The sequence below is a fragment of the Butyricimonas sp. DFI.6.44 genome (assembly GCF_022132345.1).
Classification (GTDB): Bacteria; Bacteroidota; Bacteroidia; order Bacteroidales; family Marinifilaceae; genus Butyricimonas; species Butyricimonas muris.
On sequence record NZ_JAKNJD010000013.1, the window covers coordinates 57,672 to 173,014 of the forward strand.

77 protein-coding genes and 1 tRNA gene (2 of these 78 cut by a window edge) are annotated in these 115,343 nt (G+C 43.3%); 64 read left to right on the top strand and 14 right to left on the bottom strand.

Annotation, left to right across the window (positions count from 1 at the left end; translation table 11 throughout):
• The 4 genes in view from L0M98_RS17520 to L0M98_RS17535 are tightly spaced (at most 33 nt apart) and all read left to right on the top strand, a layout consistent with a single transcriptional unit that may run on beyond the window.
• Nucleotides 1-437: the final stretch of a hypothetical protein gene (locus L0M98_RS17520; RefSeq protein ID WP_227217127.1), read on the top strand. The gene continues 1,015 nt to the left of window position 1, outside the view; 437 of the gene's 1,452 nt are visible here — the last part of the coding sequence; its start codon lies beyond the left edge, outside the window; its stop codon occupies nt 435-437.
• Between the two features lie 33 nt (nt 438-470).
• Complete coding sequence (locus L0M98_RS17525) at nt 471-4,160, top strand: SusC/RagA family TonB-linked outer membrane protein (RefSeq protein ID WP_227217126.1); 3,690 nt, start codon at nt 471-473, stop codon at nt 4,158-4,160.
• A gap of 12 nt (nt 4,161-4,172) precedes the next feature.
• The gene (locus tag L0M98_RS17530; protein ID WP_227217125.1) at nt 4,173-5,720 is read left to right on the top strand and encodes a RagB/SusD family nutrient uptake outer membrane protein; all 1,548 of its coding nucleotides are present in this window, start codon (nt 4,173-4,175) and stop codon (nt 5,718-5,720) included.
• A gap of 1 nt (nt 5,721) precedes the next feature.
• Nucleotides 5,722-6,741 (top strand): hypothetical protein, encoded by a 1,020-nt coding sequence (locus L0M98_RS17535; RefSeq protein WP_227217124.1) that lies wholly within the window; start codon nt 5,722-5,724, stop codon nt 6,739-6,741.
• 69 nt (nt 6,742-6,810) lie between these two features.
• On the opposite strand, the gene L0M98_RS17540 is transcribed toward L0M98_RS17535, so the two are convergent.
• Both L0M98_RS17540 and rnhA read right to left on the bottom strand, forming a co-directional pair.
• Nucleotides 6,811-7,779 (bottom strand): NAD-dependent epimerase/dehydratase family protein, encoded by a 969-nt coding sequence (locus L0M98_RS17540; RefSeq protein ID WP_227217123.1) that lies wholly within the window; start codon nt 7,777-7,779, stop codon nt 6,811-6,813.
• Between the two features lie 109 nt (nt 7,780-7,888).
• A complete protein-coding gene (gene rnhA / locus L0M98_RS17545) occupies nt 7,889-8,374 on the bottom strand; it encodes a ribonuclease HI (RefSeq protein ID WP_186975924.1) in 486 nt (161 codons plus the stop codon).
• Nucleotides 8,375-8,464: 90 nt separating this feature from the next.
• On the opposite strand from rnhA, the gene L0M98_RS17550 reads away from it, so the two are divergent.
• On the top strand, nt 8,465-9,307 hold the full coding sequence (locus tag L0M98_RS17550) for a helix-turn-helix domain-containing protein (protein WP_227217122.1): 843 nt from the start codon (nt 8,465-8,467) through the stop codon (nt 9,305-9,307).
• A gap of 67 nt (nt 9,308-9,374) precedes the next feature.
• A complete protein-coding gene (locus tag L0M98_RS17555) occupies nt 9,375-9,833 on the top strand; it encodes a DUF4405 domain-containing protein (RefSeq protein WP_227217121.1) in 459 nt (152 codons plus the stop codon).
• Between the two features lie 11 nt (nt 9,834-9,844).
• On the opposite strand, the gene L0M98_RS17560 is transcribed toward L0M98_RS17555, so the two are convergent.
• Entirely contained in the window at nt 9,845-10,285 is a 441-nt protein-coding gene (locus tag L0M98_RS17560) for an N-acetyltransferase (protein ID WP_227217120.1), read from the bottom strand.
• A 445-nt stretch (nt 10,286-10,730) separates the two neighbouring features.
• On the opposite strand from L0M98_RS17560, the gene L0M98_RS17565 reads away from it, so the two are divergent.
• Nucleotides 10,731-13,478: an AlbA family DNA-binding domain-containing protein gene (locus L0M98_RS17565; RefSeq protein WP_227217119.1), complete on the top strand. Its 2,748-nt coding sequence runs from the start codon at nt 10,731-10,733 to the stop codon at nt 13,476-13,478.
• A gap of 66 nt (nt 13,479-13,544) precedes the next feature.
• Here the strand turns inward: L0M98_RS17565 and L0M98_RS17570 are convergent, their stop codons facing one another.
• The 4 genes from L0M98_RS17570 to L0M98_RS17585 form a co-directional block, all read right to left on the bottom strand.
• A complete protein-coding gene (locus L0M98_RS17570; protein WP_186975919.1) occupies nt 13,545-13,862 on the bottom strand; it encodes a carboxypeptidase regulatory-like domain-containing protein in 318 nt (105 codons plus the stop codon).
• 11 nt (nt 13,863-13,873) lie between these two features.
• Entirely contained in the window at nt 13,874-14,281 is a 408-nt protein-coding gene (locus L0M98_RS17575; protein ID WP_186975918.1) for a carboxypeptidase-like regulatory domain-containing protein, read from the bottom strand.
• A 50-nt stretch (nt 14,282-14,331) separates the two neighbouring features.
• Nucleotides 14,332-17,646, bottom strand: a complete 3,315-nt coding sequence (locus L0M98_RS17580) for a golvesin C-terminal-like domain-containing protein (RefSeq protein ID WP_227217118.1) — start codon at nt 17,644-17,646, stop codon at nt 14,332-14,334.
• Between the two features lie 67 nt (nt 17,647-17,713).
• Nucleotides 17,714-18,223 carry an RNA polymerase sigma factor gene (locus L0M98_RS17585; RefSeq protein ID WP_186975916.1) on the bottom strand — a complete coding sequence of 170 codons (510 nt, stop codon included), beginning with the start codon at nt 18,221-18,223 and terminating at the stop codon, nt 17,714-17,716.
• A 244-nt stretch (nt 18,224-18,467) separates the two neighbouring features.
• Here L0M98_RS17585 and L0M98_RS17590 point away from each other — a divergent pair, with 244 nt between their 5' ends.
• From L0M98_RS17590 to L0M98_RS17625, 8 genes are all read left to right on the top strand, one after another.
• Entirely contained in the window at nt 18,468-19,694 is a 1,227-nt protein-coding gene (locus tag L0M98_RS17590; RefSeq protein WP_227217117.1) for a FecR family protein, read from the top strand.
• A gap of 86 nt (nt 19,695-19,780) precedes the next feature.
• Nucleotides 19,781-23,134, top strand: a complete 3,354-nt coding sequence (locus L0M98_RS17595; protein WP_227217116.1) for a SusC/RagA family TonB-linked outer membrane protein — start codon at nt 19,781-19,783, stop codon at nt 23,132-23,134.
• Between the two features lie 11 nt (nt 23,135-23,145).
• Nucleotides 23,146-24,636, top strand: a complete 1,491-nt coding sequence (locus tag L0M98_RS17600) for a RagB/SusD family nutrient uptake outer membrane protein (protein WP_227217115.1) — start codon at nt 23,146-23,148, stop codon at nt 24,634-24,636.
• Between the two features lie 16 nt (nt 24,637-24,652).
• Entirely contained in the window at nt 24,653-25,474 is an 822-nt protein-coding gene (locus L0M98_RS17605) for a DUF4843 domain-containing protein (RefSeq protein WP_186975913.1), read from the top strand.
• 18 nt (nt 25,475-25,492) lie between these two features.
• A complete protein-coding gene (locus L0M98_RS17610) occupies nt 25,493-27,067 on the top strand; it encodes a PKD-like family lipoprotein (protein WP_227217114.1) in 1,575 nt (524 codons plus the stop codon).
• A 69-nt stretch (nt 27,068-27,136) separates the two neighbouring features.
• Entirely contained in the window at nt 27,137-28,072 is a 936-nt protein-coding gene (locus L0M98_RS17615; RefSeq protein WP_186975911.1) for an ABC transporter ATP-binding protein, read from the top strand.
• Nucleotides 28,073-28,078: 6 nt separating this feature from the next.
• Entirely contained in the window at nt 28,079-30,379 is a 2,301-nt protein-coding gene (locus L0M98_RS17620; RefSeq protein WP_186975910.1) for a Gldg family protein, read from the top strand.
• Between the two features lie 18 nt (nt 30,380-30,397).
• Nucleotides 30,398-32,698 carry a Gldg family protein gene (locus L0M98_RS17625; RefSeq protein WP_227217113.1) on the top strand — a complete coding sequence of 767 codons (2,301 nt, stop codon included), beginning with the start codon at nt 30,398-30,400 and terminating at the stop codon, nt 32,696-32,698.
• Between the two features lie 81 nt (nt 32,699-32,779).
• Here L0M98_RS17625 and L0M98_RS17630 read toward each other — a convergent pair whose 3' ends face one another.
• Nucleotides 32,780-35,890 (bottom strand): response regulator, encoded by a 3,111-nt coding sequence (locus tag L0M98_RS17630; RefSeq protein ID WP_227217112.1) that lies wholly within the window; start codon nt 35,888-35,890, stop codon nt 32,780-32,782.
• A gap of 534 nt (nt 35,891-36,424) precedes the next feature.
• On the opposite strand from L0M98_RS17630, the gene L0M98_RS17635 reads away from it, so the two are divergent.
• The 21 genes from L0M98_RS17635 to L0M98_RS17735 all read left to right on the top strand — a co-directional run bounded on the left by L0M98_RS17635 (nt 36,425) and on the right by L0M98_RS17735 (nt 69,072).
• Nucleotides 36,425-37,009: a DUF3575 domain-containing protein gene (locus L0M98_RS17635; protein WP_227217111.1), complete on the top strand. Its 585-nt coding sequence runs from the start codon at nt 36,425-36,427 to the stop codon at nt 37,007-37,009.
• A gap of 11 nt (nt 37,010-37,020) precedes the next feature.
• Nucleotides 37,021-38,433, top strand: coding sequence for a DUF3868 domain-containing protein (locus tag L0M98_RS17640; RefSeq protein ID WP_227217110.1), 1,413 nt, complete (start codon nt 37,021-37,023; stop codon nt 38,431-38,433).
• A gap of 9 nt (nt 38,434-38,442) precedes the next feature.
• Nucleotides 38,443-40,428: an Mfa1 family fimbria major subunit gene (locus L0M98_RS17645; RefSeq protein WP_227217109.1), complete on the top strand. Its 1,986-nt coding sequence runs from the start codon at nt 38,443-38,445 to the stop codon at nt 40,426-40,428.
• Between the two features lie 8 nt (nt 40,429-40,436).
• Nucleotides 40,437-41,444: a FimB/Mfa2 family fimbrial subunit gene (locus L0M98_RS17650; RefSeq protein ID WP_227217108.1), complete on the top strand. Its 1,008-nt coding sequence runs from the start codon at nt 40,437-40,439 to the stop codon at nt 41,442-41,444.
• Nucleotides 41,441-42,511, top strand: coding sequence for a hypothetical protein (locus tag L0M98_RS17655; protein ID WP_186975904.1), 1,071 nt, complete (start codon nt 41,441-41,443; stop codon nt 42,509-42,511). Before L0M98_RS17650 ends, L0M98_RS17655 begins: the two co-directional genes overlap by 4 nt.
• A gap of 14 nt (nt 42,512-42,525) precedes the next feature.
• Complete coding sequence (locus tag L0M98_RS17660) at nt 42,526-45,633, top strand: hypothetical protein (protein ID WP_227217107.1); 3,108 nt, start codon at nt 42,526-42,528, stop codon at nt 45,631-45,633.
• A gap of 329 nt (nt 45,634-45,962) precedes the next feature.
• Nucleotides 45,963-47,069 carry an OmpA family protein gene (locus L0M98_RS17665; protein WP_186975902.1) on the top strand — a complete coding sequence of 369 codons (1,107 nt, stop codon included), beginning with the start codon at nt 45,963-45,965 and terminating at the stop codon, nt 47,067-47,069.
• Nucleotides 47,070-47,306: 237 nt separating this feature from the next.
• The gene (locus L0M98_RS17670) at nt 47,307-47,867 is read left to right on the top strand and encodes an RNA polymerase sigma factor (protein ID WP_099291727.1); all 561 of its coding nucleotides are present in this window, start codon (nt 47,307-47,309) and stop codon (nt 47,865-47,867) included.
• Between the two features lie 63 nt (nt 47,868-47,930).
• Nucleotides 47,931-49,118 carry a FecR family protein gene (locus L0M98_RS17675; protein WP_186975901.1) on the top strand — a complete coding sequence of 396 codons (1,188 nt, stop codon included), beginning with the start codon at nt 47,931-47,933 and terminating at the stop codon, nt 49,116-49,118.
• Between the two features lie 141 nt (nt 49,119-49,259).
• Nucleotides 49,260-52,880, top strand: coding sequence for a SusC/RagA family TonB-linked outer membrane protein (locus tag L0M98_RS17680; RefSeq protein ID WP_227217106.1), 3,621 nt, complete (start codon nt 49,260-49,262; stop codon nt 52,878-52,880).
• A gap of 17 nt (nt 52,881-52,897) precedes the next feature.
• Nucleotides 52,898-54,319, top strand: a complete 1,422-nt coding sequence (locus tag L0M98_RS17685; RefSeq protein WP_227217105.1) for a RagB/SusD family nutrient uptake outer membrane protein — start codon at nt 52,898-52,900, stop codon at nt 54,317-54,319.
• A 29-nt stretch (nt 54,320-54,348) separates the two neighbouring features.
• Nucleotides 54,349-55,440, top strand: coding sequence for a hypothetical protein (locus tag L0M98_RS17690; protein WP_227217104.1), 1,092 nt, complete (start codon nt 54,349-54,351; stop codon nt 55,438-55,440).
• Nucleotides 55,441-55,452: 12 nt separating this feature from the next.
• A complete protein-coding gene (locus L0M98_RS17695; protein WP_227217103.1) occupies nt 55,453-56,862 on the top strand; it encodes a hypothetical protein in 1,410 nt (469 codons plus the stop codon).
• A gap of 19 nt (nt 56,863-56,881) precedes the next feature.
• A complete protein-coding gene (locus L0M98_RS17700; RefSeq protein ID WP_227217102.1) occupies nt 56,882-59,995 on the top strand; it encodes a M6 family metalloprotease domain-containing protein in 3,114 nt (1,037 codons plus the stop codon).
• Entirely contained in the window at nt 59,985-60,407 is a 423-nt protein-coding gene (locus L0M98_RS17705; RefSeq protein ID WP_227217101.1) for a hypothetical protein, read from the top strand. The genes L0M98_RS17700 and L0M98_RS17705 overlap by 11 nt, the downstream gene beginning before the upstream one ends.
• A gap of 24 nt (nt 60,408-60,431) precedes the next feature.
• Nucleotides 60,432-61,880, top strand: coding sequence for a BACON domain-containing protein (locus tag L0M98_RS17710; RefSeq protein WP_227217100.1), 1,449 nt, complete (start codon nt 60,432-60,434; stop codon nt 61,878-61,880).
• 93 nt (nt 61,881-61,973) lie between these two features.
• On the top strand, nt 61,974-65,288 hold the full coding sequence (locus L0M98_RS17715) for a SusC/RagA family TonB-linked outer membrane protein (RefSeq protein WP_227217099.1): 3,315 nt from the start codon (nt 61,974-61,976) through the stop codon (nt 65,286-65,288).
• A gap of 5 nt (nt 65,289-65,293) precedes the next feature.
• A complete protein-coding gene (locus tag L0M98_RS17720; protein ID WP_186975892.1) occupies nt 65,294-66,835 on the top strand; it encodes a RagB/SusD family nutrient uptake outer membrane protein in 1,542 nt (513 codons plus the stop codon).
• Between the two features lie 14 nt (nt 66,836-66,849).
• Nucleotides 66,850-67,506: a hypothetical protein gene (locus tag L0M98_RS17725; protein WP_186975891.1), complete on the top strand. Its 657-nt coding sequence runs from the start codon at nt 66,850-66,852 to the stop codon at nt 67,504-67,506.
• Nucleotides 67,507-67,540: 34 nt separating this feature from the next.
• Complete coding sequence (locus L0M98_RS17730; RefSeq protein WP_099291739.1) at nt 67,541-67,966, top strand: hypothetical protein; 426 nt, start codon at nt 67,541-67,543, stop codon at nt 67,964-67,966.
• A complete protein-coding gene (locus L0M98_RS17735) occupies nt 67,963-69,072 on the top strand; it encodes a TlpA disulfide reductase family protein (RefSeq protein ID WP_186975890.1) in 1,110 nt (369 codons plus the stop codon). The genes L0M98_RS17730 and L0M98_RS17735 overlap by 4 nt, the downstream gene beginning before the upstream one ends.
• Before the next feature lie 54 nt (nt 69,073-69,126).
• Here the strand turns inward: L0M98_RS17735 and L0M98_RS17740 are convergent, their stop codons facing one another.
• The 5 genes from L0M98_RS17740 to L0M98_RS17760 all read right to left on the bottom strand — a co-directional run bounded on the left by L0M98_RS17740 (nt 69,127) and on the right by L0M98_RS17760 (nt 73,652).
• Entirely contained in the window at nt 69,127-71,463 is a 2,337-nt protein-coding gene (locus tag L0M98_RS17740) for a TonB-dependent receptor (protein ID WP_227217098.1), read from the bottom strand.
• An 87-nt stretch (nt 71,464-71,550) separates the two neighbouring features.
• Entirely contained in the window at nt 71,551-72,291 is a 741-nt protein-coding gene (locus L0M98_RS17745) for a response regulator transcription factor (RefSeq protein ID WP_227217097.1), read from the bottom strand.
• A gap of 125 nt (nt 72,292-72,416) precedes the next feature.
• The gene (locus tag L0M98_RS17750; protein WP_227217096.1) at nt 72,417-72,839 is read right to left on the bottom strand and encodes a GNAT family N-acetyltransferase; all 423 of its coding nucleotides are present in this window, start codon (nt 72,837-72,839) and stop codon (nt 72,417-72,419) included.
• Nucleotides 72,840-72,903: 64 nt separating this feature from the next.
• Nucleotides 72,904-73,482 (bottom strand): Crp/Fnr family transcriptional regulator, encoded by a 579-nt coding sequence (locus tag L0M98_RS17755; protein ID WP_227217095.1) that lies wholly within the window; start codon nt 73,480-73,482, stop codon nt 72,904-72,906.
• Nucleotides 73,483-73,577: 95 nt separating this feature from the next.
• Nucleotides 73,578-73,652 (bottom strand) — tRNA-Val (locus L0M98_RS17760).
• 303 nt (nt 73,653-73,955) lie between these two features.
• On the opposite strand from L0M98_RS17760, the gene L0M98_RS17765 reads away from it, so the two are divergent.
• Together L0M98_RS17765 and L0M98_RS17770 are read left to right on the top strand one after the other, a co-directional pair.
• Nucleotides 73,956-74,432 (top strand): Dps family protein, encoded by a 477-nt coding sequence (locus L0M98_RS17765; protein WP_099291745.1) that lies wholly within the window; start codon nt 73,956-73,958, stop codon nt 74,430-74,432.
• Nucleotides 74,433-74,588: 156 nt separating this feature from the next.
• Nucleotides 74,589-76,520, top strand: a complete 1,932-nt coding sequence (locus L0M98_RS17770) for an ATP-binding protein (RefSeq protein ID WP_227217094.1) — start codon at nt 74,589-74,591, stop codon at nt 76,518-76,520.
• A gap of 268 nt (nt 76,521-76,788) precedes the next feature.
• Here the strand turns inward: L0M98_RS17770 and L0M98_RS17775 are convergent, their stop codons facing one another.
• Complete coding sequence (locus tag L0M98_RS17775; protein WP_227217093.1) at nt 76,789-77,706, bottom strand: DMT family transporter; 918 nt, start codon at nt 77,704-77,706, stop codon at nt 76,789-76,791.
• 131 nt (nt 77,707-77,837) lie between these two features.
• On the opposite strand from L0M98_RS17775, the gene L0M98_RS17780 reads away from it, so the two are divergent.
• The 26 genes from L0M98_RS17780 to L0M98_RS17905 form a co-directional block, all read left to right on the top strand.
• The gene (locus tag L0M98_RS17780; RefSeq protein ID WP_227217092.1) at nt 77,838-78,416 is read left to right on the top strand and encodes an RNA polymerase sigma-70 factor; all 579 of its coding nucleotides are present in this window, start codon (nt 77,838-77,840) and stop codon (nt 78,414-78,416) included.
• Between the two features lie 90 nt (nt 78,417-78,506).
• A complete protein-coding gene (locus tag L0M98_RS17785) occupies nt 78,507-79,673 on the top strand; it encodes a FecR family protein (protein WP_227217091.1) in 1,167 nt (388 codons plus the stop codon).
• Between the two features lie 108 nt (nt 79,674-79,781).
• The gene (locus L0M98_RS17790) at nt 79,782-83,120 is read left to right on the top strand and encodes a SusC/RagA family TonB-linked outer membrane protein (RefSeq protein WP_227217090.1); all 3,339 of its coding nucleotides are present in this window, start codon (nt 79,782-79,784) and stop codon (nt 83,118-83,120) included.
• A gap of 16 nt (nt 83,121-83,136) precedes the next feature.
• The gene (locus L0M98_RS17795; RefSeq protein ID WP_227217089.1) at nt 83,137-84,528 is read left to right on the top strand and encodes a RagB/SusD family nutrient uptake outer membrane protein; all 1,392 of its coding nucleotides are present in this window, start codon (nt 83,137-83,139) and stop codon (nt 84,526-84,528) included.
• Between the two features lie 11 nt (nt 84,529-84,539).
• The gene (locus tag L0M98_RS17800; RefSeq protein ID WP_227217088.1) at nt 84,540-85,367 is read left to right on the top strand and encodes a DUF4843 domain-containing protein; all 828 of its coding nucleotides are present in this window, start codon (nt 84,540-84,542) and stop codon (nt 85,365-85,367) included.
• Between the two features lie 20 nt (nt 85,368-85,387).
• The gene (locus L0M98_RS17805) at nt 85,388-86,965 is read left to right on the top strand and encodes a PKD-like family lipoprotein (RefSeq protein WP_227217087.1); all 1,578 of its coding nucleotides are present in this window, start codon (nt 85,388-85,390) and stop codon (nt 86,963-86,965) included.
• Nucleotides 86,966-87,042: 77 nt separating this feature from the next.
• A complete protein-coding gene (locus L0M98_RS17810) occupies nt 87,043-88,131 on the top strand; it encodes a thioredoxin family protein (protein WP_227217086.1) in 1,089 nt (362 codons plus the stop codon).
• Nucleotides 88,132-88,155: 24 nt separating this feature from the next.
• A complete protein-coding gene (locus L0M98_RS17815; RefSeq protein ID WP_237961808.1) occupies nt 88,156-89,493 on the top strand; it encodes a TlpA family protein disulfide reductase in 1,338 nt (445 codons plus the stop codon).
• Nucleotides 89,494-89,567: 74 nt separating this feature from the next.
• Nucleotides 89,568-90,923 (top strand): TlpA family protein disulfide reductase, encoded by a 1,356-nt coding sequence (locus L0M98_RS17820; protein ID WP_227217084.1) that lies wholly within the window; start codon nt 89,568-89,570, stop codon nt 90,921-90,923.
• A gap of 131 nt (nt 90,924-91,054) precedes the next feature.
• Nucleotides 91,055-91,684, top strand: coding sequence for a class II aldolase/adducin family protein (locus L0M98_RS17825; protein WP_227217083.1), 630 nt, complete (start codon nt 91,055-91,057; stop codon nt 91,682-91,684).
• A gap of 25 nt (nt 91,685-91,709) precedes the next feature.
• Nucleotides 91,710-92,330 (top strand): RNA polymerase sigma factor, encoded by a 621-nt coding sequence (locus L0M98_RS17830; protein ID WP_237961810.1) that lies wholly within the window; start codon nt 91,710-91,712, stop codon nt 92,328-92,330.
• Between the two features lie 86 nt (nt 92,331-92,416).
• Nucleotides 92,417-93,508 carry a FecR family protein gene (locus tag L0M98_RS17835; RefSeq protein WP_237961833.1) on the top strand — a complete coding sequence of 364 codons (1,092 nt, stop codon included), beginning with the start codon at nt 92,417-92,419 and terminating at the stop codon, nt 93,506-93,508.
• 147 nt (nt 93,509-93,655) lie between these two features.
• On the top strand, nt 93,656-97,177 hold the full coding sequence (locus tag L0M98_RS17840) for a SusC/RagA family TonB-linked outer membrane protein (protein WP_227217081.1): 3,522 nt from the start codon (nt 93,656-93,658) through the stop codon (nt 97,175-97,177).
• Between the two features lie 27 nt (nt 97,178-97,204).
• Nucleotides 97,205-98,632, top strand: a complete 1,428-nt coding sequence (locus tag L0M98_RS17845) for a RagB/SusD family nutrient uptake outer membrane protein (protein WP_227217080.1) — start codon at nt 97,205-97,207, stop codon at nt 98,630-98,632.
• A gap of 28 nt (nt 98,633-98,660) precedes the next feature.
• Nucleotides 98,661-99,542, top strand: coding sequence for a hypothetical protein (locus L0M98_RS17850; RefSeq protein ID WP_227217079.1), 882 nt, complete (start codon nt 98,661-98,663; stop codon nt 99,540-99,542).
• Nucleotides 99,543-99,688: 146 nt separating this feature from the next.
• A complete protein-coding gene (locus L0M98_RS17855; RefSeq protein WP_227217078.1) occupies nt 99,689-100,624 on the top strand; it encodes an ABC transporter ATP-binding protein in 936 nt (311 codons plus the stop codon).
• Nucleotides 100,625-100,651: 27 nt separating this feature from the next.
• Nucleotides 100,652-102,958 carry a Gldg family protein gene (locus L0M98_RS17860; RefSeq protein ID WP_227217077.1) on the top strand — a complete coding sequence of 769 codons (2,307 nt, stop codon included), beginning with the start codon at nt 100,652-100,654 and terminating at the stop codon, nt 102,956-102,958.
• An 18-nt stretch (nt 102,959-102,976) separates the two neighbouring features.
• Nucleotides 102,977-104,305 (top strand): MutS-related protein, encoded by a 1,329-nt coding sequence (locus tag L0M98_RS17865; RefSeq protein ID WP_227217076.1) that lies wholly within the window; start codon nt 102,977-102,979, stop codon nt 104,303-104,305.
• Nucleotides 104,302-105,630 carry a MutS-related protein gene (locus L0M98_RS17870; protein ID WP_227217075.1) on the top strand — a complete coding sequence of 443 codons (1,329 nt, stop codon included), beginning with the start codon at nt 104,302-104,304 and terminating at the stop codon, nt 105,628-105,630. The genes L0M98_RS17865 and L0M98_RS17870 overlap by 4 nt, the downstream gene beginning before the upstream one ends.
• A gap of 135 nt (nt 105,631-105,765) precedes the next feature.
• A complete protein-coding gene (locus L0M98_RS17875) occupies nt 105,766-106,329 on the top strand; it encodes an RNA polymerase sigma-70 factor (protein WP_227217074.1) in 564 nt (187 codons plus the stop codon).
• Between the two features lie 96 nt (nt 106,330-106,425).
• The gene (locus tag L0M98_RS17880; protein WP_227217073.1) at nt 106,426-107,577 is read left to right on the top strand and encodes a FecR family protein; all 1,152 of its coding nucleotides are present in this window, start codon (nt 106,426-106,428) and stop codon (nt 107,575-107,577) included.
• An 88-nt stretch (nt 107,578-107,665) separates the two neighbouring features.
• Nucleotides 107,666-111,313: a SusC/RagA family TonB-linked outer membrane protein gene (locus L0M98_RS17885; RefSeq protein WP_227217072.1), complete on the top strand. Its 3,648-nt coding sequence runs from the start codon at nt 107,666-107,668 to the stop codon at nt 111,311-111,313.
• Nucleotides 111,314-111,323: 10 nt separating this feature from the next.
• The gene (locus tag L0M98_RS17890) at nt 111,324-112,916 is read left to right on the top strand and encodes a RagB/SusD family nutrient uptake outer membrane protein (RefSeq protein ID WP_227217071.1); all 1,593 of its coding nucleotides are present in this window, start codon (nt 111,324-111,326) and stop codon (nt 112,914-112,916) included.
• A gap of 2 nt (nt 112,917-112,918) precedes the next feature.
• Nucleotides 112,919-113,815 (top strand): hypothetical protein, encoded by an 897-nt coding sequence (locus L0M98_RS17895; protein WP_227217070.1) that lies wholly within the window; start codon nt 112,919-112,921, stop codon nt 113,813-113,815.
• 119 nt (nt 113,816-113,934) lie between these two features.
• The gene (locus L0M98_RS17900; RefSeq protein WP_227217069.1) at nt 113,935-115,041 is read left to right on the top strand and encodes a thioredoxin family protein; all 1,107 of its coding nucleotides are present in this window, start codon (nt 113,935-113,937) and stop codon (nt 115,039-115,041) included.
• An 18-nt stretch (nt 115,042-115,059) separates the two neighbouring features.
• Nucleotides 115,060-115,343, top strand: partial view of a thioredoxin family protein gene (locus L0M98_RS17905; RefSeq protein ID WP_227217068.1) — the 5' end (the start) only. Its footprint extends 1,801 nt past the window's final position; the window shows 284 of its 2,085 coding nt (coding positions 1-284); the start codon lies at nt 115,060-115,062; the stop codon falls past the right edge of the window.

Consider the following 115,343-nt stretch of genomic DNA (forward strand, 5'->3'; position numbering starts at 1 on the left):
GGTGCTCTTTTGATGTTACTGTTCCATACTCTCCGATAAATGCAGCAACTTATGCTCTGTGTCGCGAAGCGGGAATAGCTTTGGATCGTAATGAAAATTGGGATGGAGGTAACGACGCTTATGGGGTTTATAAAAGTACGTTGCTTGCGGAAGATTTAGGGAATAATACTTATCGTGTCAATTTTAATATAGCGATGGGTGATTTACTTTTAAAGTGGAAGCCGTTTTACACGGGATTCGCTCCCAAGTGGTATTGGTCGGAATTCCGGTTTAAATTTATCGGGAAAGATGGATCCCGCTGTCCCTCGTATCCTTCTGTGAAAGGACCTTTGACCAGTGAAACGGAGGGGGATTACAGACGTTTGTATCAATTGGAAGGGATTGGAGAAACTGCGAAACACGATATTGCAAAGCGTTATGGTGTCAAGGGGAAATAGATATAATTGATTTTTAATTATCAAATACAAATTATGAAAGAATTGAGTTTTCGTTTCAGGTTTCGAGGGAGTCCGAAACCGATAGAATGGATACGAATTATGAAACTATTCGTTTTGTTTGTTATGTTGTCATCGGGTTCTCTTTTTGCTACCGCGAAGGCACAGCAAGTGAAATTGAATTTAGAAATAGAGAATAAATCGTTGATCGAGGTAATGGATTTGTTGAAAGAGAAGGCCGGGGTACAATTCGTGTATTCTGGTGCGGATGTGAAAAACGTGAATAATATCTCGGTATCCGTAAAAGATAAAAATGTGATTGAAATATTGGATATGGTGTTGAAAGGGACCAAACTCACGTATGTGCAAGAAGGGAATTTAATTATTTTGCGTCACGCTACTCCTATGCGGGCGAAAGACGAAAAGCCAAGAGTCGTGACGGGTACCGTGACAGGTGTGATGAAGACTGATACCCTTGCGGGTGTGACCGTGCAAATCAAGGGTACTACAATGGGAACGGCTACCGACATCAAAGGACGTTATAGATTGACTCTTCCTGCCGGTAGCGACGTGGAATTGATATTCTCCTTTATCGGGAAAAAAACCAAAACGGTAAAATACACGGGGCAGACCGAATTGAACGTGATTCTGGAAGACGATGCCGAAACGTTGGATGAAGTGGTCGCCTTGGGATACTTGAACACGGACAAAAAGAAATTGACAAGTGCGGTAACCACCTTGAAAGCGGAGGACATTATGATGCCGGGAGTATCTTCTCTCGATAAGATGTTGGAAGGGCGCGTACCGGGATTAATCTTTATGCAAAATTCCGGGCAAGTTGGAGCTACGCCTCGTTTACGTATCCGGGGAACTTCCACGGTCTTGGGGAGCCAGGAGCCTTTGTGGGTACTGGATGGTGTTGTATTGAGTGACCCGGTGAATGTTGATCCGGATGACATTAATAATTTGGATTTCGTGAACTTGTTGGGAAATGCCATTTCCGGCTTGAACCCCTATGATATCGAGGATATCAACATATTGAAAGATGCCTCTGCCACCGCTTTGTACGGGACAAAAGCTGCCAATGGGGTAATTGTTATAACCACGAAAAAAGGGAAAGTAGGGCCTTTGCGCATGAATTACCACGTAGACGGGAGTTTTGCCCGCCGTCCGCATTATTCGGATCGGGCGATTTACTTGATGAACTCTCGCGAGCGTGTCGATTACTCTCGCGAGGCGATCGAGAAAGGGATGAGATACAATAATACCGTGGATGGATGGACCGGCTATGAGGCTTTGGTAGAGCAATACAATAAAGGTTTGATCAGTTTCGATGAGTTTCAAGAAGGGACTACTCGCTTCGAAACCATGAATACTGATTGGTTGGGAGAGATCACTCGTAATTCTTTTTCACACAATCATACCCTCTCGTTCTCCGGAGGTTCAGAGAATATGAGATATCATGCTTCCGTGGGTTACGGTCGGGAGAATGGTGTATTAGTCAAGGAATCGGCTGACCGTTATAATTCGGTATTGAACTTGAATTTCACGCAAAATAAATTTAGCGCTCAATTCAAATTGTCTGCTAATGTACGTGAGCAAAAGCATACTCCTGCGGATGTAGGTTTGTTGGATTACGCTTACGGAACTAGTCGTGCGGTGCCTTTATACGATACGGATGGGACATTACATTATCATAAGATTTCAAAAAATGGTCAGTCTGTTTATTTTAATGTGTTGAATGAACGGGATAATTCGTATAACACGGTAAAAGGTCATTCGGTGAGTTTTATGACCAATTTGTCTTACGAGATAATTCCCCGTTTGAAAGCACAGGCCACTTTCTCTTATATGTTATCCGACACGGATAACGAAACCTATCATGCTGAAAATACGGCGTACGCATACAGTTATTCTTACTTCTATAAGGACCCGCGGTACAATGATTTCGTTTCCAATAGACTATCCTACTTGCCTTTGGGAGGAGAATTACAAAAGGATAACACGAAAAACAATAGCTATACCCTGCGCGGACAAGTTAATTACCACCATTATTTGGATGAATACGAGCAGCACATGATGTCTGTAGACGTGGGGGGGGAGTTGAATTCTTCTAAATATACGGGATTTGCTAAAACTATCCGTTGTTATTTACCGGATCGCGGTTTGACGGTCAATAAAGTGGATGAAAAAGTGTATATAAAGTATGCCGAATGGTTGGCTTCAAATCCCAATGCTTTAGGGAAATTGAAAGATAAAACTTCCAACAAAGTCGGTTTGTACGGGTCGTTGACCTATAGTTTCCGCAATACTTACATTTTCAATATGAATGCTCGTTTGGATTTTTCCAATGAATTTGGAAATTTAACAAATGACAAGATTCTTCCGATTTGGTCTTTTTCAGGACGTTGGAACTTGAAAGAGAATGTGCTTGCTGGTGTGAATTGGGTGAACGACGTGGCGTTACGTGCCTCTTTCGGTTATCAGGGAAACATCACCAACGAAGCTACCCCGGAATTGATTATCCAGAAAGGGGAGGTAAATCAGATATTCAATGAGTATCAATCCACGATTAAAACATTTCCGAACCCGGATTTAGGTTGGGAGAAGACAGCTTCATTCAATACGAGTCTTGATTTCTCCTTGTTCAATAATTCGATCAAAGGTATGGTTTCCTATTTCTACAAGAAGACTAAGAATGCCTATCTGACCAAAAAGGTGGCTCGCGTAAACGGAGTTTCCTCCTACAAGGTAAACGAGGGTACAGTAGAGAACTCGGGTTTTGAATTCAGTTTCAATATCGTGCCCATGAATCGCATGCTTTCCAGTATCAGCGCCGATGGCGAGCGTAAGGGATTCCGTTGGAGTATCGACCCGCAATTAGGTCAAGTGGTAAATAAATTGATCAACAAATTAGGTCGGGGGGATGATTTCGATCCCTTGCACGATGATTTTACCTACCAGGATTATTTGAATGGAAAGGCTTACGTGAGCGGACGTCCGTTGAATTCCTTTTTCTCTTATGAATTCACGGGATTAGACCCGTCAGATGGGCGACCCACCTTTGCCCGTGTGGAAGAGGACCTTTGGGACCAATACATTGATATGCCGAAGAGTAAGGTGTTTACCACCGTAATGCAATACTCCGGTTGTCGGGTTCCTTATTTGCAAGGTGGTGTTTCCAATACTTTCGAGTATAACAACTTTATCTTGAGTTTTAATCTTGCTTATAGTATCGGTTCCAAGGTGCGTTTGTTGAAATTGTATGATGGTGCTTCCGGGGAATCGCTTGTTCCACAACCGATAAAAAATATGCGTAAGGAATTCGTGCGTCGTTGGCGACGTCCCGGGGATGAAGAAATTACCAATATTCCGGGAATGTTGGAAGCAGGGGCTTTTAAAGCTTCGTTGACACCTTGGTGGAACAATGAGCCGTTTAAGTTTGCCGATAATATTTGGCAGATGTATGACTTCTCTAATATCCGGGTGGTAAGCGGTAACTATCTGAAATTGCAATCTTTGAGTTTGCGTTACGTGATGCCGCAAAAGATTTGTAAGCACTTGCACGTGAAGAACATGTACGTGTCTCTCTCGGGAACGAATCTGTTTACATGGAGTGCCAAGGAGTTGCGCGGGCAGGACCCGACCTCTCAGTCCGGATCGGCCGACCGTATTAACTTGTCCGTGCGTCCCACTTATTCCTTTAGTATAGATGTATCATTCTAAAAATATAAACCTATGAAAAAGAGATATACATTCCTGATTTGCTTGTTTGGTTGCCTATGGGGAGCTTGTGGCGATTTCCTAACGGAAGAGTCCCACGAGTTGATGTATGCCCGTGATTGTAAGGATATGGAAGAGTTGCTGATCGGTAACGGGTACATGAAGGCGTCCTTGGCGGCCAACGTTGCCACCTATGACGTGTCGGCTGTTAACTCCTATTACTCTTGGTTGTTTGCGATGGACGATGATGTACAGGCAGCCATTGCCGGGCTGGAGATAACCAAAGGTGTGTTTACTAATGAATTGCGGGCTTTTTACAAGTGGGAAGCCGCCCCGTTTAATATCAAGGGAGATGCTTTCGAGGATAAGAATTGGGCAACACTGTACGAGCATATTGCGGTGCTGAACGTGATTTTGGATAAGGTCGAGGAGTTCACGCACGACACGGAGGAGGACCGTAACAGCGTGAGGGGGCAATGCCATTTTCTGCGTGCGGCATATTATTACTTGTTGGTGAATATTTACGCTAAACCTTACGATAAAGTGACGGCATACAGTGATTTGGGAGTACCCTTGAAATTATCCCCCGTGGTGGAGGACAAGAATTTCACCCGTACTCCAGTGGATTCCGTTTACAATCAAATCGTGCATGATTTGCAAATGGCGGTCGATTACTTGGAAGGAATCGAGATGCCTTCCGTCAACCGGGCGAACCAAGATGCGGCACGCCTTTTGTTGAGTCGCGTGTATTGTTATATGGGTAAATGGGATTTGGTTCCGGAGCTTTGCCGGGAAATTTTGAAAGGGAAGTATTCCTTGATGAACATGAAAAGTTCGGGGCAGGCAACATGGTTGTATAACGGTTGTCCCGAGATTATTTTTACCCAGGGACAAAGTTTAGGAGCGGGGGTGTTCTATCAGGAAAATAATGCTGATATGGTGGACGCTTTAGCGATTTCTCCCGGGCTGTTAGAGGTATTCTCGGAAGAGGAAGGTGATGTACGTAAAGATTTGGTGTGTAGAGAGCATAAGTATGGTGGTTTTTTGTTACCGGCAAAATTAACAGGAAAAGATACGCTAACCTTGAACTCTATGAAAACCTACGTTTCAGATTGTTTCTTGTTGCGTTTGTCTGAAGTGTATTTGAATTTAGCGGAGGCATTGGCAATGACCGAGCGGGACCCCGAGGCAAGAGAAGTACTTGCAGATTTGATGGAAACCCGTATCCACGATTTGCGAACCTTGACGGAATCCGGTGAGGCTTTGGTAAAATTGATTCGCAAGGAGAGAAGAAGGGAGTTATGCTTCGAGTGCCAGCGTTGGTTCGACTTACGTCGTTATGCGGTCAGTCCCAAGTATCCGGAAGCGATTTCTGTCCACCATGTCATGTTTGAACACAATGCGGGAAATGCAAGTACGAAAGGGGACTATATCGGGTATTACGAGTTGCCTGCTTATCCGGATGGCAGTTGGGTGATGCCGATTCCTACCTACGAGATCGAGCAAACCGAAGGAGCTATTATACAAAATGAACGTGTGGATTGTTTTTTAAAAGATGAATAAGATGATGAAAAATATATTGTTAAGCCTTGTGATAGCCTGTGGCCTATTTATGGCTTGTTCCGATGATGAAACACCAAATCCCTCCTATGCGGAGCGGGATTGGTGGTCACTCGCCTACGATCCGGATGCAGATGAACTGGAGCAGTTAATCTATGAGATATACGAAGAAAGTGGTTTGCGTTTTTTCTATAACGATACCTTAGGATCGGAAATTCGGTATAATAATGGAGTGCCTTATACTCATTATCAAACCTACAAGATGGGATATAATTTTACAACTTCAGGGGTAACAACTTCTGCTAACTATCGTTTGTCATACGATCGGGAGGTAATCAAAGATTTTGTCGATTACTATTTTTTAATTGTGGATCCAGTATTGAACACTTCGTCTTTTTCCTATAAACGTTTTTTTGTAGTGGATACGGTATTCAAGGGCAAAACAAATGCTGAAGTCTTGTCTTATTGGAATGACATAGCTAATAACACTGTTGTGGTTAGTATGACAGATGTGACTAAGAAGCATTTCAACACGTTGTCGGCTGAAGAAAGAAGGGGATTGATGATTAATGTTTTGTTGAATCAAGTGTACGATATGTTTGGAGGAGGAGCCTCAAATACTGAAGAGTTGCAAGATTTCTTTGATATAACGAAAAACTCGGCTACTTGGCCGACAACGATAAATGCCACTAATGCTCCTTACGCTAAAGGTTTTAGAATAAAAGGAGCCACTTTGGATTTTTTTCCGGATGGAAGCATATTAGACTACGAGAATATAGAGAAATACGGGGCGTTGAGTTTGGGTGCATTGAATGGAAATTATCAATATTTCGTGTCTACAAATGTTGATTTTATGGATTATTTAAGATTGATTTTTACTTGTACGGATGCTGAAATTCGAGCACGATACGGGGAACACGAATTGATAATGCAAAAGTACGAATACTTGAAAACTCTATTGGAAAAATATGGTTTAGAAAAGTTTTTTGCATACCGCAAAAAACTGGATGAAGTAGAAGATTAATCGTGAACAGATAAACAATAAAAAATCCGGGTCTTCAAACCCGGATTTTTTATTTACTTGAACAAGGAATTACTTTATCAATCCCTTGTCGAATTTCTCTTTCACTTTTACCAACATATCATTGGTCATGCTGGTAAGGTCGTATTTCGGAGCCCAGCCCCATTCTTGACGGGCGCAAGTGTCGTCCATGCTGTTTGGCCAACTGTTGGCGATAGCTTGTTTTACCGGGTCGATTTGATAATCCATTTTGAAGTCCGGGATATGTTTGCGGATTTCTGCCGCGATTTGTTCCGGCTCGAAACTCATGGACGCGATGTTGAAGCTGTTCCGGTGTTTCAGTTTGCTGGGGTCGGCTTCCATCAAAGTAACCACGGCGTTCAAGGCGTCCGGCATGTACATCATGTCCATGTAGGTGCCTTCCTGCACGTTGCAAGTGAATGAACCTTTCCGGATGGCGTCATAGTAGATTTCCACGGCGTAGTCCGTGGTTCCCCCGCCGGGAAGAGTCACGTATGAAATCAATCCCGGGAAGCGTACGCTACGCGTGTCTACCCCGAAACGGTGGAAATAATAGTCGCTTAGAAGTTCCCCGGTTACCTTACAAACACCGTAAATCGTGGTGTTTGAACGTTGCAGGGTATCCTGCGGGGTTTTGTCTTTCGGGGTGTCGTTACCGAAAGCACCGATAGAACTCGGCGTGAACACGGCGCAATTGTTGTCCTTCGCGATATACAGGGAGTTTGTCAACGCCCCGATGTTAATATCCCATGCCAGTTTCGGGTTTTTCTCTCCCGTGGCAGACAATAAGGCAACCAGGTTGAAGATGGTATCAATATTGTATTTTTTCACGATGGCACTGAATCCCTCTCCGTCAAGAGCGTTCAATTCCTCGAAAGGACCCGCTTCTGCCAATGCTTTACATTTTTCAGCACTGATATCGGCTGCCACTACATTGTTATCTCCATAGATAGATCTCAAATAAGGAACCAGTTCGGAACCGATTTGTCCCCCTGCACCAACGATTAATATTTTCTTCATCTCGATAGTTTTTTATGACGAACGATGTTATTTTTCTATATTAGATTGTAGCGCGAAAATAATTAATTTAAAACGTTAGAGAGTAACAAACGGGAATTTTTTTTGCCTTTTAACTGAAAATTTGTTCGTTTGAACGCCCTTCTGCTTCATAATATTCATCTATCTGTAAGTTAGGGGCTTTGTAGGCGGCAACGGCGAGTTGGTCGCAGCGTTCGTTTTCAGGTATATTGGCGTGTCCTTTTATCCAGACGAACTTCACGTTGTGTTTGCGATAGAGTACTAAAAATTGTTGCCACAGGTCGGGATTTTTTTTATCCTTGAATCTTTTTTTCTCCCACCCGAACACCCAACCTTTTTCGACGGCGTCGACGACGTATTTCGAATCAGAGTATATCGTGACGTTGCTTCCCGGGAAGCGCAGGGCATTCAGCCCGATGATAACGGCAAGCAATTCCATGCGGTTGTTCGTCGTGAGCCGGAAGCCTTCCGACAATTCTTTCCGGTGCGGTCCCGCCATAAGCACGACCCCGTATCCCCCGGGACCGGGATTCCCGCTGGCTGCACCGTCTGTGTATATCGTGATATCTTGTGGCATATGTAATATTTGAGGACGTAAAAGTAAAAATTTAGTTTGATATTATCCCGACCTTTTCCGGTAATTTGCTAACTTCGCAAAAAACATTGAATGACAGGTATTCCTACACATAAAATGGTTCGGCAATCCGATTTCGGGATATTCGCGAAAGAACTTTCTCCTTTTTCAGCGAAACGACCAATCGATTATACTCATCGGGACGAGTATTACATATTTGGTATGGTAGAGAGCGGGACGTGTCGTGTCGGTATTGATTTCAATGATTGTTGTTTGTCGGCAGGCGATGTGATTTGTATCCAGCCGAACCAAGTCCACCATGTTGTCGATGCAGGTGACGTGAAGGCATTTCTTTTATTCATGGACGGGGTGTTTATAGATATTCCGACGAAACAAGTCCTCGCTGAATATGCGCTATCGCCGCTATCATTCAAAGTGAATGACATGCAGCGTGTCGAGTTGACTCAACTCTTTTCCATGATTTTCCGCCGAATCGATGAGCGGGAGTGTGATGAATCGAAAGCTACTCTGCAAAATTTGTCATGCGCGGTCGTTGGAATAATAACGGATGCCATTCGGAAAATTGTCAAGCAACAATCTAAAAAAAGAAGACGTGTCGAAATCGCGTTGGCTTTTAAAGAATTGCTTTCAAAAGAAAGGGTGATAAACAGGGGTGTATCTCGTTACGCGGAATCGTTGTGCGTATCCCCGGTGTATCTGAATGAAGTGATTAAGGACATTACAGGCGTGAGTGTAAGCAAATATATTCAAAACGAACTCCTGTTGAGGGCTAAACGGATGTTGATATATACATCTATGAATATAAGGGAGATAGCTGTCTGTCTGGGAGTGGATGATTATGCTTATTTTACCAGATTATTTACGAAAGTCGTGGGCGTGAATCCTACTTCCTACCGGAAGAAATACCTCGAATAGTACAATTTTAACCTTGTATATTCTATTTTTCTGTTTGTCAATTCATTGTAGTTTTGGAGCAAAAAAGATGAATAGAAGTAAATTTATTTACTTGACGGATTTGATATTGGTTTTCGTGTTCGTCCTGTCGTTCTATACGGGTGTAAAGTTACATATCGCGGGGCATGGCATCAACCATGCAACGTGGCATAACTGGGCAGTATTTCATACGATTGTCAGCTTGTTGTTTATGGCGTTGGGAATTATTCATATCAGGAGCCATTGGGGGTGGTATGGAGGGTTGAAAAGGAAAGGCTGTAAAGGCAAAGGAAAAGTAGTTTTGTTGTTGTCAATTGTTTTCGTGTTGGTTGTCGTGTCCGGGTTAGTGGTACTGTTTTTCGTGAATGGCGCTAATTCCTCGATAGGATTGTTGCATTACAAAACCGGTATTGTTGTGGGGGTATTGGGAGTTCTTCACGTGTTGGAGCGAAAGCGGATGCTGTATAAAGGTGTTTTGACTTGTGTATTTGGTAAAAAGAAAGAGTGAGAATAGTTATTTTATCGGTCTTGAATTTGGTATACCATGACATATTCCTTCTGCCCGGTGGCCTTGTCTTCCTGTTCTCGTGTAATCTTGAAGCCTTGGTGTTTATAGAACGTGACGGCTCGTGTGTTTTCCCGGTAAACGTTTAGCTCCAGTTCGGGTTTTAGTGTTTTCGCGTAAGTCATCAATGCTTGCCCGATTCCTTTACCTTGTCGGGTGGGAGCCACGAATAGGGCGGCGAGGTAATTTCCCGATAGAGAAATGAAGCCGGTGATCTCTCCGGTTGTATCATCCGAGTGAACGAAAGTTTCGCTTTGGGGTATATATATTTCGCGCATGCTTACCGTGTTGTTTTCCCAGTAGGAATGGGGAATGAAATAGTGGGCGATGGCGGATGCTTCCAGCCATATCCGGATAACGGCATCTTCATCTCGTGGTTGGAATTTTCTAATCATGGACTTTCGTGTGTTATGCGGGAACAAATGTATATAAAATAATTTGTAATCGTTGATTATCCTTTAAACATGGGTTTTACTATGGCATTGCACGGGTTTTGGGTGACTTTTAGGCGGCATCGCCTACTCTTCGCCCGTACTTCGCCTACACTTCGCCCACGTTTTAGCAAAGAATATGCTTTTTTAACACACGCAGGAGGAATGTTGTTGCCGGCATTAGAAACGCGGGAAATAGGCGAGCTTTACGCTTTATCATAGGCCATCCCCTTGAAATGTTTAGTATAACTATTTATCATTTCATGATGTTTTTACGCGCATGAGAGCATATTTTCGAAAAAAAGTCCTTTCTTTGCATAGTGGTTAATCGGGAGGGGGTGATTTCATGTGCCTTATTATCATGAAAAGTTGATGTTCACGGAAGTGCGCTTGTTTAAATGTATTTACGATGATGAATAAGATTGTAAAAGATAAGTCGATTGATATCGTGACTCTTGAGCGTTTGTTTGAAGAGGTATGTTTCACGGGGGAGGAAGCGGAAGTTCTTGAGAAGTACACTTGTGATTATGATTTTACCTCTGTCGAGAAACAGGGGCCGGAGTGGATTTTTTCTTTGTTGAATGTCATTCGGTCGGAACTGGCGGGAGAGGAAATCGTGATAGAGGATTATCGTTACCTGAACGGCGTGTTTATTCGTGTTCTGGAATGGTTGATCGAGGGGTCGACTTATTTAAAATGTTACGAGGGTGTCAAGTTGAATGACCAGCGGATGCTGGTGGAACGTTACTTGGATGAGGCGCTCGCGTCGAGAGAGGCGATCCGGTTGATAGACACGGAGGGCGAGGGGGATTATGTGACGGATAAGTTGCGGAAGTTGACCTTGTCGGGCTATCTGTTTAAAAAGTCGTTGGTGTGGATTACCCTGTCAACAATCGTGCGTTTCAGTCCCCGCTTGCATCTTTTACCGGCAGAAGGTTTTGTGCTTTTGGTGTATCACACGTTGAACAAGAATTTCCCGCGGGTGACAGAATGTATGAACGAGCGGGTGGCATTGATGCGGGAACAAGATGATATTTTAAGTTTCGAGGGTAGGACGGAAGAACAGCTTCAAGATACGGTTTGGATTCTCGGTGCGAAATTGTTGTTGGGAGTTCCCGTGCAGGAAGAATTTGCCTGCCTGCGTTCCATGTTTTTCAGGTACCTGTATATTTTAGGGGAGAAAAAAGAGGAGTTGTTCCGGGAGAACGCTTTCAATTCCCTCTTGTTTAACCAGAAGAATCCGGTTTTCGCTTGGGAGGATTTGTTGAAATTTTCGCTTGCCGACTTGAAAGCCGTGATAGAGGAGAAGTCGGTCGCGGCTTTGAGAAATTGTCAAGGACGGATGTTTGACGGGAAGGGACAGGTACTGGTAGACAACAAGGCAATCACTTTATCTGCACCGACTTCCACGAAATTCGACATGGTGGCGGAGATTAACGGGATGGCGTTGAAAGTCGGGAGTAACAAGAGAAAATTGGTTTTCGACGGGGAACTTGCTGAAGTGACAAAATCATGGAGAGGCGTGTTCGCCGATTTCTCGGATGAACTCAAGAAGAATGTTTTGAAGAAAAGACGTCCGCCCGTGGGCGTGAGCGTGACGATAAAGATAAAATTGATATATAACCAGAACCCGACGTTGGCGTTCGTGTCGGTTGTGGACGACCAGTACGAGGGGAACGGAGTGCTGCACGTGAGCCATATTACACGGGCAAAACTGGATACGATTGAAGATATTTTGCATCCCGGCGATTTGCTGCAGGCGACCGTGGTCGAGTCGAGCGAGGAGAAACTTCAGTTTTCGATTTGGGAGGAGTTGAATCGTTCGGCAGCCGTGCGTCTGGATGCCGGGGACGAGTGCAATGCTTTGTTCCTGTACGAGAAAAACGAATTGTTGATTTGGCTTTCTGAAAACGGGTATATCGTTTACACGAGTGTTCCGGAAGGAGTGGTGATAAAAGAGAATGATTGTTATTTATTGAGAATAACCGAGATACCGACCCGGGGACGGATAAGGGGTGAAATGGTTCAGGCCTCGACCGAGTCTTTTGATCGGCATGATGCCGTGTCGAACCTCGTGTACGAGTACTTGGGTGATTGTAAACGTTTTAGGGAAGGCGACGTGCAGGCGAATTTTAACATGGGCAAGATAGAACGGTCTGTGGATATTTCGCACGGGTACGTGAAGGAATTGATTCGTTTGTTACAGTTCTATTTGACACGGGAGGTTAGTCTGGGTAATCTTAATTTGCTTTATTTTATTCGGTTGCTCTCTCACGTGTTGGGTGATAATCGGCTGAAGACTTATTATGATTGCTTGATAAATTACTTGATCATAAGATACGAGTTCGTGGAAGAAGGGGATGTCAGGAAGATCGATTTGGATTTTTTGGAACGTGATTTTCAACGTTTCCCCGCTTTGGAGCGACAGTGGACAATTATCAAGATTCTCGCGGCATGTAAAGACGGTTCGTGCGCGGATGAGTTGGTGCGTTACTCCCGTTCGGGAGATGAAGATGTCGCGAATGTCGCGAAATATATACTGGAAAAGGAGTTGCCGGGGCATACGGTTGGGACTTCCCGCTTGATACATGATGAACTTCTGGCTTTGCTATCTTTCAAAAAGGAAGAACAGGAAGAATTGGCGTTTGGCGAGCGGAATTTCGTGCGGGAGTTTATGGAGTCAATCGTGTATCCCGCGGGTTCGAGAGGTGCGGACGTGGAAGCGCAAATCGATATAATGATGTGCGCGATATGCGGTTTCTTGAATGAACAGGGCGGGGTGGTCTATATCGGGGTGAATGACGAGGGCGAACCTGTCGGTGTACACGGCGATCTGGAGTATTTGTATTGCGTACCGGACAAGTACGAATTATTCCTGCATAAGAGAATTATTGAGGCATTCGGTGCTAATATAGATAGCTTGACTTTGATTAGATACCGGGAGGTTGATGATTGTCTGGTTTTCGCTGTATCAGTCCCGCCTTATCATCAGGTGGTAAAGTATGATTCTATTGTTTGGGAAAGAAGAGGGGAGGAGCTGTTGGAAATGCAGGGGGAAGACGTGAAAGTTTTGGAAGAGAAGCGGAAAACGGTGGAACCGGGTATCATGGCAAGAGAACCGTTATTCCCGGGGGATAAAGGGTATAATAGTTTGTAGATTCATATTTCCGGCGGAGAAGCTGATAAACATACAGTTTCCCCGCCGGAAAGTTTCTTGATAGGTCTACTTTTTAGCTTTTTGCAGAACAATATCGATTTGTGTTTTCTGACCTACGGAGACCTCTTGTGTTTTCATTTCTTTTTTCGAGAAAACCAGTGTGTCTGCGTTTGTCACGAAAAGAACGTAAGTTCCTTTCGTGTTTGTGCGTGTGCCAACTTCTCTTCCTTTAATCATAATCGTAACATCGCTCAAAGGTTTTCCCGTGGTATCTGTTACTGTACCAGTGACTTTTTTCTGGATGTCAAGTGCATTTGTCGATAAATGATTACCGAGGATAATTCCACCTAAGATAAGGAGAATGAATACAATCTTTGTTCGCATAATAGAGGTTTTTAGATAATGCTTTTAATAATCTGTTCTTTCGTGTAATTTAGAGTAGTATTTGGTATTGTCTGCTGGTTTTGAAGTTGGGGGGATTTTTTTGAAATCTCTCCTTGTAAGATAACATTAATTACAGTTTGATTTTTTACTTGAACTTTTTGAGTTTGCATTCCAATGAATGAAAATTCGAGAACATTTTTTGAGGTGACATAGATAGTGTAATTCCCCTCGGCATCTGTAATAGCACCGGTGTTAGTACCTTTGATTTTAACTGTTGCTCCAGCTATTGGTTCACCTTGGGCGTTAGTGACTTTTCCTGTTACTTTAAATTGTTGATCTACAGCCATTGTAATAAGACTAATTCCTAATAGTAGGGTAAAGAGCATTGTAGCCTTTCTGATAAATGTTTTTGTTTTCATGTTTTAAAATTTTAGATTAGTATTAGAAATGCCGAGTTATTTGCGACTTGTTATTGGCCGATATATTTCCATTTCACGGCATCTGCATAGATGATTTGATCCGGATTAGTGGTTTTATCGCTTAATGTAATGGTGTTTGCTCCGGCAGGGAAATCGAATGTACCAATAGATACCCAACCCTCGTCCGCGGGTTCTATTCTTAAAGTGACCTTTTCCTCTCCGTTTTTTGTTGTTAGCGTGTAATATTGTTCCGAGTGTCCTTCAGCGGGAGCTTGGTTTTCGACGAGGTAAACGAAAACTTCGTATCGCCCTTCTTCGGGCAATTCTCCCGTCCACGCTACCGGGGCATTGCCTTTCCCGGCTTTTTTGAATACCATGCTTTTGATGATGTCGCCGTGGAAACCTTGTGTTCCGGCACAGTATGTCCATTCTGTCGGGGCGGCCTCGTTGATGATAAAAAGCATGTGTTGGAAAATGTATGTTTTCTCTTTCTTCGGGGAAAGTAACGTACCTAGTTTTTTCTTCCGGGAGGTAACGCCTATCCTGAAACCGTTGTCTTCGTTATCGACGATAATTTCATCCGAGGGAGGAAAGAATTGTTGATTATCGATGGCAAATTTGCCGCGTGAGGTGTCTTGGGTGATGCTTGCGTCTTCATGAATTTTATACGAGATGCCGTTGGGTATATTCCATGATAGATTCAGGTTAATTTCAAAGTTCGGGATACGTTCTATTTCCCTTGTTTCTTTAATTTCCCAGCTTGTTCCCGCGGGAATGCGGTAAGCTTGTTTGTTCTTTCCGGTTTCTGTTGTTGTTGATATAATACCTTCTGTTTCACTATTGTTGTATATTTTGAAGGATAGTTGGTACAATTCACTTTCATCCGATTCTATTTTTTGTGCTTTTATATCTTTCACGATATAGCTCGGGATTGACTGCGCATTATACCATAGAGGAATGAAATCGTTAAGATGGATATTGTAATGATCGGCTATTTCCATGCATAAAGAATCGAAGGATAATTCTTGGAAATGATGTTTGTTCCGGTAAACATTTATGAAACGTTGAATTTCTTCCGGTGGTATTTGCAAGTTAATGTGGTTTATGAATTCGAATGTTTTAAGTTGGAGTATACTTTCTAGGGTTGAAAAGTGAAGCGTGTCGTCATTCAGTGCTTCTCTCAGGCTATGTGATGAAAGATAACGGTTTGCCTTGAGTGATTCGTTATTTCCCATGAAGTGGATGAGTTGGCGTTGTTTTTGTGTTTCAAAAACATATAGAATTTTATCCATGACAGGATAATCTTTTGAATAGAAGTAGCTGGAATGATTAAAGAATAGAGATGTTAGGTCGTGATAATTGTTTATCATTTCCGGTGTTTTGCTAGCTCTCCCGAGAGAGGGTACGAAAATATTCCGGGAGTCGCGTATTGTTGATGGTTGGAATAATTTACGAATAATAAAATCGAGGTAGAGTTCTTCTCGTGTTTTATTGTAGGGGAGTCCCATGTTGATTCTATTTTGTATACTTTCTTCAATTTGATTCCGGAAGTGACGAGAGAATGTAGTGTATGACGTGATCCATTTTTCCGGAAACAGTACGATTTCCGGTTGAATGAACTCGCTCCCGTTACTCCATTTCCGGGAGAAGGTGGTGAACGACACGGGTGTTTCGGTCAACGTGAATTTCGTGAACGGGTATTGTTTTCGGATGCGTCCTTCCATGTTTTCTTTATTTTCCCGTAAAGTAGCTTCCAGTTTTTCTCTTGTTAGGTTTTTGAGTAGTTTTTCTAGGTGGTTATGACCTTTGAACGTGTATAGTTCCATGGTCACGGAATCTACTTCAATGCTCTTTTTCTCGTAGTCCCCGATGCATAGCGTGAGTCCGGTCAGGTTATACTTGTTATTGAATAATATGGTGTCCTGTTTATGTTCCGGTATTCCTTGGGATATGACGGTTTTATTTTTTCCAGTGATAACTTTCAGGGAAAAACGGGTGAAGTCTTTTATCACGGCATAGGGAGTGCGTAAATTCACGGGAGGGATAGTCGCGGGATACCATAGACATTCCGGTGTCAGCAGGGTATAATCGTCCCCCACGTATGCGTAGCGTTTGCCGAAGTGTAGGGGGGAGTTCTGGTATTGGTCGTTCCAGTATTCCCGTGTATTTACATCCGGGTAACATACACGTTCATCGATTTTCCCTTGATAATTTATTCGTAGTGATAGCGAATCCCCGGGTAATAGCGGATGGGACAGGGTAATTACTTGATTTTCCCTGCTGAATTTGACTTCTTTCCCATTATCGAGGGATAGCCGCGTGAGTTTCAGCGTTGGATTTAGGTACAGTAAGATTTCGGGGATTGGGTTCTTTGTGGTATTCGTGATTAGCAATTGGCTGTAGTAAAAAAGTTGATCGGCATTTTGACGCATGCTAAGTTCGTGTCGGGTAATGTGTGTCGGGGGATAATCGTTGTATTTTAATGCCGTTTCCCGATATCGATTCCGGGTGACCTCATCCGTTCGGAAATGGTTGTAATAATTTAGACCGGGGAGAATACTCGCGAATAGTATTCCTGTCGCGATGACACGAATATGCGGATTTACACGGGGATTGTTTGGAAGTCGTTTTTCCAGTCCGATAGAATAAATGATGCAAGCTATTCCTAAAAGCAGGAAACATGTTCGTTGCGTCAAATAATTCGATAGGGCGACGTGTCCGGTGATATCCGAGAACACGTTGGGTAAACAGGTTGCTCGAAAATCAAAGAGCCCGTGTTGTAGAGTCGGTATATAATACAAGGACACGAGCATAAATATAAATAAGAACAACATGGATATTCCCCCGTTTCTGACTAGAGCGGTTGTCAATATAGACAGTCCGGTCAAGAATAAGAGGGTGGGGAATGACAACGTGAACCAATAAAAGATGTACGGGAAAAGTTGAAAAGGGGAATCACTGTCGAAAATGTGTATTCCCACGGCAGATACAATAGATATTGCATTCAGTATAAGTAAAGTGGTAATAATTCCCATGCTTTTCCCGATGATATATTCCGTGTTGCTTGCATTTTTAGTTTGTATTGCGACTAGCGTGTCCGCGTGTTTTTCTCGTCTTCTCCATTCACTGACGGCTAAAATGATTAAGACTGATTGGAGTATGGTGAACAGATACGTGTTCACGAAAGGCACGGATGACGGCAGGGCAATCATAAACCAATAACTGGCTTGTTCTTTGCTTTGTAGAGAGTGTTGAAGAAGAAAAATTGTGATTAATCCCAGCAAGGCTATTCCTTGGAATACCGTGTTTCTCCGGATAAATTTTCTCTCATAACGAGTGATAGTTCTAATGTTTTGAAGGTTCATGGCAGTCGTTTTATATAAATAAAGACACCGCTGAAACCTTCGCGGGATGAATGAAGTGGGATATATTTTATTCTATTTCGTATTTTCCTGAATTGAAATATTCCCGGAGTTTACGGATTGCGGAGTATTTCAGGGTTTTTATCGTGTTTATCGAGATACCCATGATTTGTGCGATTTCTCTGTTTTCATAACCGGATAGAACGAGACGCATAATTCGGGCGCTTTGAAGTGGTAACGTGTTGATAGCGTTGATTAAGGCTTGGTTTGTATCTTCCGCGATCAGTAGGTTTAGAACTTTCGGATCTTCAGATTCTTCCATTTCCAATTTATTGTATCTCTCGTTTTCTCGTCGTTGTCCTCGTAGATAGTTTAAAGATTCGTTCTTTACCATCGTATAGAGAAAATTGTCTATTAGGTTGATCTCTTGTAGATTATGCTGGTCTTCCCAAAACTTGATAATCACCTCTTGTGCTATGTCTTGAGCCACATCCGGAGAACCGACAAAACGAACTGCAACAGCGCATAAAGGGGCATAGTGCTCTTTGATAAAAGTTTCTAATTCAAGGTTTTTCTTCATATCAATAATCGTTCGTTTAAAACGATTCGAGAATGCCCGGATACAGCCGATATTTGGCTGTTGTAATAGGTTAATAATGAATGTTGTAAAAATAACCGAAAATAAATCTTGTGATGATTTGGTAATATAAAAAAACGAAGGTTAAATAATATCGAGTGCAAGTATAAAAATAATTTTTGATTTTTTCCTGTTTTCATTCATCCCGTGACTCTTTTTGTGGTGTCTATATAGAAACGAAAGAAAGATGATGACATATAGTAGAGCGGAAATACTGGCACAAATTATTATCCGAGTGAAGTTGGGAACGGCCTCCGCGGAAGAAAGAGAGGTATTGGGAAGTTGGCTGGACGAGAGTGAGGATAATCGCCAATTGTACAAGAATATTATTCGTTGGAAATGTATTCGGGAGAGGTTGAGATTGGAAGATGAAATTAACCAGACGACGGACTTCAAGCGGGTACACCGGGTCGTTTCAAGACGTTTGGTTCATAAGGATTTCGGACAGAAGCAGTGGCGGCGGATCGGTTGGGTTGCCGGGATTGCGGCAGTATGTTTATTCGGGGTGTTCTTGACGTGGAACTCCAAACGGCAGCCCGATACGCTTGTTGGCGTGAATGAACGGCAGGATATCAGGAAAATACCCATGCAGCCCACGAGAGAAAAAGTGATGCTGGTACTTGAAGACGGGCGTCAGTTCGGGTTGGTTAGTCACGCGTCGGATAGTATAAAATTGTCACAAGTGACCCTTATCGGCGAAGGAAATGGTTTATCATATAGATTGCACGCGGATTCCGTTCCCCGGCAGGAATCCCGACATAGAATTTATACCACGGTCGGGGGTGACTATGCATTGGTATTGAGTGATGGAACACGGGTTTGGTTGAACGCGGAAACAGAGTTGGAATATCCCGTGCAGTTTATCGGTAAAGAAAGGGTGGTCAGACTGAAAGGAGAGGCTTATTTTGAGGTGGAACACGATGCAGAGCGGCCATTTATAGTGGAAACGGGAGATATGCGGACGCGGGTACTTGGTACTTCGTTTAATATCAGCGCTTACGCGAACGAGGACGCCGTGTACACTACGCTATTATCGGGAAAAGTGGAAGTAGGTTTGGCGGATAACGCGGAGCATGGGATTGTTCCTGTTTTGTTGAAACCCGGAATGCAATCCCAGTGGGAAAGAGGAACGGACGATTTCGTGGTGCGTGAGGTCGATCCGGCTAATTACGTGGCATGGAGGTACGGGGTATTCGTGTTTAATGAAGACGATCTGGATGTTGTTACCCGTATGCTTTCCCGGTGGTACGAGGTGCGTTTTATCACGGACGGCATACGCGTGGGACATCATACATTTAGCGGAAAAATGAGTAAAGACGAGAAACTTGAATCAATCTTGAAGATGTTGACTATGGCAGGAGGACCTGAGTTTAAAATTGAAGGAAATATTGTACGCGTTATAGAGAAACGATAATAAAACCGGAAATGCGTTGCAGGCATTCCCGGTTAATTAACCTTGTTGACAGCAAGGTACTTGTTTAATTAAAACAGAACAAAACTATGAAAAAAAACTACAAGACAAAAGTGTTTTGTAGACTTTCGGTGATGCGGGTGGCGTTTTGCAGCATTTTACTGCTGTCATTAAACGCTTTTTGGATAAGCTCATCGGTCTACGGGCAACAGAATGTTAAAAGAATTTCTTTAAAACAGGAGCAGGTAAGTGTGCTTGACGCTTTGAGGGAGATCAATCGACTGAGCGACAATATGGTCGTGTTTAAGAAAGAAGAGGTAGAGAAAGAAACGAAACGAGTGACGATTGACTTGAAGGACGTGACTGTCTTGGATGCAGTGAAAGCTTGCGTGGAGAATACTAACCTGACTTGCGTGGAATACGCGGGCAGGGTGGTGGTAACTCCGAAAAAAGAAGCACTCTCGTTGACTATCACGGGAGTTGTGCGTGACGACAAGGGGGAACCTTTACCGGGGGCAACGATTGTTTTGAAAACCGATTCCTTGCAGATTGGTACGAGTGCCGACGTGCAGGGTGCGTATCGTTTGACTGTCCCGACGAGTGCGACAACATTGGTATTCTCTTTCATGGGATACAAAACCAAGGAGGTAGCGATCAAAGGACAAACGACGATTAACGTGGTACTGGACGAAGACGTGATGAATGTCGAGGAGGTTGTCGTGACGGGTATTTTTACCCGGAAAGCCGAGAGTTATTCGGGTTCCGCCGTAACTATCCGGGGTGAGGAATTGAAACGTGTCGGGAACCAGAATCTGTTCCAGAGTTTAAAGAATCTGGATCCCTCGTTATTGATTATGGATAATATCGCTCAAGGGTCGAACCCTAACGCGATGCCGAATATGCAATTGCGCGGCGCATCTACTTTTCCTACTGACGAAACTTCTTTGAAGAGTCGTTTTCAAGATGATCCGAACACCCCTTTGTTTATTTTGGACGGGTTTGAAACTACCACGGAGAAAATATTCGACATGGATATGAACCGGATCGAGAGCGTGACCATTTTGAAAGATGCGGCGGCAAAAGCGATTTATGGTTCAAAAGCGGCGAACGGGGTGGTCGTTATAGAAACGAAAAGGGCGCCTCAAGGACAAACGCTCGTATCCTACGTGGGAAGTCTTGATTTGGAGATGCCGGATCTTACCAGCTATGATTTGACGAATGCTTTGGAAAAGCTGGAAGTCGAGAGAAGAGAAGGGTATTACGAGAGTTTGGGGACGTTCGTGGACGATAAAGTTGATTACATGCAATTGTACAATGAGCGCTTGCGGAGAGCTAAGGAAGGACTGGACACGTATTGGTTATCCAAACCCTTGCGCACGAGTGTGGGGCAGAAACACTCCTTGCAGGTGGAAATCGGTACGGAAATGTTATCCGCTATAGGTTCTTTTTCTTACAACGACGTGAAAGGAGTTATGAAAGGCTCCGACAGAAGGATTATCGGCGGTGATTTGAACTTATCCTATCGTGCGGGTAAAGTCCTGTTCCGGGATATTATGAGTGTGTCGAGTATGAAAAGTAATGATTCTCCTTACGGTGATTTTTCAACTTATGCGGCATTGAATCCTTATGTTTCGCCTTATGACGAGAGTGGGAATTTAGTGCAATATCTGGATGATTTTACTACTGGTAGTTCAAAATTGGGAAATCCCTTGTTCGATGCGAAACTGGGTGTGAAGCAAACGGATACTTATCTGGATTTTACTAATAATTTTTACGTGGAAATACAACCGTACGAGGGGTGGAAACTTATGGCTCGTCTGGGAATGACTTCGAAAAGAACGGATAGTGAGGATTTTTTCCCGTCAGATCATTCGAAGTTTAAGGATTATTACGATGACGAGGAGTCACAATTGAGAAAAGGAAGCTACGAGATGAGCAACGGGAAATCGTGGACGATATCGGGCGATTTCTCCGTGCAATTCAGTAAAGCGATTAAGAAACACGATTTGTTCGCGACAGCACAATGGTCGGTAACGGAAACAAAATATTCGGAAGTTACCCATTACACGGAGGGGTTCCCGAATAAACGAATGAACAGTATCATATTTGCCCGACAATACGCGAAAGAATCAACCCCGACAGGGAGTAATTCGATACAACGGGAGTTAAGATACGTGGTTTTGGGCGGATACAGTTATGACAATCGTTTCCTCGCCGATTTGACCCTACAAGGAAGTGCGGCTTCTGTTTTCGGGACGGATAACAAGTGGGGAACATTTTGGAGTCTTGGTTTGGCATGGAATATTCATAACGAGAAGTTTATGGAGAATAGCAATATCCGGCAATTGAAATTGCGGGGATCTGTCGGAACTACCGGGAATCAGAATTTTGCCAGTAATTTGTCTATGTCCGTTTACAACTATTACACGAATAAATATTATCAAGGTTTCTCTGGAGCTTATTTGGCGAACATGGAGAATCCTGATTTAGGTTGGGAAGAAAAGGTGGATTACACTATCGGTTTGGATGCCAATGTCGGGAATCTACTTTTGAAATTCGATGCTTATATCGCTGATACGAAAAATATGGCGTTTAACCGTAGTTTGGTTACTTCCACCGGATTCTCTGTCGTGCGTGATAATTTGGGGAAGGTGAGAAACAAAGGTATTGAATTATCCGCTACTTATTCGGTGATCCGGAAAAAAGATGCTTTCCTGAATGTCTATTTCAAAATTGCCACGAATGATAATCGGGTTAAGAAAATCTCGGATGCCTTGAGATCTTATAACGAACAGATGAAACAGGCGGCTATTGACGAGAAACAGACTATGCCCGTGGCGATTTATCAGGACGGTAAGCCTCTGAATTCTATCTGGGCAGTGAAGTCCTTAGGAATTGATCCGAATACGGGGCAGGAAGTATTTCTCGATCTCGACGGGAATAAAACCTTCACGTGGAGTGCGGCGAATTTGGTGTACTGTGGTTCTTCCGATCCGAAGTATAACGGTAACTTCGGTTTTAACGGGGAATACAAGGGATTGGGATTGAGTGCCGTATTTACTTATTACGGGGGTGGAAAAATGTATAACAACACGCTCGTGAGTCGGGTGGAGAATTGCTATATCGGAAATAATGTCGATCGTCGGGTTTTCTCCGATCGTTGGTATTATTCGGGACAGAATGCACAGTATGTAAACGGGTACAAGAATGGCGGAACGCAAGCTACTTCTCGTTTCGTGCAGAAAGATAACGTGCTTACGATTTCTTCGTTGAGTTTATATTACGAGATTCCGCAAGATATAGTGAAACGAATGTATTTACAGCGTTTGAAATTGGGTGTGTATATGAATGACGTGGCCACTTTTTCATCCATAAAAGTAGAAAGGGGAACCAGTTATCCGTTCGCCCGGACGCTTTCATTCAGTTTGCAAGGAACATTTTAAATAGGAAAGACATGAAAATAAAAATATGGTATATCGGAATCGTGACGTGCATGATGTTCATGACAACGGCATGTAACGATTGGTTGGAAACAACTTCGGAGACTCAGGTGGAGGCATCGGATTTGTTAAATTCCGAGGATGGGTTTAAAGATGCGATCATCGGTGTTTATATTAACATGGGAAGTGAAGATGCCTACGGTAAAAATTACACGTGGTTTGCCAACGATTTGGCAGGCTCCCCTTATAAAATACAAGGAACTCTGGCAGAGTACGAGGTTTGGCAGAAACACAGGTATTCCACGGTAAGAGGATACGCTACTTTCAAAAAGATGTGGGCGAGGAGTTATAACGTGATTGCCAACGTGAACGAGATATTGACTTATCTGGAAAAAAACGGTAGCAAACTGGATAGTCGGGTGTATAACTTGATGAAAGGTGAGATGTTGGGAATACGGGCTTTTGTTCATTTTGACCTGTTACGGATGTTCGGTTTGCCTGATTGGGTAGCTAATGCCGATAAATATACGGTTCCTTACGTGACTGCATTCACGAAGGAGCAAACTCCGCAACGTACTTACAAAGCGACAGCCGAACTGCTGTTCGAGGACATAAAAAATGCCTTGGCTTGTTTGGAAAAAGACCCGGCGCGTAAAGAGGTAAGCGAGAGTGATTATGAGGATATTAATTTGGACGGATTCTGGGATGACCGGGGAAAGCGCATGAATTATTACGCGGTGGAGGCTTTGGCTGCCCGTGTTTGTATGTGGGAAGGAAGTGACGAGAGGTTGGAAGAAGCTCTTGGGTATGCGCAAGATGTTATTGATCATAGTTTTGCCGAGTGGATTGATCTGGAGGCTTTTTTAGCAACATCTGTGAACGATTATCGTGATTGGACTTTCTCGACGGAACATTTATTCTCGTTGGAAGTCATGGGGTTGACAGATTTGACACAAGGGTATTTGCTAGTGACCAGTACGGATTATCAGGGGATTAAATTGAGCGAGGATGCCGTATTGGAGGTATTGTTCAAACTTTACGAGGGATCTGAAATATTGCCTTCGGCGAACGACGTGCGCTACAATACGTTGTTAGTTCCGGTTGACGGGGGGGCGGCTTACAATTGCCGTAAATTATACCAGTCGGATAATTATAACCGGAATTATCGGAATAGAATCCCGATGATGAAAATCTCGGAGATGTATTATATCGCCGCGGAGTACTATATCAATAAAGGGTTGAATGATAAAGCATTGTCCATGTTGGATATCGTGCGGGAACACCGCGGGGTTATCGAAACGTATGACCCGCTGACAGCGGATGCCCGTGAAGAATTGACCTTGGAATACATACGCGAATTTATGAGTGAGGGACAGACTTTCTATTATTGGAAACGAACGGGTATTGCTTGTCCCGTGACCGAGTTTGAAATATCGCCGGAAGATTTGATTTACCTGTATCCGCAGGAAGAGGTATCCGAGGGTGGAAGACATCAGGATTTATAATTTAAAAAGAATAAAGATGAAAAGTCTGATAAAATATGGATTGGGATTTGTAGTGTGCCTCTTTTTCGCGAGTTGCAGCGACGAGAAGGTGGAGTTCTATAATGCTAAGGATTGTGCGTTGAATTTTTCAACAAAAGAAGTTCAATACTCTTACGCGAAGAATTTGGAGAAAAACGATGTGGTTGTCCAAGTGCCGATCACGGTCGTGGGACCAACGACGGATTTTGACAGGGAAGTTTCTTTTACAGTTTTGCGGGATAGTAGTCGCAACGTGGCGGAAGGGGATTACTCTATCGCCCCTTGTGTGGTGAAAGCCGGGGAATTGTCTTCGCGTCTTGATGTGACGATAAAATATAGCGAGGAACTGGCGGATACTTCTAAGTTGTTATCCTTGCAATTGGTGGAAAATGATTACTTCGGAGCCGGAATGAAAGGCAATGATATGGCTTCTGTCTTGTGGACGGACTTGCTGGTTCGCCCGCACCAAACGACGATATGGAGAACGTGGTGGTTCTGGTTCGGAAGAACGTATAGCCGGAATTTCCACGAGTTGCTGATTACCGTGTTTGGTGACGAGGTGGAGATTACCAGCTATTATGCCGTAACTTCCGTTATCGAGGAGCATCCGGAATTTGTCCGTGTTGCGACATTGCCATACTGGTATGCGGCAAATCGCAAGTTGCGCGATTACGTGGAGGCTTACGATAAGGCACATCCGGATGCGCCGTTGATGCATAGTGATGATGCGCAGTACTATTCTTCTTATGCTTTGGGAGTCGGACAGGGAGTTTCCCGTGCCGGTTATACCATAGCATCGACGTTGGACAGAAGGTATTAATTTAAGAATTTTATGACTATGAATAAAATGATATACGTGTTGCTTGTCATACTGGTAGGAGGGATTGTATCCTGCTATGACGACAAAAGCAAGAAGGCTAACAGGGAAATACCCGAGGTAACCATAACGACGGACAAAGAAATACTGGAGGCTGTCTATGGAAAAGAGTTGATCGTGAAGCCCGTGATAAAGAAAGGCGATCAGGGGAGTGCCAATCTATCGTATCAGTGGCAAGTAAATCTCACTCCCCGGGGACATGAATTGATGGACATCGGTGAAGGGGCTGAATTAATTTACGAGGTGGCGAATGAGCCGAGTGGTAATCCTTATTTGTTGGTATTGAGAGTGACTGATAATGACGAGGGGATTGATTATTACAAGATGTGGGATTTGTACGTCAGTAATTCTTTTGGTGAAGGTTTGCTTGTTGCTCACACGGGAAACAGTGGGGAGACTTCCGATCTGACTTTTGTTAAAGCTCCGCAGGTGACATACGGTTACGAGGAAGAGCCGGAATATACCCGCGATATATATTCTTTTGCCAACGGGGGACTTATTGAAGGACGTGTCAATTCGGTTGTTGCCAATATAGCGACTAATGGGGCTACATACAATTTGTCCCGTTTGGTTATTGGTACGGATAAGGAGATATTTTCTGTGGATCCGGTAACTTTCGGGCGTACGATGTCGAATGAAGATTTGTTTTTTCAAGCACCAACCTTGTTTAAAGTGGAAACAATAAGTACGGCTGTGGGTAATTGCTTGCTTACCATTATTGATGGAAAAGCCTACGGGCAGATAGGTAACGGAGCTTATCAATTTTTCTCCCCGATGAACTATGCCGCCGGTTCTACCCAAGTTTTTAACGGGAAATTGGCAGTGGAAAAAACTACTAGCGTGATGACGGCCGCGTTCACTTGTTATGACGAAACGAACGGTTATTTCGTTTATGGTGCTAACTTTTTGGTGTTTAATAACGGTGCAACTTCTATACTGACGCAACAGTTGGGAGAAGGGCAGTATGTTTTTGATCCGGGTAATTTGCCGAATAAAAAAGCAATAGCGGCAGGAGTGGGTAATAATTCGGAACACTTGCACTTGTTACGGGACTTAAACTCAGGTTTGGATACTTTGTTTAAAATATCGTCGATAAGTTATGTTCCCGGCGGAACCGGAAAGATCTCCATAAACGAGTGTACGGATATCACTCAGGCTGTTGATTACGCTTTTTGCGAAAACATGGATGTGATGTATTACGCCACGGATGACAAAATCTATCCGGCGCTATTAGCCGGAAGCAGTGCCCGGAGCGGCACACCTTGGAATTTGCCTTCAACAGGCGAACGTATAACGAGAGTTCAGGTATATCAGCAGGCATGGTATGGAAATAGTGCTTATTCTTCGGAAGATTACGAGTTTATACATGCTCAACACCAGAAGCAATTGTTGGTATCGACGTATAATTCGTCCACGGGTGAAGGAAAAGTATATATTGTGCCTATTACCACTTTAGGAACAGGAGCACTTGGAGAAGCCTCGCAAATATTGACAGGTTTCGGGGAAATAACAGCAATAGGAACAACATTAAAATAATCATCTTACAGAAGGGGAGAGATGGTGAAATGCCGGGAAACCTCTCCCCTGTTTATTAATTACATCATTATGGAGCAACCAATAGTAAAAGTAGAGCATCTGTCTCATCGTTACAGCGTGCAGTGGGCGATTCAGGATATTAATTTTGAAATTTACGAGAAAGGAATATTAGGTCTGTTAGGTTCAAACGGGGCAGGGAAGTCTACTACCATGAATATCATGTGCGGCGTGTTGAATCAGACGAAAGGTGAAGTGTACATTAACGGGATTAACTTCCGGGAAGACCCTATCGCCGCGAAAATGAATATCGGCTTCTTACCCCAGAAACCGCCGCTGTACACGGATTTGACGGTAGACGAGTATTTGGCGTACTGCGCGGAATTGCGGTCTGTGGAACCGAAGAAAATTAAGTCTGCCGTGCTGTCAGCCATGGATAAATGTGGTATATCGCATTTTAGCAAAAGGTTGCTGAAAAACTTGTCGGGCGGTTACCAGCAACGAGTAGGGATAGCTCAAGCTATCATCCACAATCCCAAATTCGTCGTGCTGGACGAACCGACCAATGGTTTAGACCCGAATCAGATACTTGAAATCCGGGATTTAATCAAAGAGATAGCGTACGATCGCTCGGTATTGCTCTCGACACATATTCTCTCGGAGGTACAGGCGACTTGCGACCATATCAAGATGATCGAGCAGGGACATCTTGTCTTTTCCGGAACAATGGATGAATTTAACAATTATATACAACCCCAATCATTGTTAATCACGTTGAAAAATCCTCCGTCAATCGAGGAATTACAACAAATACAAGGTGTCGTGCGTGTGGATTCGGTGACAGCGAAGAACTTTAGAGTGTGGTTCGAGCCGGAGGAAGACATCAATAACCGTATCGTCAATACGAGTGTTGCACGAGGATGGATGTTGAGTGAGATCACGGTGGAACGGAGTTCTCTGGATGAAATATTTGCCCGCTTGTCCGGTAAAAGTAAACTTGAAGCGTAATCGGTTATGAGAAAAATATTAAAAATTGCCGCGACAGAGTTATGCACTCTGTTCTATTCCCCCATAGCTTGGTTAATCCTGATTATTTTCACGGTACAGGCGGGAATGCAGTACGTGAAAGTAATAGATATCATGTTGATGCAACAGTTCTCCAGACCGTTATGGTACAGTATCGCTAAAGAATTGTTGACCGGGGCGTGGGGAATATTCCCGAATATGCTGGGGCATCTTTATTTATATATCCCTTTGTTGACCATGGGATTGATGAGTCGGGAATTTAGCAGTGGTTCTATCAAATTGCTTTATTCCTCGCCGGTATCCAGTTTCCAGATTATTTTCGGGAAATATCTTTCCATGATGGTATATGCTTTGATTCTGGTAGCGATCGTACTTGTGTTCGTGGGTTTCACCATTCTGCACGTGCCTCATTTTGATATATCTTTGTTACTCTCCGGTATTTTGGGCTTCTATCTGGTCGTGTGTGCTTATGCCGCAATCGGTTTATTCATGTCCTGTCTGACGTCTTATCAAGTCGTGGCGGCTGTCGCCACGTTGGCGGTTCTGACTTTCTTGAATTACGTGGGGAACATTGGGCAGGGGATTCCGTTCGTGCAGGATATCACTTACTGGCTGTCCATTTTCGGTCGTTCAGATCAATTGATCGACGGTTTGATTTGCAGTGAAGACGTGTTGTATTTCTTGATCGTTATTGCGTTATTCGTCACGCTCTCTGTGATGAAAATTCAAGCTGGGAAAACGAAGAGAACCAAGAGTGTGGCTGCCATGCGTTACGGGGGTGTAGCCGTCGTGGCGATGTTATTGGGGTATATCACGTCCCGTCCGGGATTGATGTGTTATTATGATGCCTCTTCCATTAAGGTTAATAGCTTGACTGCCGAAAGTCAGGAAATCATGAAACAACTGGACGGGGGAATGACGATCACAACCTACGTGAATCTGTTGGATGATGAACGCAATCTGATTTTCCCCGCTATGGCGAATAGTGATAAAGCCAAGTTCAAAAAATACATTCGCTTCAAACCGGAGATCGAAATGAAGTATGTCTATTACTACGCTGATGCCGGGAATGAAGCATTGAATGAGTTGTACCCGAATCTTGATTTGAAACAAAAGGCATGGAGGGTTGCCACGCTGAACGGGCAGAATATCGAGCGTTTTCTTACCCCTGAAGAGATCGACAAACAGATTGATCTGTCGGGAGAAGAATACCGTTTCGTGCGGCAAATCGAGCGGGCGAGCGGTGAAAAAGCCTTTTTGCGCATCTTTGAAGACGGAAGTCGTGATCCGAGAGAAGCAGAACTATCTGCCGCGATGAAACGTTTGGTGATGAAATCCCCGAAGGTGTATTTCCTTACCGGACATGGCGAACGGGATATCAACAAAGCCGGGGATAAAGATTATCGTAGTTTCACGAAAGATCGTAGTTTCCGCTATGCATTGATAAATAACGGTTTTGACGTGGTAAGTCTATCTCTGGCAGAAATTCCCGTTATCCCGGAAGAAGTAAGTGTTCTGGTGATAGCGGATGTGCAATCACCTCTAAGCGAGGATGAATTACAAAAAATCGATCAATACATCGGGCGAGGTGGAAATCTTGTTATAGCCGGAGAGCCGGGAACGTCCGGAGTGATGAATCCTATCACTCGTCCCTTGGGCGTGCGCTTTGAACAAGGAACTTTGGTACAACCCACGGGTAGTTATGCCGACGATCTATTGATCTGTCGTTTTGTAGAACCGGGGGTCAACGTGATGACCGCATACCGGGGATTATTCCGGAATAATTACGTGATCACGATGCCCGGAACAGCCGTAATGAGCTATGATACTACCGCGGGATTCCGGGTTGCCCCTGTACTGTCGACGTATGACAAGGGCAGTTGGAATGAGTTGGAAACTGTGAACTTCACGGACGAGAAAGCGGTGCTGAATGTCCGGGCGGGCGAGGTGGAACAGACATACCCGACTTTGCTGGCTCTTACCCGGCAAGTCGGTGACCGGGAACAACGGGTGGTTGTCCTTGGGGATGCCGATTGCATGAGCAATGCGGAATTGTTGATGAATCGGCGTGGCGTGCGTGCGGCGAACTTCAACTTGATCACGGGAATGTTCCGGTGGTTGAGTTACGAGGAATTCCCTTTGGTGTTAAGTGCGATTTCTCCTCAAGACAAAGTGTTGGAACTCACGAAGGACTCCATGACGTGGGTGCGTGTCGGGTTGTTGTGGGTACTTCCCGGGTTATTCGTGTTGGGATATATCGGGATTTGGTTAAAAAGAAGACGGAGATAATACGGTAATTTTTAGAGTATGAGAAAAATATTAAAAATAGCGGGGAACGAGTTAAAAGCTCTTTTCTATTCACCCGTGGCGTGGTTTATACTGGTGATATTTGTTTTTCAAGCGGGTAGTAGTGGCGTGCAGTGGCTTCAAGCTTTTCTTCGTCAACAATTTCTGGGCGATCCGATAGAATACAGTATCACGACGGCATTGTTGACCGGGATGACGGGAATGTTCACCGCGATCCAGCAGAATCTGTATCTCTACATCCCGCTTCTCACCATGGGATTGATGAGTCGGGAATTGGGAAGTGGTTCCGTGAAATTGTTGTACTCCTCTCCGGTGACGGCGGGGCAGATCGTTTGGGGTAAATTCATTTCGATGATGGTTTACGGTTTGTTGCTGGTAGGTGTGCTGCTGGTAATTAATCTTTTCGTGGCTTGTATCGTACCTTCCTATGATTTCGGTTTACTCTTTTCCGGTTTGCTGGGTTTATCCCTGTTGATGTGTGCTTATGCGTCTATCGGTTTATATATGTCGTGCCAAACCTCTTACCAAGTGGTGGCGGCGATGGGAACACTGGCCGTGTTAATCGTGTTGAACTTTATCGGAGAGGTGGGTCAGAGTGTAGAATTTGTACGGGAAATCACCTATTGGTTATCCATTAAAGGGCGTGCGACACAATTTATCAATGGTCTGGTATGCAGTGAAGATTTGCTTTATTTCGTTATCGTGATTGCTTTTTTCCTGACACTCTCGATCATGAAAATCGAGGGACATCGGGCAAAAAGGAGCAGATGGGTTTCCATCGGGAGATATTGTGCCGTGGTAGCTGTCGTTGTCGCTGCAGGCTATCTGACTTCCCGTCCGGGATGGTTGTTATATCACGATATGACGGCGGACAAAACGCAAACTCTGACGAAAGGCAGCCAAGATATACTGGCAAACATGAAGGGAGATCTAACCATAACTACTTACGTGAACCTGTTGGGAGTGAATAGTACCTACGGGATGCCGGAACGGGTAAAAGGTGACATGGAGAACTTCAAACAATATATACGCTTCAAATCGAACATTGAATTGAAGTATGTCTATTACTATTTGCTTGATAATGAAAATATCCGTGTTCGTTATCCGGGATTGAGCGACCGGGAAGTTGCCATGAAATACACTGACATTCAGAAATTGAATATCGATATGTTTTTGTCGCCGGAAGAGATTAAAAAACAGATAGATTTGGCTCCCGAGGGGTACCGTTTCGTGCGTCAACTGACTTTGGATAACGGGGAGAAAGTCTTCCTTCGACTTTTCGAAGATCAACTCGTGTTCCCCCGGGAAGCTGAAATTTCGGCTGCCATGAAACGTTTGATCGTGAAACCTCCCAAGGTGGCTTTCCTCACCGGTCACGGGGAAAGGGATGTGAATAATGTCGGTGACCGGGATTATTTCTCTTTTGCGAATAACAAAACTTTCCGTTACGCTTTGATTAATCAGGGATTCGATGTTATTTCTCTTGATCTGTCCCGTGGAGGGACTATTCCAGTGGATGTCGATATCCTCGTGATTGCGGATATGCGGATTCCTTTCACTGAGCAGGAACAGCAAGCGTTCGACCAGTATATTGCTAGAGGAGGAAACCTGATTATTGCCGGAGAGCCCGGTCGACAGGCTGTTATGAATCCCTTGGTAGAACCGTTTGGTGTTCGTTTTATGCCGGGAATGCTCGTGCAACCCACGAAAGATTTTAACGTTGACCTCATCCAATGTGATGTGACAAAGGCCGCCGCGGAGATGACGTACGCTTACGAGAGATTGTTGAAGAAGAAAAATAAAATTACTATGCCGGGGGCGGTCGGTTTGGATTACACGACCGACAAAGGATTCCGGGTGCAACCGATTTTAACCACGGCAGACTCCGGTTGTTGGAATGAACCGAGTGTACAACGGGCGTCTGAACTGAAAGCCCCCCTTTCTCTCGGAACAGGAATCGTCGGACAGGCTTACCCGACAGCCTTGGCGTTAGATCGGCAAAGCGGCGGTAAAGAACAAAGAATCATAATCCTCGGTGATGCCGATTGTATCAGCAATGCAGAATTAATGATGTTCCGCAAGGGTATCGATGCTTCGAATTACTCCCTGATCACGGAATCTTTCCGTTGGCTCAGTGGCGGAGAATTCCCAATTAATACCCGCCGTCCCGATCCGCGGGATACTTCCGTTTCCATGGAATTACCTTCCATGATTTGGGTAAGAATCGGATTCTTGGGCGTTTTCCCCTTGTGCTTTATTGTATGTGGTATTGTTGTCGGGTATCGAAGGAAGAAGAGATAATTAAAGTATCAAGATGAAGTATAGGACTATTCAACTGTCCCTGTTTGCGGGGGAGGGTTGAATAGTCCTTTTTCGTTGTGTTTACACCAGCGTGAAACTTGAATTTAGTGCTGTTTTGAGTTCTTGTATCAGTTTATTCGCGTTTAGGGGTTTGGATACATAACTATTGAATCCGTTTTTCATGATTCGTTCCTTATCCGAGGCGAAAGCATATGCCGTGACGGCGATAATGGGAACCGAATCAGAGAATTTCCTTATCTCTCGCGTGGCTTCGTAACCATCCATTTTGGGCATATTGATATCCATGATGATGATTTGAGGTTTGTGTTGTTGGTATAATTCAACTGCTTCCTGTCCGTTCCACGCGTGGATAAGTTTGTATTTTGAGCCGAGAATAGATTGAAACAGCAAATAATTGCTTTCATTGTCTTCCGCTATCAGTATTGTGATATCTTTCTGTTTTATGCATTCTTTCTGTATTTCTATAATAACAGGTTTGCTTTCTTCGGTAGTGGCAGTCAGGTATGGGATGGTGAACCAGAAGGTGCTGCCTTTGCCTTCACCATCGGATTCTACACCAATACGACCTGACATTTTTTCAACGATGCTTTTGCAAATGGAGAGACCGAGCCCGGTTCCCTGTGCGAAATCGTTCAGTTTGGTGAAACGTTCGAAAATACGTTTTTGTCCTTCTTGTGATATGCCTAATCCAGTGTCGCGGACGAAGAAACGGATTTCATCCTCTTGCAGTTCATAACCGAAAGTGATACATCCTTTGGGGGTAAATTTGCAGGCGTTTGTCAGTAAGTTTATCAATACTTGGGACAAACGATTGGGTTCTGTTTGGATGTAACAATCGGCAGCCCCGAGAGTGAAGTTCAATATTACCCCCGGCTGAACTCGTAGGCGTACGGTGCTTTCCACGGAACGAATGAGTTCATTCAAGTTGGTAGATTGGTAATTGAAATCGAGCGTGTTTGATTCTACTTTTGCCAAATCGAGCACGTCATTAATCAATTGTAGCAGTAATTGATTGTTATTCTCGATGATTCCTATAAATTGTTGTTTCTGTTCTTCGTCTTCAGTCGTGGTCAACAGGTTCGAGAATCCCACGATAGCGTTTAATGGCGTGCGTATCTCGTGGCTCATGTTGGCGAGGAATGCGGATTTCAGACGGTCGGATTCTTTCGCTTTTTCCCTTGCCGAGATAAGAGCCTGTTCCTGTTTTTTGCGTTCGGTAATTAATAGCAATGAGCCGATAAGAGCGGTGGGGTGCTCGGTATTATCGCATTGGGACACGGCGGCGTTGATTTCCAGCCAGTCAATGTGTTCTTTGCCCGCTTTTTGAGAAACAATGCGGAATTCTGCCTTGGTGTATTGTAATTTCCCGTTTAAAAAGTCGTGGTGTATTTGCTTTACCCGGGCAACGTCCTCCGGGTGTATTCTTTGGAAGTATTCGCTTTCTTCGATGATATGTATCGAGTGAGTCGAGCCTTCCTGCTTGGTGAAGTTCATGTGGCTCAGTACACGTTGTACCTCGCAGGCTATTTTGTGATTTTTCAAATCCCAACGCCACGGGATAATACGTGCCACGCTCAATGTCATATCCAATTTTCTCGCCGATTCTCTTAAATCGTTCTCTGCTTTGCTTCGGCTTGTGACATCCAGCCCGAAGATATCAATCACGTTTTCTTCTGCCGACTGGCAAATGATGAATTCATAGAAAGTGTTGGTTTGTTTGAAATAATGCGTGAACGTGACCGAACTTTCTTTTTGGAAGACGGTTTCGATGAAAGGTGAAATATATTCCACGGGGAAAAGCGGATGCTGCTGGTCGTTATCCGTGTTTTGCTTGGCTAGCGTGTTGAATGACTCGTTCGTGGAATGGTAAGTCAAGCGTGTCACGTGACGGTCTTTATTGAAATTGACGGCGGCTTGCGCGTAACAGATGGGCATGTTGCGTACCAGTATGTTGTGTGTCTTGAAGAGGGCGAGTTTCTTGCGTTGGAACAAGGAGTTCAAGACGGCAACAATAATCAGCGACACGAGGATAATGATACTGATGATGAGCTGCCAGCTATATTGTTGCCATAGGGTTTTCGGTTTGTTGATAAACTTTGTTCCCGGCAGACAATTTTCAATGGAAAGGTGGTCTTGGACTAGTTGAATGTAGTTGACCACGGGGTGGGATTTTGTAGAATAGATAAAAGGAATGTTGCGCATGGATTTCCCTTCCAGCATTTTGATGACAAGTGCCGGAAGAGCTTCTTGTGTTTGTTTTCGCTCGGGGAAATAACCGCCAAGAACACCATCTTGAAGATAGGCACTTCGTAGGGCGAAAACGGGATGGGGGGATGCGGAAATCATACGTGTATCCCCGGAAATGAGCGTGGGGAAGCCGTGCACGTTTTTGCGTTCATAGAACCAAGTGGAGAAAAGTAAACCGATTGTCAGATCCCGGCTGACCAAGTATTCTTGCAAGTGTTCGGCGTTTTGATCGTTACCCACGAGCCACTCGTATTCGAGGGTAGGGTATTTTGCTAAAATATACGCGTGAACAAGTCTGTCCAGATAACGATTCGTGTAAAGTTCGTCCGCGATGAAAACGATTTTCTTTATTTGTGGCTGCATTTGTACCATCATATCGATGGTTTGTTCGTATAGGAGCGGTATCTCGATATACGCGAAATTGTATTGCTCTCTGACTTGGGATAACGGGGTTAATTTACAGTCCATTAAATTTAGTGTGCCACCCGTGTAATAATATTCGTTCGGTGCGAATGAATCCTCGTTACCGATTAATATCATCGGGATATCGCCCCATTCTTGTTTGATACGATCTCTTAAAGTAAAAGCCATGTTGCCGATTAGTACCAGATAGTCAGGTTTTTTATTTTCGAAACGGGTGAAAATGCCGTCTTCCATCTGTTTGAATAATGTCTTGTTACGGATGAACGTGCCGTTCATGTGAATGATTTCGGCAGACACTCCTGCGGTCTGGGCTGTTTGCATTGTGATAGGAGTGATCAATTCCTGACTCCATGGAGCTCCTTCGTTATAGGAATTGATAATAAGTAGACGTTGCTGCTCTTTGGCTTCTGTTGTTTGGGGTATGAGCGCCGATGCAAATCCCAAGTATGCAAATAGCATAACCACGCACTTGGAAATAAGATAGGATTTTTCGTGTATCATTATGGCAATATATTTTCTTCGCTTGTAAAATTGTATAGAATTTCTATCCTCGTAATTTGATATTTTATGTGTCTGCAAAAATATTAAAATCTGCAATGATGATCAAAAAAAAGTAGGTTGTTTTTTGATTTGTTAAAACATTATTATTCAATAATATTCCTATATTGAAGTATTATTGACTGATATATAATTGTGTTTTTGGGAAGGCTATTTTTAAACCATCGTTAAAAGAGATTGAAAAAAAAGGGGTTAAAAGAAGTGGTTTTAATAATTATAAAATATCTATATTCATGTATGTACCAAATTATTACATGAAAATTTTGCATTGTCATAGGAACGTATTAATTTTGTATCATAAAACGATCGTTTAATGCGATTCGAGTTGTGAGTTTAATTTGATTGATAAATAGATGTTTAACATGGGTGCTGAATGGTGTTATTTATTTTGTTAAGTATACCTTGTTAAAGTGGATTGCAGTTCGATGAGGTTTACGTTGGGTGTATAAATTACGATGAATCTTGAATATGGGAAAAATGAGTTTAAAGATTTGCGTGTTTTTGCTTTTTGGGCTTTTTTTCAGCACGGGAGCGAAATGCCAAAAGATGGCAGTAAAGAGCAACTTGTTGTATGATGCAACGGCAACGATTAATGCCGGTATGGAGTTTCGTTTAGCCCCGAGGTGGACGTTTGATCTTTCGGGTAATTATAACGGGTGGACTATATCGGGTGACCGTAAGTGGAAGCATTGGATGATGCAACCGGAAGTCCGTTACTGGTTTTGTGATCGTTTCGCTGGACATTTTCTAGGTGCACATGCGTTAGGGGGAAAGTACAATATCGGTAACTTGAAAAACAGCATCTCTTTTCTGGGGACTGATTTCTCCAAGTTGACAGATCGGCGTTATCAAGGTTGGTTTATAGGTGCCGGGGTAGCTTACGGTCACTCGTGGATACTTTCCAAGCATTGGAATTTCGAGGCGGAAATCGGTGTGGGGTACATTTACACGCGTTATGACGTGTACCCTTGTGCCGAGTGCGGGACGAGATTGGCAAAAGGGCGGTCGCATCATTACGTGGGACCGACAAAAGCGGCGTTGAATTTGGTTTACTTGTTTTAAAAAGGACGGTTATGAGAAAGATATGGTGTTTTATCATGTTGATATTATTCGGGGCAAACGTGAGCGGGCAGAAACTTGCCGACGGGCAGGTCGTGGTGAGGAATCTCGACGTGGTGCGCGGAGAGAATGCCTTGTTTGTTTCGATGGATTTGGATGTATCCGCTTTGGATATTGCCACTAACCGGGAATTGCTTTTTGTTCCGGTATTAAAAGGCGATCGGGATAGCGTTCAGTTACCCTTTGTGATAGTGGCGGGACGGAACCGTTATTTCTATCATTTGCGCAATACTCCCGTGTCGGATGGGGATATGCTGGAACGCGCCGGACAGGCAAAAGTGATTCGTTATCGGGCCGCGTTGCCGCTCGAGGGATGGATGTCTAAGGCGACGCTGGTGATAGACGAGAGTGCTTGCGGTTGCCGTGGCGAAGGGGAGGACAGTCGGGTACCCTTGTTGCGGATGGAACCGAAGGTTTATACCCCGGTGTTCGTGTACTTGCCCCCGGAGGTGGAGACGGTGAAGACGCGGGAGGTGAAAGGTTCCGCTTATATCGATTTCCCTGTGAATCGCACGGAGATTCACGAGGATTACCGGAATAACCCGTCGGAGTTGCGGAAGATCAGGCAGACGATAGACGTGGTGCGGAATGATCCGGATATACGTATCACTTCGTTAAGCATCAAGGGATACGCTTCGCCCGAGGGTACTTACGCGAATAATACCCGTCTTGCCAAGGGAAGAACGGCAACATTGAAAACGTACGTACGGGAGTTGTATCACTTCCCGGACAGCGTGATCTTGACTTCCTATGAGCCGGAAGATTGGGCGGGGTTGGAGGCTTACGTGGACAGCACGAATTTGAGAAATCGTGATGCGATACTGGCGCTTATTCGTTCCGGTGTGGAGCCGGATGCTAAAGAGAAGATGATAAAATCGACTTATCCGGAGGATTACCAGTTCCTGCTGAAGAACGTGTATCCCGGTCTGCGGCATTCTGATTATGTGGTGCGATACGTGGTACGTACTTACACGAGTGCTGAAGAGATACGCCGAATCATGAAAACACAACCGCAGAAATTGAGCCTTCGGGAGTTGTATATTGCTGCGCAAGGTTTGGAGCCGGGCAGTGACGAGTACAACGAGGCTTTCGAGATTGCGGTGCGGATGTTCCCGGGGGATGAGGTCGCTAACTTAAATGCTGCCAATGCCGCCATGGCGAAGGGCGACTTGAAGGGAGCTACTCGTTACTTGGATAAGGCGGGTGACCGTGGGGAAGTTGTTTATGCCCGAGGGGTCTATGCCGCACTATTGAAAGATTATGAAACGGCGATGAGGTTTTTCGCCGAGGCAGCCCGAGAGGGCATAGCCGAGGCTGAAGATGCTTTGCGCCAAGTAGAAGAAGTAAAAAATGACCAATTTAAATAAAAAGGAAAGATGAAAAAAATGTGGAATTATTTCGCGAGCATTCTCGTGATGGGTCTGTTCGCCGGGTGTAGCAATGACACCCTTACAGGTGACGATTCAGACGGGGATCTGAATGGATCTAAAGATGCCGTTTACATGAATGTTTCGGTACAACTTCCTGCCGGGGGAGGGATCGGTGCTCGGAGTAAAACAGACACCCCCGACAAAGGTGATTACGTAACCAGTACGGATAAGACGGAAGAGGGGAAAGACTACGAGAATAGAGTCGATGAGGTGTTGCTTGTGTTGGCAACGACTAAGAACGAATTTATCGCTCATAGTATTATAGAAACGGATAAAAAAGATGTTATTAAAGAATTGAAATCGTCATCTTTCAACACGACTAAAAAAATTAGTAAATCGGAATTGGCAGCGTACTATGATAAAAAAGGAGATGCTAATGGAGATTTGAAAGACGCTAAAGTGCATGTTTACGTGTTCTGCAACCCCACGCAGGATTTAAAAAACAAGATTAAGAAAGCAGCGTTGGAGTCAACAGATTGGGTAAATGAGATTGCAACAGTGGAGGCTGAGAAGGTAGAGACTGAGAATTCTGATGTTTGGGGTGGAAAAGAGCATAAAGGTGGTTTTTTGATGTCTAATGCCATGAGAGCAGAAAAGACTTTACCTAAAAACATGGAAGATTGGAAAGATTATGCATCCGAAACTACCGCTTTCGATTTATCCGGATGGAATAATTATGGCACAGACAAGGAGGTTAATAATAGTGAGTCCGGGGCAATCAAGGTGGAGCGTTCTGTCGCTCGTTTTGATTTTAGAGACGGAAGCTCTACTGAAACAGATGCTAATACCTATGATGTTGTAAAGAAGGATGGTAACACTATTATGCAAATCCAATTGCAGAAGATTGCATTGGTAAATATGAGTAAAGAGTTCTACTATTTGCGTCGGGTGTCTAACGACGGATTGGGTGCCGGTACTATTTGTGGTGTGGAAACATCAAATAATTACGTGGTTGACACGGATGCCGACTACAAGAACGGGACTATTGATATAAATTCTTATGGAGATCATTTTAATTATTGTCTTGGTAATGTGGATGGGGGAATATGGAAAATTGACCAAGAGGCTCGTAAACAGTGGGCTGTATATGAAATAGCTAAAATATTAGCTCCTACCGCAGAAGACGATAATTATAAGGATAAAGAGTATAAAATTTGGCGTTACGTAACCGAAAACACGATTCCCGGGGAAACAGGCAATCAAAAGCAAGGAATCTCTACCGGGATTGTTTTTAAAGGTAAAATGGTTGTTCCCGATGGTGCGGATGAAACTTCTTCTTTAGTCAAAGCTATTAATAATGTTAAGGGAGAATCTATGACAGATGATATCCTTTACACGTATTTGACAAATATTTACGTAACTTGGAAGGAGGTTCGCAAGGCAGCTTTACAACCGGATGCTAGTCAAGAATTTTATAAAGCCGTATTTGGAGATCCCGAAAAGGCAGGCGATGTTAAGGCAGAGGTATTGAATGCTGCTGGGGAGGTTGAAACACCTGCTAAGTATAGTGACAATATGGATAGTCCAGATTACTTGTGGGCACAATGGCATGAGAATCAATCAAATATAGGTAAGCCTGAATATTGGGAAAGTTTTAGAGCTGCAGCAGTAAGATCTTTGTTTACAATTTATCAGTCTAGTATAGACGAAACGACTAAGATCCCCGGGTATTATTGCTATTATTTTTACTGGAACCGTCATAATGATAATGAGAAGGCAGGAGAAATGGGGCCAATGGAGTTTGCCGTGGTACGTAACAATGTATATAAGCTTGCTGTTACTAAAATTGATCGTCTTGGTCACCCGCGTATTTCGGATAACGATCCTGACCCTGTTGACCCGGAAGATCCTGACGAAAAAGGCGATGTTTACCTGACGCTTTCCGTTGAGGTGTTGCCTTGGGTAGTTCGTGTAAATAATATAGAATTTTAAGAAACGACATGCAAAGTAGAAAACGAAATATAGTTTCAAGAATCATCGGTGCGACGCTCTGTGTCGCATCGATGAACTTTGCCTTCTCTTCGTGCGAGAAAATATATGAAGATCTTGATCCATGCGCACACGGGGTATCGCTTCGTTTTATCTACGACTACAACATGGAGTTTGCCAATGCTTTCCCCAAGAAGGTGGATTGCTTGACACTTTATATATATGACGAGGAAGGCAATCACGTGGGTACCCGTGTGGTGACAGGACCGGAACTGCGTGACGAGGGTTTTCGGATGACGTTGGACCTCGAACCGGGGAATTATCGTTTCGTGGCTTACGGGGGGATAGCTTGCGGGAAAAGTTCTTTTTCCATGGTACGGACACCGGAATCGGGGTGCAAGTATAGCGATGTGCGGGCAAAGATGGATGTGGATTGTTTGACGAATCCCGACCGGAAAAAGTTGCACGATATGTACTGGGGGCAGCTAACGCTTGCCACTGCCGACTTGTATCAAGAGGGCGTGGTAGAGATGATGAAGAACACCAACAATATCCGTATCGTGTTGCAACAGATGAACGGAGAGCCGGTAGATGACAAGGATTTTGATTTCGAGATCACGGATGATAACACCTTGTTTGCTTGTGATAACGATTTGATCCCGAACGGGGTCGAGACGTATACCCCTTGGGCTCGAGGACAAGCTTCGACGGGAGTGATGGAGGGAAGCAAGGAGGTTATCGAGGCGTATGCGGAGTTTTCGACTTCACGGCTGATGCTTAAAAATAGCCCGAAACTCGTGATTCGCCGGAAGGATGGCGAGGAAGTGGTAAACATCCCGTTGAACAATTACTTGCTTTTGTTCAGGAGCGAGTTTCATAAAGATATGGACAAACAGGAGTTCTTGGACCGAAGGAGCGAGTGGTCGATGCTGTTTTTTCTTGATGAGGATCACACGTGGCTGAAAACGAAGATAAAGATTAATGATTGGACGGTTAGAATCAATGATGCAGAGATATGATAATGAAAAAGGTTGCGTATGTTATCATATTGTGGTTAACGGCATCCTTGTTAGCAGGAGGGTGTAGTCGGGATACGAAGGAAGATGCCGGGGAAGAGGTTCTAGTGAATCTCGATATCAGTGTGGCGTTATCCGACGTGGCTCAAACCTTGGCTCGTGGTGTTAAGGAAGATGCAGGGCCTGCAAATGATGACGAGAAGATGCAAAAGTTGCGTGTTGTCGTGGTGCGAGAGAATGGTATAGTCGAGAAAAATGGCCTTATGAATCTTTCTCAGCCAGCCGTAATGAATGAACGCTTGAGCGAACGTTTGAAGGTGGTTAGCAAGGAATGGAAACAGATTTACCTTTTCGTGAACGAGGATAACGAGAAAATCAAGGTCGGTCATGGAGATAGCGATGAATCGGTTTCTTTAACAAGTTTTCTTGAAAGCATGGCAGTTGGGTCAGTATTCCCGACAGAAGAGATTTCCGAATTGACTGTCCGGTTGGACATGCCTTCCGGGCAATTGGAGGGGGCTTTGCCTATGAGCGAATGTCATTGGGTGTATGTACCCAAAAAGGATCATGAGTGTGAGCTTTTCGTGACGAGGAGTGCCGTGAAATTCTCGTTCCGAATCACGAATAAAGGTTCGAAAGATAGCAAATTAACCGAATTGACTATCAAAAATATGATGGACAAGGAGTATTACTTGCCGCGTAACGCGAAATACGAGAACGAGGAAATTGATGGCAATAAATATTTAGCGATACAAACTTATGATATACCTTCGTTTGCCAAAGAATACGATTACAAACAAGAGGGGCTTGAGATTTCTTTACCTGTTAATAAAGAGGTCGCTTTGAAGCCTATTTATTTGCTGGAGGGAAAACACGAGGGAGCGTATTCCGTGGGAATCAAGGTGAACGGAGCCAACATGGAAGGGGTTCTCGAAAATTTACCTCGAAAACTCCCGAGAAACACGCATGTCGTGGTTAATATCACGATTAATAACAAGAATTTAGAGTTCGAGGTAAATGTTGAACCTTATAGAGAAGTTGAACTCGAACCGGGTTTCGGGATAAACTGAAAACTTAAGGAGATATGAAACGGGATATAATATATAGTCTTTTATGTATGTTGTTCATCTTTATTACCGCTTGCGAGGATGAACCGTTGGGAGAAGAAGATGATTTTACTCCCGGAGCCAAGAGTGTGGTGACTGCTACCGTGGAATTTAAACCATTGGTTCCTGCCTTAAATGGAGCGAGTAGAACAGCGGGGAATGCGATAAAAGAGATTAGCAGTTTATGGATGTTGTTGTACTCGGAGGATGGAATGTTGGTCGAGAAGTACAAGATTGAAGGTTTCACGGAGACAACAATTGGCAGGAATGACCTTACAACAGGTGGACCCTATGCTGAATCGAAAACCTCTCGTGCAGCATTTAAACGGGCTGTTCCTCAAGGACGGTACTATGTTTACGCGGTTGCCAATCTGGATCTGGAACTTGATATTTATAAAGACGCTATTCAGACTCGGGATGGATTGAAAGGAATATCTTTTAACTGGGTTGCCGAAGATGTGGCAAAGAACAGTCAAATGTTCGGTCACTTTTCAGAGGATGGAAAGATAGATGCCACGGATGGAACGGTGCTTATTAATAAAAATACGACGAAGTTGTACGCATGGGTGCGTCGTGCGGCATCGAAAGTGACCGTGGCTTACGATGGGACGGATCTTAACGAGAACGTGTACATTTATTTAAAATCAGTACAAATCAAGGATATTCCGGCTACTTGTTTTTTAGGAAAAGAGAATGCTCCCGATATTACAAAAGATAAAGCCGCTCTTATAAAGGATGGGGAGTTAATCGATTATTCCGAAGGCAACACCACTTATAACTCTAATTATAAAGCGAGAATCACGAAAGGAACTCCTAAATACAGTAGCGCAAATCCGGATAAAAATGAAAAAGATCCTCATGGAGAGACTGTTGAGGCGCTTTACTTCTTCGAGAATATGCAGGGAGAGGGAGAGGAAGGAACTGAAAGTGATAAGCGGCAAGATGTAAGTGGTAACAATTCCTCGGTAAGCTACCCGACAGGAGGTAAGGAAGATGATAAGGCTTATAAAGATGCGAAGCCCTCGGGAACCTATATAGAGGTAAGGGCATATTACGTGTCCTCTAATGAAGAACGCGTGGGGAGTGGCGATATAGTCTATCGTTTTATGCTAGGAAAAGACGTGATCAAGGATTATAATGCTGAACGAAACTATCACTATAAATTAACTCTCAAGTTCAATAAGTTTGCGAACGATGTGGATTGGCATATCGAGTATGAAGAGGAAGTACCTGGTATTGAAGTGCCGCAGCCTTATTACATTTCTTATCTTTATAATCGTACCATGGATTTCCCTCTAAAAATCAATACTGCCGGGGCTAAACTTTTGTCTTTGGATGCGAGAATTATATTCAACAATTGGGCTCCGGAGGGGGCTTCAACACTGGATTATGCGAGGCAGTATGATTGTGCGGTGACGTCCAGTGCTGAAAATGCACCTTGGAATGGTTTTCTGTCGCTTCGCAAGACCACTGCCAGAGTGCTGACAATTGATCCTGACCAAGCAAATGAGGCGGCTGGCGTGGAGTATGTTGGAACTAAGGATAATACTGCTGGTAATGAACACTACTATAATAGTAAAGAAAGGGGAAAAAGGAGTTACACTATAAGCGAGGGACAAACAGAGTACGTTGATGATGATAATGGTAATTATAGTATAAAACCTACCGAAGGGAATAAAACCGTCAATGTGAAGATTCCGTTGTATACCCGAGCTAAACAGATGATTATTAGTACAGCTTATACCGGTAATAATCCTTATGTAGCCTATCAACGCCGTGCAGAAGTGGAATTTACCGCGAAAATCAAGTTTGATGACGAGAGGGGTGAAAAGATATTAAAAGATACGGCAAAGATTTTTCAGGTGCGACGTGTTGTCAATCCCAAGGGAATTTATCGAAGCGCGGAGAACACGACTTCCTTTCACGTGAAATTGATGAGATTGCCTAAAGAGGAGGCTACCGAGTTTGAAGTTTTCCCATCCGAAGGACCTTGGCGGGCTTATATTCCCGAGGAGGTGGATGGAGTTTCTTTTGAAGGGGATGATTTTATTACACTCAATGGTGGTCAGGAGGTGGTAGGAAAGACGGGAAGTCCTATCGAGTTCACCGTGAATTTCAAAGGGAAACTCAAAGAGGGTGAGGCTCGTCACACGATTATTCGTGTAGACTATCATAATTATACTTGCCAACACTTGATTTTCGTGATGCAGGGAGATGCCCCGGTGCAGCTTGTGAGCAATAAAGCAAAGTGGCATACCCGCAATTTAGTTAGCGAGACGCGAGAGGCTGTCAATCCTCTTGACGAGGGATCCTTATTCCGTTTTGATAACTTGGAGCAGCCCATTGCGGCATCCAATCAGGTAAATTCTCGAACCCCGTGGACTAATGTTAAAAAAGAAGATTTTGAAGATGCTAAAGATAAGGAATTTACAATAGTGGGGAGTGAAAAAAAATTACTGTGGGGAGAGATAGATGCTGGAACTTCTGACACATCTCCCACGTGGAAGGTGAATTTAGGGAATGGAGCAAGAATTGCAAAGTACGAGGATTACCAAGCTCTTTTTGATGATGCAAATATCCAACAGGGGTATGGGGTGCTTTATGGTGATGAGGCTAATGATACTCGCGCAAGTATTCAGGACGTTTATGAATACCGTATCAGTGCAGATGGGAAAGCTAGCGGCTATGGAATGAGAGGATGTTTCGTGTATAATAAGACTAATGGTAAGCATGTGTTTTTTCCTGTAGGAGCATCGGGATATGGGCACCGAAGGAACTATGATTATGAGCCGTGGGGCGGTACTCCGTTTAATGAGAATACTAATGGAAGAGGTGTACTTAGATATGCTTCCGGGAGAATAGATTATTACCCCAATCCCAAAAATAATCCTTTATTCTATGATCTATTCCGGCGACCGGGGGCGGTTTATTGGTTGAATAATAAAGTAGAACCGGGTTCTAAAGTTGCTTGGGATATAAATTATTTTACTTTTGATTTTAACTCATTAGATGACGCTAATGTCTTTGCGAAGAAAGGAGGGGATAAAAAAAGTGATGCTTGTTTTATCCGTTGCGTGGAAGATTAACTGCTTTAGACATATCGAAAACCTACTGTACTCCTACCCAAGACCTAGGGTAATAAGTACATGGGGATGCTTTAGGTGTTGTCAATCTCCGGGGTTTCTATATGGGAGATAATAGGATGTCCATAGAATGAACGGGGAACGCACGGGGACAGGGTATGATTAGGGTATTATTTGGGTAGGATTGCAGTGGGTTTTCAGTAGGTGTAAAGTTTTTTAGTTGTTTTATTCGTGGTATTGAGAAATGAATGAATTTTATTAATTTTGCGGCGTTTTTTCGAATTTTGTATATGAGGAATGTTACACGAATAGACACTTTAATTATTTTAAAAATGAAAAAGAATTTATTGTTTGCATGTATGTTGATGTTGTGCATCTCCACGTTTGCACAATCTAATCAAGAAAAGAATTTACCCGGTTACAAAACATCTTTTGAAACCAATAATTTTTGGGATAATTGGTTTGTTTCTATGAATTTTGGCGCTCAGACTCTTTATGCAGAAGGTTCTACTGATGCTAAATTCGGGGATAGGTTGACTTTTATGCCGGCATTGTCTGTCGGTAAATGGTTTGCACCTTGGTGGGGAGTGAGAGTACAAGGTTTGGGAGGTGCGTTACACGGCTTCCAGAATAACGGGAAAACCATGTTGCACAAGCATTACGGGGCTGTTCACGGGGATTTCATGTTCGGGTTGTTGAATTTCTTCGGTCGATACAACGAGAATCGTTGCTTTGACTTGGTTCCGTTTGCCGGAATCGGTGGTGCGTTCATTGGCAGTGACCAGTCTTTCACGATTAATGCCGGAGTACAGGCTCGTTTCCGCTTGTGCGAACGTTTTGATTTGAATCTGGAATACTCCGGGATAATTTTAGATGATGACCTTGTGGTTCGCGGAGGATTTCCCAATGATGGAATTATGGGGTTAAGCGTGGGTGTTACCTTTAGATTTAAAAATCGTTCTTTCAAGAAAGCCGTTAGCCACAAACAATATGCGGAGCTTCAGAGTTTGACAAAAGCGCAAGAGGCACAAATTCAGGAATTGTTGAGAAGAGCCCCGGATACCGTGGTGAAAATTGTAAAAGAAGAGGTGCCGACAACGAAGACGGATGTTGAATACAAGGCATTGCCGACGACGATTAATTTCGCTTTCAATAGCTACAAGATTGATGCAACCCAAGAGGTGGGTATTTATAATTTAGCTCAATTTTTGAAAGAGAATCCTGACGTTCGTGTTCGTTTGACCGGTTACGCTGATAAACGCGGAACCCAGAAAGCGAATATGTACATTTCTGAAAAACGCGTAAATGCGGTTGCGGATATGTTTATCGATAAATACGGGATTAACAAGAAACGTGTCGTGAAAGACCATAAAGGTGTTAGCTCCCGTTATGACAAGGATGAATGGAATCGTTGCGTTCTGGTAGAGATAATTAAATAAGATACGATAGTGATTTTAAAGAAGCCCGGCGGATTTGTCCGCCGGGCTTCTTTGTTCGTCTAGCATGGGTATATTCTAACGGGTACAAGCTAACCAGTGCCAAAGGTGTCCACCAGTTTGGCTTCCGTCTGGAAATCCAATATTTTAATATTAAAACATTAGAATGTTAAATTGAGAGATAATTAGAGGAAAAGTGTTCTGCATTCTCTATATTTGCCTCGGAAGAATGTTTTTTGTATGGAGAGTAATAAGAAATTAATCGTGGGAATAAATTGTAAAGCTAAAAAAGCATGGGAAGAGTTTTACAAGACTTATTATGAACCTTTATGTAATCATGTTTATCGTATTTTGCTAAATAAGGAGGTTACAGAGGATATTGTGCAAGAAATATTTTTAAAGATTTGGGATTCTGAGGTCATTTTTGAGAATGAAAAAGCATTGATTAGTTATTTGTATCGGGCAGGAACGAATAATTCGTTAAAATATTTACGGGAGCAGAATACGGAGCAGGAGAGATTGAAAATGTGGTGTGATATGGAACAGGAGATGACCGAGGATGATTTCTCAAGTGTTGTTAGAGAAGAAGTGTTGCGTAAGTTGCGTCATTTAATTGATCAATTACCTGCGGAGCGGCGAAGAATTATATTGATGAGTATGGAAAATATGAGTGGGGAAGAGATTGCCAAGCAATTGGGGGTTACCATTAATACTGTAAAGCAGCAAAAATACAGGGCGTATAAATTTATAAAAGAGCAACTTGGTGATCGTTGGATCATCGCTCTCTATTTTTTCTTGTAATTTTTTTCTTTTTTCCTGTTATGCTTTTTTTCTTTTTTGGATTTTATATACAAAAAAGAATGTATGAAGCGTTGCGGATTTACAGTATTTGAAATTGTAGAGGAAGTTCTTCGGAACTTTTTAAATGAAAATGATGAGAAAAAGAGAGAAGAGTTTCAAAAGCTAATTAATGAACCCGCTTTATTAAATAATGGGAAGGAATTAGCTGATCGTAAACAAGTGGTTGCTTGGTTGAAGGAACCGTCTCGTTTTTCTTCTCAAAAGGCATACAGTGAGTTTAAAGTGTATGTGCGCGGGCAACAGCGTCAAATCTGGAGAAGGCGGATAAGATATGTTGCGGCTGTTTTGATATTGCCATTTTTAGTGGGGGGCATTTATTATTGGCATGTTATTAATTCCGAAAAAGAAGATCAGAACTCGGAGACTCAATTAATACACCCGATTGCTTTTAAAGCATCTATCGAGTTGGATGACGGGAAGCGAGTGTATTTAGGTGCCGAAGAGGGAAAAATAACCTTGAGTGATCAAACAGAAATAATTCGAGATCAAAAACAAGTGGTGTATGCGGCTTCTGATTCGCTAGATGTGCATAAAATGATTTATCATGACCTTTGTGTACCTCGAGGAGGAGAGTATGCATTGGTTTTGTCGGATAGTACTAAGATTTGGATTAATGCGGATTCAAAATTACGATATCCGGTTCAATTTAACGGGAAAGAACGGGAGGTATTTTTACTGGAAGGAGAGGCTTATTTCGAGGTAACCAAAAATAGTGAAAAGCCTTTTTTGGTGCGTACTTCACGGGGAACTGTAAAGGTATTGGGGACGGAATTTAACGTGCGTAATTATAAAGATGAGGGATGTGTGGTAACAACATTAGTCAATGGTTCCGTTCAATTTGGAAGTAATCAAAATCCTGAAAGTAATACCGTTTTGCGTCCCGGATATCAAATTATAGCCGGTTCTGTTATAGAGGATTGGATTGTTCAAAAAGTGAATTTGAAAGAGTATGTAGGTTGGAAAGAGGGACTATACGTGTTTAATAATATGACATTGGAGGAGTTAATGAGAACGGTGGAACGTAATTATGATGTGACGGTGTTTTTTGCTAGTGAAGAGTGTAAGTTTTTGCGTTTTTCGGGTGATTTGAGAAAATATGATGATGTTCGAAATTTTTTGCGTTACATTGAGATTGGTGGGGATGTTCGGTTTGTTATTAAGGAACGTGTAATTACAATATATAAAAAGTGAAAAAGGGAGCCCTTGGCCCGGATACTCCCTTGTTATTTGTGAATAATTACTTGGAATAATTAAACATTCAAATCTATGAAAAAAAATTGGATTAATAGGCGTGATATACCTATTCGTGTTTTAAAAAAAGCATTTTTGGCTATGAAATTAACTTTCTTATTAACAGTGTTGTTGAATGTAAACGTTTGGGCAACAGTTTTTTCTCAAGAACATAGGGTCTCTCTGCAGTTGCAGAATGTTTCTTTGGAAAAAGTAATCATGGAATTGCGTAAACAAACGGAAATTCGTTTTTTCTATAGTATTGATAAGATTAAAGCTATAGAGAATGTTTCCGTGGATGCGAAAAACGAGACGTTAAAAAGTGTGCTAAGTAGCTTGTTGGTTGGTACGGGACTTACTTATACTCTTTTAGATGATGTCGTGGTAATTAAGGATGAAGGGGAGGTCGTTGCCAAAGATTCGGTACAAGGTACTCTTATTAAAGGAATCGTGAAAGACAAGGAGGGGATTACTTTACCCGGGGTGTCGGTTACGTTAAAGGGAACTTCAGTTGGGGTGGCTACAGACGTGAAAGGTGCATTTGCTTTACAAGTGCCTTCCAAAGACCGGATTGTGTTGGTTTTTTCTTTCGTGGGTATGCAGACGAAAGAGGTGCTTTATAAAGGAGAAAAGTCGTTGGAGGTAGTTCTGGAGGAAGAAACACAGAGTATTGACGAGGTGGTTGTTACCGGTTACCAAGTGATTGACAAACGAGAGTTGACAAGCGCTATTTCTACGGTGAAGGCAGAACAGTTGGAGCGGATGGGTGCTTTGACGATCGATCAGATGCTGGAGGGTAAGGCTCCCGGGTTGATGATTATGAATATAAGTGCGCAACCGGGAGCAGCCACGAAGATGAGGGTTCGTGCCGGAGCTACTTTCACGGGAACCCGTGAGCCGTTGTGGGTTATTGACGGGGTTATTTACGAGGATCCTGTTCCTTTGACTCCTGCAGAGATCAATAGTTTGGATAACGTGAATTTGATTGGTAATGCCATCACGGGTTTGAATCCTCAAGATATTGCCCAGATAGATATTTTGAAAGATGCTTCTGCCACGGCTATTTATGGAACTCGAGCAGCGAACGGGGTTATTGTCGTGACCACGAAGCGTGGGAAGAGCGGATCGTTGTCTCTCAATTATAATGGATCGATAAGTGTGGTGGATCGTCCGCGTTATTCGGACCTTAATTTGATGAATTCAAAGGAACGTATTGATGTTTCGAGAGAGATTGCGGAGAGGAATCTGTATTATCCTTCTCAAATTCACCAGTTTGTCGGGTATGAAGGGGTGTTGAAAAAGTATTATTTCCGGGAGATTGATTATGCTCAGTTTCAAAAGGAGGTCGCAAGATTGGAAGCGTTGAACGAAGATTGGTTCGGGGAGCTTTATCGGGTAGCTCTTACGCATGCGCATTCCGTTAATTTATCCGGGGGTAATGAAAAGATGAGGGTTTACGCGGGTTTGAGTTATGATAATCAACGCGGAACGGAGCTCAATGTGGGGTTGTATCGTGTCAGCGGTCGTGTTAACGGGGATTTTAATTTGAGGAAAAACGTGTTGATATCTGTCGGGTTGAGCGGAAGTTCACAAAAAGCAAAATACAATCATTCGGCGTATTCGGCTTTTAACGAGGCGTATAATATGAGCCGGGCGGTACCTGCACGAGAGGAAAATGGCGGTTTGTATTATATTGACCGGATATCTATTCAGAATACCACGGGTGATTATCGTTACGTGAAATACAATATCTTGAATGAACTTGCTAATTCGGGTCGTACGGTGTATAACAGGGATTTTAATGTTCGTGCTTCTGTTGATTGGGAGATTATTCATGGTTTGAAGGTTCGGAGTCAATTTTCTTTCCGAAATACCACTAATTCTTCCGAGGAGTGGATCGGTGGAGATACGTATTATATGTCAATGTGGCGTTCTATAGGTGATGACGCTGACGAGGAGAGTAAAAAGGGTACGGTGGTACCTTTCGGTGGATTGTATTCCAGCGGTATGGTGCTTTCGGAGGCAACTTCCATATTGACACAGATCAACTATAATAAGTCTTTTGGGGAACGGCATTTTTTTAATTTGAATATAGGGCAGGAGGCTTCGTCTACTATTTATAAAGGGGCGGAAGGTTGGATGGCTCCCGGTTATAATCACGAGCAGGGTAGGTCGTTTATAAAGATTCCGACTTTTTTGATGACGGAGATTGATGATTTGAAATATCCTTTCATGCTTCGTTGGTTGGCGGATGGAGGAGTAGGTGGAGCTTCAGTTTATCCGACCGTTACGGATCGCGTGAGGAACGTGATGTCGATGTTCGCTATTTTTAATTATTCGTTTGAGAACAGGTATATTTTCAATTTTAATATCCGAAGTGACGGTTCCAATCAGTTCGGTCAATATGAACGTTATAAATTCAGACCGGCGTGGTCTACTTCCGTGCGTTGGAATTTGCATAATGAGCCTTTTATCAAGAATATGGCGGTGTCGTTTATGGATGAGTTGGCACTTCGTTTGTCTTATGGTTTCCGGGGGAATCCGCCTTCGGCTTCACCTTATCTGACGATACAGAATTACGGGCAAGGTAATACGGATTTATCACCGGAGTATGTTTCCGAACTGGCATCTTTCCCGAATGCTAATTTGAAATGGGAGCGAACGAAGACTTTGAATATCGGGTTGAATCACTCTTGGTTGGGTGGTCGTATCAGCGGGGCTTTGGATTACGGGTATTCGAAGAGTCTTGATTTGTTGTTGACTCGTCCGGTTTCTTTAGTTAACGGTGCTTCTTCTCAGTTGTATAATGGAGGTTCGAAGGAAGACCATACTTTCGAGTTTAATATTATGACGCAGAATATTAAGACAAAAGATTTCCAATGGAATATGAATTTTAATATCACTCGTGTGAAAGAGAAAATTCTGGATGGTATTAACGAGGATGTAAGTTTCAGTACCGTAGAGAGTTTTTTGAACGGTTCGATTTATATGAAGGGGTTCCCGATAGACGGTTTTTATTCTTATCGTTTCGGGGGATTGGATTCCAATGGTTTGCCGACGTTCGAGGGAATGGTTGGCGATAAGAATCTTACGAACCGGGATGGTTATTGGGATACGAGGACGATATACGCCCAATTACAAAAAGCTCTGGTGTACGAGGGAAGTCGGTTGCCTTTGTTTTACGGGGGATTCGGGACGGAGTTTAAATATAAGAATTTGAGATTATCTGCAAGTTTCACGTACAAGATAGGGCAGAAGGTTCGTTTGTTGGAGATGTATGGTGAGAATCAAACGATGCCGTTGCCGGAGCAGAATATGACGGGCGAGTTTAACAAGAGATGGCGTAAGCCCGGGGATGAGGCTCATACGAATATTCCGGCTTTGTCCAATGAACTTTTGACTCCGTCGTATACTTTTGAAGAAGCCGTGTCGCCGTATGTTCTTCCCTGGCAAAAATCTTACTGGTGGGCTTATGACCGGAGTGATGTACGTACGGCTAAAGGAGATTATATCCGGTGGCAGCTTTTGACATTGAATTACGATTTGCCCGATCGTCATTTGAAACGGTTAGGTATTTCTAATATGCGCTTCGGTTTTCAGGTTCAGAATATCGGTTACTTGACTTTTGATAAGAAGTTGAAGGGGAAGGATCCGGAGCAGGTGAACTCTGTGGGAATGCCGGTGTTACCTTCTTATAATTTTAGCCTTGGTTTTAGTTTTTAATGTATTATGTTGAAATTATGAAAACAATTAACCTGTATCTTTTGCTTTTGACAATTATATTGGCTGGGTGTGACGGTTTTCTTGATGAGTCGTCACAGGATCAGATTAGACCCAATAAGGCCGAGCATCTTGCTTCTCTTGTTTTGAATGAATGCACGTTGTCGCATCCTTATTTTTACGGGGCAAGCCACATGACGGATGATATTTCCGAGAATATGCTTACCCCGACGAGTAAAAAAAGGAATTATAAGACCATTTATACTTGGAAGAATGAGATTGAACTTGATGATTACGGTGCGCAGATCGGGACGAATGTGGCGTGGGGAAATTTGTATCGTTCGATCGCTATTTTGAATGACGTGTTGATCAGTTGTGAAGATATTCATGATGACGAGAAGGAGTTGGCTTTCGTGAAAGGTGAAGCTTATTTTTTACGGGCTTTGGCATATTTTGACTTGGTAAATTTGTACGGGTTGCCCTATGAGCCGGAAAAGGCTAAAGAACAATTGGGTGTTGCTATTCGTTTGGATCATGGGGTCGAGCAATTTTATTCAAGGAATAGTTTGGAGGAGTGTTATAATTTGATCGAGCGTGATTTGTCGATTGGTAAGACTGAATTGGAAAAGTCCGGGTTGGAGAAGTCGTTGTGGCACCCGTCTGTGAATGCATGTAATTTATTGATGTCGAGAGTGAAGTTATTCCGTCAGGAGTGGCAGGCCGCGGCAGATTACGCTGATTCGGTTACGTCGAAAGTCGGAATGACCAAGTTGTTGGATTCTATGAAGTTTGTAGATCAGTCCAATAGCGAGATTATTTATTCTTTCGTGTATGATAGAAGAGTTTTAAGTATCGAAAATATGGAGAATACCGGTTTCGTTGTTAGCGAGAACCTGCTTTCTTGTTATGATCAGGATAATGATATTCGTTTCCGGAGCTTTTTTGTAATGCGGGGTGATTCTCGGCAAAAGTATTATTACCCGAGAAAGTTTGAATCTTATTTCACTTCTCTTGGCGGGTTTAATATGCGAGTTGCCGAGGCATGGCTGAATAAAGCGGAGGCTTGTGTTCGGCTGGGAGATATTAATGGTGCCCGTTTGGCGGTGAAAAGGGTGGTTGATCATCGATACAGACATCCCGCGAATGTAGTTATTCCTTTTGATGATGAGGAACTTCTGCAATTCATATTCGATGAGAGAAGGCGGGAATTTTGTTTTGAAAGTCATTTCCGTTGGTATGATTTAAGGCGGATGGGTGAGGAATACAGACCGGAAATTAAGCATGTATTTACTTATGTTAATGATGATGAGGTGAGAGAGGGACAGGAGAGTTACCGTTTACTCAAGAATGATCCTAATTACGTGTTGCCTATTCCTTTGCAGGAACGCGAGAATAATCCGTTGATTATTAATAATGATCGTTTGGAGAAATTGCCTGAATAATCTTTTGACTTTTAATAAAAATTACCGAGATGAATAGGATAAGTATTATTTTAGCTATTAGCGCATTATTGTTTTGTTGTGTCGCTTGCGAGGACGAGGATGGGTTGTCTCCCTCGGGCTTGGATGTTGACCGGGTGCAGGATTTGCTTGATTGGTCAAATCCCGTTGTCAAAAGATATTATGATGATTATGGTGTGGCATTGATGACGGATTTTGATGAAAATCTGGATATAAAGTTTAATTTCTACGAGAGTTGGGCCAATCGTTTCTGGAGAAATATGGAGATTGGGAAGATGGAGCGAAAATCGGAATGCGATTCGGCGATAGCGGTTCTTGATACGGCTGTGTTCCGTTATTTTAAAGATGAATTGGAGTTTCAAGGGGAGGTGTATCGTTCTGATTTTAAGAAGAAATATTTCCCGAATAAAATATTGATAGCGAATAAGTTGATTGTCGGTACGGACGTGAGCGGTCTAATAATGCAGACGGTGAACAGACCGAGTAAGACGGGGGCGGGTTCTACTTTTTGCCAAAGTAATGATAATGCGATAGTGGTTAATCTGGAGTCCGGTATGTTGAATATTTCACCGGAGAAGTTTGAGCAGGTGACGAAAGCTATTTTGTACGTGATGATTATTTATGCTTTTGAAAAGTATGATTTGTATAGTATGGTTCCTGATGCTTTCTATGAATTCAGTAAACCGTATTATGGTAAACGTGTTTATCAAGTTCAGGAGGAACTCGGTGAGGAACAGCACGCTATTTCTCGAATGGAGTGGGTTGAGAATTACCACATGGTTGTTACAAGCGTGGGACCAACGGATAATATGTTCGGTTTTCTTGCCACGTATCCTATTCCTGATGCGAAAAGGGATGTCCGTATTTGTATCGATCATTTGATTAATCCGGAAACGATCGATGGTGCCCGGGTAGAAACGGAAAGTGATCCTTTTGTTTACCAGTTGGATGCGCGATGTTCTATCAAGATGTGGTATATCGCCCAGACGTTGATAAAGTTAGGAATTGATGTTATGGCGATATCTCCGGATCCTAATTTCAGGGAATTTATATCCAACAAGACGCAGGAGGATATTGATGATATAACCAATAATTTGTTTTAAGCCATGATGAGGATGAAAAGTACATATTTATTTTTTTTCTGGTTGAGTTTTTTGTTTATAGCTTGTCAGGAAACTCCGGAGTTTCCCGATCCGAAGTTCGATTCGACGGATACGCGAGTTTATGAGGTAAGGCGTGACACGGCGGATTTCGTGAATCTGGAGTGTTTTATGGATGTACCGAACGGTATTGACCGGATAGAAATTTTGGAGGGGCGTAGTTATGAAGTTTTGGACGTGTTGGAAGAGTATAAGGGTGAGAAAGAGTTGGATTTTAATTATCAGGTGGATATCAGTGATATCGTGCGCGATTCTTCTCTTGCTTTTATCGTGAAAGTTTATGATTTAAAATACCGTACGTATAATAAGGCTTTTATGGTACGGGTGAAGAAGTTTTCCGTTCCGGAGATTATTTTAGAGGGAGGGGAAACGATTTCGACGGATGTAGATGCTTTTTCTATACGGGCGACTTTGACCACGGGAATGATCCCGATTCGTCAGGTACGTCTTACGGTTGACGGAGAGAAGCAGGAACTTCCGGTCGTGGAAGAAGATATGACCGAGTACGTGTTGAATTATCGTATACCGTTACGTCGTCAAAAAGAGTATTCCGTGCAAATTTTACTGGAGGATGTGGATGGAAGACGAACGACGAAGGTAGTGAAGATTTTTAAAGTTCGGGAGATGGAGAAGCCGGTAAAGATTCTTTGTGGAGGTCGGTTGCCGTATGAGGTGCTTTTGGAGTATGATGAGCAAAATCGTATAAGTTTGATTGATATTTTGGAACATTACAAGTTCCAGATTATGTATGATCAGATCAAGGAAAAGGAGGTGATACGGAGTATTTCTCAAAGCGGTTACGGTTTGGAGAATCCGGATTATATCAATTATGTTTTTAATTATGACACGACAGGGATGTTGCAGAACGTGACCGAGTCGTGGGGAGCGGCAGTTACTTACCATGTCGGTCAATGTTTGTATGATAAAGAGAAGTTGAACGGGTTCGTGGCGGGTGCTGTTGTTGTTACCCAGGTTGCGTACGAGGATATAACCGGAATCGGAGAGATTATGTCGGAGGTTTGGGGAACTGCATTTGCGGCGACATTGGAGAGGGATCGTCTTCGGGCGACAGATTTTCAAACGATGAGAATTCCGACTTATTTGAAACAATTGCCCTATTCTTTGTTTGTTCCTTTTAAGGTGGGTATTTTGTTCCAAGATGTTTTTCTTAGTCCGTACGTGTATTTGAAAATGGTAAAGTATTTGGATGCTTCTGTTGTTGTGAATAATTTTTCTTACAAGACGGATGAAAAGGGGCGTTTGTCTTCTCTGACCAGAACTTCTACTAGTACCGGAAGTGACGGTCGTGCTATTATGTATTATTATCAGTTTGTGTATAAAGACACTGTTTTGCCCGAGAATTAAGTTTTAATAAAATAATAATATGAAAGACAGGATTAGCTGTGTTAAAATCTTTTTGTTGCTTTTATTCTTGGGATGGAATGGAGTGACAATGGGCATACCGGCCCAAAGAGGGGTGTGCCATAAGGTATTGCCGGATGGAACGACTTTATCCATTCGCATGTATGGGGATGAACGATTTCATTACTTGACAACGCTTGACGGTTATGTGATCGCTCAAAAAGAGGACGGTTTTTATTATTACGTTGATTTTTCTTCGACAGGTGCGAGGGTGATTAGTGATATGCGGGCTAATGATCAGGGAAAACGTGATTCCCGGGAGACGGCTTCTTTGACAAAACGTACGAAGGGGATTCCTGCTAGTTTCAAGGTGCGTGCAAAGATGCGATACGCGGAGCGGGAACAAAAGGAGGTTCAAAAAGTTTTTGTAGCCAAGGGAAGCCCGAAGGCTTTGGTGGTGTTGGTCGAGTTTGAGGATGTTAAGTTTGCAACGCCTTCTCCTCAACAAGCCTTTAATGACCTGCTTAATCTGGGGGGATATAGTGCTAATGGGGCTACGGGGAGCGCACGTGATTATTATCGGGATAATTCATACGGGCAGTTCGATCCTGAATTTGTGGTTGTGGGACCCTATAATTTAGGCAAGCCAATGGCGTATTACGGAAAGAACGATGATTATGGTAATGATGCGCGTATGGTGGATTTTGTTAAGGATGCCTGTCAGAAAGTTGTGGATAACGGGGTTTCGTTGAGACAATTTGATACCGATGGAGATGGTGTGTTGGATAATGTTTTTATTTATTATGCCGGTTTTAATGAAGCGGAACACGGACCGGCAGAGTCAATTTGGCCTCATCGTGCTTCTCTCGCTTTGCATAATTATACTGTGGATGGGATGAAGTTGGCTGATTATGCGTGTACTTCAGAGCTTCGCGGAAATACAGGAAATAGAATGGCGGGCATCGGGACATTCTGTCATGAATTTGGTCATGTCGTAGGTTTGATGGATGCTTATGATACGGATTACGGTGAAAATGGAGAGGGAGCAGGTTTGTTCGAACTTTCTTTGATGTCATCGGGGAATTATAATAATGACGGGTGTACTCCCCCGTGTCTTACTGCCATGGAGCGTGTGATGGCTGGGTGGTTGGAACCGGAGGAGTTGACTCGAGCCGGTAGTTATAATCTGCTTCCGATCAGTGAGAATAAAGCTTATTTTTATACGACAGATGTGGAAGGGGAGATTTTTATGTTGGAATGTCGCGAACAAAAAGGATGGGATGCATTTATTAGAGGTGCGGGGTTATTGATTTACCAAATCGATCGTTCGAATAATTGGGTGAATGGTGTTAAGGCGAAAGATCGCTGGCTTCAGAATACGATTAATTGTATTAAGGCGCATCCGTGTATGAGAATTATTCCGGCGAATGGCGTTGAGGCAGGTGGTTTTAGTAGTTCGGGCATGTTTTATCCCGGTTCGTTGAATAAGACGCAAGTGCAGCCGAAACCTTGGTCCGGTATAGAGTTGGGGAAGGGATTGTCTAATATCAGTCAACGTGGGAGTGAGCTTTCATTTGATTTTTATTTAGCGGAATCGGTTGGGATGACAGGTGTGGTTACGAATATGAAGGGAGAGCCGCAGTCGGGGGTTCGTGTTACACTGAAAGCTGTGGAAGAGGTGGTAGCTAAGAGTGTTGTTCCTTTTATTGAATATGCCAGAAGCGCACGAAGTGAGAGTATTGAGACAATCACGGATTCTCGCGGAAATTATACTTTTAAGGATATACCCGCGGGAAAATATGTTGTTGAAGCGGAGAAAGAGGGGTTTGCTCGTTTTAGTACGGTGAAAGATATAATATTGACCGATAATCGTTTAGATATACAACTTCAAACACCTGCGGAGGAGCGTGCTATGAAGTTGTCCCAGAATAAGGATGAAGAGATTATGGGTTCGATACGTAATATTTCGGGAGCGGGTCCGCTTTACGTGGCGCACAACTGGACAGTGGAGGAATTGAGGGATTATGAAAATTGCAGTTTGAAGTGGGTGGATTTGGATGTGTCGAAGGCCGCCGGTTTGGAACTGAAGGTATGGCTCGATGATGCTTGCGTGTTGACCAAGTCGTTGGATAATTTTGTTTACGGAAGGTTGAATCGGATTTACCTGGGAGATGATGCCGTTATGATTCCTGCTGGTAAAACTTTAAAGATTGGTGTACGTGCCACGGGTGAAACGAACGAGATCGAGATCCCGATTACCGCTTCCCGTATTTCTGGGGGAGGAGTGATGAGTTCTAATGGAACGTCATGGGAAAAGCAGGAGATGTGTATGATTTTGTCTGCTTGGTTGTTGGAAACGGTGTGGTCAACAGGAGTGGAGTTGGATCAGAAGGAGGTGACCGTGGGAATTTTGGATACTGTGAGATTGAGTGCGAAAGTTCTTCCGGAGGACGTAACTAATAAGGCTATCGTGTGGAGTAGTTCGGATAATCAGATTGTTAAAGTCACGGATAAAGGGGAAGTTATCGGGTTGACCGAGGGGGTGGCTACGGTTACGGCAGCTGCGGCAGACGGGAAAAGCAAGATAACATGTAACGTGACTGTTGTGCAGGATATTGTTCAATTAAAAGATTTCATGATCGGACAGCGGGAAGTGCGGTTGGTATGGAATGATGATAAAGAGGTGTTGAATTGGAAAATCAGGTATAAACAGCAGAAAGATAATAATTTCCGTGTTCTTGAATCGGATACGACGTTCTGTATTATCAATCAATTGTTGCCGGGTACGGCGTACGACGTGGAGATTGTGGTTCAATCGGGGGATGTTGAAACCGGAGCGTTGGTGAGCAGAAGTTTTACCACGGAGAAGATTCAAGAGGAGGTGGCTTCTCTAGCAGGCATTCGGACGGATTGGCGTGAAGGAGATTTGTATTGGCCGGTAGTGACTAATATTCAAAAGGATGTACGTCGGATCGTGTGGAAGTTGGACGGGAAAACTTTTGTGCCTACCCGGGATTTAGTATTGCCTGCCGGTTCGCATGTTTTGAGAGCGGAGGTGACGACGACTGATGGTGTGACGGAAATTCTGGTTCGTAAAATAAATGTTCAATCTAAAGCGAAGAAAGATGTTAAATAAAGTTGTATGTCCATTATTGCTAATGTGTTGTTTGCTCGGTTGTAAAGATGATGAGGTAGAGACGATGGGAGATAATGCCAAGCGTGAAAAGTTTTTACAACAGACGGTGAGTGGCGTTTATGATGGTGATGTTCCTTTGTTGATGTTCGATGAAACTAATCATCAAATGGCTTTTACGGAGGATCAAAGGGTTTGGCGAATCCAAACGGATAGTCAGGATAAATATGTTCACTGTGAATTGGCGGAAGCTCCGGTGGCGGAGGCTAAGGTGGTGATGAGCGTGAAAGCTAAAGGGGTGAATGAAGTGCTTGCCGGAGAACAGGAAGGGGTAGTGTTGAAAAAGGAAAATAATAAATGCTGGCTCTGGTCGACTGCTACCGGAGTCGGTTATTTGATGCAAAATAATGAATAATTGTTGAATTAAAATCTGATGATTATGAAAAAGAATCTGATGTTAATGCTTGTGTTAAGCATTTGGGGAATGTTGTGTTCTTGTAGTGATAGTGACAAAGCCCCCTCGGAAGTACCTCTTACGGTGAGTCCGTCTAAAGTGGAGTTTAGCGCTCAAGGAGGAAGTAGGGATATTGCCGTGGTTACGACTGCCGAGGCGTGGACTGCTTCTTCCGATGCGGAATGGTGTAAGATCGAGCAGGCAGGCGATAAGTTGAAACTCACGGTGGAGTCCCACAACGAGGTGGAGTTACGGGCGGCTAAGGTGACTGTTAAAGCGGAGTATGCTGTAGACCAAATTGTGGAAGTGCGTCAATCTGCAGCGGTAGAAGCTACTTTGGAGTTGTCTGCCGATGTTTTAGAATTCAAGGCTAAGACTGCGGAAACGAAGACGATAACTATTGAAACGAATCAGGCAGACGTGAAAATAGACACGAAGGATATGGAGTCGTGGTGTCATGTTACACTTGCCGAGGATAAAACTTCATTGAGCGTGACACTTGATTTGAATTCTGAAGCGGCTCGTGAAACGACCTTTAAGGTGATTGCAGGTACGGAATCAAATAATGCAGAAGCCGAGGTAACGGTAAAACAAGCGGATGGTTCAATACAGATCGAGTTGTCGTCTACGGAAATAGAATTGAATTCTCTAGGGTACAGGGAGATTGTAATTGCGAATATTGATGTTAAGCAATTGAACCTTACGTCTGATGCGGATTGGTGTAAAGTTGAAGCTACGGATAACGGTATTACTATTTCTGCCACGACGAATTTCGGTCAAGATGAGCGGAATGCTGTAGTGACGGTTTCTGATGGGAAGGAAACGAGTGTGGAAGTAAAGGTATTACAAACCGGAGAAGAGTTGAAAATGGGTAGTATCTTTTACTACAAGGGAAAAGAAGTGGGGATAGTGATTAGAAATGAAAATAACCAAGTTGATGTTTGGGCGTTGGAAGAAAAGGAAGGATTGGTATGGAGTACGGAAACTAAAGCTATAGCTAATTATTTCGAATCAGGTGAAAGTATGTACAAAAAAATCAAACAACAGGAAAATTGGAAAGAAAAATATCCCGTGTTTGCCTATTGTGCTGAAATGGATGAGAAAACCGGTATGGAAGGGTGGTATATTCCTGAAGCAGATGTTTCGGGAATGTTTCCTAATCGTCTTAATGTCATATTGAACAAAAACCTAAGTGTGTTTAATAAAGTCTTGGAAGATTTAGGACAGATGCCGTACATTAGAGATAACAACAAAATTTATGCAAAATATTGGACTTGTTCAGAAGGTAGTCAGGATGGAGTCAATAATGTTTTCACTTGGCAATATACTCCTTATACTGCTGCTTATGAAACAATTAAGACTAGTGCTTTATCTGGTCGTAAAAATGATTTCAAAGAGATAATAGCGCGTTGCGTTTGGTCGTATAAGTATTAATAATGGTGTTTTTATGAAGGTGTGTTTAGAAGGGAATGGACTTTTAACACACCTTCGCTTTTTCTTTTTCAGTGTAGAATATTAAAATGGAGTATGAGTAAAAACTATGATTCCTTTTCAAGAGGAAGAGGTTGCGTTATGTTTCTTCTTTTCTTCTTGATACTCCCCGGTTGGGGGGAGTTGAATGCCACGACGATTCCTAAAATAATTCATACAGAGTCGCAACAGGTTAAGGATTCTCTGATTCATGGAGTGGTTGTCGATGAAAAGAATGTTCCCATGCCGGGAGTGACCGTGCGAGTGGAGGGAACAAAAGTGGGTACTGCTACGGATAATAAAGGTGAATTTAAGCTACGGTTACCGGGGAAAGGTGGAGTCTTGATATTTACGTTTATAGGGTTTAAAGAAAAGAAAGTTGCTTATAAAGCGGGGGCACCTCGTATGGTGGTGGTGCTTGAAGAAGATGTCGAAAGTATAGATGAAGTTGTTGTTGTGGGATACGGAACAACAACTCGTCGTAAAGCGACCGGGGCGGTTTCCGTTATTAAAGCAGAGGAACTTGAGGGAATACCTACTTCTAATATAGCTAATCTTTTGCAAGGGCGGGTTGCCGGTATGGATGTTACCAATATGTCGGGAGCTCCCGGAAGCGGGGGAACGGCTATTACTATCCGGGGGTACAATTCGTTGGATGTTGAACAGGGACGGCGCTTTTCCAACCCGTTGTGGGTTGTTGACGGGGTCCCGTTGAATTCTTTTACTTCTCCGGTCACGGGTACAAATTTATTGTCGGATTTGAATCCGGATATGATAGAGTCTATCCAAATTCTTAAGGATGCGTCTTCTGCGGCTATTTATGGTTCTCGTGCTGCTAACGGGGTTATCATCGTGACCACGAAGAAGGGAAGTAAGAATCAAAAGGCTACTTTTTCAGTCAATGCCTCCCAGACTTGGAGTATTTTACCCCAGTTGCCCACGGTTACCATCGGGAGTGCCGAGCGTCGTTTCCGGCTGGAACAACAAAGACGGTCGATGGTGGCTTATCGGGATCCAGAAACGGGACGATATAAATATCCGACTTCTTGGAAAGAGGTATATGAAGTGGGTGGTGATGCAAAATTAGACGGTTTTTGGGAGCCGCATAGGAATTTAATTGCCAAGAAAGGAAATATTTATCAAGATAGTTTGAATGCTTTTTACGCTCATTCAACTAATTTCTTCCCGATGTATTATCGCACGGGGAGAGTGACGAATGCCAATATTCAGGCTTACGGGGGACAAGAGAGAATGACTTATGGTATCGGTCTCGGGTATTATGATGAAGAAGGTATTGTGAAGGGAACCGGGTATAATCGTATCGATTTGAATTCGCAGATGAATGTTACTCCCGTGGAACGTTTTAATGTTGATTTGCGTTTCAACGCTTCTCTTGCCGGTCGTATGCGGGGAGTTCGGTCCGGGCAATTGACCTCCGTGCAGAACGTGGAAACGGTACCGGGAGATCCTTACCAGTTAAATACTTTCTTGCCGGGAGAAGGAACTGTCGTTTGGGATGAGATTATTAATCAATATCAAGGGATTCACGAACGGAATCGGTCTGTACGTTTGCGTTCTAATTTTAAACTCGGTTTGGATTTGATCGAGGGATTGAATATTTCGGCTTCACTTGCTGCGGATTATTCAATTGAAAGAAGAAATTATTTTGCGCCCGCTTCGTTGGACGTGAACGGGTGGTCGAACAGTTTGGGAGAAACGGGAATTAATCTAATGGTATTAAATGAGAACTTGATTTCTTATAATAAGATAATTGGAGAGAGTCATTCGATTTCTGCTATCGGTGGTTTTTCTTATCAATATGACCAGATAGAGTACAACGGGGGATATGCCCGGAATTCTCCCAGTGATAAGATCGAGTATGCGCCCGGTGGACTACCCGGTTTAACGATTTTGGGAAGTGGTGATTTTCAACAAACTGTTGCGTTGAAGAATTATATTTCGGACATGGAGGAGAAAACATTACTTTCGTGGTTTGCCCGTTTGGAGTATAATTATTTGCAGAAGTATTTTTTATCAGCTTCCATACGGAGGGATGGTTCGTCAACTTTCGGGAAAAATAACAAGTGGGGGACGTTTCCTGCTATTGCCGCGGGTTGGACTTTCACGGAGGAAAATTTTATGGAGTCGTTCAAAAATTGGTTCAATTTTGGAAAGCTTCGGGTGAGTTGGGGGATGTCCGGTATGCATTTTTATCAGAATTATCTGGCGTTGGGAATTATGGCCGTGGATAATTCTTCTTATTTGGGTAATCCTGTTATTACTCCGGTGTGGAATGACGGGTTGTATAATCAAGATCTATCGTGGGAGAAAACGTCCCAGTATGATTTCGGGCTTGATTTGAATTTTTTGAATTATCGACTTGGTGTTACGTTAGATTACTATTACCGGTATACAGAAGATTTGCTAATGCCTGTGCCCCTGCCGGGAAATTATAACGGTTTTCACAATCAATGGAGGAATACTGCCGCAATTTCTAATGAAGGTATAGAGTTGATGGTGGAGTATAAGTTCTTTGATCGTCCCGATTTTTTGTGGCGTATGTCGGTTAACGGGGCAAGGAACTGGAATCGTTTTGAGAAGTCATACGATGGTCATGATTTGGATAATAAGATTATAGGTAAGCCTCTTAATCAGATGCGCGTGTTGAGAACGGAAGGGTTTATTAATGATCAGGCGGAAGTTCCTGTTAGTTGGAAAACAGATGGTTCAAACGGACCGATGAACGTGGGTTCGGGATATATGCAACCGGGAGATTACAAAATCGTGGATGCGAGTGGCGACGGTCATATAGATGGTAATGATTTGGTATATATCGGAAGTGCTTTGCCCTCTATATCCGGGGGAATTGTCAACGAGTTGAAATGGAAGGGATTTGATGTTAATATGTTATTAAGTTATCAGTTGGGAAGGCATATTTTGTATCCGTATGCAGTACAGTCTATTATGATGAATAATGATTACTACGCTTTGGTTTTCGATTTGGAAAAAACTACTTTCTGGGAAAAAAACGGGGATCGTGCCGATTATGCTAGATTGCAACCGGGAATTCTTGATAATCATGTGTATGATTATTTGTTAGATAGAAATGTTTCCAAGGTGAATTGGTTGAAATTGAAAACATTGACTGTTGGCTATACTCTTCCCTCTCGATGGACGAGACGTTGGTTTATCGATCAATTGAGGTTTTTTGTTAGTGGAGAAAATTTGTTGACTTGGACGAATTATATCGGTATGGATCCCGAAACTGTCGATATTACCACGGGTATTGACGGGGTGCTTACAGGAAATGGAATACAAGGTTCTTATCCCTTGGCGAGGAAGTTTACCATAGGTGTTACGTTTAAATTTTAGTGAGGATGAGAAAACTTAGTTATATTATAGGTTTGGGCATTTTGTTCGGTTGTTGGGCATGTAATGACATTCTGGATATGGATCCGGAAAATTCGGTTACTTTTTCGAATGCGATGCAAACAGAACGAGAGATCGAGGTCGGTTTGGGAACAATAGAAAAGAAAATTCGGGATTATTCGCAAGATAACCAGCGGATTAAACCTGCTCGGGCCGGACGTTTTGCTTCCAATATTTGGGGTAATAGTGAACAAACTCTTGATCAACCGTATACTTACGCTTTGTGTGATTGGGGTAATATTTATCAGATTATTGCTTCGGCTAATATTGTTTTGCCTTATATCGATCAGGTAAAAATGACTCGAGAGCGAAGGAATTTTTACAAGGGTCAAGTATATTTTTTCAAGGCATTTTGTTATTACGAATTGATTCGCAGATGGGGTGATTGTCCTTATATCGGAACTCAGGTCGAGCTTGAGCCGATTGCCAAGTCTCCTTGGACAACGATTGCGGATTCCGCGATATACATGGCGCAGATGGCTGCGGATTTGTTACCGGAATTATCGCAGGCGACAAAATGTGATGGAGGCGGGATATCGTATAAGTCGACTCCAGTCAGAGGGGCTGCCAATACGTTGTTGGCGCATCTTTGCGCGTGGAAAGCGGGATGTAAGTATTTGGCTTCACGGGATGAGAATGATTACGATGAAGACGAGTTATGGCAAAGAGCGGAAACCGCTTGTACCGATGTTATTTGGTCGGAAGAGTACGAGTTAGCTGCTACACCGGAAGAAGTCTGCACGCGGGTGTTGGTTGATGGAGGGAAAGAAGCGATTTTCGTGAGTGTTTTCCGGAATTTCTGGAATGAGGTAGGGTCTAATCCTTTTAACGTGTATGCCACGATTTACACGACTTATCCGGTGAAACCGATGGTTGGTCCCGGTGAAAATAGAGGTTGGGATGCTGTAAGTTATCAGGATGTAAAAGCAATGTACCCGGGGAAAGATCAACGACGGAATGCGTATTTTTATAAGCCGGATTCCATGAACGTGCAGGTGGTCAGTGAAGGCGGTACGCCTTTGTATCGGGATGCGTTTTTATATAAATGGAGAAAATGTGTGTTGGAGACAGCGGGGAATGATAAGGGGAAGTTCATCACGTTTGATCAAAATATGATTTGGTGGCGGTTGGCGGATGTGATTTTATTGCGTGCGGAATGTAGATGCCATTTAGGTAATAAGAAAGGTGCGATCGATGATTTGAATACGGTACGTCGGCGTGCGGGAGCTGCTGATTACAAAAATACCGAGTATAACGGAGATTTGCAGCGTGCTATATTCAAGGAGCGGGAGAAAGAGTTGCTGTTGGAAGGTGAGCGTTATTTCGATATTATGCGCAATAATTATCGAAAACTTGATTTGAGGGGAAATTTTATCACCTTGGATGATCAGGATTTTGTTGACGGTGCGTTCTGGAATGCTGTCGGTTCGGCGGCTTTTGTGAGGAATACATTGATGAGACAGAATACGTTTTGGTTGAAAAAAATGTAGAATTATAAAGGTGTATGAAAACGATGTTGAGATATATTGCAATATGTATTTTGTGTGTCTGTTGTTTTGCCTGCACGAAACAGGATGTTATAGACACGGGTATTTCTTCTCCTTATTACGAGGGGTCGGTTATGGATTATCTTCGGGGGGATCATTACAATTTTGGTATGACGGTCGAGATGATCGAGCGTGCCGGACTTGTTGATTTGTTCGAGGGAATGGATGCGGATTGTCCGGAAATTACTTTTCTGGCGTTTAAGACACATACGGTTTATCTTTATTTGTTGCGAAACGATTTGGATAGTGTGCCTCAACTTAGTTCTACATTTTGTAGAAACGTGGTTATGCATCATGTGATCCGGGGAAAGCATCTTAAACAAGAGATGGGATACCGGAATCCCGAGGTTAATTTCACTGATGGGGAGTTACCCGCGGAGGAAATCGGCGGTAGTGTGTTTACGACGTTGGATGGAGGGGAAGTGTTGATTTACCGGGAGAAGACGGATTACGGGGGCATACCGGATATGGGACCCGAGTTTATGTATAGCTATTCTTTGACGGATAAGAAGTATTGGCCTGTTGCCACTCCTGATATCCAGCCTGTCAATGGGGTTATTCACGCTCTCACGGAGTATTATCGTTGGGATTATAAAATGGCGGAATGGCAGTAAGTAATATGATGGATGAATGTAAAAATTAGATAATATGAGAAAATTATTAGGAATAGTTCTGTTATTACTTGTCTACTGGGGATGTCAGGATATTACGGTAGGTTATCTGGATGTAAAAAATGCGGCATACAATCCGGATTCTCTAGTCGTACGTATTCATTTGGACTCCACGGGTATAGATGCACAACGTGTTAAAACGGGACAGCCTTGGATGAGTTACCAGATAGAAGGCGTGGAAGGTACGAGACCGATTTTTTTTAGTGTTCGGGATGTTGTGGCTTTTGATGGTGATAAAGATAGCATGTTGAAATGGTTGTCTGTTAGAAATGATGGAACATTTATGATTCCGTTAGAACATCAAATTGCTCCCGGACGCTACCTCATCTCTCTTGATTTTGAAAACGAAGGATATAAAAAGTTTAAAGATGCGGTGTTTACTGTAATTGTGAAAGAAAAATGATGAAATTGAAACAGATTATTGCGTGTTTGATTTTCGGTTCGCTTGTTGTTTTAATGGCTGTTCAGCAGAAGCCGGGGTTTGTTATTGAAGGTTATGTTGATACTCCCAAGGAGGGAACGATGTTACTTATTACTTTGAACGCCAGTGATACTTTTGCGAGGGCTCCTATCGTGGACGGTCGTTTCCGGCTCACGGGATCCGTTGATTCCATTATCGAGGCAGCGTTAATTCCTGAAGGGTGTACGATGGGATCTTTACCGCTTTTTCTTGAAAATAGCGAAAATAAATTTGAAGCTTATTATAATCGGACGAATGATATTTTTTCCAGTAAGGTCACGGGAGGAGGTATTCAAGATATTGCGGCTAAATTCTTAAGCCTTTCTTTGGGTTTTAGAATTAAAATGGATGCGGTAGCCAAGGATATTCAGCGGGCTCAACAGGATGGAAAGCAAGAAGATCTAGAGCGTGCCGCTCGTCGTTACGGGCAATTGAAAGTTCAAGCGCGACGGGGTGAGGACTCTTTGTTGAATGTATATAAAGATACTTATGTTGCGGCTTATTTGTTGTTTACCAGAAGCAGGCATGATCTTGATTTGTTGAAGGCGGAAAGTCGGGTGTTGGGACCAAACGCTTGGAACACGACTTATGGTAAATATATCAAGTCGATGTTGACGCAATACGAGAAGTTGAAAGTTGGGGAAACGGCACCTGATTTTTTCGCGTACACGCCTGATGGAGAATCGGTATCTTTGTATGATGTTAAAGGTAAGGTGAAGTTGTTGTATTTCTGGGCTTCTTGGAGTGGAGATTGCCAGAAAGAAGGTTCGAAATTACTAAAACTTTATGATGAATTTCATGACAAAGGATTGGAGATTGTCGGTTTTTCCATGGATCTTAGCGAGAAAAGGTGGTTGGGGGCTTTAGAACGGGATCAATATTCTTGGATTCAGTTGATTGATGAGAAGAATCAGGGTAAGGCTTCAGATTTGTATGTAGTTACATCAGTTCCGAATATATTGCTTTTGGATGAGGATAATAAAATTGTAGGTCGGAACTTGCAAGATGAAGTTCTTCGGGCGGAATTGGAAAAAAGATTAGGAAAATAATAATTGTAAATAGAGTTCCCGGGAAGTGAAACGGGAACTCTACTAGTATAAAATCTAAAATTCTATTTTATAACTAATATTCGGTATTACATTCGCTTCTCTTTCGGCCTCCACCTGACGCGTGATATAATTATACCTATGCCCGTAATAATCCTTGTATCCGGTAATATTCAGTACTTTGGCCGCAACCTCATGTGACACTTTTTTCTTGTTTATTTTATAACTTATTGTTAGATGTCCCAGTAAAACCGGGGCTAATTGTTTAGAATAAGGTTTACTCTCGTCATGAATTGCGTCTTGTTGTTTTAAAGAAACGATTTCATTAATCGGGGAATACCTGTCACCACCTTGAAATGTTGCTCTGGCATTTATCCCCAGTATATTCTGATTATTTTCACCTAGCATCCATTCTTTCCCCGCGAGTAAATTGAGTGCGAAATTACGATTGTAACGGGTATTATACCATTTGTCCCTTGTTGTTTTGTACCGAGAATTGAATATGGAAGCTGTTATCATGTAATAATCCCCGCGTGACATATATTTCTCGAATGTGATATCAATCCCGTAATTAAGCCCTTTCCCCGTGTTAATAAGTCTTTCCGACAGAAACCAATCATCATTGCCTTGTAAATTAATAAAAGAGTAGGTGCTGTCGGGCAAAACCGGAACATCATATAGATATTGTATATAAGGTTCAATTTTTAAATGTTTATTTTCCCCGATATTCAAATCATAACCTAAAGACAAATGATGCGCTTTCGTGAAATCAAGGTCTTTATTTATTTTTTCCCCTTCTTTTTCCGTGAAATAATAATTCAGCATTTCCAAACGGCTGTGCATGCCATAAGCCAAAGAGTATGCTTGGTTGGGCATAAATTGACATTTCAGGCTCACCCGCGGTTCAATCGTGTAATTCCCATTGAGGGTAAAATATTGCGCGTTTATCCCGACATTCACGCTCCATTGGTTGGTAAACCGGAACGTGGAAGAGGAATAAGCGGTAAGCAAAGAACTGAATCCCGACTCATCAGTTAAAGTTTGTAATTCTCCTCTTGTTTTTTGTGCGTCTTGCATGAACATGTCATATTTCAACCCGGTAATTCTGAAACCTGTTTTATTTGTATGATATTCACTGTATCGCTTTTGGAATGCGGAGGAAAGCACGAAGTTCCAGTTGGTATTTTTTATGACGTTTTTCGGTACAAGTAACACGTGTTCATTCATTCGTTCCGTGTGCATATCCAACCCGCTAACGGTCAACGCTATTGTTGTTTTCAAGAAAGATGTCTTGTCAATATTTATCTTGTGATTGACTCCCAATGCCCCGGCGTATTGTTTCACGTCTTGATTTTCCATATCCTGCTCGTATTGCCATTTGCTTTTATCTTTCTCCGCTATGGTACCCGAGTGGTCAATTAATCCCATTCCCCACGCGGAAAAAACTCCGGCCTTACGGGTTGGGAAAAATAATTTGAATGACAGGTCTTGATAGTCCGTGCCGTCCGCGTCTTCCGGTTGCAACGGTGATAATAATGCCAGCGTGGAATAACGGTAATTAAAGAGATAGGAACCGTCGTATCCTTTCGTGAAAGGTCCCTCGGATGCAGCCTCGATACCGAGAAAACTGATTTGCGCAGTATGTTCATGTCGTGTGTTATTGCCATTTCTAAGATACATGTCAAAAACACCCGATAGGGCGTTGTTGTATTCGGCAGGAAAAGCCCCGGTAAAAAAATCGGAGTTCCCGAGAACCAGACTACTTAGAGCTGTCAATCCACCACCGCCGAAACTCGTGACGTCTGCAAAATGGTTCGGGTTGGGTATCTCGACATCTTCCATGCGCCATTGTAGAAACTTGGGTGCGTTTCCCCGTATCGCGATGCCATTATTTCCCACGTTTGCCGTTACTCCCGCGAACGAGGATACCAGACGTGCCGGGTCATCCATCCCGCCCGCGTAACGGCTTGCTTCTTCCACGCTCAGCATACGCCCGCCTGCGATAGCCATGCTGTTAAGAGGTTGTGTTTTATTGATGCTCGGCTTGACTGTTATTTCGCCCAATTCCATTAAAGTTTCCTGCAAACGGATGTCAAGAATTATTTCTTTGGAAGAACTGACAAGAATCTCTTTCACGGTAACGGTTTCATACCCTAGACAACGTACTTCTATATTATGTCTTCCCACCGGTACGTTCGGCAAAGAAAATTGGCCTGCCGTATCCGTGGTGGCACCGATGACGGGAGTAATATTAAGCAACATGACAGACGCGTAAGGAACAGGAGTGCCACTATTTTTTTCGGTGACAGTTCCTTTGACGGTCTGGTATGATTGCCCGTGCGAGAAATTGAAAAATAGAGTATTCAGCAGAATAACAATACAAATTTTCTTCATGGCTTCAATTGCATTAAATTGTTTTTAAGAATTTTGATGCAAAATTACCCGGCTCCCGCGGCGGTTACAATACTGATAAATCAGTAATCACGTATCCAGTAAGCCTAATGTTTGAGCGTATTTAATCGCTTCTATGGAATTGTTCACGTTCAGTTTTTCAAGTATTCGTTGCCTGTGAGTATTTACCGTGTGTATGCTGATGTTTAAATATTCAGCGATTTCCTTGCTTAACTTTCCCCGTTCTATCCATTTCAATATCTCTATTTCCCGTTGTGACAAAATGGTGTCTTTATCGAAATATTTATCTAGCGGGGAAAATATATCTCCCGTTTTGAAATTGACCAGTTGGGAGTTGACTTTTGAAAAAGGGGATTGATTGAGGGAAATATCAACAATGCTTAAAGACAACCAAATATTACCCCTTTTGTCTATTTCCAGAATTTGTATTTGTTCGGTAATTCTTTTGTACTTACCGTTAATCAAAGTTCTGTATTCCCGAATCAGTTTGCTGTATTTCGTGTATTTATTGTGCATGAAAATATGCTTCATCGCGGCAATGCCGTTTTTCAGGACTTGTTCGTAATCATCGGGATGAATTTGCACGCTCGTGTATTCCCCGTTTGAATTTTTGAACAGTTCTTTGTGATACGATGACTCGTAAACATGGTATTTTTTATACATGTCGAAAATCGATACCGCGCTTCCTGAAAAAACAGTTGATTTTGATAAAACCGAAATATGTTTATCCAGTATGTCATAATCCAACTCTTCTTTATCGAAATGCTGGGATTTCAACAATTCGAGGTATTCTTTTTGAAGGTTATCCATAGAATTGACTATTATGTTTTTTCAGGCGTAAAAATAGTAATTCTCGTGTAAAAACAACTTTTAGGCTTCACTTCAAAACACGCCTCTCGCCCGTGAGGTCAAATATTCAGGTATAATATTGAAAGCTACAACCGCATGTGTAAAATAGGATATTCTTTACCTTCTCCGTCTAAGCTTGACCTTTTGTATACGCTAAAGCCCATATGTTTATAAAAACCGACAGCTTGAGTATTTTGCTCGTTCACATCGACTTTAGTTACTTGCAAATTATCTATGGCATAAGTAATCAATTTTTTCCCGATACCCGTGCCTCGATAATTATTGTCGATAAATAACATTTCAAGATTTCTTTCCGCGATACCCATAAACCCGATTAAGATACCCTCTTGTTCAAACCCGAATAGAGTGACATGCTGAAAATATACCGGAAGGTGTTCTTTATAGTTTAGAAAATCTTCCTCTTTGAGAAAATCATGTGTACTCAACACTGCACTTTCCCAAATTTCCGTCAAACGCGGATAATCCGTAGTTTTTATTTTTCTAATCATAACTGTACTTTCGATTTAAGGTTGTAAAGTTCGGAACTTACATATTCAAAGCACTGAACCCAAGTTAAGAAATACGTTTACGGATTCTGCTTAGTGCTTGCGGTGTGATACCCAAGTAAGAAGCTATATCTTTTAATGGTATATAGTTTAATGTAATGCCATATTCTTCAATCATCTGTAGATAATACTGTTCAGGAGAATATTTAATCAAGTCGATATTTCTTTTCAAGAGTTTATTCAACAATATAGCATTCAAATCTTCGAATACGGTTTTTACCTTAGGGATAGCAGTATATAGTTCATTTACTTGTTGTTTGTCTATTCGGTAAATAACGCTATCTACAATTGTTTGCACGTTAAATGCAGACCTTGTTTGTAATGTAAAAGATATGTTTGACATTGAAAACGTACCCTCTTTACAAAACCAGAAAACTTGTTCTTCCCCTTTATGATTTAAAAGCCAGCAACGTAATATTCCGTCAAAAACGAAATGACTATACCTTTCTATTTCTCCTTCCTTAATCAAGAATGTGCCTTTGCTAATTAATATTCGTTCAAAATATTGGTCGAATAATTTAGATTCCTCCAAATTAAAAGTATTGGTGCTAAAATTAAATTCTTTAAGTAGTTTTTCTAAAAGCATAAACTAAAAGTCACTGGATTATAAAAAGAAAACCTGTAAGTTGTTGATGCTTACAGGTTTTTATCTTTCCTTTTCGCCTTTCGGCTCCACGGGAGTGGGCGCTGAGGGATTCGAACCCCCGACCCTCTGGGTGTAAACCAGATGCTCTGAACCAGCTGAGCTAAGCGCCCGTGTTGCTTGATTGCGGGTGCAAATGTAACGCAATTTTTGAATACTGCAAAAGTTTAGTCGATTTTTTTTTCAAAAAAGAAGAAGGTTTTATTTAAATGTGGAATTTAATGATAGAGAAAAGTCATTTTAAAATTATTTTTCACGTAAATATAGATTTTATTGTATTCTATGTTATTGAATGGTAGTTGTTATAATTTTATTAGATGTAATCATAAAAACAATCGATTTGATTTATATTATTATACTTCTTATATTTGTAATAGAAAAATGAAAGAGAAATATAATAATAAAAATCAATAGATATGAAAACAAAGAATTTAATCGGATTAGACGTTGAGAAATCAAAACAATTAGTTGAGCATTTGAATGATTTATTGGCAAACTATCAGTTGTATTATCAGAACGTGAGAGGTTTCCACTGGAACGTGAAGGGACGCGGGTTCTTCCAGTTGCATGCCAAATTTGAAGAGTATTACAATGACGCTATCGAGAAAATAGACGAGATTGCTGAGCGCGTGCTTACGTTGGAAGGGACCCCGTTACACGCTTACTCGGCTTACATGAAAGTAGCCGAGATCAAAGAAGTAACGGGTGTTTCCAACGGATTGGAATGCGTGAAGCATATCATGGACAGCCTCGTGATTTTAATCCGGAAGGAAAGAGAGATTTTGGCACTTGCAGCCGAGGCGGGAGATGACGGTACTCAGGATATGATCAATCCTTATATCTCCGAACAGGAAAAGACTTTGTGGATGCTACGGGCATTTTTAAGTGAATAAGTTTAAGTTTTGAATTTGTAACCACAGAAGGCTATCGGAATCATCCGGTAGCCTTTCTCTTTATCAGCTATAGAAACCTTTTTCGGCAACTTCTCCCTTGGGGTGACGTTTTAATTACTATATTTGCGTTATATAACAATCTAATTCATCAACACCATGTGGGAGTATATTATTGCCGGAATAGTGACTTTAAGTAATCTGGCTTTCTTTCTTTACTATAAAAGAAGGATGTCCGAAGCGCGTGACGGTACGGCAGAAACGATGCCGGAGAGGATCATCAGCTCTGTGCCGGATATGATTTTCATGGTGGATAACAAACTGGAAATACAAAAGATATATAATGCCGACGCCTCGAAATTGTCGTTACCGGTTGAGGCGTTGATCGGGAGAAACTTGAAGAATTGTGTTGACCCGGAGTGCGTGGAGGACGTGACCGCTAATATACAAGAGGCTTTATTGACGGGCGAGGTGCGCGAGTCCGAGTATTCGGTAACGATGAACGGGAAAAAGATACTTTACGAGGGACGTTTCAAGCGGGTGGAGGATAATCTCGTCGCTTGTTTCGAGCGGGATATCACGGAACGTAAGAAGACGGAGGCTGAAATCAAGCAGAACGAGCGGCTGTTGAACGCTGTTTTGGATAATATGCCGATGCCATTGATTATTAAAGATATCGAGGACGATCTGAAATATATTTTTTGGAATAAACAATGCGAGCTACTGGGAGGATATACCCGGGAAGAAGTTCTCGGGAAAAATGATATTGAAATTTACGGTGAAGAACGGGGACGTCAGTACAGGGAAATAGATTTCGAGATTATAAAGAATGGCGGTTCGTATCGGGAACAAGAGGAGTACGTGACCCCCGATGGCGTGAAACACGTTTCGATCGTGAACAAAAACATGGTGGCAAACGACGTTCATCATTGGTTGTTAGCGACCCGTTGGGATATTTCCGATTTGATCGGGGTGCAGGAGCAATTGCAAAAGGCGAATCAAAATTTGAGGCAAATACAAGAGATCAATCAGTTGATACTGGATCACTCGAATAGCGGATTGGTATACGTGAACACGGATTATATCGTGGAATGGGAAAATTTGGCCAAGTATTCCACGCATCCTTTAGCCGGAAAATACAAACAAGGGGTATGTTGCTACCGGAACGTTATGGGCAGAGAGGAACCTTGTCCCGGCTGTGTGATGCAGCGGGCTTTGATTTCCGGTAAAGTGGAAACGAAGGAATTGGAACTGGAAGGCGATGTGTTTGTTGAAGTTGTGGCGACTCCCGTGTCCGCGGAAGATGGCAGGCAACCGCGGGGTGTCGTGTTGAAATACGAGGATGTAACCGAAAGGCGCAGAGTGGCGAAAGAGTGGATACGGGCGAAAGAGGCCGCGGAGAATTCCGATAAATTGAAATCGATGTTCCTGTCAAACATGAGCCATGAGATTCGTACGCCGTTAAACGCTATCGTGGGATTCAGCGAATTATTGACACAGACGGAAGACCGGACGGAGAGAGAAGAGTATATAGATATTATTCAACGGAATAACGAGTTGTTGTTACAATTGATCAGTGATATACTGGATTTGTCCAAAATTGAGGCAGGGACGTTGGAATTTGTTTACACGATGGTGGATATGAATGAATTGCTACGAAGTCTCGAGTTAAGTAGTCGCCAGAAAATAGTCGATAATCCGGATATAGAGGTGGCTTTTATCTCCCGTCATGACGAGTGCATCGTGTACACGGAGAAGAACAGGGTATTGCAGGTATTGTCCAACTTTATGAGCAACGCCTTGAAATTCACGAACAAGGGACACGTGTATTTCGGGTACGAGCGACGGGGGGATGAGTTACGTTTCTTTGTTTCCGATACCGGTAGGGGCATCCCGACAAATAAGCAAACCGATATTTTCAAACGATTTATCAAATTGGATAGTTTCTCGAACGGAACCGGATTAGGATTAGCGATATGCCAGACGATCGTAAATAAGCTGGGAGGTACTATCGGCGTGGAATCCGAGGAAGGGAGAGGAAGTACTTTCTGGTTCTCTTTGCCCTTGAAACCGGGGGATAGACTTCTATAATAGATAGTATAGGTTAGGGTGTAATCCTACTCGTTACCCGTGTGATTTCCGCGGGAATAGGGGATCACTTCCGGTTCAATAGTGCATGTAAAGTTTTAATTTAGCTTTTACTTCCCTGTACGAACGCTATTGTATATAGCGTTCGTATAGGGTTCGTATAGGGTTTCTATAGCGTTCATGACGGAAGTGATGCGGAATTACACCGGAATTATACCACGAATCCTGTGGGAATCGTGCATGTATTCCCTTTGTTCAGTACAGGTACAAATTACGATTGTTTCTCGATATCGGCTCGTGATTTACTTTGTGTCACGAGGTAGACGCCGAGGAACACGAGGAGGGCGGCGACGGGTTTGTCCCACGTGAAGCTATCCTGTCCGATGAGGATAGCAACGATCGAGGCGATGATCGGTTGGGCGTTGTTGTACATGCTGACAGTGGTCGGGCGGATACGTTTCAAGGCGATGGGTACGAGCAGGTAAGCGACTCCGGTTGCCATGATGACGATGTACGCGAGGCGTAGCAGGGCGTTCAGGTCAAGCACTGGTGTCATGAATATTTTGGATTCGCCGAGTTTGTCGAGGCCAAGGGGGAGAGCAACGAGCGCGGCAAAGAGAAACATCCATTTCATTAAAGTGACCGGGGAGTAACGCCGCGATATGGTGCGGGTGATGATCAGGTACGTGGCATAAGTCACTATATTCACGATGCAGAGAAGAGTGCCGAGCGTGTGATTGCTCCCGCCACCCGCGGGAGTGGATTGAAGTATTAATAACAATGCCCCGCAAGCCCCGATAAATACTCCGGTTGTTTTTTTGCCGGTGATAGGTTCTTTCAGGAACACGGCTGCCATGAGCATAACGATGACGGGAGTCATGGCGGCGATAAGGGAGATGTTGACGGGCGAGGAGTATTGCAAGGCGACGGCAAAGGACAATTGTGCCCCGATAAGCCCGAAGAGGGCGGCGAAGAAGAGTATTGTCAAATCTTTAAAACTTACTTTTTCTCGTGGCAAAAACAAGGAAATACTCCAGAAAATCAAGGTGGCACATGACATCCTGACCAGCGTGAGGGCAAACGGGTGAATCCATTCCGGGACTAATGTTTTGGCGATAGGGGTGTTCAATCCGAAGATGACGTTTGTCATTAGAATAGCGATGTGTCCTTGCCATTTTTCTCTGGTCATGTGAACTTGAATTAAATGTTCGTTACAAAAGTAGGACTAAAATCAGAGATTTGTTCCGGGATTTTATTAATTTTGAAAATCAATTTCGGATGTGGATTTTTGGGAGTGTCGAGTTTAATTGATGCAAGCGAATGGAAGAGAATTTGAAATATCGGGATATGGCGATTTTGACGAGGGATTTGAAAGCCGGGAAAGAGGCTGCTTTCGATTTTCTCTTCCGTACTCGTTACAAGAATTTGTGTCGGTTTGCCGCCACGTTTGTCGTGCATTTCGATGTGGCGGAGGATATCGTGCAGGAGGTTTTCGAGAAGATATGGCAGAAGAGTGCCCGGATTTCGGAAGGTGAATCCATTGATAGTTATTTGTTTGTTGCCACGCGTAACGCTTGCTTCACGTTCTTGAAAGATAGGCGGGAACGTGTTGATTTGGAGGGTTTGAAACAGGAGTTGGAGGCTCCCGAAGAGGTTGTCGAGTTCGAAAGTGCGGAGTTGAATCGTTTGTGGGGGGAGATCGAGAAATTGCCTTTGCAGTGTAAGACCGTTTTTAAATTGGTGGTGTTGGAAGATATGAAGTACAGGGAGGTGGCTGAGGCTTTGGATATTTCGGTGAACACGGTGAAGACTCAGGTTAAGATTGCCTATAAGACTTTGAGGGAAAGTTTACAACGGGGACAGTTTACTCTTTTCTTGTTGCTTTACGGGAGGAGGTAATTATATTCGGATATTTTTTTTCAAAAAAAATCATTTTTTTCTTCACCCTGTTTTCGTGTTTTGCAGTACTCTATGTAAAAATCATAGAGAATGAAAATTGAAGACAGGGTATATGAATTGATTTCCGGTAAACTCGATGACGTGTTGTCAGAAGAGGAAGAGAGGGAATTGTCGGGTTGGTTGGAAGCTGACGGGGAGCATCGGGTGATTTTCGATGAGATGCGGAGGTTGCACGAGCAAGCGAAATTGTTGCGGCGGGAGTTTAACCCGGACGTGGAGGGTACGCTGAGGAAATTGAAAGTGCGCGGTAGAAAACGGATCGGTTTGCGCATGTGGTGGAAGTATGCGGCGATGTTTGTTTTGCCGTTGGGTATTGCTTTTGCTTTGTGGCAGGGGTTGAAAGAAGAAAAGATTGTTTTGCATCGGCAATTCGGCGAGGTGGCTCGCCCGGGGGCGGAGCGTGCCGTGTTGAAACTTTTTGACGGGAAAACCGTGGTGTTGGATAGTACGTCTGGGAATATGTTGATTGCGCGAGGCGAGAATGTTCGGGTGGAAGTGGATTCGAATCGCTTGTTACGTTATTCCCGGGAGGATACTGTTGTGACTTCACGGGAAGAGAGGAAGAATGAGTTGATTGTTCCGAGAGGGGGGGAGTATCAGATCGTGTTGGCGGACGGGACGAGGGTATGGTTGAATTCGGCGACTAAGTTGATATTCCCTCAAAATTTCACGGGAAAGGAGAGAAGGGTGGTGTTGTCGGGTGAGGCTTTTTTCGAAGTGGCACGGGACGAGAATAAACCTTTTATCGTGGAGACTTCCAGAATGGACGTGAAGGTGCTGGGTACTCGGTTTAACGTGAATGCTTACACGGATAACGAGATGGTTTCGACCACGTTGGTGGATGGTAGCGTGGAAGTGGCTTCCGGTACACAGAAACCCATTACGCTGGTTCCGGGAGAGCAGGCGTACGGGGAAGCGGGTGAGCTAGAGAAACGGGAGGTGAATATACGGTTGTACACGTCATGGATAGATGGTAGGTTCATGTTTAATAACGTGGAGTTGGAGGAGATAGCGAAACAGATTTCTCGTTGGTATGACGTGGAAATTTTTTTCACGAACGAGAACGTGAAGAAAACCCGTTTCACGGGTGGAATGGTGAAGTTCAAACCGTTGGATGATTTGATACGGATGATAGAGAGCACGAGTTCGGTATGTTTCAGCGTGAAAGGGAGAACGATAGTGATTTCGGAAGGATAAATAAATACCGGAAACGTGTGATGGTATTCCGGTATTTGATGGGTAAATGTCTTGCCCGACGTTTGGCGATGGAGGACAAGACGAGTTATAAATCTTAAAAACAAATGTATGGAAAAAAAATGTGATTTGGGGCTTAATCCCCCCAGATGGCTGAAAAAATTTTTATTAGTCATGCGAATAACAGGTATTTTGTGTTTGGTGTGCGTGATGCATTTGTCGGCGGCGGTGTACTCGCAAACGGCACGTATTAATTTGAAAATGAAGGATGCCACGATCGAGCAGGTGTTGAACCGGATTTCGGAGTCGACAAAAATGGATTTTTTTTACAGTAATTCGAAGATTGATGTGGCGAAGAAAGTGAATGTCGATTTTTTTGACGCCACGCTGGAAGAGGCTTTACGTGCCTTGTTTAAGGGGTGTGACGTGAAGTTCGAGATTAATGACAATTTCGTTGTGATTCACTATGTGCGGGCACTGGTGGCTGCCGATACCTTGAAAAAAATTACGGTGATGGGTACGGTGAAGGATGTTGACGGGATGACGTTGCCGGGGGTGACTATTCAGGTGAAAGGTACTACAATTGGTTTTACCACGAATCTCGAGGGGAAGTTTAATTTTGATTTGCCACAACGGGATTCGCTGGTGTTGATTTTTTCGTACGTGGGTTTCCAAAAACAGGAGGTGCGTTTGAAAAAGGATAACAAGCCTTTGAATATCGTGATGAAGAATGATTTGGCGGAGATTGACGAGGTGGTGGTGACCGGTATTTTTAATAAGCCGAAGGAGAGTTTCACCGGTGCGGTGAAGCATATCACGAAAGAGGATATTATGGCGTTCGGGAACCGGAATTTGTTGCAGACGTTGAATAATATTGATCCGGCTTTCGTGATTCGAGAGAATAATACATACGGGTCGAACCCGAACGTGTTGCCGGAGATTCAGATTCGGGGAATTTCCGGATTGCCGGATATCACGAATTTGCAGAGTTCGGCTCGTGCTGAGTTGAATCAGCCGTTGTTTGTGCTGGACGGTTTCGAGGTGACTTTGGAGCGAGTGATGGACTTGAACCCGGCGGACGTGGAGTCGGTGACTATATTAAAGGATGCCAGTTCCACGGCGCTTTACGGATCACGGGGTGCGAATGGGGTGGTGGTAATCACTTCGACGAAGCCTCGGCAAGGAAAATTACGGATTTCTGTTACTGCCGGGCTTAACGTGGAGATTCCTGATCTGTCCAGTTATAATTTGTTGGGTGCCAAGGAGAAATTGGAGTTGGAGGAGCGTGCCGGATTGTACAATAGTGCTGTGCGCCAAGATTTGTACCGACAAAACGCAAGGGCTGTTGCCGAGGGCGTGGATACTTATTGGATTGGTAAACCTGTTCGCACGGGTATCGGTCAGGATTATATGTTGGATATGGGGGGTGGTGACGAGCAATTCCGTTATACCATGAATTTGTCCTATAAATGTGTGGCGGGAGCCATGAAGGGATCTTTCCGGAATAATTTTAATGGGACTTTGGGAATCAGTTATTTCTTTGACAAGTTTCGATTCATGAATACTTTTACATTGGGATTGAATAATTCGGAAGAAAGTCCTTACGGTACTTTTTCTGATTACGTGACAATGAATCCTTATTGGTATCCTTATGACGAAAACGGTCGTGTGGTGAAATCTTTTTACACGTTTGGTTCAACCACGGGTGTTGATCTTTGTCCCAACCCACTGTGGGAGGCTTCTATTAATAAGTTTAATAAAAGTAAGTACACGAATATTCGAAATGCTTTTCGCGTGGAGTGGGATGTGGCAAAAGGATTGAAATTAGCTACCAATATCGGTTACACGACCCAGACAGACCGGGATGATAGGTTTTCACCTAAATCCAGTAATGATTTTAATCAAGTGTCGGATCCTGACGGAAAGGGAAGTTATACGTGGGAATATCGAGAGATGCGTTCTTGGCAGTGGAATTTTAATGCCGCTTATGGAAATACGTTTGGGCGTCATAGTGTGTATGGTGGTGTCGATGGGAGTTTTTCCGAAACGAAAAATTTAGGTTATATGTTGTGGTTGAGGGGATTCGCGAATGATAATCTCACGGATATTTCTAATGCTGCGCAATTCGGGAATGAACGTCCTTCTTCTTCGGAGTCTCATTCGCGTCAGGTGAGTTTTACATTGACCGGAAACTATAATTACGCTAGTCGTTATTTCTTTGATTTTTCTTATCGTTTGGATGGAGCTTCCTCTTTTGGTTCCAATAATCGTTTTGCGCCGTTTTGGTCTATCGGTTGTGGGTACACGGTCAGCCAAGAGAATTTTTTTCAAGAGCGGTTGCCTTGGGTGAATTTACTTCGTTTACGTTATTCTTACGGGGTGAATAGTGCTTTGCCTAGCGATACATATAAGGCCTTAACGACATATGAATATGATAGATCGCAACGGTACGAGGGGGATATGGGGGCCATGTTGAAGGGTATCGGAAATGAAAATTTGCGTTGGCAGAACACGTATCAGCATAATATCGGGGTGGATTTGACTTTGTTTAACGAAATTGTGTCCATTCAAGGGAATTATTACCGGAAAGAAACTAAGAATTACATCTCGGATTTGGGTTTGACGTATTCACACGGTTTCGAGGAATACACGGAGAATGTGGGTAACTTGCGCAACGTGGGAGGAGAGGTAAACGTTTCTGTGAATTTGTTGCGGAATCAGAATATTATGTGGTCGGTGCGGGGTGCGACGTCGTGGAATAAGAATACGATTGTAACTCTTTCTGACGCAATGAAGAAGCAGAATGAGCAAACGGTAAATAATCAGACTGGGTCTTTTATTTATTTGCAATACAAGGAAGGCGAATCGATGGATGCAATTTACACGTTTATCTCGCCGGGCGTGGATGTGATGACTGGAGAGGTGCTTTATATGGATCGGAATGGACGTATCTCTTCGGAAATTGATATGCAGGCGAAGGTGAAGGTCGGGAATGAGGTGCCGAAGGTGAATGCGCGTTTTAGTACGATGTTCCGTTACAAGTCTTTCTCGTTGAATACCGGTTTTGAATTGCGGTTAGGAGGGCAGAAGTTGAATCAAACTTTGTTGAATAAAGTGGAAAATGCCTATGTTGAGGTAAATGTTGATAAACGGGTTTTGACTAATCGTTGGGAAAAACCGGGAGATAAAACGCCGTACAGGGGATTGGCAAACACTAAAAATACGGTTGCTAATAATCGTTTTGTGATGGATGAGTCTACTTTTATATGGAGAAATATCAATTTGCAATATGATTTTCCGCGGCGTATTTGTAAGTATATGGGAATGGAGCGTTTGAGTTTGTCGGCCAGTATGATGGATCTTTTGTATTTGTCCACGATAGAGCAGGAGCGGGGAACGGCTTACCCGTTTGCCGTGAAGCCTTCGTTTTCAATATCATGCACGTTTTAATTAATCTCGAGTACGTATGAAAAAAATAAAGAATTTGTTGATTGTGTTTTGTGTGCTTTTCGGTTTATCGGGTTGCACGGATTGGTTGACGATTCAGCCGGAAACGCAGATCGTGAAAGAAGATATGTTCAAGACACAAGGTGGTTTTTACGATGCCTTGGTCGGGTGTTATACTTTGATGCGGAATAATTATTCGCCGGATGGTCCGATGATAACTGAGACGCTTGAATATATGGCTAATATGTGGTACGTGGCAGCATCGCAGGGAACGGCATACGATTACGTGATTCACGATTATCGTGCGCGTTTTGTTGAAATGGCTTTGTCGTCGTTGTTTTTGGAGCAATATAAGCTTATTACTAATGTAAATGTGTTGCTGGAGAATATTGATGCTCAACGGGGCGTGTTGACCGAAGGTGAAAGGGCTTTATACAAAGGGGAAGCGTTGGGATTGAGGGCTTTCGCTCATTTTGATTTGATCCGGTTGTGGGGACCTATGCCGACTCAAGTGGACGAAAATTATTTGTACTTGCCTTACGAGACAACGGTGCAATTGGAGAATTATCCTTACAGTAATTACCGACAGTATATGTCCCGACTTTGCACGGATTTGGATTCGGCGGAGTTGTTGTTGCGGAAAGTGGATCCCGTTATAGCTGGAAATGAAAATGCTTCAACTTACGGGGGCAGTCGTAAGACTCGGATGAATTACTATGCCGTGTTGGGCTTGCAGGCACGGGTTCACTTGTGGTTGGGTGAACGTGATGAGGCTGCACGCTATGCTCGTTTGGTGAAAGATGTGGCGATTGCCGATCAAAAGGTATTTAAGTTGGGAACACAGGAGGATTTGAATTTGTTTGATCGGGTTTTTTATAATAGCGAACAATTGTTTGGTTTGAGTTTAGAGGAATACGAGGATAAGAATGCGGATGGAGTTTATGCGTCTATTATGCAGACGGTAAGCAGGCTTACCGAGTTGTATTCTAAAGAGGATATTCGTTCGGGGTTGTGGTACGCTGCAAATGGAGAGTATCAGTGTCCGAATAAATATGGTAATATGGCTTCGTATGATACGGATAAAAAGGCTCCGTACAAGTGTGTACCGTTGATTCGTTTGTCGGAGATGTATTTGATTATTGCCGAATGTGCCGGACTGGCGGAGGCAAACACGGTGTACAAGGAATTTTTGGCATCAAGAAAAGTGGCAGTCACCGAGTTGACGGATGGGAATCGACAAGAACAGCTTTTGTTGGAGTACTTGAGAGAGTTTTACGCGGAAGGGCAGATGTTTTTTACCTATAAGCGTATGGGGACGGTAAAGATGCGGTGGTCTAACAGGGAGAACGGTAAGGATGATTACGTGTTGCCGTTGCCATTGAGAGAACTGGGTACGACTGAAAATTATTAAAATGTAAGATTATGATGATGCGTAAATTAATATTGTTTTTGTGTTTGATGTGGGTATGCGTTGCTTGCGAGAAAGCATTGCCGGATGAAAATACTTCATGGAGGGGCGTGCAGTTTGTGCTAAATAGAAATTCTTTGGCTCCTGATGTGTATAGCTATTCTTTTGTCGGGAAGGATGATGATTTGATGATGGATACGGTGTGGTTGACGGTGCGTCCTCAAGGTTTGCTGACAGAGAAAAGTAGTCGGATTGAGTTGGAGCAATACGAGGGACGGGAATGGAAATATATTTACGGGGAGGAAGGTACTGTTGTGGATTCTGTGTTGCGGGTTTTTCCTCGCCAAGCTGTTGCGGGTGTGCATTATGTGCCTTTTGATGATGAACGTGTAGCGGGATTTCTGAAATTGGAACCGGGTGAAATGGAAGCACGGATACCTGTACTAGTGTTACGGGATCGCTCGCTGCGGGATACGACTTACACGCTTTTTTTTCGGATTGCGGATTCGGAAGATTTGAAAGCGGGGGATCCGAAATTTTGTAATATCCGGTTGCGAATCGCAGATTGTTTGTCGCAACCTAGCGAGTGGGATGAATATTTTTTTGCTGGAGAGTGGAGTTTCGTGCGGCATGAATTTATGATTCGGGCAACAGGGAAGAATTGGGATGATGAGTTTATTAGTTCATTGGATGTTGATAAGAAAAATTATTATTTATATGTTTTTAACCGGGAGTTGAGAGCGGAAAATGCAGAGCGGGCCGCAGAGGGGTTACCGCCTTTGCGGGTTGATCCTAATGACCCTAATTCGGAATTGATTTTTCCAACGGTGGCATATTGGTAAATAATTAAATAAGATAAGGTATGAAGTATATATATAATTTTATGATGGTTCTGCTGGCAGGACTGTTATTCACGGCTTGTTATGACAAGGAAAATACCATCCATCGTTTGCCGGATTTGGTGATTGGTAATGTGACAAATGGATCGGTGAAAACCGGGGAGGTGATTGATATTACTCCTGTGTGTATGATGGGAGGAGAAGAAGTGGAATGTTCCTATAATTGGTATCGATATCACGGTTCTCGGGCAGAGTTGATATCGGAAGACGAGCATTTGGAGTGGAGGGTGGATACGACGACTAGAGTTACTTTGTCTGTGGAAGCTACTTACTTGGAAACGGGGCTACAGGCTGTTCTTTCTTTTACTTACACGATTGTGCCTCGTATTAACCGCGGGTGGATTATTTTGAAGGAAACGGAGGACGGGAATACGGATATGGATGTTTCTTTGGTACAGGAAAATGGTATTGAGTTCGCCGAGAATCAATTATCATTGGTTTTAGGGGAACCTATGAAAGGGAAGCCGATATCCGTGTTGAGCACAGATAATTACGAGTGGTATAATCCGGCAACTGGAAACTTGGAAAGTTGGCAAGAGTGCTTGGTTCCCGTGAGCGAGAAAGATATTTTGATGTATCGGGTAAATGATGAGAAGGTTTTGGCTAGAACCGATGAATTGTTTCATGAAGGTTTGGATTATTCTACTTCAAATAACGAAGCGTTCTTGCAGATGTCTAGTGCGGCGAGTTTGTTGCACGGGGGGAAAGCTTATTTATGGAATAAAGTGGCTTTTATGCCTGCATTATTGGGCGATTATCACCTAGCTCCTTACGTGGTAAGCTGGGGGTATAGTAATCCGATGCTAGTGTATGATGAGGTGAGTTCTTCGTTTGTTTTGCTTGAAGCGCCGGGAACTTTTAATGCCGTGTTTGATATAAAATATTTCGGAAATGCTTTTCGGGATGAGGATGCTTTGAGGATTTCTCCCACGGGGTTGAACGCTGATTTGATTTATATGGGACAAACGGATGGTAGTGTAGACCCGGCAAATTTGGAGAATAACGGCGCGGCTTATGCTTTGATGCAGAAGAAAGATGACCGTGATAATTTGGTGCTGTACGGGTTAAATTCCATGGAATGGTGGGATGGAGAATACGGTCCTATTCGTTTTGCTCGCACGATTCCCGTGTCCCGATGCGAGGCGTTTGCTTCAGCCGATTTTTACACGATGCATCAGACCAGTAATTTGATTTACTTTATTAAGGATAATCGTTTGTCTTGTTATGATATTGATAATGATAAGTTCGAGATTGATATTTATACGTTCGAGGGGGAAGTGACTTATTGTAAATTTATCGGGAATAATTATGACTATAATGAATCCGAGTGGCAAGGTGCATTGTATGATAGCCGTTTTGATAGGTTGATAGTGGCAACTTCTTCGGGAACGAGCTATACGATACATTCTTTCGGGTGGTCTGTCCATGGTGGTTTGACTTTAATGCCGGAGTTGGAGATGAAGGGGGAAGGGAAAGTACGTTTTATGTTTTACTTTTCATCCATGTGGGGGTTGTATAGTAATCTTTATAGATACTGCTAATTTGGTTGAGCGGTTTCCGGGTGCGTGACGGAAGCCGCTCTTTAATTTCATGTTGGTGATTATTTAATTTTACGGGAATGAAAAAAATATGGTATATTATTGCAACATGTATGATGTTGCAAACGGGGGTTTTTGCTCAAACGAATTTTGAGGATTTGACGTTGGCCGAGGCTTTGGAAAAAGCGAAAATAGAGAAAAAATTGGTATTTGTAGATGTTTACACGTCTTGGTGTATGCCTTGTAAATATATGGCAATGAATGTATTCCCGCAAAATGAAATGGGGGAGTACATGAATTCCCGGTTTGTTTGCGTGAAATATGACACGGGAGATAAGGAGGGGGCTGATATTATGAAACGGTATCAAGTTTCGAGTTATCCCACGTTTTTAATATTGAATACACGAGGAGAGGTGCAACATCGGTTGGCGGGAGGAAGTGAAACGGTCGCAGATTTCATTAAACGGGTGGACGAAGGACTGAACGAGGATACGGCTATCGGGGTTTTAGCGAAGAGATACGAGGAGGGAGAGCGTGATGTACATTTTTTGGCAAATTATGCTAGGGCTTTGTTAGCTGTGGATGACGTGAAAGTGCTTGAGGTGGCGGATGTGTTATTAAAAGGTTTGAATGATGAGCAACGGGTGGATACGGCTTATTGGTTTATTTATGAACATCCGGCGTTGACTCCAGTGGGTTCTCCGAATATGAATTATTTGTTGGCTCATGCTTCCCGTTTTCAAAAAAGTATCGGGGAGGAATGTGTAAACGAGAAAATCGCCACGGCTTTTGATTTGAAGTTGACTAATATGATTACCGGTCGGGATAGGCAAAGTGGAGTGGCGGCTATTGACGCTATCGAGAAAGAGATGGAAGGGTATCGTTTCCCGAGTAAACCCCGGTTGAAGATGTTTGCACAAATAGCACGGGCACAAAGAAGCGGGGACGTGGAAAAGTTGTTGGAAACTTGCGAAGAGTGTATTCCCCGTATTGAGCATGAACATTTGTTGGCAATCTTTTTCCCTTTGTCGCAAACTATTAAACGTGAAGGGAATAAAAAACAACAAGAGCGAATATTGAAACTTGCCAAGAATTTGCTGGCGGAAACGACGAATGATAAATTCAAGTTCTCGTTGGGACAGTTTATTCCTTATGTACTGGAGAAGTGATAGTAAAATTATAATGTAATGGTTATGAAGAATTGGATGTTTGTATTTATTTTGATGGTATTGTTCCATGCTTGTGGAGGACATGCGGAAACGGCGTTTACTTTTTCGTTGCCGTTGGATGACGAGCGAATTGTAGTATTGGAAACAGCAAGTGAACGCATACCTTTAACTTTAGAACGGGGTGATTCATTGCGGACAACATCTTTTGCGTTGGCATTGAATGGAGGGGAGTACGCTAGAATTTGGGTAGGAGATTTTGCTTTCACGGTCTGGTTGGAAGATGGAAAACCTTGGACTACGAAATTGAAATGGAATGAATTACATTTCGAGGGTGCGGGGGCAGATATTAATAATTATTTGAACAGGCGTTGGATGCACGAGATATATTTTCGAGATTATTACGTGATGAGTGAAGCCGCTTATTTGGAAAGGTTGGAACAGGTTGTGCAAGAGAGGGAGAAAATACTTCGGGAGCGAGATTTAGACCCCAATTATACGGCACGGGAGATGAAACGTATTCATTGGTTGAGGGGGTACTATTTGGCGCAGATGGCTTCTCGGGTGGATGAGCGTGCGGAGAAAATAGTCCTTTCCGAAAAGTATTTGGGAGAATTGAAGGAAGTTGCAAAAGAGGAGACTGTTTGTTGGGGAATACCGGAGTATCCCGAGGCTATCAAAAGGGCGTTATTCGCGTTAGCCGGGGAGGAAGAAAAGACTTCGGATGCGGTAGGTCGTATGCAGAGGGTGTTAAAGTTGGCGACGGAAAATTATAAGGACAAGCGGTTAGTAGAATATATCGTGCACAAGAGTGTTATGGAGTACGCCGGACAGAAGGGATTGGATGGTGCGTCGGAATTAGACCGAGTACATCGGGCTTGTGTGGAGCGGAATGATTACGTGATGGCATACGAAAAGATGTATGACGTGTGTAAGAAATTGTTCAAGGGACAGCCGGCAATATCTTTCACTTTTCAAGATACAACGGGAAATGAAGTTAGTTTGTCTGATTTTATGGGTAAGTATGTTTATATTGATATATGGGCGACTTGGTGTGGACCTTGTAATGCGGAATTGCCGTATTTAGCAAAATTAGAAAAGGCACTGGAAGGAAAGAATATTTGTTTTGTAGGTATTTCTTGTGACTTTGAGCTGGAGAATTGGAAAGCTTTCGTGAAGGAAGAGAAGTTGGGTGGGGTTCAAGTGTACATGAACGGTGATAAAGAGTTTATGAATGCCGTTCTCTGTAATAGTGTCCCTCGTTTTATGTTGATTGATAGGGAAGGGAAGTATATTGATGCGAATATGACTCGTCCTTCAAATCCGGAGACATTGAAAACTTTAGAGGCTTTACCCGGTATATAGATTTCGGGAAATGATGGAGAGTAAGTTTATTATATCGTAAAAAGTTCGCGAAGCAATAAAGAAGCAAGGGAAGTATGAAAAAAGTGTTTTTGTTATTTTGTTTGAGTTTGTTTCTCGGGAATGGGTACACGCAAGAGAAGATGGCGGAGATGACGTTGGAGGTTAAAGAAGAGGTGGTTGGAAGTGTGGTATTGGAATTAAGGGATAGAAGGATAGAATTGGGAGCGAATGATGAAGGGAAAATTTTTGCCCGTTTGCCTGTTAGCGGGGGAGAGTACGCTCGTGTGTGTATTAGTTTGAAATATCTTCCGCAATGGTTAGAACGGAAATGGTTTCCCGTGTGGTTGGAAGCGGGTAAGCCATGGAAAGCAACAGTGGGTAGTGACGGTGTGAGTTTTGAGGGGGAGGGAGCTGCGATTAACACGTATTTGAATGTGTCGGAGGAGAATCCCATTGAACGATATGATTGTATTTTAGATGAGCTTTCTTTTAGGAGCAAGTTGCAAAAATGGAATGAGGAGAGAATGCAAGTGCTTGGTTCTCGTGATTTAGACGTTAATTTTGTAGTTAAAGAGAAAAAACGGATAAAATATTCACGGAATGATTATTTGGCTTTTTATGTGCTTAGCGCAAGTTCTGATAGGTCAATGAAATTTTCCGGAAAAACTTGTACGGAATTGCACCGGGCATTGGATGAAGATCCGGAGTCATGGGGGATTTTGGAATACACTGAATCTTTGTTTCGGGTTACGTCGGCTCTTGCGAGAATGGAAGAGACTTCAACAACTCCTTATTCAACATTATTGAATGTATTGAAAATAGCGAAAGAAAACTTTAAGGATAAGCGTGTTTTGGAAGATGTGGTAGTGAATGCGGTGAGAGAGTACATTGTTCTTCATGGGATAGAAGGTACGGAAGAGGAGTTAGACCGAATTTTCCGGCAATGTGTGACTCGTCCGGATTACGTGAAGGAGTATGAACAGGTGTGGGGCGAGTTGAAATATTTGAAACAGGGAGCTCCGGCTTATCCTTTTAATTTTAAGGATGTTAACGGGAAAGAGGTAAGGCTTGCCGATTTGAAAGGTAAGTATATCTATGTTGATGTTTGGGCAACGTGGTGTGGACCGTGTAATGCGGAAATTCCTCATTTGAAAGAGTTGGAAAAGAAGTTGGAGGGACGGAATATCTGTTTTGTGGGGATTTCTTGTGATGGCAATAAGAAGATTTGGGAGAAGTTCGTGAAAGAGAAAGGATTGTGTGGGCTCCAGTTACATATAGGAGAGGATAAGATGTTTATGGAGGCTATTTTTTGTAAAGGAATTCCTCGGTTTATGCTTATTGATAGGGAGGGAAATTACATACATGGCAAGATGTCTCGTCCCTCGGATCCCGGAACATTGAAAATATTGGAATCTTTGCCGGGATTATGATAGGATGGTGTTGATTGGCAGTTAATTGATAGGCCGGGTATTCCTTGTATATTAGGAATATCCGGATTTTATTTTGGAGGCGTTTCTTTCTCTTGTTTTCTTTGAATTAATTCACGTTATTTGTGCTTGTTATGATTACAGAAGATAATATAGAGTACTTTGTGACCCAAGCGCACCGGTATGGTGAGGCAGGGTTGATGCTTTGCAGTAGCGGGAATTTGTCATGGAGAGTCGGGGAGAAGGCTCTTGTTTCGGGAACGGGTTCATGGTTGCCTGTTTTGACGGGGGAGCGGGTGGCGGTATGTGATGTGGTGAGCGGGCTGTCGGAGAACGGGGTAAGACCTTCCATGGAGAGTGTTTTTCATTTGGGGGTTATGCGGGAGCGGGCGGACGTGAACGTGGTGTTGCATTTCCAATCGGAGTACGCGACTGTTGTGGCGTGCATGAAGGAGAAACCGGAAAGTTTTAACGTGACATTGGAGGTGCCTTATCACGTGGGGGAGATTGTTGTTATTCCTTATTATTGTCCCGGCTCGCCGGAGTTGGCGCAAGCGGTGATTGACGGTATGCGGGAACACGATGCGGTGCTGATGAGTAATCACGGGCAGGTGGTATGCGGGAAGGATTTTGACGATGTGCTTCAACGGGCGTTGTTTTTCGAGATGGCGTGCCGGATTATCGTTCAAAGTAGAGGTAGATATGAGGTACTTGGAAAAAAAGATGTCGAGAATTTGAAGAGATTACGTTTAAATTCTCGATAATTATTTGCATCTTTGTATTAAGGTGATGGGATCTGAATTAGAATTGGATATTGTAATTATGGATCATTTTATTGAAAATGTGAACAAGAAGCGAGAGGGAGCGTGGAGAGAGTTGTACAGGAGATTTTATCCTGCACTTTGTAACTATGCCTTGAAAATCGTGAAAGATACGGATGTTGCGGAGGATGTTGTTCAGGATTGTTTCATTAAAATATGGGATTCATCTATCCGGTTTGAAGATGGTCCTTCATTAACAGCTTATTTGTATCGGGCGGTATATACCCGTTCATTAAATCTGGTACGGGATCAAGGGTACGCTCAAGGACTTTACGAGAAATGGGGAGAGAAAGTGCTGGAGGAGCAGGAAGAGTTTGATCCTGTGATCGAGATTGCGGTGGAGGAAGATGTCGTGAACAGGTTCTACGCGATAGTGGACGAGTTGTCCGAGCAGCAGAAGGATGTGCTGTTGATGAGTATGAATGGCGATAAAGTGAAAGAGATTGCCGAAAAATTGCAGATAAGCGAAAATTCCGTTAAGACGCAGAAAAAGAGGGCGTATGCTTATGTACGTGAACGTTTGGGTGAGGGGTGGTTCATTTTTTTGATTTTTTTTGTCACCCGTTTTTTAAAGTCATGTGTTCTTTAAATGAGAAGAAACATGAAATGATACGAGATTGGAAAAATATAGCGAATAGATCCAAGCGGGTTACGGATTATCTAAAAGGACTTTTTTTGGAAGAGGAAAGTTCTGACAGAGAATTTGTCGGTGATTCGATGGAGGAACGGATCGCCGGGAGGCTTTCCCGACCGGATTATCTAAAACAAAAGTATGAGGAACAGCGACGTTTTGATGCTGATGCGGCTTTCGGGAAATTGAGAAGGCGTAATCGTCGCCGGGTGATGATTCGGGTAAGTTCGGTAGCGGCTTCGGTAGCTGTTCTTTTAGGGGTGGTTTGGATGTTCCAAGTGGAACCGGAGCAACGGGGGAATGTGCCTTCGGTGAAAAAGGTGATTACTCCCGGGGAACGGAAAGCGGTGCTCGTGTTGAATGACGGGCGGACGCTTGACCTGAAAGAGGCTCGTTCCTCGAGGATAGAAACCACGGAAGGAGTTATCCATATTGATTCTGCGGGAGTGATACGCGGAGAGGAGGCAAGTGAAGTTGTCATGACGGAAAAGAGTTATAATAAGTTGATTATTCCTCGTGGAGGAGAGTATCATCTGGTTTTGTCAGACGGTACGAACGTGTGGTTAAATTCCGAGACGGAGTTACATTTCCCGCTTCAGTTCAAGGGGGATTCCCGACAGGTTTATTTGAAGGGGGAGGCTTATTTTGACGTGAAAAGTAATCCGGGTAAACCTTTTATCGTGAACACGGCTGCCGGTGACGTGAAAGTATTGGGTACGGGATTCGACGTGGCTGTCTACGACTCGACCACGATGATCGCGACTTTGGAACGAGGGGCAATCAGTTACGTGCATGAGTCGCAACCGGAAATCGTGTTGCGTCCCGGGGAACAATTAACTTACAAGATAGGGAACGAATTACCTCGGGTCTGTAAGGTGAATACAAGATTGTACACGGCATGGAAAGATCATCTTTTCTGTTTCGAGGAACAGCGTTTGTCGGAGATTATGGTCATTTTAGCCCGTTGGTACGATTTGAAAGTGCAGTTTGATTCGGAGGATTTGAAAAACGTGGAGTTATCCGGAACGTTGGATAAATATTCGGATGTAAGCTCGTTATTGAATTTATTTGAGTTAGGAACAAACGTGAAATTTGAAATAGAAGATAATGTTGTGATAGTGAGAAAAGCAAAATAAAAAAGGGCTCGAAACAGAGCGACCAAACCATGTATCGAATCCCTTTTTGTTCTAAGTGTTAAACTTATAAAATCAAACAAAGTTATGAAAAAAAATCCACCCGAAGTGTGGGTACGACCACATTGTGTCAAAAAAAATTTTAGAGTGATGAAATTGACGTTATTTTTTGTGATGTTTTTCTTTATTTCGGCTAGTGCATTTACCCAAAAGGTGAATATCTCGGTAAAGTCCGATATGAATTTGAACGAGGTGCTGAAGCAAATAAAGAATCAGTCGGGAATCCGTATTCTGTATGATGCGGGTAAGACGAAACAAGTGCAGTGCCGTGAGATGAAAATCACGGAAATGGATGTCGTCGAAGCGTTGCGACAAGTGCTGAAAGATACTCGTTTCGAGTTTTTCGAAGAGGGAGGAGTGTATATTGTTCGGGAACTTGCCGTGCAACAGGCAAAGGTTATTCGTATTGTCGGAAAAGTGACCGATGAGAAGAAGCAGCCTCTACCCGGTGTTACCGTTCAGTTGAAGGGATTTGCGATAGGAACGGCAACGAATGACACGGGAGGTTATCAGCTTTCGATACCGAATGCCCCGGAGAAGTTTTCTCTCGTGTTTTCTTTTATCGGTATGGAAACGCAAGAAATTGTCTATGCCGGGAAGGATACGATCAACGTGGTGATGAAAGAGGATGTGGCGACATTGGATGATGTTGTCGTGACGGGATACATGACGTTGGACAAGAGTAAATATGTCGGTGCAATCAATAAGGTGTATGCCAAGGATATTATGGTTCCGGGTGAGAGTACGATCGACCAGATGTTGCAGGGTGTGATTCCGGGTATGTCCGTGCGGATTACTTCCGGACTGGTGGGTTCTACGCCTAAAATCAGGATCCGGGGTACTTCTACTTTGCTGGGAAGTCAAGATCCGGTATGGGTGGTTGACGGGGTGATTCAGCGTGACCCGCAACCGTTGAGTCAGACGGATGCCGCACTTTCGAGTGATTTGGATAATTTGCGAGATATTGCGGCGAATGCGATTTCTTGGTTGAATCCGTCGGATATCGAGTCGCTGACAGTGTTAAAGGATGCTTCGGCAACAGCAATTTACGGCTCTAAAGCAGCAAATGGCGTGATCGTGATTAATACTAAGAAAGCACAAGCGGGTTCCGCTTCTATTTCTTATTCGGGGAATTTTACTATCGGGCAGCGTCCGCGTTACGGGTTGTACGATCAGATGAATTCGCAAGAGTTGATGCAGTTTTCTCGGGAAATGTACGAGGATCGCGTGCGTTACTCTAGTGCCGTGTTGCCTATCGGTTTCGCGGGATTGGTGCAAAAGTTGACGAATAAGGAGATTACTCACGAACAATTGGTTGAGGAGTATAATAAAATGGCTAATACGAACACGGATTGGTTTGATATTTTGTTTCGTAACTCATTTAATCATAAACATAGTTTAAGTATTACCGGTGGTTCAGAGAAAATTTCCAGTCGTGCATCCATTGGTATTGCCGAGGAGAAAGGAGAGGCTAAAGGGAATGAGGGGAAAACATTTACCGGTAGTTCAAACACCGTGATACAGTTGATCCCGAATTTGAGAATCAGTTTGAACCTGAACGGAAGTTTCCGTGAAATATTGGGTTTTGCTTATGGGGTTAGTCCATTTATGTATGCTTATAATACGGCACGTACGATCCCGTTGTACAACGAGGACGGCACGCTGTATTATCACGAGAAGTGGGGAAGTACGAGTACGGCTATTTCCAATAAAAGGTCGTACGGGTACAACATCTTGAATGAAATAGATAACACGGGCAACGAAAATCGGACAAAGATGGTGTCTTCCAGTATTGATCTTTCGTGGAAGATTTTGCCTTGTTTGGAATATCAAGGGTTGTTGTCTTATTCGGTGAGTTCGTCGGAAGTGAAGTCTTACGCCACGGAGTATTCCAATTATATTACTTCTTTGCGGGGATACGAGATCGGTGAGGTTGCCGCCAACAGTAAAGAAGAGGGTATGACCAAACTCCCTTTTGGCGGATTGTTGGTTACAGAGAATGCCACGACGAATACATGGTCATTTCGGAATAGTTTGGTGTTTAACAAATTGTTTAAAGAGCTTCATAGCGTGACCTTGCAGGTAGGTTTGGAACTTTCGTCCAACACGGCTACCGGTTCGAGAAATACACGTTATGGGTATTTGCGTTACCGGGGAGAGACTTTCGCTTCTGTTCCGACAACTTATACATCGATGTATAACAGTATTGCACAAGCGAATCCTCTCTTGAATGAGATGAGAACGGCATCATCGGTGACAAACCGGGAAAATAATTATTTAAGTGAGTTCATAACGGCGGTATATTCTTTTGACAATCGTTACGTGTTGAATTTCAATGCCCGTTTGGACGCTTCTAATCGTTTCGGGCAGAGTAAAAACGATAAGTTTGAACCGACTTGGTCTATCGGTGCGAAGTGGAGGGTAGGCAGTGAGCCGTTTGCTCGCGATTGGAATTGGATGGAGTCTTTGGATATATCCGGTTCATACGGTTATCAAGGAAACTCGGTGGAGGAAGTATCTCCTTATCTGATCGCGAGAGACGGGGGATTGAACCAATTTTATAGCCAGTATACATTGAATATTAAGTCTTTGCCGTATGAAGAATTAGGATGGGAAAAAACGAAATCGTGGAATGCCAGTGTTGATCTCTCTTTTTTGAAAGGTCGAATGAATGTGGTATTCAATGCTTACGGCAAGAAGAGTGACGTGATCGCTTCCCGGCAGATCCCGGGTGAAAACGGTATGTTGAATTCTCAGATTTTCGGAACCAAGATGAACAATAACGGGTACGAGTTAACGGTTAATTTTATACCCGTTCGGACGGAAGATTTGACATGGTCGTTCTCTGTGAACACCGGTAAGGTGAACAACAAGATACGGAATAATGAACGGGTAAATACATTGGAGGATTTCTTGAATGGCTCTGCCATCGTAGACGGGCAGGCGTATAATACTTTCTACTCTTTTCAATATAAAGAGCTAAGTCAGGAGAATGGGGAACCTCTTTTCTATAATATGGATATCGAAAAAACAGATGATTTTACGGAATTCCTTGTGCGTAGCGGCAATTTTGATTCGGATTTTACGGGTGGATTCAATACGCAGGTGAGATACAAACGCTTGTCTCTTACGATGCAATTTGCCATGCAGTTTGGCGGACAGGATCGTTTGCCCGAATTATATACCGGTTCTTTAAAAGGAGTTCCTGCCCCGCAAGAGAATGTTTCCCGCCAGTTGAAGAAACGTTGGAGGAAACCGGGTGACCAGACGGATATCCCTGCCGTACCAAATTATAATAGCGCAAGTACATTCGGTTATACCGATTTACCGGTATTGTCCGGTACGCCGAGGATGACGCCTTATGATATGTATGCGCAATCGGATTTTCGGGTAGCCAATACGGATTTGATTCGTTGTCGTCAGATAGCCCTTACCTACAGCGTGAGTGAAAAGATTTTGAAGGCTTTGCACATGAAGTATGCAAGTATCAGTTGGAGTATGAGTAATCCGTTTATGATTGTTTTTGACAAGGCATGGAAAGGGTTGGATCCGGAAACGAAAAATTGGCCTGCCCGTAGAACGACATCTCTTTCTTTAAACGTGACTTTTTAACGAGTGGAACCGATAAACAATATAGAAATGAAAGAAAAAGTTTTATCAATAATATGTGTATTAGGAATCCTGATAGCTTCTTGTTCAGATTTTCTGGATTCCAAATCTCAAGATGAGGTGATTCCTAAGACAACGAAGGATTTTCGTGAATTGTTATTGGGATCGGGATATCCTAATCCCTCGAATGAGCATCCGGTAGCTATAACCAGTTATATGGATGATGATCTTGACTGTGACGTGAACAACTCTTCAGCGGGAGCGGATTACACCAAGAATATTTTTGCGGTTTACACGTGGCAACCCGATGCGGAGAGGTACGAAGAGACGGTTATGAGCCCGGAATTGGCTTCTACTCCTTATTATGCCATGTTCGAGCGGATCAAAGGTTGTAATGCCGTGCTAGATTATATAGATGAGGCGGTAGGAACTCAGCAGGAAAAAGATCAAATCAAAGCTGAAGCATTGGCAGTGAGAGCTTTGTTCTATTTTTGGTTGGTGAATCTCTACGGGGAGCCTTATACCGAGAACCCGCAGGCGTTGGGGGTACCTCTGAAGCTTTCTTCTTCGGTGGAGGAAGTTAGTATCGCCCGGAGCACGGTTGAAAAGGTGTATGAGCAGATTCTGACAGATTTGAATAAATCGGCAGAATTGCTGGGTGAAGAGAGTCGTGTGACCACGGATTACAGAATCAATCGACCGACGGTAGAGATCCTTCTTTCTAGAGTATATCTTTACATGGGAAATTGGCAAAAGGCAGTGGAAGCGGCAACAGAGGCTATCCGGATAGGAGGGGAATTAACGAATTTGACAGCAATAGAGAATGCAGATGCGAACTTTGTTTGTACCAAATATACCTCTCAAGAGGTAACTTGGATGTATGGAGGCAGTGTGTCGACCTTTAAAATTGAAAGTGGTCTGGGGATGTCTACCGAGTTAAGAATGGCTTACGGGGAGAACGATCGAAGAATGGATCTTTATTATTCATATGATGCAAGTAGAGGACAATATTATAATAAAAAACCATCGGCAACTGACGATTCTCCGAAGTCGGCAATACGTATTTCCGAGGCTTACTTGAATCGGGCGGAAGCTTATGTGTTGTGGGAAAATAAAACCACAGAGGCTTTGGCAGATCTGAATAAATTGCGTCGGAATCGTATCACGGGCTATCAAGATGTTGCCATCAGTAATCCCGAACTGTTGTTGAAAGAGATTCGTTTGGAGCGGCGTTTGGAATTAACTTTGGAAGGACATCGCTGGTTGGATTTACGTCGTTACGGGATGCCTTCTATCAAACATACTTGGTTGCCCGGTGTCGGGATGGCATTGCAGACTTATGTGTTGAAGGAGAAAGACCCGATGTACACGCTTCCGTTGCCGGAATCCGTGATAGGAGCGAATCTAGCCTTGACTCAAAATGCTTCGGCTTATGAACCGGAGCGAAAAGCAGAATGAAATTATGAATGATTAAAAGAGATTCGTTATGAAAAAAAGATATGTAATAGCAATGTTGATCGGGGGTATATTTTTGTGCTCCTGCTCGAAAGATGTGGCTTTGGGACCGAATGTAGAGTTTGAACGGGATTATGTGTTACCGCAAGGAGGAGATGCTGAATCGGACGAGCGGATCGTGGAATTGTATGAAAAATACGGTTCTTATTTTCTGTATGATTTTACCGTGGCTGATTTGAACTGGAATCAAGTAGCCAATTCTACGCTGTATAAATTGGCTTTGGGTGAACCGAAATATGCCATAGATATGTTGGATTTGTTGGATGAGGTATGGTTGAAATTTTATCCGGAGGAATTCTTGAAAAAGAATTTGCCGTATCGGGTTTTTATGGCGGATACGGTGTATTCCGTGTTGAGTTGGACGGATCGCCCGGAGATATGCGTGAGGACGGGTGATAATTCTTTGGCTTTTGGCTACATGAATAAAGATATCAAGAATAAAACGGCAGCGGAGAAATTGGAGTTAAAGAACACGGTTCAATCTCTATTCTTTGATTTGTTGCAAGTTCGGAAAGTGATAAGTATTCCGGAGGAATTCTATAAAATTAGTGATTATTCTACGGCGGCTAGTGCAGATATAGAGTCCGATAACTATGCTCGTAAACGCGGATTTGTGGCTAATCCCCTGTATGGAGGATATGAATGGTGTACTTATGTCAATTGGCAAACGAAAACGCTGTTGCAATCTGATGACTTGACTCATTTTCTGGCAAGCATTCTTCGCCGTACTTCCGAGCAGTGGGCAACTGATTTGACTTATCCGCTGGTAAAACAGAAGTATGATATTTTGGTCGCCCATTTCAAGAAAGAATATAATATTGATTTGGTTAAAATAGGGAATGCGACTTATTGATTTGTGTTGAAAAATAGGGAGGCGGGATTCGCTGCCTCCCGCTATTCCGTCAAAAGTGTGAAAATAATATGAACAGTGCGTTGAAAAACGGATTGTAGGGACGTGTTGTCATAAAATTAAAGATGTTTGAATTATAAAATTACTGTATGGAAAATTCAATTGTAAAAGTAGAGCATTTATCTCATCGTTACAGTGTCCAATGGGCTATCCGGGATATTAATTTCGAGATTAATCAACGGGGTATCATGGGACTTCTCGGCTCCAACGGGGCGGGAAAATCAACGACGATGAATATTATATGCGGGGTGTTAAAGCAGACAGAAGGAAATGTGTTTATTGACGGGATTAACCTGCGGGAGAATCCGGTGGAGGCGAAGAAGAATATCGGATTCTTGCCTCAAAAGGCACCTCTGCATTTAGATTTCACGGTAGACGAGTATCTGACGTATTGTGCGGATCTTCACATGGTGGATAAGAAGCAGATTAAGGCGGCGGTGGATGAGGCGAAGGCTCGTTGCGGGATTACACATTTCAGCAAACGGGTGTTGCGGAATCTTTCCGGGGGATACCAGCAACGTGTGGGTATCGCGCAGGCTATCGTGCATAAGCCGAAATTCGTCGTGTTGGACGAACCGACGAATGGATTGGATCCGAACCAAATCACTGAAGTACGCCATTTGATAAAGGAAATAGCGGAAGAGCGTTCGGTGTTGTTGTCTACCCATATTCTTTCCGAAGTACAGGCTACTTGCCGGGATATTAAGATGATCGAGAACGGACAGATGATATTTTCGGGCAGTATCGAGGAATTTGATAATTATATCCAACCGAATACCCTGCTAGTGGAATTGGATACGCCGCCGATGGAGTGCGATTTGCTTATGCCGGGAATCTCCAAGGTGGAAACCTTGTCGGAAAGACGATTCCGTTTGCGGTATGACGGTGATCAGGATACGGCTAAGCGTGTGGCTGAAACTTGTGTCACGAGAGGATGGGGATTGATAGAGCTGGTGATCGAGAAGAGTTCGTTGGACGCAATATTTGCCCAATTATCAAAAAGTGCTTCCAAGGGGAGAAAGTAGTATGTGAATTTATACGAGAAGAATATTATGAGAAGAATATATAAAATTGCAAAAGCGGAGTTGGCTACCCTGTTTTATTCTCCGGTAGCATGGTTTATTTTGGTCGTGTTCGCGTTTCAAGTAGGGATGACGTTTGTCGGGTTGATAGGAGAGAAAGCGCAGTCGAGTACATTGGGTTACGAGTGGGGGTTTCAAACGGCTACATTATTAGGTGGCATGCGCGGCTTGTATACAATAGTGCAACAATATTTGTACTTGTATATGCCCTTGTTGACGATGTCGTTGATGAGTCGAGAGTATAGCAGCGGTTCTATTAAATTGCTTTACGCGTCACCGGTGACTTCTACCCATATCATTTTGGGAAAATTCCTTTCCATGATGCTTTACGGATTGGTGTTGATGGGTGTGTTATTTATTATGGTGTTGTTTGCCGGTTGTGTTATTCCTAATTTTGGATTCAAAGAAGCTTTAGTCGGTTTGCTGGGACTTTATTTATTGTTGTGTGCTTACGCTTCTATCGGTCTGTTCGTGTCTTCGCTGACTTCCTATCAGGTAGTTGCCGGTATCGGGACATTGGTGATTCTGGCTGCGTTGAACTACGTGAACCAAGTAGGACAGAGTTATGATTTCGTGCGTGATATTACCTATTGGCTTTGTATTTCAGGACGTTCTGGAGAGATGATTGCCGGATTGGTTTGTAGTGAGGACGTGATCTATTTTATTGCGGTACCGGCAATGTTTTTGTCACTGACGATTTTGAGATTGAATTCAACCCGCCAGTATGCCCCGAAGGGTGTTATGTGGGGAAAATATCTGGGAGTGATTGCGGGAACTTGTCTGATTGGTTATATTACATCCCGTCCGATGATGATGTGTTTCTATGATTCGACGGAAACGAAACGGATGACTCTGACGCCGGCGAGTCAGGAAATCATGAACTCGCTGGAGGATGGAATGACGATAACGACTTATGTGAATTATTTGGATCGAGATGCTTTTTACGGGTGGCCCGAGATGGTGAACGATGATAAAAGGCGTTTCAAGCAATATCTTCGCTTCAAGCCGGATATTAAGATGAAATATGTTTATTATTATGATACGGTGACTACTAATCCTTGGCTGATGAGTCGCTATCCAGAAAAAACAATTGATGAAATCGCAAAAGAGGAGTCTGAAAAACGGGACTGGGATATCAAGAAATTGCTGACACCGGAACAGATTAAAAAGATAATCGATTTGGAACCGGAAGGGAATGTTTTCGTGCGGTTGGTAGAACGGAAAAACGGACAAAAGGCTTTCCTGCGGTTGTTTAACGATATGGAAAAACACCCGAGTGAGGCGGAAATCGGAGTAATGTTCAAACGTTTTGTAATGGATATGCCTAAAGTGGGATTCCTTACCGGACACGGGGAACCTTCCATCACCGGAGAGCGGAAACGAGATTATTTGTTGTTCGCCGGAGCGAAAAACTTCCGTCATTCGTTGCTGAATCAAGGATTCGATACGGAAGAGGTTTCTATTTCAGGTGATTCCGATATTCCCGGCTATATAAATATTTTGGTTATTGCTGATATGAACACTCCTTTAAATTCGGAGGAGATGACCAAATTGAACAAGTATATCGAACGGGGCGGCAATCTATTGATTGCGGGCGGAGCAGGAAAGCAAAACATCATGAACCCAATTATCGAACCGTTTGGTGTACGTATGTTACCGGGAACACTGGTACAGAAGAAAGTAGATATCCTTCCGAATTCCATGATAATAAATGCTGTGCCTGAAACGGTGAAAGAACTCTCGTATCATTATGAATTTATGTGGGTAACACGCGGGTGGAAGGTAAACATGAAAGATGCCGTGGGATTGGATTACACGACGGATAAGGGCTTTACCGTGCAGGAGTTATTGCGTACGGATTCTACCGGATGTTGGAATGAGATGGAAACACGGGATTTCGTGAATGATTCCGTGGTATTGAATCCCGCGGCGGGAGAGATTGAACGGATGTACCCGACGGCTTTGGCTCTATCCCGTAAAATAGGTGATCGCGAACAACGAATCATGATCTTGGGAAATGCCAGTTGTATCAGTAATGACGGGGTAGCTGGAGAACGAGGGGTAGCCGTGGCGAATTATCCGTTGGTAACCGGGACGTTCCATTGGTTCTCTTACGGGGAGGCGCCTTTGGATGTACGCCGTCCGAATGGGTCGGATGTCGGGATTCATCTGAAACGTCCGGATATGCCGTACGTGAAGATTGCCTTCATGGGTGTTGTTCCCGTGATTCTGTTGTTGTGGGGTACGATTTTGTGGATTCGTAGAAAGAGAAATTAATAAAAAGAAATTGAAATAATGGGATTTCGGATAGATAAACAAACTTTGAACGACTTGGCGATATTGAGCGCCGGGGCTAACAAATCGGTGTACGAAATCTTCAACAGGACGCATACGCGAGGAGGGGCAAAAGTACTGGAAGAGATGTTCCAGTACCCCCTTTCCGAATACGATTTGATTGCTAACCGGAGTGCGGCGATACATTACTATCAAGAGTGCGGGATGGAATTTCCGTTTAGAGCGGCTATTTTCGATGCTATCGAGTTTTATCTGGATAACACGGATACCCGTAGTCAGTTGATGAGTCAGAATAATACGCTGGAATGGAAAGTGAAAAATCTGATGGGTGCCGAAACGGGATATACATGGATACAAAACGGTATTCTGGGATGTCTTGAATTGTTGAATACCTTGAATGATTTTCTGAATAAAACCGGGAGCACGGACAGTAAAGACGTGACCGAGGTAAATGTGAACTTGAAGAATTTGTTGGACAATGAAAAGTGGGCATGGTACGCGGGCAAGAAAAAGATAAATTACGAGGAAGCCGTCGTCTATGACCGGATTCTTCGGTTCGAGGAACGGGAGAATTTCCGAAAGATACTTCATTACGTTTATTTGATGGATGTATATATCGCCGTGGCACGGGTCGCTAAGGAACGAGGATTTGCTTTTGCTTCCGTGCTTCCTGCCGAGCGCAACGTGTTGAAGATAAAAGGTGCTTTCCATCCGTTTTTGGCGAAACCGATAGGCAACACGATCGAGGTGGACGAGAATAGCAATATCATTTTTCTCACGGGAGCCAATATGGCGGGGAAATCCACGTTTATGAAAACTTTTTCCATCGCGATATTCCTTGCGCACGTGGGGTTCCCCGTTCCGGCGGAAGCGATGGAGTTCTCCGTGCGCAACGGGATGTTCACGACTATTAATCTGCCCGATAACCTAAGCATGGGATATAGCCATTTCTACGCGGAGGTATTACGTTTGAAGAAAGTCGTGATGCAATTGCAACAGACCAAGAATCTCGTGATCGTGTTCGACGAACTTTTCCGGGGTACGAATGTCAAGGATGCTTATGATGCCACGCTTGCCGTGACGGAAGCCTTCGCGGGTGTTCCCAATTGCTTGTTTTTGATTTCTACACATATCATAGAAGTCGGTTTAGTTTTGAAAGAACGGTGTAAGAATATTCGTTTTGTTTATCTTCCGACTAAAATGGAGGGGAGCAAACCGGTTTATACTTATCGGCTGGCAGAGGGGATCACGAATGACCGACACGGAATGATTATCATCAATAACGAGAGAATCATTGATATTATAAACGGGGAAGGAGGAAAATCATGAGTTTTGAAACGGATAAACAGACTTTGGACGATTTGAACATATTGGGTAAGTATAGCAGTAATTCGGTTTATAGCCTGTTTGGCGGATTGGTAACCAGAGGGGCGGAACGATTAATGGATCAGATGTTTACCCATCCCTTGACGGATGCTGAAGAGATCAACCGGAGAACAGCGATTTTCCGTTATTTTAAAACGCATGCTCTTGAATTTCCTGGTGATTCCGAGGAATTGGAAGAGATCGACCAGTACATAGGGAATGCCGGGCGTACATCTTGGTTTGTCAATTTGTTGTTGCTGTGCAAAATGAAGTCTTTGGAGTTGATTAGTAAAGACGAGCATTTTGGCATCTGGCGTGCAGGCATGGAAGCGACTATTCATTTCTTGCGTGAAAGCAAAGCGTTTCTCGAGCGGGTGAATGAAGATATAGCGGGCAATCCATTGGAAGAACGAGTGAAGTGGGGATTGGATTTGTTGAATAATAAGGCTTTTGCCCGGTTGTTGGAAGATACGACACGACCTTTGAGTTTCGGTCAGATGTTTTCTGTCGACCGTTTGTTGCGGAGCGTATGGCTCAAGCCGTTGCAGGAGTTACTCGGTCTTTTCTGCGAGATAGACCTTTATATTGTGGTCGGACGAGTGGCTCGTGAATATGACTTCTGTTTCGCGGAAGCCATGAAAGAGGGAGAGGTATCTATCGAGATAAAAGGTTTGCATCATCCCTGTATCCGTAAGGCTGTTGCCAACGATCTTTCCATAACCCGCCAGAAGAATATTTTTTTCCTGACGGGAGCGAATATGGCGGGGAAGTCCACGCTCATGAAATCTTTCGGTATCGCGGTGTATATGGCACACATGGGATTCCCCGTGGCTGCCAGAGAAATGCGTTTTACCGTGCAGGACGGGATGTATACCTCTATCAATGTGCCGGATAATATAAACATGGGATACAGTCATTTTTACGCGGAAGTGCTTCGGGTGAAGAAAGTGGCTATCGAGGTGAGCCTTTCCAAACGGCTCGTGGTGATCTTCGATGAACTTTTCAAGGGTACGAATGTCAAGGATGCTTATGATGCCACGTATGCCGTGACCTCGGCTTTGGCAAAGCGCCACGCTTGTTCCTTTATGATCTCGACGCATATCATCGAGGTCGGTCATGAGTTGGGTAAAAATTGCGATAATGCAACCTTTGCTTACTTGCCCACGGTGATGAACGGGAGTGTACCGACTTACACCTATAAGTTGGAACCGGGAATAACCAATGATAAGCACGGTATGATTATCATTAATAATGAGCGGATTGTCGAGCTGATTCGGGAAGTGAAGTAAAGGGGATATTCCGGATGATATAATTACCTCGTCGATGATTAATTGTCGATGAGGTAATTTGTTTTATAGCTAATTACTGGTGTGGTTGTTTTTCTCGATTATATCGTTTATTTTTGCTGTGATAGTAATATGTACATGGAAGATAAGGAAATCGATATTTTAATTCGTTTGCAGAAGCGTGACCGGGAAGCGTTTCGGTTTCTTTACGAGCAGTATTTTGCTAAAATGGTTTTATTTGCCGAGAGTTACTTGTATGACGAGGAGGAGGCGAAAGATCTGGTACAGGATTTATTTTTTTATATCTGGGATCACGCGAAGACCTTGCAGGTGATGACCTCTTTGAAAGCATATCTTTATACCTCTTTACGGAATCGCTGTCTGAATGTGTTGCGTGATCGTAAAATCCGGGATGAGCATAACGATAAGTTATTTGAAGCACAATTGTTTTCCGGGACGGAAGATGTTGTGATTGATGAAGAAGTACAGCGGCGTCTACAAGAAGCCTTAGACTCATTGCCGGATCGGTGCAAAGAGATTATCCTGTTGAAGGTGGTGGAAGGAAAGAAGAATCGGGAAATAGCCGAGCAATTGGATATTGCCGAAACGACGGTAAAGACTCAGGTACAACGGGCATACCGGATGTTGCGTGAGAAGTTGGTGCCGATTCTATTGTTGATAGAATGGCTCCAGCAGGGGTAATGCGTTCGTGAGCTTAAAAATCTTTTGTTAAAATCATTTTTTTTGTACTCCGTTTTTTATTCCGGTGTGTCTTAGGTGTGTAATTGTGATGAAACTATGACAGACAGGATGCATATAAATTGGGATATCATTGTGCGACGGCTATTGCATGAATCTTCGGAAGAGGAGAATCAACTAGTGGAGAAATGGCTTGCGGAGGATGAAGCGAACCGGGAATATTACCGGAAGGCGAAGCATTACTTTGACGTGTACTACACGGGAGAGGAGTCCCGGGAAGTAGATTCGGAAGGTGCGTGGGCGGAGTTCGTTACTTATACCGATAAGTCTTCCCGTAAATTTTTATGGAAGAAAGTCATCGGGTATGCAGCAGCGGTGCTTATACTTTTTGGGGTGGGATTCACGTATTGGATGTCGGATAGTCGGGTAAAACAGCCGGAGGCGGTAGCCGTGAATCAACCGTTGAAACCGGGTACGATGAAAGCGTTTTTAGTATTTAATTCGGGAGAACAAATTGCATTGACCGATTCGTCCGTCTTGGAACGGGTGGTTGAGGAGTACAAGCAAAAAATGGTAACCTCTCGAGATATGCAACAGGAAAAAGAGGAATATAATACACTTGTTATTCCAAGAGGAGGTGAGTACAATTTGGTATTGGCAGATGGGACAAGTGTGAAACTGAATTCCGATTCAAAATTGAGTTTCCCGGAGAGGTTTATCGGGAAAGAGAGAAGGGTACGATTGGAAGGTGAGGCTTTATTTCAAGTGGTAAAGGACACGGGGCATCCTTTTATCGTGGAAACGGAAAATGGAGAGGTCGAAGTTTTGGGAACGGTGTTTAACGTGAACGCGTATCCCGATGAAGAATTCGTGCAAACCACGCTGGTAGAGGGGAAGGTTGCATTCCAAGGAACAGGGATGCCGGATGCATTGGTAATTACTCCCGGAGAACAAGTAACCTACGATAAAGAAACCCGGGAAGCGGATGTCGTGAAAGTAGACACGGAAATCTACACGGCATGGGCTGAGGGGAAATGGATTATCGAGGGCGAGAGATTGGAAAATATCATGAAACAACTGGCTCGTTGGTATGATGTGAAAGTTTTTTATCAAAACCCGCGAGTCAAGGATTTAGTTTTCACGGGTGACTTGGAAAAATACAATAACTGCGAGGTCATATTGAATATTATATCCATGACGACAAACGTGGTTTTTGAAGTAAAGGATAATACTATAACTGTAAAAATGTAATAAATAAAAACCGGAAGGTGTTGCGACCACCTGCCGGCTGAAAATGTGTTAATCTTTGTATCAATCTTAACATTAACAAGACAAATGTATGAAAAAAAATCGAAACGAGGGCTACCCCGCTAAGTGGGTATGTCTAAAAAAAATGATTTTAGTGATGAAACTGACGTGTTTTTTTACGGTGCTCTTACTATTACAAGTTTCGGCGGCAACTTACTCGCAGAAGCGGGTGAACTTGGATGTCGAGAATGTAAGCATGTTGGATGTAATTCAAGAATTACGCCAGCAGACGGGCTATAAATTCTTTTTTAATCACAACGAATTAGAAAAGGTGAAAGATGTTTCTGCGAAGTTCGAGAACGAGGAGTTGGAGAAGGTATTGGATGCGATTCTCGGGAAAGTGAATTTGGCTTATCGCGTGGAGCAAGGTGTGATTATTATTGTATCGGGCAAGGGAAATGACGAGAAAAAGGAAGTCGTACGTATCACGGGAAAAGTGACGGACGAGAAAAAACAGCCGCTTCCCGGGGTAACTGTTATCGTGAAAGGTTTGACGCTGGGGACAGCTACCGATACGAAGGGAACGTTCTCGTTGACTTTACCGAAAGCAGAGAATATATCGTTGCTTTTTTCATTTATCGGGATGGAAACACAAGAAGTGAAATACACGGGGCAGGATACTCTTCGTGTTGTCATGAAAGAATCAGCCGAACAATTGGATGAAGTGATCGTGCGAACCGGGTATCAGAATATTGATAAGCGTAAGTTGACCAGTGCCGTGCAAACCATCAAGATGGACGATATAAGGGTTGCGGGAGTGAACACCATCGACCAGATGTTGGAAGGACGTATTCCGGGTATGATTTTCATGCAGAACTCCGGTCAGGTGGGTGCCGCACCGAAATTGAGGATACGGGGTACTTCGACTGTTCTGGGCAATAGGGAGCCGTTGTGGGTGCTGGACGGGGTGGTTTTGACCGATCCGGTGAACGTGGATCCGGCACAAATCAATGACTTGGACTTCGTGAATCTGTTGGGGAATGCCATTTCGGGATTGAATCCTAACGATATAGAACAAATCGACGTGTTGAAGGATGCTTCGGCAACGGCTCTTTACGGTGCTAAAGCGGGTAACGGGGTGATTGTGATCACGACGAAAAAAGGGAAGGCTGGTCCTCCCAGCGTGACTTATTCCGGGACGGCTTCTTTTACACGGCGTCCGCGTTACAGCGACCGGGCTATATATCTGATGAATTCAAAGGAGCGGGTAGATGTTTCCCGGGAGTTGGTAGAGCGGGGTGTTTATTATAACAATGTGGATAGCTGGGTAGGATACGAGGCTGTGGTACAAGATTATTACAATGGTGCGATCGATTATAAGGAGTATAACCGGTTGGTTTCGTATTACGAGACATTGAACACGGATTGGTTTGATATTGTGTGTCAAGATGTGTTTTCACATAACCATACGTTAAGCCTGTCGGGTGGTTCTACCAATATCCGCTATTATGCTTCTCTCGGGATGAGCGATGAGAACGGGGCTATAAAAGGCGAGAATAACAAACGCTATTCAACGACGTTGAACTTGACGGCTAATTACGAGCGTTTTACTGCACGATTCCAGCTTCAGGGAAATGTATCTAGCCGTGATTACAATCCTTCGGAATTAGGCGTTTTGGATTATGCTTATAACATGAGTCGTGCCGTTCCGGCTTTTAATCCCGATGGTTCCCGTTATTTTTATCAGCGGACAGGTAGCACTATGCCGGTGTTTAATTTCAACGTGTTGAACGAAATGGATAATTCCGGGGATAAAACCAAGGGAAGCGCTATTAATATGCAGGCACATATCGGTTACAACGTTATCGACGATTTAAAACTGGAGGGAACATTATCTTACGCGGTAAGCAACACGAATCAAGAGATTTATTTCACGGAGGATACCTATTACGTGCACAAGTTACGTGCCGACCAGACGGAACGGAATGACTTGTGTCCTATCGGTGGTGAATTGCGGAAAAGTGAGGTGCGCAATACTAGTTGGATGGCCCGGGTGCAAGCAAATTACGTCAAGAACGTGGGAAAAGAGGGTAAGCATAACGTGAGTGGTTCTGCCGGTTTGGAATTGAATTCTCAAAGATACGATGGCTTCAATATTACACGTCGTGGGTATCATAGAGATCGGGGTAAATTGTTTTCTTCTATTCCCCAGACGTACACGGGATATTATAACCAATTTATGGCAAGTGCCAATGCTTTGGGGGTTATCACGGAAAATTTGACAAATTCGGTAGCGTGGTATGCGATGGCCGGGTACGATTATGACAACCGCTATATGTTGAATTTGCATATTCGAGGGGAGGCTTCCAATTTATTCGGGTCACGGGCAAATGATCGAATGATGCCGATTTGGGCGTTGTCCGGTCGTTGGAACGTGAAGCAGGATATTTTGAAATCTGTTGATTGGGTGGATGACATCGCGTTAAGGGGTTCTTTCGGTTATCAGGGAAATATGTTGAGTAACCAGACCCCGAATATGATTATTAGGCAAGATATTGACTATTCAGGGAAATACGGTGAGTTTAATTCGAAGGTAGCCCATTACCCGAATCCTGATTTAAGATGGGAAAAGACAGCGTCCACGAACATTACATTGGATTTTTCGCTTTTGAAAAATAAGATTAACGGTTCGGTTTCATACTATTATAAAAAGACTCGGGATGCATTTTTGACCAAGACCATTTCCGAAATCAATGGAACCAAGCAATACGTGGTAAATAGCGGGACGCTTGTAAACAAGGGAATAGAGGTGAGTTTGAATTTTACCCCGATCAACCGTGCCGGACTGGATGGCGGGAAGAGAGGGTTTGTTTGGCGCATAGATCCTCAGTTGGGGCAGGTGTTGAATGAATTGGTAAATAGTGCGATAAATAACCGGAATAACGTGTTGCGGGATGAGATCGAGTATACCGATATGTTGACCGGTGACGTGGATATTGCCGGGGAACCTTTGAATACATTCTATTCATATCGCTTTAAAGGATTGAGTCCGGTAGACGGTTCTCCTGTTTTTTACGGGGCGGAGGATGAATTGCAGGATGAGCTGAGCAAGAAATATAACAATATGGAACGGGAAGATGTCTTTTTGGAGGTAATGGAGAGATCAGGACGGCGTGAGCCTTACCTGCAAGGGGGAATCTCGAATTATTTCGGGTATCGGAATTTCGGTTTATCGTTTAATCTGGCTTATAGTTTGGGTAACAAAATTCGTTTGTTGAAATTGTGTACCGAATACGGGACAACCAACCCCAATCCGTCAAGCAATTTGCGGCGTGAATTTGTAAATCGTTGGAGAAAGCCGGGTGACGAGAATTATACCAATATTCCTGCGTTGAATACAGTTGCGGGAGCCCATACTAATCCATGGTGGAATAGTGGATCGAATGTGACACATACAATTGCATCTAATATTTACGAGATGTATGACAATTCGGACATCCGGGTGGTAAGTGGAAATTACTTGCGCTTATCGTCGCTTTCTTTCCGTTACAACGTGGATGATCGGTTTTGCAAGAAATTAGGTCTTAAGTCTGCCTATATCAACTTGACGGGAACGAACTTGTTCACGATAGCCCATAAAAAGTTGCGGGGACAGGATCCTACCCAGTCCGGTTCGTCGCCGAGTGTAAATCTTTCGGTACGTCCGACTTACTCGTGTAATCTTAGTATCACTTTCTAAAATTTGAGCGATGAAAAAAAGAGTTTTAATTTATATATTCGGGGTGCTTGCCCTTGGTCTTGGCTCTTGCGGTGATTTTTTGGAAGAATATTCGCAGAATCAGCGATATGCAACCACGGCGCAGGATTTGGACGAGTTGCTTAGAGGTGAATGTTTTATGCAAACGCCGAACCTTACTTCCAGTACTCAGGAAACGATGAGTTTCAGTAGCGGGCTTACCATGAATTACCCGTGGTTGCACGTGATGGATGATGACGCGGAGGAATTCGTGGAGGGGGTATTCCCTTACACTTCGAATTACCCGCGTAATGTACTGGGTTCTTTCTATCACTGGGGTTCTGATCCGTTTTTGACTTTGGAGAACGACCAGTACAGGGATAATGATTGGGAACGGTTTTACAAGAGTATAGGGGTATTGAATTCCATCATTTACATGGCGGACGAATTTCGTTCGAAAGAAGAGGATATCGAGTTGTTGAACAGGGTGGAAGGAGAGGCGCGTTTTCTTCGGGCAGGTTATTATTTCCTGTTGGTAAATATCTACGGGATGCCTTATAGCAAAGCTACCGCTTCCAGTGATGCCGGAGTGCCTTTAAAAATCACGGAACATATAGAGGATAAATATTTTAGCCGTAGTTCGGTGGAAGCGGTGTATTCGCAGATAGTCACGGATCTTAAACGTGCAACTGTTTGTCTGGAAGGTATAATACCTTCTTCGACATTGCGGGTTGGGGAAGTTGCCGCCAACGCGCTGTTGTCGAGAGTGTATTTGTATATGGAAGAATATGAGGCATGTATTGCCGCCGCAGACGAGGCAATGTCGGGGGCTTATTCGGTGATGGATTTGAACAGTTGGACAGATGGGAAAAACGTGATTTCATGGACATCGCCCGAAACGATTTTCACGCAGGGGGGGAATGCTGTTGTTTCGACATTCTTGAATTCTTCGACCGATTGGAATAATCCGAATCCGGATTATACATATCCGGAGCAAGCGTTTTCGTACCAAGTGTCCGAGGAGCTGTTGAGATGTTATGGCGATGGGGATTTGCGCAGAACCGCTTTTTTCAAGAATTCTTTGCATGCGGCTATTCCCGATAAGTATAAGACGTGGACGGATTATAATGATAATGACGAGATTGGGGCGGATTTTTTGATTCGTTTGCCGGAAGTGATTTTGAATAAGGCAGAGGCATTGGCAATGTTGAACCGGGATGGGGATGCGAAAACCGAGTTGGAAAAGTTGCGTTCCAAACGATTCGTGGTAGCTCCGTCAGTAACGGAAACGGGTGGGGCATTGATTGACTTTATCCGCGATGAACGTCGTCGGGAGCTTTGCTTCGAGGGACATCGTTGGTTTGATTTGCGACGCTATGCCGTGAACAGTATTCACCCTCTGCCGGATAATTTCACTATCCGTCACCGGAATAATGCTTATGAAGCAAATTCACGAACTTGGTATGAAAACGGTTATTACGAGTTGAATGCTTACACGCGAGATCGTGCGGCTTGGATGATTCCGATTCCGAACTATGCTATTGAATTTAACCGGGGAGAACTCCAGAACGAGATTCGCCCGAATAGAGAACTTCAAAGAGATTGATTATGAGAAAGAATAAATTCCTTTATGTATTGCTTTTGTCCGTGTTATTCACGGCGTGTGACAAGGAAGATAATTTGACGCCTTCCAACCTCGGTAAAGATTGGTTCACGATTGAAAATTCGGATGATCCTGTCGACCGGGCGATTTATCAATTCTACGTGGAAACGGGGATTCCCGTGTTCTATAACGATACGATCGGGCAAGAAACCCGCGTCGACAACTGGGGTAATTCTTATACACATTACGAAATCTTGCAGTTCGGTGCATCAGCGTTGGGGGGAACGGAAACTCCTAATCCGTTTTCGGCTTACGAGTTATGTCCGAGAGAAAATGTTGTCGACGGGCTTGAATTCCTGCGTGAAGAAATCGTGCCTGTTCTGCCCGAGAGTATTAAAATTCGCAGTTTCTTGTTGTTGAAATCTTTAACGCCCTATAATCCGGCAACAAGCAAGGAGGCTTTCAAAGGATTGAACACCGTGTTGATTTCCCGTGTTACCGAATTTGGGGACATGAGCGATGCGGAACGGCTGAACATGAAAGGAGCTGTTCTTAATGCAGTCCTTGCCACGCCGATCGCTGCTTATGCTGAAGAACTGGCAGTGTTCTATCAGACGACACGCGGCTGCTATACGCAGGCAGATTTGTATGGTTGTAATGGGTGGCGTTTTTATAATACTTACGGGTTCTCTGATCCGAGAACTGTCGGTTTCTTGAAAGACCCGAATCCTTATGATTATGGTAATATGCCCACGGAAACTCAGGATGTCGGAATGTATATCAGTGCGATATTTACTTCTACGCCGGAAGAGTTCGAAGCGTCGTACGGGGCATTTGATGCCGTGATGATCAAGTATAGAATTATAGTGTCCGTATTGAAGGAAATAGGGGTTTCTATATAGATTATTCGTTTATTCATAGAGTGTTACTATTAATGGAAGAGAGTCAAACTCTCTTCCGTTGAGGAACACATTGCCGTAATTGAAAGAAGTATGTTTTGTATTGTATAAAATGAACTGAAATGAAAAAAATTCTATTGATTTATGTCGGGATTTTGTGTTCTGCGCTGGTTTTCGGGCAGACAAATTTCCAGAAATTGACATTAAACGAAGCCTGTGAAAAGGCGAAAGCGGAAGGGAAAATGGTTTTTGTAGATCTTTACACGTCGTGGTGTGGACCTTGTAAAGTGATGGCTGCCGATGTATTCCCGAACGTACAGTTGGGTGAGTTTATGAACAAGCATTTCGTGTGCGTGAAATATGACACGGGTGCGGAGGAAGATGGCAAAGTCCTCGCGCAAAAGTTCAACGTTCAGGCATACCCGACATTCCTGTTACTGAATACCGCTCAAGGGTTAGAAAATCAAATTGTCGGCGCCACGATTGACCCGTCAGAGTTTAAAAAAATGGTGGAAGAGGCCATGTCGGCTTCAATTGCCAGTTTGGGAAAACAATACGCGGAGGGTAACCGGGATGCTTCTTTCTTGACAAATTATTTGCAGGAATTGTTGAAAGCCCAAATGATCGCGGAAGCACAAGAAGTACGTGCGGAATTGTTCAAGGTGGTTCTGGACGCCCAAAAGTCGAATAGAGAGTATTGGTACATTTATGATAATCAGGTATTATCCCCGATTTGTTCGGAACCGATGGATTTCCTGTTTGCACATTTCGACCAATTTCGCGAGAGCATGGGTGAGGAAAAAGTGTTGGAGAGAATCTCGATGGCTTTTGAGATAAAATTGAGAGATATGATTCGCGGTCGGGAAAAGATGGATGACTTGGATAAAGTGATAAAACAGATGAAACCTCATCATTTTAACTCTCGGTCACGTCTTGATGTTTATGCCTCTTTGGCGCAAGCGTTGCGTGCCGCTTGGGCGGATAACAAGAACAAAGAAAAAATAGAAAAAGTACTCGTGTTATGTGAAAAAGAATTCCCGAAAATCGATGGAGAGGATTTGGTTTGGTTTTATTTTCCCGTGACAATTTTCATCGCGGGTTCCGGGACGGAGGAACAATACGCTCGCGTGGTGAAATTACACGAGTACACTTACGAGCATACCGGGCATCAACCTTTGCAAATCGGACTGGGAAATATGCTCAATGCTAGGGAACAAAAACAGAATTAATATTACAAGTAAAAGAAAATGAAAAAGTTATTATTGGTATTTGTGGGACTCTTGTGTTCCGTAGTTATCTTCGCTCAAACCAACTTTCAGGAATTGTCATTAGAGAAAGCTTGCGAGCAAGCGAAGACAGAGAATAAACCCGTATTTTTGGATTGTTATACTTCTTGGTGCGGTCCGTGCAAGATGATGGCGAATAATGTCTTCACGCTTGAAGCTGCCGGTGAGTATTTCAACAAGAACTTTGTTTGCGTGAAAATCGATATGGAAAAAGGTGAAGGTCCGGCTATCGGGAAACAGTACGG

Bases quoted from the DNA above. Each gene is read 5' to 3' on its own strand.
- L0M98_RS17525 (WP_227217126.1), top strand. From the start codon at position 471: ATGAAAGAATTGAGTTTTCGTTTCAGGTTTCGAGGGAGTCCGAAACCG.
- L0M98_RS17530 (WP_227217125.1), top strand. From the start codon at position 4,173: ATGAAAAAGAGATATACATTCCTGATTTGCTTGTTTGGTTGCCTATGG.
- L0M98_RS17535 (WP_227217124.1), top strand. From the start codon at position 5,722: ATGATGAAAAATATATTGTTAAGCCTTGTGATAGCCTGTGGCCTATTT.
- L0M98_RS17540 (WP_227217123.1), bottom strand. From the start codon at position 7,779: ATGAAGAAAATATTAATCGTTGGTGCAGGGGGACAAATCGGTTCCGAA.
- rnhA (WP_186975924.1), bottom strand. From the start codon at position 8,374: ATGCCACAAGATATCACGATATACACAGACGGTGCAGCCAGCGGGAAT.
- L0M98_RS17550 (WP_227217122.1), top strand. From the start codon at position 8,465: ATGACAGGTATTCCTACACATAAAATGGTTCGGCAATCCGATTTCGGG.
- L0M98_RS17555 (WP_227217121.1), top strand. From the start codon at position 9,375: ATGAATAGAAGTAAATTTATTTACTTGACGGATTTGATATTGGTTTTC.
- L0M98_RS17560 (WP_227217120.1), bottom strand. From the start codon at position 10,285: ATGATTAGAAAATTCCAACCACGAGATGAAGATGCCGTTATCCGGATA.
- L0M98_RS17565 (WP_227217119.1), top strand. From the start codon at position 10,731: ATGATGAATAAGATTGTAAAAGATAAGTCGATTGATATCGTGACTCTT.
- L0M98_RS17570 (WP_186975919.1), bottom strand. From the start codon at position 13,862: ATGCGAACAAAGATTGTATTCATTCTCCTTATCTTAGGTGGAATTATC.
- L0M98_RS17575 (WP_186975918.1), bottom strand. From the start codon at position 14,281: ATGAAAACAAAAACATTTATCAGAAAGGCTACAATGCTCTTTACCCTA.
- L0M98_RS17580 (WP_227217118.1), bottom strand. From the start codon at position 17,646: ATGAACCTTCAAAACATTAGAACTATCACTCGTTATGAGAGAAAATTT.
- L0M98_RS17585 (WP_186975916.1), bottom strand. From the start codon at position 18,223: ATGAAGAAAAACCTTGAATTAGAAACTTTTATCAAAGAGCACTATGCC.
- L0M98_RS17590 (WP_227217117.1), top strand. From the start codon at position 18,468: ATGATGACATATAGTAGAGCGGAAATACTGGCACAAATTATTATCCGA.
- L0M98_RS17595 (WP_227217116.1), top strand. From the start codon at position 19,781: ATGAAAAAAAACTACAAGACAAAAGTGTTTTGTAGACTTTCGGTGATG.
- L0M98_RS17600 (WP_227217115.1), top strand. From the start codon at position 23,146: ATGAAAATAAAAATATGGTATATCGGAATCGTGACGTGCATGATGTTC.
- L0M98_RS17605 (WP_186975913.1), top strand. From the start codon at position 24,653: ATGAAAAGTCTGATAAAATATGGATTGGGATTTGTAGTGTGCCTCTTT.
- L0M98_RS17610 (WP_227217114.1), top strand. From the start codon at position 25,493: ATGAATAAAATGATATACGTGTTGCTTGTCATACTGGTAGGAGGGATT.
- L0M98_RS17615 (WP_186975911.1), top strand. From the start codon at position 27,137: ATGGAGCAACCAATAGTAAAAGTAGAGCATCTGTCTCATCGTTACAGC.
- L0M98_RS17620 (WP_186975910.1), top strand. From the start codon at position 28,079: ATGAGAAAAATATTAAAAATTGCCGCGACAGAGTTATGCACTCTGTTC.
- L0M98_RS17625 (WP_227217113.1), top strand. From the start codon at position 30,398: ATGAGAAAAATATTAAAAATAGCGGGGAACGAGTTAAAAGCTCTTTTC.
- L0M98_RS17630 (WP_227217112.1), bottom strand. From the start codon at position 35,890: ATGATACACGAAAAATCCTATCTTATTTCCAAGTGCGTGGTTATGCTA.
- L0M98_RS17635 (WP_227217111.1), top strand. From the start codon at position 36,425: ATGAGTTTAAAGATTTGCGTGTTTTTGCTTTTTGGGCTTTTTTTCAGC.
- L0M98_RS17640 (WP_227217110.1), top strand. From the start codon at position 37,021: ATGAGAAAGATATGGTGTTTTATCATGTTGATATTATTCGGGGCAAAC.
- L0M98_RS17645 (WP_227217109.1), top strand. From the start codon at position 38,443: ATGAAAAAAATGTGGAATTATTTCGCGAGCATTCTCGTGATGGGTCTG.
- L0M98_RS17650 (WP_227217108.1), top strand. From the start codon at position 40,437: ATGCAAAGTAGAAAACGAAATATAGTTTCAAGAATCATCGGTGCGACG.
- L0M98_RS17655 (WP_186975904.1), top strand. From the start codon at position 41,441: ATGATAATGAAAAAGGTTGCGTATGTTATCATATTGTGGTTAACGGCA.
- L0M98_RS17660 (WP_227217107.1), top strand. From the start codon at position 42,526: ATGAAACGGGATATAATATATAGTCTTTTATGTATGTTGTTCATCTTT.
- L0M98_RS17665 (WP_186975902.1), top strand. From the start codon at position 45,963: ATGAAAAAGAATTTATTGTTTGCATGTATGTTGATGTTGTGCATCTCC.
- L0M98_RS17670 (WP_099291727.1), top strand. From the start codon at position 47,307: ATGGAGAGTAATAAGAAATTAATCGTGGGAATAAATTGTAAAGCTAAA.
- L0M98_RS17675 (WP_186975901.1), top strand. From the start codon at position 47,931: ATGAAGCGTTGCGGATTTACAGTATTTGAAATTGTAGAGGAAGTTCTT.
- L0M98_RS17680 (WP_227217106.1), top strand. From the start codon at position 49,260: ATGAAATTAACTTTCTTATTAACAGTGTTGTTGAATGTAAACGTTTGG.
- L0M98_RS17685 (WP_227217105.1), top strand. From the start codon at position 52,898: ATGAAAACAATTAACCTGTATCTTTTGCTTTTGACAATTATATTGGCT.
- L0M98_RS17690 (WP_227217104.1), top strand. From the start codon at position 54,349: ATGAATAGGATAAGTATTATTTTAGCTATTAGCGCATTATTGTTTTGT.
- L0M98_RS17695 (WP_227217103.1), top strand. From the start codon at position 55,453: ATGAAAAGTACATATTTATTTTTTTTCTGGTTGAGTTTTTTGTTTATA.
- L0M98_RS17700 (WP_227217102.1), top strand. From the start codon at position 56,882: ATGAAAGACAGGATTAGCTGTGTTAAAATCTTTTTGTTGCTTTTATTC.
- L0M98_RS17705 (WP_227217101.1), top strand. From the start codon at position 59,985: ATGTTAAATAAAGTTGTATGTCCATTATTGCTAATGTGTTGTTTGCTC.
- L0M98_RS17710 (WP_227217100.1), top strand. From the start codon at position 60,432: ATGAAAAAGAATCTGATGTTAATGCTTGTGTTAAGCATTTGGGGAATG.
- L0M98_RS17715 (WP_227217099.1), top strand. From the start codon at position 61,974: ATGAGTAAAAACTATGATTCCTTTTCAAGAGGAAGAGGTTGCGTTATG.
- L0M98_RS17720 (WP_186975892.1), top strand. From the start codon at position 65,294: ATGAGAAAACTTAGTTATATTATAGGTTTGGGCATTTTGTTCGGTTGT.
- L0M98_RS17725 (WP_186975891.1), top strand. From the start codon at position 66,850: ATGAAAACGATGTTGAGATATATTGCAATATGTATTTTGTGTGTCTGT.
- L0M98_RS17730 (WP_099291739.1), top strand. From the start codon at position 67,541: ATGAGAAAATTATTAGGAATAGTTCTGTTATTACTTGTCTACTGGGGA.
- L0M98_RS17735 (WP_186975890.1), top strand. From the start codon at position 67,963: ATGATGAAATTGAAACAGATTATTGCGTGTTTGATTTTCGGTTCGCTT.
- L0M98_RS17740 (WP_227217098.1), bottom strand. From the start codon at position 71,463: ATGAAGAAAATTTGTATTGTTATTCTGCTGAATACTCTATTTTTCAAT.
- L0M98_RS17745 (WP_227217097.1), bottom strand. From the start codon at position 72,291: ATGGATAACCTTCAAAAAGAATACCTCGAATTGTTGAAATCCCAGCAT.
- L0M98_RS17750 (WP_227217096.1), bottom strand. From the start codon at position 72,839: ATGATTAGAAAAATAAAAACTACGGATTATCCGCGTTTGACGGAAATT.
- L0M98_RS17755 (WP_227217095.1), bottom strand. From the start codon at position 73,482: ATGCTTTTAGAAAAACTACTTAAAGAATTTAATTTTAGCACCAATACT.
- L0M98_RS17765 (WP_099291745.1), top strand. From the start codon at position 73,956: ATGAAAACAAAGAATTTAATCGGATTAGACGTTGAGAAATCAAAACAA.
- L0M98_RS17770 (WP_227217094.1), top strand. From the start codon at position 74,589: ATGTGGGAGTATATTATTGCCGGAATAGTGACTTTAAGTAATCTGGCT.
- L0M98_RS17775 (WP_227217093.1), bottom strand. From the start codon at position 77,706: ATGACCAGAGAAAAATGGCAAGGACACATCGCTATTCTAATGACAAAC.
- L0M98_RS17780 (WP_227217092.1), top strand. From the start codon at position 77,838: ATGGAAGAGAATTTGAAATATCGGGATATGGCGATTTTGACGAGGGAT.
- L0M98_RS17785 (WP_227217091.1), top strand. From the start codon at position 78,507: ATGAAAATTGAAGACAGGGTATATGAATTGATTTCCGGTAAACTCGAT.
- L0M98_RS17790 (WP_227217090.1), top strand. From the start codon at position 79,782: ATGGAAAAAAAATGTGATTTGGGGCTTAATCCCCCCAGATGGCTGAAA.
- L0M98_RS17795 (WP_227217089.1), top strand. From the start codon at position 83,137: ATGAAAAAAATAAAGAATTTGTTGATTGTGTTTTGTGTGCTTTTCGGT.
- L0M98_RS17800 (WP_227217088.1), top strand. From the start codon at position 84,540: ATGATGATGCGTAAATTAATATTGTTTTTGTGTTTGATGTGGGTATGC.
- L0M98_RS17805 (WP_227217087.1), top strand. From the start codon at position 85,388: ATGAAGTATATATATAATTTTATGATGGTTCTGCTGGCAGGACTGTTA.
- L0M98_RS17810 (WP_227217086.1), top strand. From the start codon at position 87,043: ATGAAAAAAATATGGTATATTATTGCAACATGTATGATGTTGCAAACG.
- L0M98_RS17815 (WP_237961808.1), top strand. From the start codon at position 88,156: ATGAAGAATTGGATGTTTGTATTTATTTTGATGGTATTGTTCCATGCT.
- L0M98_RS17820 (WP_227217084.1), top strand. From the start codon at position 89,568: ATGAAAAAAGTGTTTTTGTTATTTTGTTTGAGTTTGTTTCTCGGGAAT.
- L0M98_RS17825 (WP_227217083.1), top strand. From the start codon at position 91,055: ATGATTACAGAAGATAATATAGAGTACTTTGTGACCCAAGCGCACCGG.
- L0M98_RS17830 (WP_237961810.1), top strand. From the start codon at position 91,710: ATGGGATCTGAATTAGAATTGGATATTGTAATTATGGATCATTTTATT.
- L0M98_RS17840 (WP_227217081.1), top strand. From the start codon at position 93,656: ATGAAATTGACGTTATTTTTTGTGATGTTTTTCTTTATTTCGGCTAGT.
- L0M98_RS17845 (WP_227217080.1), top strand. From the start codon at position 97,205: ATGAAAGAAAAAGTTTTATCAATAATATGTGTATTAGGAATCCTGATA.
- L0M98_RS17850 (WP_227217079.1), top strand. From the start codon at position 98,661: ATGAAAAAAAGATATGTAATAGCAATGTTGATCGGGGGTATATTTTTG.
- L0M98_RS17855 (WP_227217078.1), top strand. From the start codon at position 99,689: ATGGAAAATTCAATTGTAAAAGTAGAGCATTTATCTCATCGTTACAGT.
- L0M98_RS17860 (WP_227217077.1), top strand. From the start codon at position 100,652: ATGAGAAGAATATATAAAATTGCAAAAGCGGAGTTGGCTACCCTGTTT.
- L0M98_RS17865 (WP_227217076.1), top strand. From the start codon at position 102,977: ATGGGATTTCGGATAGATAAACAAACTTTGAACGACTTGGCGATATTG.
- L0M98_RS17870 (WP_227217075.1), top strand. From the start codon at position 104,302: ATGAGTTTTGAAACGGATAAACAGACTTTGGACGATTTGAACATATTG.
- L0M98_RS17875 (WP_227217074.1), top strand. From the start codon at position 105,766: ATGGAAGATAAGGAAATCGATATTTTAATTCGTTTGCAGAAGCGTGAC.
- L0M98_RS17880 (WP_227217073.1), top strand. From the start codon at position 106,426: ATGACAGACAGGATGCATATAAATTGGGATATCATTGTGCGACGGCTA.
- L0M98_RS17885 (WP_227217072.1), top strand. From the start codon at position 107,666: ATGAAAAAAAATCGAAACGAGGGCTACCCCGCTAAGTGGGTATGTCTA.
- L0M98_RS17890 (WP_227217071.1), top strand. From the start codon at position 111,324: ATGAAAAAAAGAGTTTTAATTTATATATTCGGGGTGCTTGCCCTTGGT.
- L0M98_RS17895 (WP_227217070.1), top strand. From the start codon at position 112,919: ATGAGAAAGAATAAATTCCTTTATGTATTGCTTTTGTCCGTGTTATTC.
- L0M98_RS17900 (WP_227217069.1), top strand. From the start codon at position 113,935: ATGAAAAAAATTCTATTGATTTATGTCGGGATTTTGTGTTCTGCGCTG.